This window comes from Streptomyces sp. RG80 (assembly GCF_040446465.1).
Classification (GTDB): Bacteria; Actinomycetota; Actinomycetes; order Streptomycetales; family Streptomycetaceae; genus Streptomyces.
The window spans coordinates 283,137-395,463 of the sequence record NZ_JBEAAJ010000001.1 but is presented as its reverse complement, the minus strand read 5'-3'; the positions used below and the strand labels follow the sequence as shown (position 1 = coordinate 395,463).

The window sequence follows — 112,327 nt, the reverse complement described above, 5'->3', positions numbered from 1 at the left end:
GGACGGCGACGCCGGGCACGGACTCGTTCCGGATCATCATGGAGGAGGCGAGGGCGGCGTGCGGCGAGGCGGCGCTGCTGGCCCCCGGTGACCCGATCCCGTACATCGTCGAGCTGTCGGTGGCCCGTGGCCTCGCGTACTCCCGCGAGGAGTTCGAGCAGCTGTGGCTGAAGATCCTGGACCGCGCCCCGTCGCACATGGGCGCGCACCTGGCGGCGCTGCACTACTGGTGCGAGAAGTGGCACGGCTCGCGCGAACTGGCGACGTCCTTCGCGGAGGCGGCCGCGGCCCGCGCCCCCCAGGGTTCGCTGCTCGCCGCCATGCCCCTGTTCTCGGTCTTCGAGCATCTGCCCGAGCTGAACCTGGTCAGCGGCTTCTACCAGAGCGAGGTCGTCACCAAGGCGATACACGGCGCCCTGCACGCCGTGCACTCGGCCCGCGCGGACGACCCGATGCTGGCGCACGTACGGCACATGCTGGTCTTCTTCCTGGTCCGCGGCGAACGCTGGCAGGAGGCCATGAACCAGCTCGTCCGCATCGACGGCCATGTCGGCGCCCTGCCGTGGACGCTGTCCGGCGACCCGGCCGCCGAGTTCGCCGTCTACCGGGCGCTGGCGGTGGCGGGCTACGAGGCGAACGGCGGGAGTCCGGCGACGTTGCCGCACTAGCCTGGGCCGCGCGTGGCGGGGCGATTCGGGTGCGGTGCGGTGCAGCGCTGGGTGCGGTGCGGTGGGTGCCGGTTGCGGGTCGCCCAGGGCGCTTGCGTGACCGGCCGCTGCCAGGGCGGGCGTGATGAAGACCGGGGGCTCCATGAAGTACCCGGGGCTCATGCCGCCGCGGGTGCCACGCCGGCCGGCGTCGACGCGTGAAGAGTGACGGAATGCGAGGCGGCGTCGGCACGTTGTGCGGGTGCCGCCTCCGACCAGGTCCCGGAACCCGGGCACCCGAACCGGAGGGACCGGCGAGGAGACGAAGAGGAGCCGCCCATGCTGTTCGGCCGTACGCCCGTCCTGCCCACCCCCGAGCAGGCACTGCAGGGCCGCCCCGAGCCGGCGTTCACGGTCCCCGACCGCCACACCGTCCTCGGCACCCCGCTGCTCGGCCCCTACCCCGAGGGCCACGAGATCGCCGACTTCGGCCTCGGCTGCTTCTGGGGCGCCGAACGCAAGTTCTGGCAGCTCCCGGCGGGCGTCTGGACCACCCTGGTCGGCTACCAGGGCGGCCACACGGAGAACCCCACCTACGAAGAGGTCTGCTCGGGCCTGACCGGCCACACCGAGGTGGTCCGCGTGGTGTACGACCCGTCGGTCATCTCCTACGAACGCCTCCTGAAGACGTTCTGGGAATCCCACAACCCCACCCAGGGCTTCCGCCAGGGCAACGACGTCGGCACCCAGTACCGCTCCGCCGTCTACACCCACACCCCCGACCAGGCCACCACCGCCGAAGCCTCCCGCGCCGCCTACCAGACCGTCCTGACCGGCTCGGGCTACGGCACGATCACCACGGAGATCCTGCCGGCGCCGGGCCGCACGTTCTATCCGGCCGAGGAGTACCACCAGCAGTACCTTTCGGGCAGCAAAAACCCGGGCGGATACTGCGGGTTGGGCGGGACGGGCGTCTCCTGCCCGATCGGCGTGGCGATGGCGGACGGCTGAGCCATTGCAACCGGATGTCACGGCGACGCTGCGGGCGCTGCTGATCGGCTCGGACCCGGTGAGCGGCGCTCTGCTGGCCCAGGTGCCCCACACGCGGGTGGTGGGCAGGTGTGGCTGCGGCTGTGCGACGGTCGATCTGGAGGTGGACCGTACGGCGGTGGCGCCTGCGCCGTCGCACGGCAATCCGGCCGTTGACGCGGGGTACACCGACCCGCACTTGGCGGGTGTCATGGTCTGCACAGAGGGCGGCTACCTCTCGCTCCTGGAGATCTACTCGGTCTCCGACGAGCCGATCTCCACATGGCCAGATCCCCGCTTCATCGAGCGATGAGCAACTAAACGCACGCACCAGCAGTACTTGGACAAGAACCCGGCGGGGTACTGCGGGATCGGCGGGACGGGGGTCAAGCTAGGTGACCCGTTGGGGACGAACTGGGGGGCGTCTTGCCCGACGGGGGTCGCGCCCGCGCCGGAGGGCGAGGACAAGTAGGCGTAGGGCCTGAAAAGCCGTGGCCCCGGCGATACGCACGGTGCCGCGGCCGGCTCTCTCCGACGCAGCGAACGGCAGTCGAAAATCAGTGGTCGTCCGAACCGGCCGGACTCCACGCTGTGCTCCATGGAAGAACCGCAACGCAGAATCCGTGCGGCCTACTCGGAAGCCACGGTCACCGTTTACCAGGCGTACTCCCCGACGATCGGCCTGCCCGCCGCTCGCGACGGCCGTTTCCCCGCGGCGTGGAAGCGGGGCGTGTCTGTCCAGCTACGTCCGCGGGGTGCACCCCGACCGAGCCTCCTGGCAGCGCCAGTTGAAACGTGCGCCCGCTCGCGTGCAGTGGGACCCCGAGAGAGACCTGCGCCTCCAGCCTCTGCCGTACCGGTCCCTCCAACTCGGCCTCTCCGCGGAAGCCGTACGACGCTACGCGGACGAGTGGATCGTCGCCATCCACGACGTCACCCCGCTCGCCCACGAGATCCACTCCCTCGTCAGCAGCGGTGACTTGGACTCCGCCAGCCGGCTGCTGCCCCAGGAACGCCCGTATCCCGCTGGAAGCGAAACTCTTGCCCACCTACTGGGATGACGGCCCGGCCCACCCGACGGTTGACCGCAGCCGACCGGTCAGGTGGCAGCACAGGCTGGGCGCGGCCGCTCTGCGACATCCGCGCCGGCCCTCACGTACGCCGCCGAAGCCTCATTGACCATCGAGCACTGACACCAGCAGCACTTGGACAAGGGGGTCCCGCTTCAGTCCGGCGTCACTCGCGTGGCCAGGCGTACAAGTCGGCACCAGTGATGCTCATGGGCATCGGGTCCCCATAGGGTGCATCCGTGAATGCCACATTGAGTTCCACGCGAGCCCGGGCCGCGCTGCGCACATCCGCGCGAGTCTCCGGGGAGTTGCTGCTTACGCTCCTGATGCTCGCGGTGGCGCTGTGGATTCTGGGGCGGATGTGGTCGGTCGTCTGGCCGCTCGTGATCGGCCTGTTGCTGACCACGCTGACCTGGCCGCCGACTCGTTTCCTGCGGCGTCGCGGGTGGAAGCCCGCTCTCGCCGCGTCGGTCGTGACGGTGCTGTTCCTCCTGGTCGCCATGGGTGTCGTGGCCCTGATCGCGGTACCGGTGGCATCGCAGTCCGGGGAACTGAGCGACGGTGTGTTCAAGGGCATTCAGGAGCTGCGCGAGTGGGCCGCCGGGCCGCCGCTGAACATCGATGACGCGGAGATCAACAAGGCTTTCGACACCGCGGTCTCCCGCGCGCAGGACAGCCTGGGCAACGTGGCGGGCGCTGTCGTCACGGGAGTGAGCACCGTACTGAACGGTCTGATCACCGCCGTTCTGGCCCTCTTCCTGATGTTCTTCTTCCTCAAGGACGGCCCACGGTTCCTGCCGTGGCTCGCCCGGCAGCTGCCCGGTCGACTCGCCACCGACATCCCGACCGTGACCGAACGCGGCTGGAACACCCTGGGCGCGTTCGTGCGTTCCCAGGCGGCTGTCGGCCTGATCGACGCCGTCCTGATCGGGCTGGGGTTGTGGATCTTGGGCGTACCCCTCGTCCTTCCCCTGGCGGTGCTGACCTTCGTCTCCGCGTTCGTACCGATCATCGGTGCCCTGTTCGCGGGTTTCGTCGCGGTTCTCATCGCGCTGGTCTCCAACGGCCTGACGGACGCGCTGATCGTGCTGGCGATCATCGTGGTGGTGCAGCAGCTCGAGGGCAACGTGCTCCAGCCCATGATCCAGAGTCGCGGGCTCGGCCTCCACGCGGCCGTGATCCTGCTGGCGGTGACACTGGGCGGCAGTCTGGCCGGCATCGTGGGGAGTCTGCTCGCGGTGCCGGTCGCCGCGCTGATCGCGGTGTGTTGGAACTATGTGCGTGAGCAGCTCCACGAACCGTCCGAGGAGCCGGGGTCGGGGCCGGAACCGGGGACCGACGGGTCGAACGCCGACGCTCCCGCCCCGTCATAGGCATGCGCCCGTGGGTGCGGCTTCCTCCCTCTCCCTGCCGGCTGGTGCGGCCGTGCGACGTCACGCGGACGAGCAAGTCTCCTGCTCGATCGGCGTGGCCAGGTCGGCTGGCTGCGCGACGTGCTGACGAGAAAATCCGCGCCCTCGCCAACGAACTGGGCCACCTCCCTCGAGGCGGGCGCGCCGGTCTTCGTCCGATTCGCCAAGTGTCCGGTGGCTCCGCAGCCTGACGGCGGTTGAAATGATGAAGTGAACGGACCGCCGCAGTCAGCAGCGGAGGCCTGCGGGCCGGGCGCTGCGGTAACTCCTCCCGCAGAGGTCGGTGGCCTCCCTCTGAGCAGAGGAAGCCCGACCCGATGAGTTTTCGCGCACGTGGGCGTCTATCAGCGAGACAGTCCCACGAGGCACGAAACGAGGCGATGAACCATGAGCACCGAGCTGACCCCCACCAACGGTTTCTCCTACGAACTGACCCGGACGCTGACCGCTCCGGCGGTGCAGGTGTGGCGGGCGTGGACCACCCCCGACCAGTACGCGCAGTGGGCTTACGCCGCTCCCGGCTCCGTAGAGATGGACGTACGGCCCGGCGGTGCTTGGAAGGCCACGATGGTCACGCCGGACGGCGGACAGTTCCCGCTGACCGGCTCCTATCTTGAAGTCGATGAGAACCGCCTGTTGGTGGTCGGCATGGATGTACCCGGCAAGCCCGAGCCCGCAGCCATGACCATGGAACTCGAAGAGCAGGACGGCCGTCACGCGCAGATCGTGCTCCGCCAGACCTGCGACACCGCAGAGGAACGCGACATGGCCGAGCAGGGCAGCACCATGCTCCTCGACAGCCTGAGCGCCTTCCTGGCCGGTGAGGCGAAGGGCTGAATGCCGCTCGGAACTCAGCAGCCGGCGGGTGGACCAGCGACCGGACGGTACGCGTCCGGCCCTGCCACCGGCCGGTCAGCTGTGCGCCTTGCGAGGAGACGCCAGGCGAAGGGGTCTCAGCCTGCCGGTAGTATCCGCGAGCGCTTCTGGCCCGTTCGGGCTGGTGAACCATGTGGGTGGGGGATTTCTCGATGACGTTTCGGCTGCGCGCTGTCCGCGCGTTCGCGCTGCTGCTCGGCTTCTTCCTCATGGGCGTGGTTCTGCTGTCGGCCATGGCGGTGCTCGACTGGCTGGTGATGACACGGGTGGTCACCGCGGAGGCGGCCTGGGTCGGGGGCGTGGTGCTGACCGTCACCGTCCTGCTGGCGGCGGCGATTCTCCGTGGCTTCTTCGTCTTTCTGCGGGCCGGGCGCCTGGGGCCGGTCACGGACGGCGTGGCGGTCACGCCCCAGGACCAGCCTGAGCTGTGGGAACAGGTGCGGGCCGCTGCCGAAGTGACCGGACAGCGGCCGCCGGACGAGCTCTACCTGGTCGCCGAGGTCAACGCAGGGGTCGCCGAACAGAGCCGACTGCTGGGACTGCTGCACGGACGACGCCGTATGCTCCTGGGCCTGCCGCTGCTCGCCGGGCTGACCGTCCCGCAGCTGCGCGCCGTCCTCGCCCATGAGTTCGGGCACTACGGCAACCTCGACACCCGGCTCGGAGGTGTCACGATGCGCGGTCGGGCAGCCCTGCTGCACACGGCGGAGGCTTTTCAGGACGGCAGTACCCAGCTGCACCAGGCGATCGGCTTCCTGTACGTCGGCTACGCCAGGATGTTTCTGCGGACCACACAGTCCGTGGCTCGCCACCAGGAACTCGCCGCAGACCAGATGGCGGCCCGGTACGCGGGCCGTGACACGACGGCCGCCGCACTGCGCACCGTTCCGGTAATCAACGGCGCGTACACCCACTACCTGGAGACATACGCCGCGATGGGCAGCTCGCTGGGCGCGCTGCCGCCCGTCGGGGAGGTGTACGGCGGTTTCCGCCGGTTGCTCGATGCCCGAACCGGGGAGCAGCTCGCCGCACTCTCCGCCAGGCAGCGGCCGCCGCGGCCGCACCCGTACGACTCGCACCCCCCGACAGCCGAACGGATCGCCCTGATCGAGAAACTGCCCGCCGATGACCGGCCGGACCGGTCAACCGTCGAGACGACCGGGCTGGCCCTGTTGCGCGACTCGGACCGGGTCTTCGCCGCACTGGAGGCGCGCGTGCTGTCACGGGAGTCCGCGGAGCTGCGGCGCATGAGCTGGGACGACCTCGCCATGTCCCGCGCACTCGCCGACGCCGAGAGCTGGTCCCGGCCGCTGCGGGTCGCCGTGGCCAGGGCGCTGCGCTCCGCGGAACAGGACACAGATGGCACGGTGACCGTCCGCCGAAATACCGCGACCGGCGGGGTGACCGACGACGCCCTGCCCGGCCTGGAGGAAACACTCGACGCGTTCGACCGCGGCCTGCTGTGGATGGAGATCGCCGACCGCTTGCCCAAGCCGCATCAGGCGGCACGACTGACCGGGCTGTCCGCACGCAACTTCATTCGGCCCAGGATCTTCGACGGTCTCGCCAGCATGATCCACCTGCGCCTCGCCGAATCCGGCCACGCCCAACCGGACATCGCCTGGTCAGATCAGCCCGGCCTGGTCCTCCCGGAGTCGTGGGAGAAGGCCATGGACAACGCCGTCGACGCGGCCGTCTCCGACACACCGGACACCGCTCCGCTGCGCGTCCTGCTCGCCGACCTCTCGGATTCCGGAACAGTCGTGGGTTGATCAGCACAAACACTGCGTGCGACGTGGGTGTCCGCACTACAGCTCAGGGCACCGGCCGTCGCCCCCCTCGAAGGTCCGGCCCGTCGCGTCCGTCACGGTCACCGTCGTGGAGTCCAGGTCCCGTCGGGTGAGCAGATACGCACGGGCGGCGGTGCAGCTCACCTGGTTCGCCGCCAACGCGCTCAACTTGCCGCTGTAGAGGGGCAGTTCCACGTAGACCTGGTCGTTTCGCGTCGTCACCCACAGTTCCTTCCCCTGCTCTGTCGAGGGTTCGGCGGAGGAGGGGGAGAAGAGCGAAGGGGCACGGGTCGGTGGGGCGGAGGCCGAGCGGCCGGCCAGGGCGCTGGTCAGGCCCTTGCGCCGCTCCTGCGGGGTCGGGCCCTGGAGGAGCGCCTCCACCGCTGACGCGGGCTCCCCCGGGTCAGCGACCGTGCGCGGCACGGCGACCAGCGCGCCGTCCCGGATCAGGTAGATCGCGATGGTCGCCGGGACCCCGCTCGCCGGGCCACCCGCCTCGACCACTCCGGTCGCGGGGATGTCACAGGCGGAGAGCCCGAGGGTCGAGGCCACGGCCAGGGTCGAAGCCAGCAGAAGCGCCGTACGACGCGTCGGCCGCATGGGCCTTACCGGTTCCACCGGCTGCATCCGCCGCATCGGACTCATGAACGGCCCCTCCCCTCCGGCTCGTCCCGTCTCAGTGGGAGTTCTACGGTGAAGACCGCGCCGCCCGCGGGGTGGTTCGCCGCGTGGATCGTGCCGCCGTGCATCCGTACGTTCTCTTCCGTGATCGAGAGGCCCAGGCCGCTGCCCTCCGTACGGGTCCGAGCGCTGTCGGACTTGTAGAAGCGCTCGAAGACGTACGGCAGTACGTCGTCCGGAATGCCGGGCCCGCTGTCCGTCACCTCGATGACCACCGAGACACCGGCCTCCCCCTCACTCGCACCCGAGCCCGAGCCCGAGCCCGCACCCGCACCCGCACCCGCACCCGCACCCACGCCCCCGCCCGCACACCTCACCGACAACCCCACCCGCACCGGCCGCCCCCCATGCCGTAGCGCGTTGCCCACCAGGTTCGCCACCACCACGTCCAGTCGCCGTGGATCCACCCGCCCCCGCAGCTCGTCAGGGCCCGGCAGTGTCGTCTCGACCTGCTCCGACCAGCCGCGGGAGGTGAGCGTGCGGTGGATCGACTCGGCGAGGTCGATCTCGTCGAGGTGGAGGACCGCGGCGCCCGCGTCGAAGCGGGAGATCTCCATCAAGTCCTCGACGAGACGGGCGAGTTTCACCGTCTCGGAGCTGATCAGCCGTACCGCGGTGGCGGTGTCGAGGTCGAGGTGGGCGGCGTCCTCGTCGAGGACGTCGGTGACCGCCGACATGGCGGCGAGCGGGGTGCGGAGTTCGTGGGAGACGTCCGCCACGAAACGGCGGGCCCGTGCCTCCATGGCACGCAGTTCGGCGACGGACTTCTCCAGGGCCGCCGCGGTCTCGTTGAACGTGTGGGAGAGGTCGGCGAGTTCGTCGGAGCCGTTGACGTCAAGGCGGGTGTCGAGGTGCCCCTCGGCGATGCTGCGGGTGGCTCGGCGCAGGGCGCGGACGGGGCGCAGCACTCCGCGCGCGGCGAAGAGGGCGAGCAGTACGGCGACCCCGAGCGCGGGTATGGTCGCCCGCTCGATCGCGGTGACCAGGGCGTCGACGGAGGCCTGTTCGCCGGTCTGGGGGACGATGAGGAAGACCTCGACGCCGGAGGCGACCGGGATGCCTCCGGCCGGGACGCCGAAGACGACCGACATGCCGACGAGCAGCGAGGTGGCTCCGCCGTCCCGCACCCGTTGGAACACCGTGGCCAGACTGGAGCCGACGGCCTCGCGTACGGCCGGCGTCAGCTCGTCGAAGGGGTCGCCCGGGACCGAGGTCTCGCTGATCCCCTTATAGGTGACCAACACCCGCCAGGTGCTGGCCGGTTCGCCACGGGCGACGTCCACCGCGAACTGGTTCAGGGCCTGCCGGGTCGGTGGGTACGTCAAATCGGGTACCAGGCGGCCGACTTGGGCGCGCAACTGCGCGATCACCGTGTCCTGGCTCTGCTTGAGCACACCGTTGCGGGCCTCCCGGAAGGTCAGCGCGCCGGTGGTCGTGGCGGCGAGGGCCGCGACGAGCCCGAAGGCCACCACGAGCCGCATCCGCAGACCGCGCAGCGGGACCCGAGGGCGGCGGCCACCTTTCTCCGTGGCCCGGGGGCCGCGGGCACCTCTCTCCGTGGCCCGGGCCCGCGAGGCCCCTCTCTCCGGGACCCTGATCACCGGGACACGAACCGGTATCCGAAGCCACGCACCGTATGGATGTAGCGCGGCTCCCTCGGCGGCTCCCCCATCTTGGCGCGCAGCCGCTTCACACACGCGTCCACGAGACGGGCGTCGCCGTGGTAGCTGTGCTCCCAGACCGCCTCCAGCAGTTGCTGCCGGCTGAACACCTGGCCCGGCGAGGCGGAGAGGGTCAGCAGGAGGCGGAGTTCGGACGGGGCGAGGGCGACCGGGGCACCCGCGACGGTGACGCTCAGTCCGGCCCGGTCGATGGCCAGGTCACCGTGGGTGTCGATCCTCGGCAGCCCGGCATCACCCCCGCCCCCGGCCCCGCCGGCGCGACGCAGCACCGCGCGGATGCGGGCGTTCAGCACACCGGCCTGCACCGGCTTGACAACGTAGTCGTCGGCGCCGGCCTCCAGCCCTATGACGATGTCCACGTCGTCGCCCCGCGCGGTCGCCATGACGATCGGCAGCGTCTGGTCGACGGCCCGGATGCCACGGCACACGTCCAGGCCCGTCATGCCGGGCAGCATCAGATCGAGGACCACGACGTCGGGCCGGAAGGACGTCAGGTGCGCCATGCCGTCCTCGCCGGTCTCGGCGGCGGCGACTTCGTGTCCCTGGCGGCGCAGCGCCAGGGCGACTCCTTCCCGGACGGCGCGGTCGTCTTCGATCAGCAGAACACGTGGCATGGGCTCAGTATCCGGACCTCTCGGCCCGTGCCCGGGCTCTGTTACCGGATGATCACACAGCACGCGCCGGACCGTTCGTTATCTCTTCGTGACCATTCGGGCCAGATCCGATCACATTGCGGCCACAACCTGGCCAACCATGACCGCTCACACCTCACCATCCTCCCGCTCCCGCCGACGCCGTCGCCGTCGCGGCCCCACGCACGCCTCCGGGCGGCGGGGCGGAAGAGGGCGTGTGGGAGCGGGACTTGTCGCACTGGCCGTGCTCGGCGCCGCCGGGTTCGCGGTCGCGGAGTGGGCGCCGCCGATGAAGAACGCGACCGGCAGGACCGATACGGAAGCCGGACCCGCGGCGGACCCCGGCCGCACACCCACGCGGACACCATCCCGGACCTCGCCCCCGAGCCCCACCCCTACCCCCACCCCGACATCCAAGGCGCGTTCCACCCAGCAGGCCAAACCCGCCACCACCCCGACCACTTCCGCCATCCCCGCGACCGGCCCGGGCACCTTCGTCACCGCCGCCGGTCACAGCGCCAAGGTCGGCAGCGGAAGGACCCTGCGCTACCGCGTCGAGGTCGAGACCGGACTCGCGCTCTCCGCCTCGGACGTCGCCGAACAGGTGGAGCGCGTCCTCGCCCACCCGCGCGGCTGGACGGCCAAGGGCACCTCCGCCTTCGAGCGGGTCCCGGGCGGAAGCACCGACTTCGTCGTCCGGGTGGCGACGCCGGGGACCGTGGACGAGATCTGCCGCCGATGGGGCCTGGACACCAAGGGCGAGTACAACTGCAACGTGGACGACAACGTCATGGTCAACCTCGAACGCTGGGAGCTGGCCACGCCCGTCTACGCCAAGGACGTCCCGTCGTACCGAGCGCTGATCATCAACCACGAGGTGGGCCACTTCCTCGGGCACGGCCACGTCACGTGCCCCGGCCCGGGCAAACCGGCCCCGGCGATGATGCAGCAGATCAAGGGCATGCACGGCTGTGTCCCCAACGTCTGGCCCTACGACACCGAGGGATCGCTCATCACCGGACCGTCCGTACCCTGACCACGAAGGCTACGGCGCTACGGCGGCTACGGCACCGCTCATCTCACCTCACCCGGCCGCCGCCAGCTTCTCCAGCTGCGCCTCGACGATCGCCTCCGGTACGACGGCCGGGTCCGCCTTCCCGTTCTGCCCGGGGCGGTTGAACTCGTAGAACATGGCCACCGTCGCCCCCTCCCGAACGGCCAGCACGGCGTAGGGAACCCGGATGGGCTCCTCGTCCTCGCTGAGCGCCGCGAGCTGGGTGAGTCGCAGGGACACGGCCTCGTCGCCGTAGTCGGGATCGGGCAGCACCTCGACCTCGTCGTAACGGAAGTCCACCGACACGTCCTTGAAGGTTCCGCACTTCTCGGCGGCCGTGCGGAGCGCGTCCAGCACGCCCACGGCGTCCGCGCCGGTGTGCGACGACAGGACCATGGAGGCTCCGGTGGCGCTGTCCTTCTTCAGGGAGATCATCCGGCCGACGCGCGCGACCGCGGCGTGGCCGCTGCTGCCTCCCAACGCCTGTACGACGGGGTCGCATTCGGCGGGTTCGGCCGCGCGCCGGGACGCCGGCGTCGCGGTCAGGGTCTTCTCGACCTTGTAGCCGTCGAGATCCGCCTCCGTCACCACCGCCTGCCCGAGCTCCGCCTCGCTCAGCGACCTGGCCCGTACGGCGGCCGCGGTGTCGCGCGCCTCGGGCGACGGATCGTCCCCGGATCCGCATCCGGCGAGCGTCGAAACGGCCACCAGCGCGGCCGTGCATGCGAGAGAAGCGCCAACTCGTGACCGCCGAACCATTGTTGTCCCCACCCGTTACTCGCCGGAATGCTGGTCAGCAGAGTAGAACGTCGGTCGTGGATCATGTCGGGGTGTGGAAAACAGAACGGGCCGGTGGCCGCGAAGGCCTCTCCGCCTATCAGTCGGAGCTGCGGGACCGTATGCTCGCCGCCCCTGTCGTGCCCGCCCCCGAGCCCTGGCGGCCGGTCTCCGAGCGTTGCATCCCCATCGGCGGGCTGCTCGGCATCGGTTTCGCCTCGCACCCGGAGAACGGCCATGACCTGGTGATGGTCGTCTCCAGCGCCGGACATGGCCTCTTCGACGCCGTCACGGGAGAGAAGATCGCCCGGGACTACGAGCCCGCCCCCGAGGAGAGCACGCCCGACGCCGCGCCCGATCTGTCGTGCCCGGGGCTCGGGCCGATCGCCGGCCGCCGGGTGCACATCGCGGGGCTCTTCGGCGGCGGGCTGCACTCCGGCACCGGGGACGGCTGGGTCCTGGAGGTCGTCAGCCCCAACTGGCCGAACGACCGGGTCCTCCTCTCCTCCAGCAGCCGTATGCCGCACCGCGAACCGCACGGAGAGGGCTGGTGGCACATCTTCCACTCGAACTACTCCGAGTTGCGGGCCGTCGGCTTCTCCCCCTCCGGCCGGACCCTCGCGGTCGCGACAAGCAGCGACGTGACCCTGTGGATCCGAGCCGCCGGGCACTGAGGCCCAGTCACCCCACCCGCCCCGCCAGAAACGACTCCCACGTCCCCTTGCCCGCCTCGGCGCCCTCCGACGACAGGTTCGCGCCCGCCCGATACGCCTTCCCCGCCTTGCCCGGGATCCGCACCGGCATCCTCATCCGGCCCCGCCTGCCCCGGAGTTCGAGATAGGGACGGGCCAGCTCGGCGATGTCGTACACCTTCGGGCCCACGATGTCCGGAACCAGCCCCTTGGGCTCGCCGAGCGTCAACTCGGCCATTCGGGCCGCCACTTCGGCCGAGTCCACCGGCTGGAGGCGCAGGCCGCCCGGGACCGGGAGCACCGGCAGCTTCGTCATCTTCTCGATCATCGTGAGGGTCAGGTCGTGGAACTGGGCCGCCCGCAGGGTCGTCCACGGGATGCCCGACTCGGCGATGGTCCGCTCCGAGTCGAGCTTGGTGCGCAGCCAGGCCAGCGGCACGCGGTCGGCGCCGACGACCGAGATGTAGACGAGGTGGCGCACCTCGGCGCGCACACACGCCCGCACCAGATTCCGCGTCGCCTCGTCGTCCCCTTTGGGGCCACCGGCGAGATGCAGCACCGTCCCCACTCCGGCGACGGCCGCCTCGACCCCCTCCCCGGTCAGCAGATCGGCGACGACGTACTCGACACCGTCCCCGCCCTCCCGAGCACCTCGGCTCAGCACCCGCACCTCGCACCCCGCCGCCCGCAACAGCGGAACCACCTGCCTGCCCAGGGTGCCCGTGCCGCCGGTGACCAGGATGCGCGCCGTCTTCGTCATGTCCGCTCCAGTTCCGTGAGGTTCGACTGTCTTCGCCTGCCTTCACTGGACTGACCCCGGGCATCGGAGCGATGTGACAGCCGGCGGCGGATTTTTTCTCGTGTTGCTGGCACGGCATGGTGAGGGCCCCGGAGCAGTGCGGCTCCGGGGCCCTCGGTCATATGCGCGGCGGGGTCAGATCGTCGCCGTGTCGATCACGAAGCGGTAGCGGACGTCGCTGGCCAGCACCCGCTCGTACGCGTCGTTGATCTCGTCGGCGCGGATCAGTTCGATCTCCGCGCCGAAGCCGTGCTCGGCACAGAAGTCCAGCATCTCCTGGGTCTCCTGGATGCCGCCGATGCCGGAGCCGGCGAGGGTCTTGCGGCCGGCGATCACCGAGAAGAGGTTCAGGGCCACCGGCTCCTCGGGGGCGCCGACGTTCACGAAGGCGCCGTCCGTCTTGAGCAGGGAGAGGTAGGCGTCCAGGTTCAGCGGGGCCGAGACCGTGGAGAGGATCAGGTCGAAGGTGCCCGCGAGCTCCTTGAAGGTCGCCTCGTCGCTGGTGGCGTAGTAGTGGTCGGCGCCCAGCTTCAGGCCGTCGTCCCGCTTGCGCAGCGACTGGGAGAGGACCGTGACCTCGGCGCCCAGGGCGTGCGCGATCTTGACGCCCATGTGACCGAGGCCGCCCATGCCGAGGATCGCGACCTTCTTGCCGGGGCCGGCGTTCCAGTGCCTGAGCGGGGAGTACGTGGTGATGCCGGCGCACAGGAGCGGCGCGGCCTCGTCGAGGCCCAGGCCCTCGGGGATGCGGACGACGAAGTTCTCGTCGACGACGATCGTCTCGGCGTAGCCGCCGTAGGTCGGCTCGCCGTCCTTGCCGACGGCGTTGTACGTGCCGACGCTGCCGCCGGTGCAGTACTGCTCCAGGCCGGCCTTGCAGTTGTCGCACTCGCGGCAGGAGTCGACCAGACAGCCGACGCCCACCCGGTCGCCGACGGCGAACTTCGTGACGCCGGGGCCGACCTCGGAGACGATGCCCGCGATCTCGTGGCCGGGGACCATCGGGAAGATGGCCTCGCCCCAGCCCTCGCGGGCCTGGTGGATGTCGGAGTGGCAGATGCCGGCGAACTTGATGTCGATCAGGACGTCGAACTCGCGGACCGCGCGCCGTTCGATGGTGGTGCGCTCCAGCGGAGCCTTCGCGGCGGGGGCGGCGTACGCAGCAACGGTGGTCATGCCGGGGTTCTCCTAGCGGGTTGGGGGACGTAGGGGTGCGTTCCCGCGTCGTTCGATGCGTGCGATCGGCGTGCCGGACGAAGGACCTCGTTGGGGGTCCCCCCGCTCGAGCGAAGCCGAGAGTGGGGGAGGAGCTACGGGGCCTTTGGCCGGTGCGGCGAGCGTGCGTGCCGGGCGGCGCGGGGATGTGCCCCTACGTCCCCCGACCCGCTTTGCAGGGGGATCGCACCCGGCCGCCTTCTGACCGGGTACGACGACCAGCCTGCCGGAGCTGAGCGCGTTCACCCAGGTCACCACTCTGCCTACGTCCACTGTTCCTACTACTGGCGGGGTCAGGATGGTGGGCGTACGACCGTGAATACTTGAGGCATGGACGAACGCCCCGAACCCGTACAGGAGCCCTCCGGTGCCGCGCTGGACCGGCGGGCCGAGCTGAGCGAGTTCCTGCGCACCCGGCGGGCCCGGCTGAAGCCGGAGGACGTCGGGCTGCCGGACTTCGGCCGGCACCGGCGGGTGCCTGGGCTGCGGCGCGAGGAGCTGGCGCAGCTGGCGGGTGTCTCGGTGGCGTACTACACGCGCCTCGAGCAGGGCAACGGGCAGAACGTCTCGGCGGAGGTGCTGGACGCCATCGCCCGCGCCCTCAGGCTGACGGACGCCGAGCACGCCCACCTCACGCACCTCGCCAAGCCCAAGCGGCACAAGAAGAAGCAGGGTGGGCGGCCCCAGCAGGTGCGCGGTTCGCTGCTCCAGCTGCTGGACACGATGGACGGCTTCCCGGCGTACATCTCGGGCCGGCGTTCGGACGTCCTGGCCTGGAACCGGATGGCCGCGGCGGTGTTCGGCGACTGGTCCCAGCTGCCGCCGCAGGAGCGGAACTGGGCCCGGATGGTGTTCCTGCGGCCCGAGTACCGCGAGCTGTTCGTGGAGTGGGACCAGAAGGCGACGGACATGGTGAGCTTCCTGCGCATGGACGCCGGCTGCCATCCCGACGACCCGCGGCTGTCCGCCCTCGTCGGCGAACTCTCCGTCAAGAGCGAGGAGTTCAGGCGCCTGTGGGCCACCCACGACGTCAAGGAGAAGGGGTACGGCGTCAAACGCCTGCACCATCCCCTGGTCGGCGACCTCACCCTCAACTTCGAGTCCTTCCGCCTCCCCGACGAGAGCGAACAGGTCCTGATCACCTACCACGCGGAACCGGGCTCCCCCTCGGCCGAGGCCCTGCGCCTGCTGGCGAGCTGGGGCACGGACGCGACCCGCGCGGGCCAGGACTCGGCAACCCCACGGGCCTGACGCCTCGGGCCGCGCCGCCGAGATCCGTTCCGCCCGCGCCACCGAGCTCCCCTCAGTCCGCGACCCCGAGATCCTCACGCATCGCCGCCGCATCTCCGGCAGTCGAGGCTCGGCCGCCGCCAGCGAGCTGGGGCACGGACGCGACCCGCGCGGGCCAGGACTCAGCGGCCCCGCACCTCTGACCCGTCACTCCGCGACAGCGAGGCCCGTCAGCCCCCGACATCGAGGCACGCCCCTCAGTCCGCGACCCCGAGGTCCTCCCGCATCAGTCGCCGCATCTCCGACAGCCGGGGCTCGGCCGCCTTAAGGTCGAGGAGCGCCTGGCCGGCGCTCTCCCCGTCCCGGGCCCGCCCCCGGTCGAGCCGCTTCACGACGGCGTCGGTCCCGGCGAGCACCTCGTTCACGGACCGGGAGGCCTGGAGGATCCGCTCCGGGACGACCATCTGCGCCTCCGCGTACCGGTCCCGGTACTCCCGGCGCACCTCCTCCAGCTGCTCCCGGTCGTGGTCGGTGTAGACGTCGTCGCGCAGCCGGTGCAGGGCGTCCTTGAGCAGGGTGTGGAACTGCCGGGAGGCTCGGTTCATGGCCGTGTAGGCGGTCCGACGGTCCTCGAACAGCCGCCTGCGTTCGGCCAGTTCGGCCTCCTCCGCCCGCTGCCGCGTGGTGAACCGCTGGCTGAGGACGGGCGCGAAGAGGGTGCCGAGGACGCCGACGACGGCGGTGATCATGGCGGTCACGGCAGCGGTCATGCGCGGACCCTACGTCACCCCTGGTACGGCGGCGCCACCCCCCACCCCCACTTCGGCACCGGCTGCTCGGCCGGCGGCTTGGCGTCGGGGCCGGAGAAGTACACCGCGAGACGGGTGCCCCACTCGACGTAGGCGAGGAAGGCCGAGCGGAACTCGGCGTCGGTCGGCAGGCCGGCCTCGTCGGCGGCGTCCTGGATGAGGTTGACCCAGCGGCGGCGCTGGGGCTCGGTGATGCCCCGGCCCAGGTGTTTGGCGACCATGTGGCCGTGGCCGCCCTGGGTCTCGGAGTACGCGGGCGGACCGCCGAAGATCTCCGCGAGCCAGAGGGCGACGTGCTGGGCGTGCTCGGGGGCCAGCCCCGCGAACACCGGGGCGAGGAGGTCGTCCTTGAGGACCTTGTCGTAGAAGACCGAGGTCAGCCGTGCGAAGGCCTCGGCGCCGCCCGCCCAGGCGTACAGCGTGGGTACGGCCGCGCCCGCGCCGCGTACCGTCGTCGGCTTGTAGTGCCGCATCTCCTCGATGTCGGCGATGTACGGGCGGATCTCGGCGAGGAAGTCGGCGAACAGCTCCGACTTGCGGAAGCCCTCCAGGTGGTCCTCCGTGGAGGTCCAGGTGATCCGCAGCACGAAGTGCGCGAAGTCCTCCTCGCAGCGGGCCAGCTCGTAGTCCACGCACTGCGGGGCCGCCGCCAGCTGGGCAGCGGCGCGGGTGTAGGCGGCGAGGAACTCCGCCGAACGGTCTTCCGGGATGCGGTAGCGGATGTACTCCACTGTGTGAGCCGTCATGGGCCCCACACAAACACGGAAGCCCCGCCGGAGGCTCTCCCTCCGACGGGGCTTTCGCTCATGGCCTACTGCGGCGGACTACTTGCCGTAGTACGCGTTGTAGATCGAGACCGTCGACTTGTTGCCCTTCTTGTCGGCGATCTTGGCGTGGAACGAGATGCCCTCGCCCTTCGCCGGGTTCTTCACGGTGATCTTGCCGTCCGTGACCTTGGCCTTCTTCCAGGTCTGGCCGTAGTCGTACGACACGTACACCGACAGCGACTTCAGGTTGGAGCCCTTGGCCGCACCCTCGACGACGACCGGGATCTTCACCGTCTCGCCGGCCGTGACGCGGCTGTCGAGGCCCGTCTTGGCGTTGAAGCGGACCGTGGAGACCGGCAGCGAGACCAGGTCCGCGGAGGACTTCTTCGAGCGGAACGTGAAGCTCGCGTCGATCCGCGTCGAGGCCGCCGCCACCTTGACGCTCCGCTTCACGGAGGTCGTCAGCTTGTACTCGGCGTCGGCGGCGGGAACCTTGAAGGCTGTCTCGCCGAAGAACGGGTCCTTGTTGGAGCCGACCTTCGTGCCGTTGCGGTACAGCTCCGTCTTCACCGAGGTGAAGTCGGAGGAGCCCGCGTGCCCGGCGCCGTCGGCGAACAGCGGGGCGTAACCGTAGAGGTTGTTGCCCTCGCGGAAGACGCCGTAGGACTTGTTCAGATGCGGGCCGAAGACCGCGGTGTTGAAGGTCTTCGTGTACTTCTGCCCCGCCTTGAGGGTCTGCGGGTCGCCCAGCGTGTAGTAGGCCTCCGTGATCGGGAAGCCGTCCGGGTCCTTGCCGTTGTACTGCTCGAAGTCCAGCGTCCACTGGATCTTGTCGGACGTCGAGAAGTACACCGTGCGGGTGCTCGGCAGCTTCTGCTCCACGGGCGAACCGATGACGACGTCGTTGGGGAAGAAGCCCCAGGGGGTGACCGCACCGGTCTTGCCGGCCGCGGCCGCGCCGAGGTTGTTCTTCACCGTGGCGAGCTCGGACGCCTTGAAGTGGCGGACCTTGTCGCCCTGGATCTTCTTGACCGACGCCGAAGTGGCCACGTCGTACTCGGCGTTGTCACCCGCGGTCCACTGACCGCTCCAGGTCTGGGTCAGACCGGACGCGGCCTGCGGGCCGAGGTGCGCCATCCGCAGGTCGGCGAAGGACGCCAGCCCCACACCGATGCCGATGCCCGCGGGCTCGTACAGGTAACTGATCACGCCCGACTGCTGTTTGGCCGCGGCGTCCGGCACCGTGATGTCGGCCGCCTTGGTGGTACGGGCGTCGATGGTCACCGAGGAGTTCTTGGTCAGGCTCAGCTTCGGCTGGACCACCCAGTCGAGGCCGCCCTCCAGGTTCACCCAGTCCTTGGCGATCCAGGCGTCCAGCAGATACGTGCCCTTGGGCAGGCGCATCTTGGTGGTGCCGGACTCGTCGATCGGCACCTGGTAGCCGCGGTCCGTGGCGATACCCGCGTACCCGACCAGGATCGTGTTGTAGTCCTTGGCCGGCTGACCGTCCTTGTCGATGTGCTTGACGGTGAGGTCGTACGACTCCACCTCACGCTGCACGGCCCCGGCCGTACGGACCGTCTGGCCGCCGCCCGTCGCCGTCACGTACACCGAGTACGCCCCGTCGACCGTGCCGCCCAGCTTGGTGTTGACGGTGAAGTCGACGGAGGCCGAGCCGCCCGCCGGTACCTTCACCGTGCTGGCGCCGAGCTTGAAGAAGCCCGCCGGAGGCGCCGCGCCCTTGGGGTTGGTGGCCTTCGACGACAGCTTCAGCGTGACGGCCGCCGTACCGAGGTTGCGGTACGTGAGCTTCTTGGTGACCGGCTTGTCATCCGTGTGCGGCCACTGCTGGGTGCCGAAGCTCACCGACACGGGGTCGGCGATCACGGTCTGCTTGATGGCCTTGTCGACCTGGATCCGGCCCGAACCCTGCTCGAAGGGGGTGTACTTGCCGCCCTTGGTGGAGGCGGTCAGCGCGCCCTTCAGTTCGGTGTAGGTCCAGCCCGGGTGCTGCTGCTTCAGGATCGCCGCGGCGCCCGCGACATGCGGGGCCGCCATCGACGTACCGGAGAGAGGCAGGTAGCCGGCCGGTTTCTCGCCGACCTCCTGCTCGATGAGGCTGCCCTTGGCCGAGGCGGCCGTGATGTCCATGCCCGGCGCGGTCACGTCCGGCTTGATGCCCCCGTCGCCGACCCGCGGGCCGGCGGACGACCAGGGGGCCAGGACGTCCTTGTCGTCGACGGCGCCGACGGTGAGCGCGGCCTCCGCGCTGCCCGGCGCGCCGATCGACTCGGGGCCCGAGTTGCCCGCCGCGATCGCGAAGAGCGTGCCCGTCTCGGCGGAGAGCCTGTTGACCGTCTCCTCCAGCGGGTCGACCCCCGGGGAGTCCATGCGGCCGAGGCTGAGATTGACGACGTCGGCGCCCTGCGCGGCCGCCCACTCCATGCCGGCGATGATTCCGGAGTCGTCACCCGAGCCCTCGTCGTCGAGGACCTTGCCGTTGAGGATCTTGGCGCCGGGCGCGACGCCCTTGTACTTTCCGCCCGACTTGGCGCCGGTGCCCGCCGCGATGGACGCGACATGGGTGCCGTGGCCGAAGTGGTCGGTGGCGTCGGCTGCCGTGGAGAAGTTCTTGGCCTCGATCACCTGGTCCTTGAGGTCCGGGTGCGTGGCGTCGACTCCGGTGTCCAGGACGGCGATCTTGACGCCCTTGCCGTTGTAGCCGGCGGCCCACGCCTTGGGGGCGCCGATCTGCGGGACGGACTTGTCGAGGCTGGCCTTGCAGACGCCGTCGAGCCAGACGTGCGCGATGCCGGAGGCCGCCTTGTCGCCGTTGGTGACCGCGTCCCAGAGCTCGGGCGCGTCCTGGTGGGAGGCCTGGACCGCGTCCGCGTTCAGCGACTTCAGGGCCACGCGGAGGGTGCCCGCGTCCCGGACGTCGTCCTTGGCGGCGGTGGCGGCGCCCTTGTAGCCGACGATCACCTTCAGGCCCTTGGCCTGCGACTTGCGGGTGGCGGACGTGTTGAGCTCGGTGATGTCGAAGAGCCGCTGGTCCAGCTTGCCGGTGGCGATCAGATGCGCCGCGTCGGCGGGTATGACCAGGGTGTGCCCGTCGGCCTTGCGGACCTGGAAGGGTATGCGCTCGCGCCCCTTCGCCCGCTCCACGCCGACGACGTTGCCCTTGCCGTCGACGGCGACCCGGTCACCCGTGATCAGAGTGATGCGATGGTGTGCCTTGAGCGAGGCGTCGGCCTTGACCGCCTGCTCCTCCGGCTGCGCCGTCGCGGGGCTGGTCATGCCCGCCGCGAGGGCTACCGCTGCTCCCGTGGCCACGGTGGCAGCACAAACTCTTTTCACTTGTCTGCGCAAGTTTCCCCCTTGCAGAAGGTCCGGGTGAATTTCCCCTTTCACCCGGCCGGGGGCGGTCCGTACGCACGCGCTTGCACCCCCCGGATTACGCAGTATGCCGGGGGGTGATCAGGCACCTCAATAGACAGGAACCCCACAGGGGAGCACTGTTACGCGTTGCTCATAATCACGCGCCCGCGTTCTCCTTGACCGTGATCCGACCCTTGCGGATGGTCGCGATGCGCGGGGCCTTCTTCGCGATCGCCGAGTCGTGCGTGACCATGATGAAGGTGAGCCCGAGCTCCTTCCACATACGTTCGAGTACGTCCATGATCTCGTCGCGCATCGACTCGTCGAGGTTGCCGGTGGGTTCGTCGGCGAGCAGCACCTTGGGGTTCTTGACCAGGGCGCGGGCGATCGCGACGCGTTGCTGCTGTCCTCCGGACATCTCGGAGGGCAGGTGTCCGAGGCGTTCGCCGAGGCCGACCGACTTCAGCGCCTCGGCGGCTCGTTCGCGGCGCTCCTTCACCTTCACGCCGAGGGGGACGAGGGCGGTCTCCACGTTCTCCTGTGCGGTGAGGGTGGGGATCAGGTTGAAGGACTGGAAGACGAAGCCGATGTTCTCGCTGCGGACCCGGGTGAGCTTGGCCTCGGAGAGTCTCGCCAGGTCGGTGCCGTCCAGGACGACCTCGCCCTCGGTGGGCTTGTCCAGGCCGCCGAGCATCTGGAGGAGGGTGGACTTGCCGCCGCCGGTGGGGCCCTGGATGACGAGGCGGTCCCCGTCGGCGATGGTGAGGTCTACGCCGGAGAGGGCGTCCACGGTGTCCTTGCCTCGGGTGTAGCGCTTGGTGACGCTTCTGAGTTCGTACATGGTGGCTCCTGGGTGGGGTCGGGGTGGTGCGTGTCGGTTGTCGGCTGCGGGCCGGTGGGGGCTGGTCGCGCAGTTCCCCGCGCCCCTGGGTGGGTCAAGTTCCCCCAGCCCCCGCAGCACCCCGCGCTACTCGACTCGCCTCAGCGCGTCCGCCGGGCGCAGCCTCGATGCGCGCCAGCCGCCGAACGCGCCCGCGATCAGGCCGCCTGCCACCGCGAGGCCCACCGCCAGCGCGATCGTCGTCACACTGACCGGTGCCGTCAGCGCGACCTCGAGGGTCTTCGCGGCCTGCCGACCGGGACCGCCGCCACCGGGGCCACCGCCCATGCCGCCACCACCTCCGGTCGAGCCGCCCAACTGGGCCTGGAGCGTGGGGCTGATGGCCGTGACGACGTACGCCCCCGCGAGGCCGAGCGCGATGCCCAGCGCGCCTCCCAGCAGACCGTTGACCATCGCCTCGCCGACCACCTGGCGGGTCACCCGGCCCGAGCGCCAGCCGAGGGCCTTGAGCGTGCCGAACTCGCGGACCCGGCGGGAGACCGCCGAGGAGGTCAGCAGGCCGGCGACCAGGAACGCGGCGACCAGGACCGCGATGGAGAGCCACTTGCCGACGCTGGTGGCGAGGTCGGAGGCGGTGGAGAGGGAGCCGGAGACGGTGTCCGCGAGGTCGGCGGAGGTCGTCACGGTCGTACCCGAGATGTTCTTCTGGATGGTCGACTTGACGGCGTCGATCTGCTGGGAGTCGGTCGCCTTGACGTAGATCGTGGTGACCTTGTTCTTCTGGTCGCTGATCGTCTGCGCCTGCTTGAGCGGGATGTACAGGTTGGCCGCGGCGTCACCGCTGTCCGCGGTCGCGACGCCGATCACCTTGAACTCGACCTTCTTGACGGTGACCGTGGAGCCGACCTTGAGCTCCTTCTCCTTGGCGTACGCCGAGTCGACGACGGCGACCTTGGCGTTCGTCTCCGTCGACTTGAAGGTACGGCCGCTGGTGATCTTGGAGGAGGTCAGCGGGCCGGCGCCGGACTGGGTGACGTCGGTGCCGTAGACGGAGTAGTTGTTGACGTCGAAGTTGGCGCCGCCGCCCCGTACTTCGCCCTGCGGCTGGCCGGTGCCGCCGCCGTTCCCGCCGGGGCCGCCCTGCTGCTGGCCGCCGTTGTCGTCCTGCTGGAACTGGCCGCGGGTGAACTGGCCGTCGACCTTGATGACCTGGAGGCTCAGACCGCCGACCGCGTCCGAGACGCCGTTCTGCGAGCCGACCTTGGTGACCGTGGAGGCGGCGAGCGTCTGGAAGCCCTGGGGCATGACGATGTCGCTGCTCTGCTCCGCGTCGGAGTCGCTGTCCTGCGCGTCGAACTGGAAGCGCGGCCGCTGCTGGGCGTTGTCGCCCGACTGGGCCGGGGCGGCCTTGGTGACGGTCATGTCGGTGCCGAGGCCGTAGAGCGACTCGAGGACCTTGTCCTGGGCCTTGCCCATGCCGGAGGACACGGAGTTGACCACGATGACCAGCGCGATACCGAGCGCGAGCCCGGAGGCGACGACGAGGGCCGCCTTTCTGCGGCGGCGCAGTTCGCGCCTCAGGTAGGTGAAGAACATGCGCCGCAAGCTAGGTACGGCGCGTGATGACTGGATAAGGCCCAAATAAGAGATGCATGAGAAGGCTGTGGTGCGGCCCGGAAACACCGATGCCGCCCCTGGGGGCGGCATCGGAATGCTGTGAACCGACCCTGGATCAGACGGCGGAGCCGGCCTTCCAGGCGGCCCAGTCGAGGTTCCAGCCGTTGAGGCCGTTGTCCGGGGAGACCGTCTTGTCGCCGGTGTTCTGGACGATCACGACGTCGCCGACGATCGAGTTGTTGTAGAACCAGTAGCCCGCGGTGCCCTTGTCGTTGGCGCCCTTGGTGTCCGAGAGGCCGACACAGCCGTGGCTGGTGTTCACGCTGCCGAAGATGGACTTCGCGCCCCAGTAGTTGCCGTGCACGAAGGTGCCGGAGTTGGTGAGGCGGATGGCGTGCGGCACGTCCTTGATGTCGTACTCGCCCTTGCCGTCGTCGTCGGTGAAGCCCACGGTCGCGCCGTTCATGCGCGTCTCCTTGAACTTCTCGGACATCACCATGATGCCTTCGTACGTCTTGTTCTCCGGGGAGCCGGCCGAGATCGGGATCGTCTTGACCGTCTTGCCGTCCTGCGTGACCTTCATCTGCTTGGTCTTCGCGTCGACGTACGTGATCTGGTTACGGCCGATCTTGAAGGTGACCGTCTTCTGCTGGACGCCGTAGACACCGTCCGCGCCCTCGACGCCGTCGAGCGCGAGCTTCAGCGTGACGGTGGAGTTCTCGGTCCAGTAGTCGTCCGGGCGGAAGTCGATGCGGTTGGCGTTGAACCAGTGCCCGACGACCTCCTGGCCGCTGGAGGAGGAGACGGTGATGCCCTTCTGGACGGCCGCCTTGTTGGTGATCGCCTTGTCGAAGTTGATCGACACCGGCATGCCGACGCCGACGGTGGAACCGTCCTCCGGCGTGAAGTTGCCTATGAAGCTGTTGGTCGGGGAGACCGTGGTGAACGAGGCGTTCTCGTGGGCCACCCGGCCCTCGGAGTCCTTGGCCTCGGCGGCCAGCTTGTAGGTGGTCGAGCGCTCCAGCTGGGCGTTGGGCTTCCAGCTGGTCTTGTCGGCGGACAGCGCGCCCGCGACCTCGGCGCCGTCGGCGGTCGTCATGGTGACGTCCGTGAGCGTGCCCTTGCTCACGGTGACCGCGGCGGAGTTGTTGATGGAGGCGTTGTCCGAGCCGTCCTTGGGTGTGATCTTGATGTCGGCCTCGGACGTCTTCTTGGCGGCCGCCTCGTCGGCCTTGGCCTGCGAGGTGTCGTTGCTGCTGCCGGAGGCGTCGTCGTCGCCACCACCGGAACAGGCCGACAGCACCAGGACACCGCCGAGCAGTGCGGACGCGACCGCCAGGCCCCTGCGCCGCTTACTGACCGTCATCACACGCTTCTCCATCGTTGCCGAATCCCCTGAACCCCGAGAGTCCCCGTTAACAAGACTTCAACGCTACGACCGGTTCGTCCCGTTCCACATTCTTCGAAGGTGTGGGGCACACCACGTCCGTCGTGACAGGTGGTGCGGCTGCAACCATTAACGGCTGCGCCGCGGGCGGTCCGTGCGCCCCCTGAGACGACGAAACCCCGGGCGGCGGTTGCCGTCCGGGGTCACGATTTTCCCAAGACCGCTCAGCCGACCGCCGCCGACGCTTCTTCGTCCTCGTCCTCGGCCACATCATCGTCGTCGAGGTCCCACTCCGGCGAATCCGGGTCGTAGTCGATCCGCTCGCTGGACCAGGAGGCCTGCACGAGTTCGACCCCGGGGACCTCGCTGACCAGGTCGAACGGATCGACGAGATACGCGAGGGCCTCCGCGGTGTCTTCCGTCACAGCGCTCTCGGCATGCGCCTGCTCGTCGGCCGGCAGCTCGGGATCGTCGCCGATCCGCTCCAACGCGGCCTTCGTGACCGCGTCCTCGTTGTCGATCTCGACGACGAGTTCCACCCGAAGCCGTACAAAACGTGATGTCTCTGGAGTGCTCATGTCCGGAGAGTACGGCTCTTCGCCCCCGTGACTTTCCCGTGACCCGCGCCTTTCATTAACATCGCCCCACACGGCCAATTCGCCAGCGCCACAAGGGGATCGATATTCCGTGTCATCCGCTCGCCGTCCATTGCTGACCGCCACCGCCGCGGGCACCCTTCTGGGCGCCCTGTGGTTCGTCCCCTCCGCCAACGCGTCCCAGGACGAGCCGGCGAGAACCGAGGTGACACAGCAGGCCAGGGCCGCCACCAGCACCACGGAGACCTCGCAGGCCTCAAAGACCTCGGACGAGGGGACCCGGCTCGCCGACACCGGAAGCTTCGACACCACGCCGTACATCGCCGGCGGCACGGCCTGTCTGGCGCTCGGCGCCGGTTTCGTCGTCTATTCCGTTCGTCGGGAACGTCTCGGTTTTTGAATCGACTTGACGCGAGTTTGACCAAAACCTCATAGTCCGCTCATGAAGAGATCATCGGGGGCCCGCATAGGCGCCACGCTTGCCGTGAGCGCGCTGTCGCTCGCCCTCATCACGGGCTGCTCCGACGAAGGTTCGGACGACGCCAAGGAGTCGGGGTCCGGCTCGTCGGCCCCGGCCGCGAAGACGTACACCGCGGCCGAACTGCAGAAGCTGATCCTCGCCAAGGGCGATCTGGACGGCTACGAGGTCGAGAAGACCCTCGGGGCACCGGAGACCAAGGACGAGGTCACCACGGACGACGAGAAGTGCCGTCCGCTCGCCTTCGCCATGTCGGCCCAGGCGCCCGGTGACGCGAAGGCGGAGACCACCGTCACCCTCACGCAGGAGAAGAAGGCTCCCACCGACTCGGCCTCCAAGTCCCTGGAGGACCTGGCGGAGGGCGAGTTCGAGGACACCATGGCAGACGCGATGAACGTCAGCGTCACCATGGTCGGCCTCTCCTCCTACGAGGGCGACGGCGCGGCGGAGACCTTCAAGTCCGTCTCGGACGCCGTCAAGGGCTGCTCCGGCGGCTTCACGGTCACCGCGGACGGCGAGAAGCAGAAGCTCACCAAGGTCACCGCGGAGAAGGGCTCGGGCACCGGCGACGAGTCGGTCGCCTTCGCCTCCGAGGGTGAGATGGACGAGGAGATGGGCAAGGGCACCGTCCACGCAGAGGTCGTCCGGCACGGCAACACCATCGCCACGTACTACACGATCAACCTGGGCGCCCTGATGACCCAGAAGCCCTACACGATCGACGGCACCGTCGTCACCGCGCAGGCCAAGAAGATCAAGTAAGTACGCCGGAGGGGGCCCTGTCGCACGACCGGGCCCCCTCCGCTCTGCCTACTGAAGCGGACCGGTGACCGTCTCCGCCGCCGCGTCCAGCTGCCCGCCGCGCACGAACGCGTCCGCCGCGGCCAGGTCCGGCGCCAGGAACCGGTCCGGGCCGGGACCCTGGACGCCCGCCTTCCGTACGGCCTCGATGACCGCCTGCGAGGCCGGCGCCGGGGAGAGTCCCTCGCGCAGTTCCACGGCGCGCGTGGCGGCGTACAGCTCGACGGCGACGACCCGGGTGAGGTTGTCGACGGCCGTGCGCAGCTTGCGCGCGGCCGACCAGCCCATCGACACGTGGTCCTCCTGCATCGCGGAGGACGGGATCGAGTCCGCGGACGCCGGTACGGCCAGCCGCTTCATCTCGCTCACCAGCGCGGCCTGCGTGTACTGGGCGATCATCAGCCCCGAGTCGACACCCGCGTCGTCCGCGAGGAACGGCGGCAGGCCGTGGCTGCGGTTCTTGTCGAGCAGCCGGTCGGTGCGCCGCTCCGCGATGGAGGCGAGGTCGGCGGCGGCGATGGCGAGGAAGTCCAGGACGTAGGCGACGGGCGCGCCGTGGAAGTTTCCGTTGGACTCGACCCTTCCGTCGGGCAGGACGATGGGGTTGTCGACGGCGGAGGCCAGCTCCCGCTCGGCGACCAGCCGGGCGTGCGCCATGGTGTCCCGGCCGGCGCCCGCGACCTGCGGGGCGCAGCGCACCGAGTAGGCGTCCTGGACGCGCGGGGCGTCGTCCTGGTGGTGCCCGGTGAGCTGCGAACCCTTCAGCACGGCCAGCATGTTGGCGGCGCTGGCGCCCTGCCCGGGGTGCGGGCGGACGGCGTGCAGCTCGGGGGCGAGGACCTTGTCGGTGCCGAGCAGGCCCTCCAGCGAGAGGGCGGCGGTGATGTCGGCGGACTTGTAGAGCAGGTCGAGGTCGGCGAGGGCCATGACCAGCATGCCGAGCATGCCGTCGGTGCCGTTGAGGAGGGCGAGGCCCTCCTTCTCGCGCAGTTCGACGGGGGCGATGCCGTGTTCGGCGAGCAGTTCACCGGCGGGGCGGACGGCGCCGTCGGGCCCTTCGGCGTCCCCCTCGCCCATCAGCGTGAGGGCGCAGTGGGACAGCGGCGCGAGGTCGCCGGAGCAGCCGAGGGAGCCGTACTCGTGGACGACCGGGGTGATCCCGGCGTTGAGGACGTCGGCCATGGTCTGGGCGACCTCGGGCCGGACACCGGTGTGGCCCGAGCAGACGGTCTTGAGCCGCAGGAACATCAGGGCCCGTACGACCTCCCGCTCGACGCGCGGACCCATGCCGGCGGCGTGCGAGCGGACGATGTTGCGCTGCAACTGGGCGCGCAGCTCGGTGCTGATGTGCCGGGTCGCCAGGGCGCCGAAGCCGGTGCTCACGCCGTAGACGGGCTCGGGCTTGGCGGCCAGCGCCTCCACGATCTCGCGGGCGGCGGTCAGCGCCGCGACCGCCTCGGCGGAGAGCTCGACCCGGGCGCCGCCGCGCGCCACGGCGAGAACGTCGGACGCGGTCACCCCGGACGTCCCCACCACCACAGTGTGCATATCCATATTCAGGAGCGTACGCACTGAAGACGAAGATGTCACGAGTGGATTCGGGGTTCGCCCCTTACCCACGCGTACGTCACAGTCGGCGCCCCCGGAACCGCCGCCGCTCCGCGTGCCCCTCGCGCGAGGGCGCGTCGGCCAGTCGTACGACGGGGTCGTCCGGCCCCTCCCGGCCGGCGACGACCGGCTTGGCGGCGTGTTCGGCCTTGGCGCGGTACTGGGCGGCGTCGGCGAGCCGGAAGAGGCGGCGGGCGGAGCGCACCGGTCCGATGGGGTCCTCGGTGGAGGCGACTCCGCAGGCCACGCCGTCCCCGAGCTCCAACTCGGCGGCCCGGCGGCAGAGTTCGTCGGCGGCCTTGACGACGGCGTCGGCGCTCGGCCCCACGGCCAGCAGACAGAACTCGTCGCCGCCGAGCCGGGCGGCGAGCGCGCCGGGCAGCATGGCCCCGCACAGGGACAGCACCGACCCGAACCGCTCGAGCAGCCGGTCACCGACGGCGTGCCCCTGGGTGTCGTTGACCCGCTTGAGCCCGTTCAGATCGCACACGACGAGACTGACGACCACGCCCTCCCGCTTGTGCCGCTCGACGGCCTCGTCGAGGCGTACGTCGACGGCGCGGCGGTTGGCGAGGCCGGTGAGCGCGTCGGTGAAGGCCAGCCGTCTCGCCTCCTCCAGCCGCTCGGTCTGGGCGATCCCGGCGGCGACGACCGAGGCGAGGACGGTGGCGAAGTCGGCGTCGGCGCGGTCGAAGACGGCCTCACCGGCGGGGCGGGCGACATACAGCTCGCCCCAGGCCCGCCCGTTGAGCACGATGGGCGCGACCACACAGCACCCACGGCCCCGGCGCCGCAGCGCGGCGACGCGCTGATGCACATACCCTGGCCGGCGTCCGGCGGCCGGACCCTGCGCCGTCTCCACCCACGCGTTGGGCTCCCCGCCCCCGGCCCACCGCTCGTGCAGGAACTCGGTGATCTCGGGGAACTGGTGGACGGGGTAGGCCTCCCCGTCGGGGAACTCCTCCTCGTCGGGGGCCCGCTCGCCCACGTTGACCAGCACCCTGAGCCGCCCGAGCTCCCGCTCCCACACGGACAGCGCGGCGAAACTCCCGCCCAGGGCACGGCACGCACCGGTCGCCGCGGCCCGCCACGCCTCACGCGACCCGTGGGCTGCCGCCATGCCCTGCGCCAACGCGACGACGGCCGCGAGCCGCTTGTCCTCACCCATCACTCCAGGCTAGGGAGGTTTGGGGCGAACAGGGACATTGATGCGCCGAACAGGTGTTGCCCTACCGTCCACCACCGACGACCCACGCCCCCTGAGCCGCAGCAGCCCCTCTCACTCCGCCGGCCGACTCACTCCCCCGGCCACTCCGGCGTCCTCTTCTCGTTGAACGCCCGCACTCCCTCCGCCCGGTCCCCCGAGAACGCCACCGCCCGCCACGCCGCGTCCTCGACCTCGAGGCCCGCCCGCAGGTCCAGCCCGTGCCCGAGCCGCAGCGCCTTCTTCGCGGCTCTCAACCCCACCGGGGAATTCGCGGCGATCCGCGCCCCCATCTCCAGCGCCTCCGCCCGGTCCCGCCCCTCCTCCACCAGCAGGTCCACGAGCCCCAGCTCCCGGGCCTCCCCTGCCGCCACCCGCCGCGCCGTGAAGATCAGTTCCGCGGCCCGGGCAGCGCCCACCCGACGCGGCAGCAGCTGCGTGCCCCCACCGCCCGGGATCACCCCGACCGAGACCTCCGGCAACCCCACCACCGCCGTACGGTCCGCCACGATCACGTCACAGGCCAGGGCCAGCTCGAAGCCGCCGCCGAGCGCGAAGCCGTGCACCGCCGCGATCGTCGGCACCGGCAGTTCCAGCACCCCGGTGTACGCCCCGCGCGTCACCGGCCGCTGCCGGAGCAGGTCGGCGTCGCTGAAGGAGTTGCGCTCCTTCAGATCCGCCCCGACACAGAACGCCCGCTCGTGCGTCGAGGTCAGCACGACCACCCGTACGTCCTTGTCGTCCCCCAGTGCCGCGCACGCGGCGCCCAGCGACCGGGCCATCTCCGTGGACACGGCGTTCATGGCCTTCGGCCGGTCGAGGGCGAGCTCCGCGACGTGTCCGTGCCGCCGCACCAGCACGTACTCCCCGTACCGTTCCTCGCTCATGACACCCTCCGGTTAACGCGGGTTAACAACGTCCGCCCCGATCATCGCAGCCGGGACGGCGAGGCGAAAGGGCAGGCCGCCGCACGGTTCCCGCTTCCCGGCCCGGCACCCCGTTCGAGTGACATTCCGCCCGACTCCGGTCCCTTCGCCCACGGGAGCGCATAGCGTGCGCTCGCCACAGCGCACCGGGGGCGCGAGCGCACGGGGAGGATCGTGATGACGATGACGACGGACACGCTGACGAGGCCGGAGAGAGCCACCGCCACCGAGGTTCCCGAGGCCGTTCCGGTCCGCCTCTTCGGCCCCCGCGTGCCGCGTGGCCGGCATCGTCGTCCCCGCCCGCGCAAGCTGCTGCTCGCCGCCGGCGGACTCGCCCTGGCAGCCGGTGCGCTGAGCCTCGTACGACTGGCGTCCGAGCCGGGCATCGGCGGCGGTCCCGGCACCGGCACCACGGAGGCCGAACCCCGTCTCGACGACCCGGCCACCGGCACGGACCGGGCGACCAACGCGGCCGCGACCGTCGGTTCGGTACCGAAGGCGGGGCCGTCCGAGACCGCCGCGCTGGGCGGGGCGAGCGCGGCACCGACGGCGGCCGGCACCGTCGTACCCCTGCCGTCCGCGACGACCGCGGCGCCCGTGGCGGCGGCGCCGCCGGCCCTGGCCACGACCATCCCCGACGCCCCGAACGACCCGCCGGCCACCACCGCGCCCCCGGCACCGGCCCCGAGCAGCGCGGCGCCGCAGCCGGCCCCCGCGCCGACCCCGAGTCAGACCCCGCCGGCGCCCGAACCCGAGCAGCCCGGCGGTGTGTGCGTGCCGGTCATCGGGCTGTGTGTGGGTCCGCTGGGGCGCTGAGCGGCGTTACGCCGGTCCGCCGGTGCGCCGGGTGAGCAGCCACGGCTCGACCACGCCCAGGCCTCGCACCGGGCGCTGCCACATCGGCTGGAGCGCGAACCGGTAGGTCGGCGGCTCCTCGCCCTCCTTCTCGGCGGCGGCCGCGGCCTCGGCGGCCTCAGCCTCGGAGGCGGGGGCCTCGGTGGTGCGGATCAGCTCCTCGGCGAAGGCGGTGTCCACCAGGACGGCGTCGCGGGGAGCTATCGAAGTGAGCCGGGAGGCGAGGTTCACCGTCGTACCGAAGACATCGCCCATACGAGTGGTCACCGTGCCGAAGGCGATGCCCACGCGCAGCTCCGGCATGGTCTCGTCGTTCGCCATGGTCTCGATGAGCCGCAGCGCGATCTCGGCGGCGACGCCCGCGTCGTCGGCGGCGTAGAGCACCTCGTCGCCGAGGGTCTTGATGAGCCGGCCGCCGTTCGCGGCGACCAGGTCGGCGGCGGTGGTCTCGAAGGCCTCGACGAGCTCGCCGAGTTCCTCCTCCTCCATCCGGCGGGTCAGCCGTGTGAACCCGACGAGGTCGGCGAAGCCCACGGCGAGCCGCCGGTCCACCATCTCCTCGTCGTCCGCGGCCTGCACGACCCGGCCCGCGGAGGCGGAGAGCTGGCGGCGCCAGACGTAGACCAGGAACTCCTCCAGCTCGGGCAGGAGCAGCTCGATGATCGGGTACGTCACCTCGGTGCGGGTCATCCCGGGTTCCGGGGGGTCGGTGAGGCCCTCCAGGAACGAGTCGATCTGCCACTCGGCGAGCCGGGCGGTGGTCTGTCCGGTGGAGCGGGCCACCTGCACGGCCATCGCCTCGCTCAGCAGCCCCGCCTCCACGAGACCGGCCAGACGCCGCAGCGCGAGGACGTCCGCCTCGGTGAAGGCCTTGGCCTGTCCGACGTCCGCGAAGCCCATCGCCCGCCAGAAACGGGTCGCCAGCTCCATCGAGACACCGGCGGTACGGGCCGCCTGAAAGGGCGTGTAGCGCCGCTCGGCGCCGAGGATCAGCGCCTCCAGACGCACGGCCAGCGGATGCGCGTCGGTGTCGGAGCCCGTGTCGTCGACGGTCACGCCTGCTGCCCTTCCGATCTGCCGTGGTCAGGTTCGACCGGCCTTCACTTTACGGCAGGTGTGCCGCAGCTCACTCCCGCGGAGCCGAAGGAGGGGGTGGTGAAGGTTGCCGGTCGCGTGCTGGTGCGTTGTGGCTGGTCGCGCCCACGCGGCGGAGCCGCAAATCGATACAGCCCCGCGCCCCTTGAGGTGGGTGCAGCTCACGCCGGTCGCAAGTGGACGATGTCGCCCGCCCCGACCGGCTCCTGTACGCCGTCCTTCGTCGCGATCACCAAGCGGCCGTCGCCGTCCACCGCCACTGCCTCGCCCGTGATCGAGCGGTCGCCCGGGAGCTCCGCCCTTACTGTCCGTCCCAGCGTCGCGCAGCCCGCCGCGTACGTCTCCTGGAGGCCGCTCGTCGCCGGGTCGCCGCCTGCCGCGCGCCAGCGGTCGTACCACTCCTCCAGCGATCGCAGCACCGCCCGCAGCAGCGGGTCCCGGTCCGTGGTGACCGCGCCGGCCAGCAGCAGCGAGCCCGCCTGGGGGACCGGGAGCTCGTCCTCGCGGAGGGTGACGTTGATGCCGACGCCGATGACGACACCGTCGTCGCCCGCGCGCTCGGCGAGGATGCCGCCGGCCTTGCGCTCCTCGCCGCCGACGGTCACCAGCAGGTCGTTGGGCCACTTGAGTGCCGTGTCGACACCCGCGGCCCGGGACAGCCCGGTCGCGACGGCCACGCCGGTCAGCAGTGGCAGCCAGCCCCAGCGGGCGACCGGCACCTCGGCCGGCTTCAGCAGGACGGAGAAGAAGAGGCCGGAGCGGGCGGGTGCCGTCCACTGCCGGTCCAGGCGCCCCCGCCCGGCGGTCTGCTCCTCGGCGACGAGGACCGCGCCCTGCTCGGCGTCGCCCTTGACGGCGAGATTCACCAGGTCGGCGTTGGTGGAGCCGGTGCGCTGCACGACGTCCACATCGCAGTACAGGCCCTCGTGCCCGCCGTCGCGCACGAGCCCGCGCCGGAGCGCGGCGCCGTTGAGGGGCGGACGATCGAGGTTGGACCAACGGTTGTCGTCTGAAGCATCTCGCGGCGTCATGCAAGCCACCCTAGGTGTGTGAAACGCCGCACTGCTGATTGGTAGCCCCACCACTACTCTACGGATGAGTAACCGTCCCCCCTTTTGAGCAGGCAGGGAGCCGACAGCCCGATGTCCGAGCCGGAAGAGATCGACATCCACACCACCGCGGGCAAGCTCGCGGACCTCCAGCGCCGCATCGACGAGGCGACGCACGCCGGCTCCGAACGCGCCGTGGAGAAACAGCACGCCAAGGGCAAGTTGACGGCCCGTGAGCGCATCGACCTGCTCCTCGACGAGGGCTCCTTCGTGGAGTTGGACGAGTTCGCCCGGCACCGCTCCACCAACTTCGGCCTGGAGAACAACCGCCCGTACGGCGACGGTGTCGTCACCGGGTACGGCACCGTCGACGGCCGCCCCGTCGCCGTGTTCTCCCAGGACTTCACCGTCTTCGGCGGCGCGCTGGGCGAGGTCTACGGCCAGAAGATCGTCAAGGTCATGGACTTCGCGCTGAAGACCGGCTGCCCGGTCATCGGCATCAACGACTCCGGCGGCGCCCGTATCCAGGAGGGGGTCGCCTCCCTGGGGGCGTACGGCGAGATCTTCCGCCGCAACACCCACGCCTCCGGTGTGATCCCGCAGATCTCGCTGGTCGTCGGCCCGTGCGCGGGGGGCGCGGTCTACTCCCCCGCCATCACCGACTTCACGGTCATGGTCGACCAGACCTCGCACATGTTCATCACAGGGCCCGACGTCATCAAGACGGTCACCGGCGAGGACGTCGGCTTCGAGGAGCTGGGCGGCGCCCGCACCCACAACTCGGTGTCGGGCGTGGCGCATCACATGGCCGGCGACGAGAAGGACGCCATCGAGTACGTCAAGCAGCTGCTGTCGTACCTGCCGTCCAACAACCTCTCCGAGGCACCGGTGTTCGCGGAGGAGGCGGACCTCACCGTCACCGCCGAGGACCTGGAGCTGGACACGCTCGTCCCGGACAGCGCCAACCAGCCGTACGACATGCACACGGTGATCGAGCACATCCTGGACGACGCCGAGTTCTTCGAGACGCAGCCGCTGTTCGCGCCGAACATCCTCACCGGTTACGGGCGGGTGGAGGGCCACCCGGTCGGGATCGTCGCCAACCAGCCCATGCAGTTCGCCGGTTGCCTCGACATCCAGGCCAGCGAGAAGGCCGCGCGCTTCGTGCGCACCTGCGACGCCTTCAACATCCCCGTCATCACCTTCGTGGACGTGCCCGGCTTCCTGCCCGGCGTCGACCAGGAGCACGACGGCATCATCCGCCGCGGCGCCAAGCTGATCTACGCCTACGCGGAGGCGACGGTCCCGCTGATCACCGTCATCACCCGCAAGGCCTTCGGCGGCGCCTACGACGTCATGGGCTCCAAGCACCTCGGCGCGGACCTCAACCTCGCCTGGCCGACCGCCCAGATCGCCGTCATGGGCGCCCAGGGCGCGGTCAACATCCTGCACCGGCGCACGATCGCGGAGGCGGAGGCGAACGGGGAGGACCTGGAGGCGGTGCGCGCCCGGTTGATTCGGGAGTACGAGGACACCCTCCTCAACCCCTACATCGCGGCCGAGCGCGGCTACATCGACTCCGTCGTCATGCCCTCGGACACCCGCCGGCACGTCGTCCGGGGCCTGCGCCAGCTGCGCACCAAGCGGGAGTCCCTGCCCCCGAAGAAGCACGGCAACATCCCTCTGTAAAGGAGCCGCTGTGACGATCAAGGTCGTACGGGGCAACCCCACCCCCGAGGAGCTGGCCGCCGCCCTGGCGGTGGTCCGAGCCCGCGCCGCGGCGGCAGCAGCCGCTCCGTCCGGCGCGCCCGAGCCGCGGGACGGGTGGTCGGACCCGTCCCGCATCGCGGTACGCCGACTGCCGCAGCCGGGGCCCACGACATGGGCCCGTAGTTACTGGCCGAGCTAGAGGGCCACCGCCACGGCTTCGGCCATCACCTCGTACCCCTCGTCGTTCGGGTGCAGGTGATCGCCGAAGTCGTACGCCGGGTGCAGCCGGTCCGGGTCCGCCGGGTCGGCCATCACCCGGTGCAGGTCGACCACCGCGTCGAACTCGCCCGAGCCGCGGATCCACTCGTCGACCTCGTGGCTCACCTTGGCCGCGTGCTCGCCCCAGTGGTTCGAGCCGCCGAAGGGCAGCAGGGTGCAGCCGACGACCCGCAGTCCGCCGCGCCGGGCCTGACGCAGCAACTCGCGGTACCCGGCGATCAGTTCGTCGGCCTCGACCACGGGCGCGGGTTTGTACGTGGGCTGTTCGTCGGTCTCGCTGAACCCGATGTCGTTGAGCCCGATCAGCACGACGAGCGTATCCACGCCCCGCTGCTCCAGGACGTCCCGCCGCAGCCGGCGCACGCCCTTCTCGCCGTACCACGCGGAGTCGTTGAGCAGCAGGTTCCCGCCGATCCCGGCGTTCAGGACGGGCCGTCCGGTGCGCCGGGCCAGGGCGTCGGACCACCGGCGGTCGGCGCCCGGCGTGGACCCGAAGCCGTCGGTGAGGGAGTCGCCGAACAGCGCGACCCCGTCCGTGCGGCCGGCGTCGACCTCGACCGCGCTCAGGAAGTACCAGGACTCGCTCACCGCGTCGAAGCCCTGCCCGCCCACGTCCGCCAGCAGGTCGCCCTCGCCCCGCAGGCTGGTCGTGAAGGCCTGCGCGTGGAACGTGGCGGGCCCGGTCGCCGCCTCGAAGTACAGCGTGACCGTCAGCGGCTCCCCGGCAGTGACGGCGAGCGGGACGGCGTCGCTGACGGCCTCGCCGCGCGCGGGGATCTCGACGCCGGACCCGCCCTCGAAGGTGAGCCGCGTCGGCGCTCCCGAGGTCGCCGCGCTCGCTCCAGCCAGGCGCAGGGGCGAGGTCCCGTAGGCGTGGGAGAGCCGTATCCGCACCCGCTCCCCGCCCCCGGTCAGCAGGACGGTCTGGCGCAGCGACTGCCGCCAGAAGCCCTCCCGGGACCAGTTGGGGGTGAAGCCCTCACTGGGGAGCTGGGGTGACGCGGTCCAGACGGTGGTGAACATGGCACGCCCTTCCAAACGGGACCGGAGTTCCTTTAATAGAAGACAGAGTAACGGAACCAGAGACCCGTTTGGTGAAGTTGAGTACGCGTACTCAGGCGTGGCCCGAGGGTGCCGACGCACGCTGGAGGCATGCTCTGGTCCGACCCCGAGAACGAACCGCCCGAGGAACTGCGCGACATGCAGGAGATGTTGCGCAGACTGGGGTTCTTCCTGGCGTTGGCCATGGTGCTCGCGATGATCGTGCTCGGCGTGCGATGAGGGACGCCGATACCCTGACCGCATGACTGATCAGCCACACCGTCGACTCGTCCTCGCCTCCCAGTCACCCGCCCGGCTCAACCTGCTGCGGCAGGCCGGGCTGGCCCCCGAGGTGCTCGTGAGCGGGGTCGACGAGGACGCCGTCACCGCCCCCACCCCCGCCGATCTGGCGCTCGCCCTGGCCGAGGCGAAGGCCTCCGTGGTGTCGGCGAAGCCCGAGGTCAAGGGCGCTCTGGTGATCGGCTGCGACTCGGTCCTGGACCTGGACGGCGAGGCGCTCGGCAAGCCCGCCGACCCGGAGGAGGCCACCGCCCGCTGGAAGGCCATGCGCGGCCGCGCGGGCACCCTCCAGACCGGCCACTGCGTCTACGACACCGTCAGCGGCCGGTATGCCTCCGCCGTCGCCTCCACGGTCGTCCGCTTCGGCGAGCCGACCGACGAGGAGATCGCCGCGTACGTCGCCTCCGGCGAACCCCTCTACGTCGCCGGGGCGTTCACCCTGGACGGCCGCTCGGCACCGTTCATCGAGGGCATCGACGGCGACCACGGCAACGTGATCGGCATCAGCCTGCCCCTCGTTCGCAAGCTGCTGGCCCAACTGGGCGTAGGCATCACGGAGTTGTGGGCGCCGGCGCAGGCGTGACGGGGGCCGCGTCGTCCCCCTTCGGGCCCTCCGGCTCGGCGTCCCGCGGCGCGATGAGAGTGGGCTCCTGAGGACGGTCGTACGTCATCAGGAGCAGCACTATCAGCGCGAGCACGACCACCATGAAGACGAACTCCGGCCAGCCCAGCAGCCCCCACGCGAACGCGCCCAGCAGCGCGTGCACCACGGCCGCGCTGATCAGCAGGACGCGGCCGAAGCCGGCCGGCGGACGGTTCCGTAGCGCCACGAGCAGCGCGACCAGGCCGCACAGCGCGAAGTAGAGGCCGAAGAGGATGCCGCCGATCTTCGACGACATCGACATCACGTCCGGGTCCAGCCCGGCCAGGGACATGTCCTGCCGGTCCACGACGACACCCATGAACCACTGCACCGCCGCGATGCCGAGCGCCTCGACGAAGAGCACGACCGCAACGACCCACGCCACCGGTCTGCGCACCACCGGCCCCCACCCACTCTCAAGCCGAGCTCTTGTTACTCGAAGTACGTTCGATACAGGCGAACGCTACTAACGGGTAAACCGCGGGACAAGGGTTCGAGGGAGGGCAAAGAATCGTTGGGCCATTCGTAGGGACTCCACAAAGAAAGGGAGTGGTCCGCAGCACGCTCTCACAGAGACCTTGACCACAGAGGAGGGCTAGGGTTTCCGGGAGGAGTCCTGCGTACCGAGGTGCGACAAGGGATTTCGCGCGTCGAGCAAGCCTCGTCTCACGCTCCGTGTGGGCTAGCTCACCACCGGGGACGGGTCGAAGTGCCGTGTCGGCTGTCCCTAAACTCGGCTTGTTTCAAGGAGGGAGCCTCAATCGTGCGCAAGGTGCTCATCGCCAACCGTGGCGAAATCGCTGTCCGCGTGGCCCGGGCCTGCCGGGATGCCGGTATCGCCAGTGTGGCCGTGTACGCGGAACCGGACCGGGACGCTCTGCATGTCCGCGCCGCGGACGAGGCGTTCGCCCTGGGCGGTGACACCCCGGCGACGAGCTACCTGGACATCGAGAAGGTCCTGAACGCGGCGCGCGAGTCGGGCGCTGACGCCATCCACCCGGGGTACGGCTTCCTGTCGGAGAACGCCGAGTTCGCGCAGGCGGTCCTGGACGCGGACCTGATCTGGATCGGCCCGCCCCCGCAGGCCATCCGCGACCTGGGCGACAAGGTGGCCGCCCGGCACATCGCGCAGCGCGCGGGCGCCCCGCTGGTCGCCGGTACGCCCGACCCGGTCTCCGGCGCGGAGGAGGTCGTCGCCTTCGCCGAGGAGCACGGTCTGCCGATCGCCATCAAGGCCGCCTTCGGTGGCGGCGGTCGCGGTCTGAAGGTCGCCCGCACCCTCGAAGAGGTGCCCGAGCTCTACGACTCGGCGGTCCGTGAGGCCGTCGCCGCGTTCGGTCGCGGCGAGTGCTTCGTCGAGCGCTACCTGGACAAGCCGCGGCACGTGGAGACCCAGTGCCTGGCCGACCAGCACGGCAACGTGGTCGTCGTGTCCACGCGTGACTGCTCGCTCCAGCGCCGCCACCAGAAGCTGGTCGAGGAGGCCCCCGCGCCGTTCCTCTCCGAGGCCCAGGTCGCCGAGCTGTACTCCTCCTCGAAGGCCATCCTCAAGGAGGCCGGCTACGTCGGCGCTGGCACCGTGGAGTTCCTCGTCGGCATGGACGGCACGATCTCCTTCCTGGAGGTCAACACCCGTCTCCAGGTGGAGCACCCGGTGACCGAGGAGGTCGCCGGCATCGACCTGGTGCGCGAGATGTTCCGTATCGCCGACGGCGAGGAGCTCGGTTACGGCGACCCGGAGCTGCGCGGCCACTCCTTCGAGTTCCGCATCAACGGCGAGGACCCGGGCCGCAACTTCCTCCCGGCCCCCGGCACCGTCACCACCTTCGCCCCGCCGTCCGGCCCGGGTGTGCGCCTGGACGCCGGTGTCGAGTCCGGCTCGGTCATCGGCCCGGCGTGGGACTCCCTGCTGGCCAAGCTGATCGTCACCGGCGCCACCCGCGAGCAGGCCCTCCAGCGGGCCGCGCGCGCCCTGGAGGAGTTCCAGGTCGAGGGCATGGCCACGGCCATCCCGTTCCACCGCGCGGTCGTCAAGGACCCGGCGTTCGCCCCCGAACTCACCGGCAGCCAGGACCCCTTCACGGTCCACACCCGCTGGATCGAGACCGAGTTCGTCAACGAGATCAAGCCCTTCGCCGCCCCGGCCGACGCCGAGACGGACGAGGACGACAAGGACCGCGAGACGATCGTCGTCGAGGTCGGCGGCAAGCGCCTCGAGGTCTCCCTCCCGTCCTCCCTCGGCATGTCCCTGGCCCGCACGGGTCTGGCGGCGGGCGCCAAGCCCAAGCGCCGCGCGGCCAAGAAGTCCGGCCCCGTCGCCTCCGGCGACACCCTCGCCTCCCCGATGCAGGGCACGATCGTCAAGATCGCGGTCGAGGAGGGCCAGGAGGTCAAGGAGGGCGACCTGGTCGTCGTCCTGGAGGCCATGAAGATGGAGCAGCCGCTCAACGCGCACCGCTCCGGCACCGTCAAGGGCCTGTCCGCGGAGGTCGGCGCCTCGATCACCTCCGGCGCGGCCATCTGCGAGATCAAGGACTGAGGTCGCGGGTCTTCTCGTACGGCATCCCGGAGCGCCCGGCGGACTGGAGCAGTCAGTCCGCCGGGCGCTCCGTTCTCCCCGTCCCCCGAGACGGTGGTCTGCGGGCCCTACGAGGCGCGGACCCATCCGGTGCCGTCGCGGGCGATGACCAGCCCCGCCGCGCCGAACCCGACGGCCAGCATCACGAAGGACAGCACGGCGACCGGCATCAGCCCGGCGACGAAGCCGACCACGTTCAGCGGCATGGACAGGATCAGCACCCAGGCCGCCCACGCGGGAACGCTCCGCCCCCGCAGCAGGGCCACCCCGAGCAGGATCGCGCCGATGACGTGGGCGGCGACGAAGTACAGGGTCGGCACGGCGTTCACCGCCAGCTCGTAGGTGCCGTCGGTGACCCGCACCAGCGCCTGCTGACCGACACCCTTCTCCAGCCCGCCCAGCGTGACCTGGTCGAGGTTGGGGGTGGTGGCGATCGCCAGCAGCCCGGTACCGAACACGGCGGCGCCCCAGAGTCCCAGCTTCGGGGAGCGCGTCATCGCCAGCAGCCCCACCCCGACCGTGCCCGGCACCAGCAGGATCAGCCCCAACGCCCAGCCCCACTGGGAGAGCTGGACCATGCCCCGGTCGTCGGCGATGGCCGCGACCAGTTCCTTCGTCGAGTCGTCGGTCGCGTACGGCAGCGTCCCGACCGCGAGCGCCAGCATCAGCGGCCCGAGCAGCGCCGACAGGGCCAGCAGGACCCTGCCGACCCGTGGCCCCCGGGCCTCCTCGGCGGCGGTCGGTGCGTGTGGCGACGTCGTGGTCATGAGAGTCCCCCTTGGCGGCCTGCCCCCGTACGGAGCGCCTTCGTCCAGTGAAGCGAGGGGGCGTGACCGATGACCATCCGTCAATTGTGAGGGGTCGCGACATAGCGCCTTACATCGCCATATCGGCTCTCGGTCGGCACCTCCTCTCGGTCGGCATCGCTTCTCAGTCGGCGAGCAGCCCCAGGTCGCGCCCTCTGCGCAGCAGCGCCGCGGTGTGTCCCGCCTCCAACTTGCGGTGCAGAGAGGCGATGTAGCCCCGCACGGTGGTCGGCGACAGTCCCATCCGGCGGGCCGTCTCGGTCGCCGTCCGCCCGCCGTCGAGGTGGCGCAGGGTCCGGTGCTCCTGCTCGGTCACCCCGAACAGCCGGGCCACGGCGCGCCCTTGGGCGAGGTCCCGCAGCAGGAGCAGGGCGGGTAGTCCCGGGGTGGCCGGGGAAATGTGCCGCACCTCGACGTCACGGGCGGTGAAGTCGCCCACGCCGAGACGGGGATCGGCGCGCACGAGGGCCAGCAGTTGGCCGGCGACGGCGTTCAGCGGCTCGGGCCGGCCGCTCTCGCCGATGGCCGCGACACCGTGCCCCTGACCGCCGACCAGCTCGAGGGCGGCCGCACAGAGCGCGAGCAGCCGCTGCCGCTCGGCGAACCGCCGCTCCGCATCGGCGAGTTGGAGCTGGGCGAAGGCGAACAGATCACGGTCCCGTTCGGTGAAGTCGCCGCCCGCGCGGACCAGCGCGTAGCCCTCGACGGCCGCCCCGGCCGCACCTGCCGAGGCCACCAGGTGCCGGCGCAGCCCGAAGGGACGGAAGTCGAGGTTGTAGCAGTGGGTGCGCCGCCACTGGCGGTCCCCGGCGACATCGCTCACCCGCCAGGCCTCCGCCGTGGGTGTCTCCACCATGACGTCGGTCAGCGGGTGGTCCAGGGGATGGTCGTAGATCACCATCGGGTCCGTGTGGAAGGAGTCCACGGGCAGGGACAGGGCGGACACTCCGGTGCCGTCGAGCGAGAACCGGTACGCCTGTCCCGCGTCCGCGGGGATCAGTTCCATCAGCGCGGACAGGGCCCGCTCCCTCAGTTCCTGCGCGGAGGTGACCCCGTCCAGGTCGCCCGCGAGCATCAGCACGCGCCGCGCGTCCACACCGGCGATCTCCATAAGCACTCTCCCGGCGCTGCTCTCGCCATGAGAAGTCCTGAGATGTCGGGGGAAACCACAAGACGTACTCCCCCGAGAAGAAGGTACGGCCTGAGCGTGGCCCAGGGAGCCCGGCCGGGCGTCTTGCGATGGCATCCTGGAAGCACACGGGGGGCGCGAGAGAGGGCAGGTGGGAGCCATGGGCAACCGGGAGGCCACGGCGACACCAGCGCCGGCGCGGGTCATGCGCGCGGACGCCCGCCGTAACTACGAGCGCCTCCTCGCCGAGGCCCGCACGGCCTTCGCCGCCCACGGCGCCGAGGCGTCGCTGGAGGACGTGGCCCGCCGCGCGGGCGTGGGCATCGGCACCCTCTACCGCCACTTCCCCAACCGCGACGCGCTGTTGAGCGCGGTCTTCGAGGACGCGGTGGCGGACTTGCTGGCCCGCTCCCGCGAACTCCTGGCGGACCCGAACCCCTGCGCGGCCCTGGTGACCTGGCTCCGCGAGATGATCACGCAGGCGAGCGAGTACCGGGGCCTGGCAAGGGCGTTGATGTCCGTCGGCCACGACGCCGACTCGGCCCTGGCCAGATGCAGCGACCCCATCCGGGAAGCGGGCGGCGCCCTCCTGGCAAGAGCTCAGGAGGCGGGCACGGTACGCGAGGACGTGGCGATCGGCGACCTGCTCCAACTGACGCACGCGATCGCGCTGGCAGCGGAGGAGACGTCGAGCGATCCAGATCTGGCGGACAGACTGCTGACGCTGACGCTACGGGGCTTGAAACCCACCCAGGGCCAACGCACCTGAGGGGCGCAGGGAACTGCGCGACCAGCCACACCCAACCGGCACCCGCGCAGCAAACACGAACCCCCACGGCGAACAGGCGAAGAAACCCTACCGCCGCCGCATATCCGCAACCCGCGCCGCCCGCTGCTCCGCCCCCGCCGCCGGCTCACTCAGCACCGACGTCGCCCGAAGCCCCGCCCCGGCGGAGCCGGCCGGCACCCGTCGCGGCCCCGGGAGGGACACGTCCCGGCGAGGTTGGCGCGGGGGGACCGAATCACTCCCCGAACCCCCGGCGACAGCGATCTGCACACCCTGGTCGGCCAGTGCCTGCAACTCCGTGGCGGCACGGTCGTCATGGGCCGGCGGCTCGTCGGTCACCAGCCGCGTGATCACATCGGTCGGCACGGTCTGGAACATCGTGTCCGAACCGAGCTTGGTGTGATCGGCGAGGACGACGACCTCCGCGGCGGCCTGGACGAGCGCCCGGTCGACGGAGGCGGAGAGCATGTTGGACGTGGACAGTCCACGCTCGGCGGTGAGACCGCTGCCCGACAGGAAGGCCCGCGAGACCCGCAGCCCCTGGAGGGACTGCTCGGCGCCGGAGCCCACGAGGGCGTAGTTGGAACCGCGCAGCGTGCCGCCGGTCATCACGACTTCCACCCGGTTGGCATGGGCCAACGCCTGAGCCACCAAAAGGGAGTTGGTGACGACGGTCAGCCCGGGTACGCGAGCGAGCCGGCGGGCCAGCTCCTGTGTCGTCGTACCCGCCCCGACCACGATCGCTTCGCCTTCTTCGACGAAGTTCGCGGCGAGGTCGGCGATAGCCGTCTTCTCGGCGGTCGCGAGATGTGATTTCTGCGGAAAGCCGGACTCCCGCGTGAACCCGCCCGGCAATACCGCACCGCCATGCCGGCGGTCGAGGAGTCCTTCTGCCTCCAGTGCGCGCACGTCCCGCCGTACGGTCACTTCGGAGGTCTGGACGACGCGGGCGAGCTCACGGAGCGACACGGCCCCGTTGGCTCGCACCATTTCGAGGATCAATTGGCGACGTTCTGCAGCGAACACGAAACTGACAGTAACCCCAACGACCGTCTGCTTTCAGCAGTATGCGCCGAATAACAGAAGTTGTTCGCACAGAAGGGTCGGAAGTGGTATAGGGCCTACGCCCGCCGACTATGCCGTACGAATGGGCGACAACTCCCTGTGACCAGCGAGGAGTCGGTTTCGGCCGCCAGAACCCGTCCTAGCTCTCGCCCGTCTCCTTACGGGTGTGAAGCTGTCGGGCCACCTCGGCGATCGACCCCGAAAGGGACGGGTACACGGTGAAGGCGTTCGCGATCTGCTCGACGGTCAGGTTGTTGTCGACCGCGATCGAGATCGGATGGATCAGTTCCGAGGCGCGCGGCGAAACGACCACACCGCCGACCACGATGCCGGTACCCGGGCGGCAGAAGATCTTGACGAAGCCGTCGCGGATGCCCTGCATCTTCGCGCGCGGGTTGCGCAGCAGCGGGAGCTTCACGACCCGGGCGTCGATCTTGCCCGCGTCGACGTCCGCCTGCGTGTAGCCGACGGTGGCGATCTCGGGGTCGGTGAAGACGTTGGAGGAGACGGTCTTCAGGTTCAGCGGGGCCACCGCGTCGCCGAGGAAGTGGTACATGGCGATACGGCCCTGCATGGCGGCGACCGAGGCGAGGGCGAAGACACCGGTCACGTCACCGGCGGCGTACACGCCCGGGGCGGTCGTACGGGACACCTTGTCGGTCCAGATGTGCCCGGACTCGCGCACCCTGACGCCGGCCTCCTCCAGACCGAGGCCCGCGCTGTTGGGGATGGCGCCGACGGCCATGAGGCAGTGGGAGCCGGTGATGACACGGCCGTCGGAGAGGGTGACCTCGACGCGGTCGCCGACCCGCTTGGCGGCGGCGGCGCGGGAGCGGGCCATGACGTTCATGCCGCGGCGCCGGAAGACGTCCTCCAGGACGGCGGCGGCGTCCGGGTCCTCTCCGGGGAGGACGCGGTCACGGGACGAGACGAGGGTGACCTTGGAACCGAGCGCCTGATAGGCACCGGCGAACTCGGCGCCGGTCACACCCGAACCGACCACGATGAGCTCTTCCGGCAGCTCGGTGAGGTCGTAGACCTGCGTCCAGTTGAGGATGCGCTCGCCGTCGGGCTGGGCGTCGGGCACCTCGCGGGGGTGGCCGCCGGTCGCGAGGAGCACGGCGTCGGCGGTGAGGGTCTCCTCGGTGCCGTCGGCCGCGGTGACGACGACCTTGCGGGAGCCGTCGAGCGACTGCATGCCGTCGAGCCGGCCCCGGCCGCGCAGCACGCGGGCGCCGGCCCGGGTGACCGAGGCGGTGATGTCGTGGGACTGCGCGAGCGCGAGCCGCTTCACACGCCGGTTGACCTTCCCGAGGTCCACACCGACCACCCGGGCGGCCTGCTCCAGGGGAGGGGTGTCGTCGGCGACGATGATGCCGAGCTCTTCGTACGACGAGTCGAAGGTGGTCATCACCTCGGCCGTAGCGATAAGGGTCTTCGACGGCACGCAGTCGGTCAGCACCGACGCTCCGCCCAGACCGTCGCAGTCGACGACGGTCACCTCCGCGCCGAGCTGCGCCGCGACCAGCGCCGCTTCATATCCGCCGGGTCCGCCACCGATGATCACGATCCGAGTCACATGCTCCATTGTCCCGCACGCCCCCGGGTGCCACTGCCCGGGGGCCGCGGGACGGCCCATCTTGTTACCTGCGGGACCGGGGAGACGGGTGAGCCCGCTGCCGTACCCTCTCCCCATGTCGCTCTACGCCGCGTACGCCGGCAACCTCGACGCGCGGCTGATGACGCGCCGCGCACCGCACTCGCCGCTGCGCGCGACCGGCTGGCTGAACGGATGGCGGCTGACCTTCGGCGGCGAGCAGATGGGCTGGGAGGGCGCCCTCGCGACCCTCGTCGAGGACCCCGAGTCCCAGGTCTTCGTCGCGCTGTACGACATCGCGCCGCTGGACGAGGAGTCGATGGACCGCTGGGAGGGCGTCGGCCTCGGCATCTACCGCCGGATGCGGATCCGCGTCCACACCCTGGAGACCGAGGAGTCGGCGTGGGTCTACGTCCTCGACGCCTACGAGGGCGGCCTGCCGTCGGCGCGGTACCTGGGGGAGATCGCGGACGCCGCGGAGTCGGCGGGCGCGCCGCACGACTATGTGATGGAGCTGCGCAAGCGCCCCTGCTGACGCCGCCCGACGCCCGCGTCACACCGTTCGTTGGAAACGACAAGGCAACGATCGACATCCCGTTCGCTCTGTCATCTACGCGCGTAGGCGGAAACCGGCTACGCTCATCCGCGTGAACGCATCTCTTCTTCCGGACGACATCCAGGGCGACCCGCACGCCGCCGCCGACGCCGCCGCCTCGCGCCTGCGCGAACTGACCGGCGCCGAGACCCACGACGTCGCCCTCGTGATGGGCTCCGGCTGGGCGCCGGCCGTGGACGCCCTCGGCGCTCCCGACGCCGAGTTCCAGGTCACCGAGCTGCCCGGTTTCCCGCCGCCGGCGGTGGAGGGCCACGGCGGCAAGATCCGCTCGTACAAGAACGGTGAGAAGCGGGTCCTGGTCTTCCTGGGCCGCACGCACTACTACGAGGGCCGTGGCGTGGCCGCCGTCGCGCACGGCGTCCGTACGGCGGTCGCGGCCGGCTGCAAGACGATCGTGCTGACGAACGGCTGCGGTGGTCTGCGCGAGGGCATGCGTCCCGGCCAGCCGGTCCTGATCAGCGACCACATCAACCTCACGGCGACGTCCCCGATCATCGGCGCGAACTTCGTCGACCTGACGGACCTGTACTCCCCCCGGCTGCGCGCCCTGTGCAAGGAGATCGACCCCACGCTGGAGGAGGGTGTCTACGCCCAGTTCCCCGGCCCGCACTACGAGACGCCGGCCGAGATCCGGATGGCTCGCGTGATCGGGGCGGACCTCGTGGGCATGTCGACGGTGCTCGAGGCGATCGCGGCGCGTGAGGCGGGTGCGGAGGTGCTGGGCATCTCGCTGGTGACGAACCTTGCGGCGGGTATGACCGGTGAGCCGTTGAACCACGAAGAGGTGCTCCAGGCGGGCCGCGACTCGGCGACCCAGATGGGCGCGCTGCTGGCCCAGGTACTGGGCCGGCTGTAGCCGACGGGACTTTTTCTCGCCCCCGCCGCCCCTACCCGTCCCATCCCGGGGGCTGCGCCCCCGGACCCCCGCTTCGGCCCAAGCTCAGCCCCTCCGGCGTTTGAGGAGCGGGGGTCCAGGGGGCAGAGCCCCCTGGGGATGGGAACGGGTAAGGGCGGCGGGGGCGAAAACCTCACCGCCGTAGCCACGACGCACCGCACACCCAGAACGAGAGGTTGGACCGACCGTGCACGACGATCTCATCGCACGAGCCAAGACCTGGCTGGCCGAGGACCCCGACGCGGAGACCCGTGACGAACTCGCCAAGCTCATCGAGGCCGGAGACGTCACCGAACTCGCCGCCCGTTTCAGCGGCACGCTCCAGTTCGGCACGGCGGGCCTGAGGGGCGAGCTCGGTGCCGGCCCGATGCGGATGAACCGCACCGTCGTGATCCGCGCCGCCGCCGGCCTCGCCGCGTACCTCAAGGCCAAGGGCGAGACGGGCGGCCTCGTCGTCATCGGCTACGACGCCCGGTACAAGTCCGCCGACTTCGCGAGGGACACCGCGGCGGTCATGACGGGCGCCGGTCTCCGCGCCGCCGTCCTCCCCCACCCGCTCCCCACCCCCGTCCTGGCGTACGCCATAAGGCACCTCGGCGCGGTCGCCGGCGTGGAGGTCACCGCCAGCCACAACCCGCCGCGCGACAACGGCTACAAGGTCTACCTCGGCGACGGCTCCCAGATCGTGCCGCCCGCCGACGCGGAGATCGCCGCCGAGATCGACGCGATCGCGAGCCTGAACGACGTCCCCCGCCCGGAGTCCGGCTGGGAGACCCTCGACGACGCGGTCCTCGACGCCTATCTCGCCCGCACGGACGCGGTCCTCGCACAGGGCTCCCCGCGCACCGCCCGCACCGTCTACACGGCGATGCACGGCGTCGGCAAGGACGTCCTCCTCGCCGCCTTCGCCCGCGCGGGCTTCCCGGAGCCGGTCCTCGTCGCCGAGCAGGCCGAGCCCGACCCGGACTTCCCGACCGTCGCCTTCCCCAACCCGGAAGAGCCCGGCGCGATGGACCTCGCCTTCGCCCGGGCCCGCGAGACCGACCCCGACCTGATCATCGCCAACGACCCGGACGCCGACCGCTGTGCCGTGGCCGTCAAGGACGGTGCCGAGTGGCGCATGCTCCGGGGCGACGAGGTCGGCGCGCTCCTCGCCGCGCACCTCGTCCGGCGCGGCGCGCAGGGCGTCTTCGCCGAGTCGATCGTCTCCTCCTCCCTCCTCGGCCGGATCGCCGAGAAGGCGAACCTCCCGTACGAGGAGACCCTCACCGGCTTCAAGTGGATCGCCCGCGTCGAGGGCCTGCGCTACGGCTACGAGGAGGCCCTCGGCTACTGCGTCGACCCCGACGGCGTACGGGACAAGGACGGCATCACCGCCGCCCTCCTGATCACCGAGCTGGCGTCGGAGCTGAAAGAGGCGGGCCGCACGCTGCTCGACCTCCTCGACGACCTCGCCGTGGAGCACGGGCTGCACGCCACCGACCAGCTGTCGGTCCGGGTGGAGGACCTCTCGGTCATCGCCGACGCCATGCGGCGCCTGCGCGAGCAGCCCCCGACCGAGCTGGCGGGCCTGGCGATCGCCAAGGCCGAGGACCTCACCCAGGGCACCGACAAGCTGCCGCCCACCGACGGTCTGCGGTACACCCTCGACGGCGCCCGCGTCATCGTCCGGCCCAGCGGCACCGAGCCCAAGCTCAAGTGCTACCTGGAGGTCGTGGTCCCGGTCCCCGCGCTCACCGACCTGCCCGCGGCCCGCGCGAAGGCGACGGAACTGCTGACGGCGATCAAGCGGGACCTGTCGGCGGCGGCCGGTATCTGACCACGCCGTTTCGGCGTCCGACCCACCCCGTTGGGGTGCCCCCACCCGACCGGGGGCACCCCAACGGGTGATTTAGCGGCGCTGGTTGACGTGCGCTCCACGTCCCGGCGCCCACCCCGGGAAACGGTTGACGGACATCCGTCCGCCGAGCCCCGGAGCCGCCCCGTGTCCTCGACCGCCCCCGAAACCGTCCCCGGCGGCAGCATCCCGGGCAGCCAGCGACCCGAGACCACGCCGCGCCGCCGCCCCGCCGTCGTCGTCGCCCTGCGCCGCGCGGCCCCGGCGCTGGGCGCCTTCGTCGCCGTACGCCTCGCGGGTCTGCTGTTCCTCGCGGTGTGGGCCCATCACCAGGACCACGGGCTCTGGCCGATCCTGGCGCGGCAGTGGGACTCGAAGTGGTACCTCGGGATCGCGGACCACGGCTACGCCCGGGACATCGGCCCGAAGGGAAGCAACCTGGCGTTCTTCCCGCTCTACCCGGTCCTGGTCAAGGCGGTCGCGGCCGTCACCCCCGGCACCCGTGCCACCACCGGCCTGTGCCTCGCCGTCGTCGCCTCCTTCGTCGCGGCCTGGGGTGTCTTCGCGGTGGGCGACCGACTGCACGGCCGCCGGGTCGGGATCCTGCTCACCACCCTGTGGGCGGCGTTCCCGGTCGGCCTGGTGCAGTGGATGGGCTACACCGAGTCCCTGTTCACGGCGTGCGCGGCCTGGTCGTTGTACGCCGTGCTCAAACGGAACTGGCTGTGGGCGGCCACCCTGGCGGTGCTCGCGGGCCTGACCCGCCCGACCGGCGTCGCGGTGGCCGCCGCGGTCACCGTGGCGGCACTGCTCTCCCTGCGCCGCGGCTTCTGCGCAAGGGCGCTCGTGGCCGCCCTGCTCGCCCCGCTCGGCTGGTGCGGGTTCATCGCCTGGGTGGGGCTGCGGGTGGGCCGCTGGGACGGCTACTTCGCCGAACAGCGGCTGTGGAGCAACGAGATGGACGGCGGTCTGCGCACCCTGCGCGAGATCCGCCAGCTGCTGGTGCGGGACTCGACACCGCATCTGTTCCTGGTGCTGGTGACGCTGGTGCTGATCACCTCGGTGGCCCTCTTCGCGCTGTCGGTGCGCGACCGCCAGCCGCTCCCGCTGCTGGTCTTCACGGGAGTCCTGCTGGTCATCGTCCTGACCAGCGGCGGCGTCTACTTCCCGCGCGCCCGCTACCTCCTCCCGGCCTTCCCGCTCCTGCTCCCCCTCGCCCTGCGCCTTTCCCACGCCGCCCGCCGGCACCGCATCCTGGTCCTGACGGCGGCGGTGGCGGGCTCGGTGTACTGGGGCGCGCACATGGCCCTGGTGTGGCCGGGGGCACCGTGACGCCCGCTACGGCAGCAGCACCAGCCCGGCCGCGAAGACCAGCGTCAGGGCCACGGCGAGGGGCCACAGCGGGCGCCCCCGCTCCCGCTCGCCCGCCGCGACGGTGGGCCGCAGCGCCGGGTCCTGCCACATCGCGGTGATCTCGGCGGCGGTGCGCTCGTAGGGGTGGGTCCAGCCCCGCCGTAGCTCCAGCTTCGCCCAGCGGACGCCGTACATCGTCCAGGTGGGGAAGCCGGCCCGGCGGCTGTCGATCTTCAGCTCGGTGCCCTTGCAGCGGACGAGGCGCACGTCGTCCCAGGCGAGGTGGCGGACGCGGCGCAAGCCGTTGAACCACAGGCCCTCGCTGTCGGCGGTGACGGTCCAGGCGAGCCGCTCGGGGAGCAGCAGGGCGCCGCCCAGCGCCACGACGCCGATGAGGACGTACCGCCAGAACCAGCCGGACTCGTTCATGACGACCGGGACGTACCACAGGACCACCACGACCGCGACGAGCCGGTCCATCCACCCCGCGCGCCACCGTCGCACGGCCCCCGAGCCGAGCTCGGCGGCCGCCGCCTCGGCAGCGAGCCGGCCCAGTTCCTGGTACGCCGCCTTACGGGTCCCCGCGCGCTTCTCGCCCTCGATCCGGCCCTGTCGGAACCGGTCGGACAGCGGCCGTACGGGCCCCTGGGACCGCTCGATCAGCGGCGGCTCGCCGGGCTTCTCGTCGGCGCTGACGAGGAGGATCTCGGCGCCGTCGTAGGGGGTGCCGTACAGGACGGCCTCGCGCAGGGGGCCGGGTTCCTCGTCGTCGATCCGGTCGAGGGCCTCGCGCATCTCCGCCTCGGCGGCCTCCTCGTCGAAGTCGTCGTCGTCCGCCTCCTCGAAGAAGGGCTCGCCCTCGTCGTCCGGCTCCGACACCGAGACGGTGAACAGGGGGCGCAGCGCGCCGAGGTCGTCGGCCGCGTAGACCTCGGCGTCCACCTCCGCGTTCTCCCGGACGAGCACCCGCAGGACCGGGACGGGCGCGCCGCGCAGAGCGGCGGCTCGGCGGCGGCCGAGGAGGCCGGAGAGTACGGCGGTGAGGCCGAGCCCCACCGCGTAGCCGCTCACCGCCTCCAGCGCCCGGCTCCCCACGCTCGTGACCGCCACGGCTCCGGCCGCCGTCGTGGCCAGCCCGAACCAGACGAGGAGCGTGCCCCGCCGGAACGTCTTGCCCTGGTCGGGGAGTACGGCCGTCGCCCCGCCGGCCGCGGCCAGGGCGGCCGCCCGCTGCCGTCCGCGCGCGACGAGCCGCAGCACGGCGGTCACCCAGATCAGCAGCAGGATGGCGAGCAGGGGCACGCTCACCGCCCACGGCGCCGGCTGCTGGAGCGGGACCACGAAGAGCAGCAGCGGCACCGAGACCCGTACGACCTCGGGCCGTACCACCAACCAGATCGCGTGCAGCGCGACGGCGGCCGCGGCCCAGGGGCTCAGATCGGCGAACCGGGCGAGGGCGCCGGAGCCGGCCAGTCCGGCCAGCGTCACCCCGGCCAGGACGCCCATGCCTAGGCGCATCGGCACCCATCGTGCGGGCAGGGCCTGGGTCCACCGCCGGGTCTGTTCCCCGTCCCAGGGGAGGCAACCGTCGGGTATCGCGGAGGCGGGCAGCGGCAGCGGCCGCTGAGGGATCGTGCTCATTGTCTTCCAGACACTCGGACCACAGGTGTGGTTGCAGTCCTCGGGTCCTGGTTCGGGGCGGCACGCCGAGGTGGAGGCCGCATCATCGCCCCGGAGGCTGTGAAAGGACAGGCGCCTCAGCCCGTTGCGATCAAGATCACCAGCAGTACCGCCCCCGCGACGGCCGGCGCGAAGATCTCGTACGCCCAGCGCACGGTCACCTCGCCCTGCGCGCTCTGCGCCGCGCCCCGTGTCTCCAGGAGGTCGCGCAGGTCGTCCATGATCTTGTCGCCCTCGGCCCGGGCAGGTCCGGCGTCCGGGGCGGGCGCGGCGCCGCCGCCTCCGAAGCCGAGCCGCAGCCCGGGGCCGCCCCCGCGTTCGGCGCGGGCGTCCTTGCGCGCGGCCTTCTTGCGGGCGCGCAGCGAGACCGGAACGGCCCAGAGCTGGAACTTGGTGCCGGACTCGGCGACGACCTCGTTGGAGTAACCGGACCGCAGCGCGGCGACCTGACCCCAGGGCAGCACGATCACCCGGAACGGGTTGCGGACGCGCAGCCGGTCCTCGCCCGCGTAGACGGCCGGCCGGACCGTGAAGGCGACGATCAGCGGGATCGCGAAGATCATCGCGGCGAGCGCCAGCCACGGGGTGCGGTCCTCGCCCTGGACCAGGGCGTCGATGCCGAGCCAGAGGGAGATGGCGAGCAGCAGGACACCTGCGGCGATACCGCCGGGCGACCGGTAGATCCGGTCCTTGGACTGGGGTGCCGGGGGCTGCGGCGCTGGTGACTCGTGGTCCGGGGTCGTCATGGTCCCGATTCTCCACGACACCGCCGGCGGCGCTCATGTGCGGCCTCGCCCTCGAAGACGAGCATCCGGGGGTGTACAGCCGCTACGCGCGTAGATATGCTCGGCTGGTGACCATGCCCACCACTGCATCTCCCGCACACCCGCTTACGGATGTCACCGCGTCCGACAGCACGCTGCGTCGCTTCCTCCACGGGCTGCCCGGCGTCGACGCGGTCGGCCTGGAGGCGCGCGCCGCCTCCCTCGGCACCCGTTCCATCAAGACGACCGCCAAGGCGTTCGCCATCGACCTCGCCATCTCGATGGTCGACCTGACGACGCTGGAAGGCGCGGACACCCCGGGCAAGGTCCGGGCGCTCGGCGCCAAGGCGGTCCATCCCGACCCGACCGACCGTACGACCCCGGCGACGGCCGCGGTCTGCGTCTATCCCGACATGGTGACCGCCGCCAAGGAGGCCGTCGCCGGCTCCTCGGTGAAGGTCGCCTCGGTCGCCACCGCCTTCCCGGCGGGACGTGCCGCGCTCGCGGTGAAGCTCGCCGACGTGCGCGACGCCGTCGCCGCGGGCGCCGACGAGATCGACATGGTCATCGACCGCGGGGCGTTCCTCGCGGGCCACTACATGAAGGTGTACGACGAGATCACCGCCGTGAAGGAGGCTTGCGGGACCAGCGCCCGCCTCAAGGTCATCTTCGAGACCGGCGAGCTCTCGACGTACGACAACATCCGGCGTGCGAGCTGGCTCGGCATGCTGGCCGGCGCCGACTTCATCAAGACGTCGACCGGCAAGGTGGCGGTGAACGCGACCCCCGCGAACACCCTGCTCATGCTGGAGGCCGTGCGCGACTTCCGGGCCCAGACCGGCGTCCAGATCGGTGTGAAGCCGGCCGGCGGCATCCGCACCACCAAGGACGCGATCAAGTTCCTGGTCCTGGTCAACGAGACCGCGGGCGAGGACTGGCTGGACAACCACTGGTTCCGCTTCGGCGCCTCCTCGCTCCTGAACGACCTGCTGATGCAGCGTCAGAAGCTGGCCACCGGCCGTTACTCCGGCCCCGACTACGTGACGGTGGACTGATCCACATGGCATCTGCATTCGAGTACGCACCGGCACCCGAGTCCCGCTCGGTCGTCGACATCGCGCCCTCCTACGGGCTGTTCATCGACGGCGAGTTCGTCGAGGCGGCGGACGGCAAGGTCTTCAAGACCGTCAGCCCCGCCACCGAGGAGGTCCTCTCCGAGATCGCCCAGGCGGGCGAGGCGGACGTCGACCGTGCCGTGAGGGCCGCCCGCAAGGCCTTCGAGAAGTGGTCCGCGCTGCCGGGCTCCGAGCGCGCCAAGTACCTGTTCCGGATCGCCCGGATCATCCAGGAGCGCAGCCGCGAACTGGCGGTCCTGGAGACCCTGGACAACGGCAAGCCCATCAAGGAGACCAGGGACGCCGATCTCCCCCTAGTCGCCGCGCACTTCTTCTACTACGCGGGCTGGGCCGACAAGCTCGACCACGCCGGCTTCGGCGCGAACCCGCGTCCGCTGGGCGTGGCCGGCCAGGTCATCCCCTGGAACTTCCCGCTGCTGATGCTGGCGTGGAAGATCGCCCCGGCCCTCGCGACCGGCAACACGGTGGTCCTGAAGCCCGCCGAGACGACCCCCCTGTCGGCCCTGTTCTTCGCGGACATCTGCCGCCAGGCCGGCCTCCCCAAGGGCGTCGTCAACATCCTTCCCGGCTACGGCGACACGGGCGCGGCCCTCGTCGAGCACCCCGACGTGAACAAGGTGGCCTTCACCGGCTCCACGGCCGTCGGCAAGGCGATCGCCCGACAGGTCGCGGGCACCCGCAAGAAGGTCACCCTCGAACTGGGCGGCAAGGGCGCCAACATCGTCTTCGACGACGCCCCGATCGACCAGGCCGTCGAGGGCATCGTCACCGGCATCTTCTTCAACCAGGGCCAGGTCTGCTGCGCGGGCTCCCGGCTGCTGGTCCAGGAGTCGATCCAGGACGAGCTGCTGGACTCGCTCAAGCGCAGGCTCTCCACCCTCCGCCTCGGCGACCCGCTGGACAAGAACACCGACATCGGCGCGATCAACTCCGAGGAACAGCTCACCCGTATCACCTCGCTGGTCGAGGCGGGCGAGGCGGAGGGCGCCGAGCGCTGGTCCCCGGCCTGCGAACTCCCCTCCTCCGGCTACTGGTTCGCCCCGACGCTGTTCACCAACGTCACCCAGGCGCACACCATCGCCCGCGACGAGATCTTCGGCCCGGTCCTGTCGGTGCTGACCTTCCGCACGCCCGACGAGGCCGTCGCCAAGGCCAACAACAGCCAGTACGGCCTGTCGGCGGGCATCTGGACGGAGAAGGGCTCCCGGATCCTGGCCGTCGCGGGCAAGCTGCGCGCGGGCGTCATCTGGTCCAACACGTTCAACAAGTTCGACCCGACCTCGCCGTTCGGCGGCTACAAGGAGTCCGGCTTCGGCCGCGAGGGCGGTCGGCACGGCCTGGAGGCGTACCTCGATGTCTGAGAAGAACGAGAAGACCGAGAAGGCCGAGTCCCGCCTGTCGGTCTTCAAGACCTACAAGCTGTACGTCGGCGGGAAGTTCCCGCGTTCCGAGAGCGGCCGGGTGTACGAAGTGACCGACTCGAAGGGCAAGTGGCTGGCCAACGCGCCGCTCTCCTCCCGCAAGGACGCCCGTGACGCGGTGGTCGCCGCGCGCAAGGCGTTCGGCGGCTGGTCGGGCGCGACGGCGTACAACCGGGGTCAGATCCTCTACCGCGTCGCCGAGATGCTGGAGGGCCGCCGCGAGCAGTTCACGCGCGAAGTGGCCGACGCGGAGGGCCTGTCCAAGTCGAAGGCCGCGGCACAGGTGGACGCCACCATCGACCGCTGGGTCTGGTACGCGGGCTGGACCGACAAGATCGCCCAGGTGGTCGGCGGCGGCAACCCGGTCGCAGGCCCCTTCTTCAACCTCTCCACCCCGGAACCGACCGGCGTGGTGGCCGTGCTGGCCCCGCAGGAGTCGTCGTTCCTGGGCCTGGTCTCGGTCCTCGCCCCGGTGATCGCCACCGGCAACACGGCGATCGTGATCGCGTCCGAGAAGTCCCCGCTGCCCGCCCTGTCCCTGGGCGAGGTACTGGCGACGTCCGACGTCCCCGGCGGCGTGGTCAACGTCCTGTCCGGCCGGACCGCGGAGATCGCGACGCCGCTCGCCGCGCACCAGGACGTCAACGCGATCGATCTGGCGGGCGCCGACGACGTACTCGCCAAGGAGCTGGAGATCGCGGCGGCCGACAACCTGAAGCGGGTTCTCCGTCCACAGCCTGTGGATGAACTCGGCTGGTCGGCGGACCCGGGCATCGACCGCATGACGGCGTTCCTGGAGACGAAGACGGTCTGGCACCCGACGGGTTCGCTGGGCGCGTCCGGCTCGTCCTACTGACGGCCACCGCAGACCGGAGAGCCGCGCCTCCCCTCCGTCCAGGGGTGGCGCGGCTCTTCGCTTGCCGTCAGTGGTTGTTGAGCAGCCCCGCGGCCTGACCCACCACCGGGATGCTGCCGATGGACTGGGCCTGCGCCACCGGGCCGGTCAGCGCCTGCGTGGCCAGGGGCTGGAAGTCGGCGAGCTGGGTGCCCAGGCCGTTGTCGAGGGGGTCGACGCCGGTGCCGGCGAGCGGGTTGGGCTTGAGTCCGCTGACCGGGCCGGTGACATAGCCGACGGTGGTGGTCAGGCCCTGGAGGCCGGCCTGCGGGTCGATTTTGCCCAGCGAGGTGGGGCGGGTGCGCATCACGTCGAGAACCGGGTCGGTGTCCGCGGAGGCCGTCGCCGCGCCCGCCCCCAGGGCGACGCCCGCGGTCGCGAGGGCGACCAGGGCACGCTGGGCGGTCGGGTTCTGCGGGGTCGCGTGTCGGGCCATCGTTTCTGCCACCTTCTCCATGCGTTCGGTAATCGGGTCGACACGAAGGGTAGTTGAGGTGTGACGCGCGCTTCAAAGCCGACCCGCGGGGTCGATGAACAACAGGTGAATGCCTCACACTGGTGTCCCGTGAGTTCCCCTTCGTCCATACCGACGCGAGTCGTGCTGCTCTGCGGCCCCTCCGGCTCCGGCAAGTCCCTCCTCGCGGCCCGTTCCGGCCTTCCGGTCCTGCGCCTCGACGACTTCTACAAGGAGGGCGACGACCCGACGCTGCCACTGGTGGCGGGGAGCTCCGACATCGACTGGGACCACCCCGAGTCGTGGGACGCGGACGTCGCCGTCGCGGCGATCACCGAGCTGTGCCGCACGGGCCGCACGGACGTCCCGCAGTACGACATCTCGCTCAGCGCCCGCACCGGCGCGGAGACCGTCGACATCGGCCGCACCCCGCTGTTCATCGCGGAGGGCATCTTCGCCGCCGAGATCGTCACCCGCTGCCGCGAACTCGGCGTCCTGGCCGACGCGCTGTGCCTGAGCCGCGGCCCCGTCCAGACCTTCCGCCGCCGCTTTCTGCGGGACCTCAAGGAGGGCCGCAAGTCGGTGCCGTTCCTGCTGCGGCGCGGCTGGCGTCTGATGCGCCAGGAACGCACGATCATCGCCCGCCAGACCGCGCTCGGCGCCCACGCCTGCGCCAAGGACGAGGCCCTGGGCCGGCTCGCCGCGGCAGCGGTCGGCCGCCGCCCGGCGACTTCGACGCCGACGAGCTGAACGATCCCGGTGGCTGTGGCGTCGTAGGGCCATGACGATCACACGTCGAGCCCTGCTCGCCACGGCAGCCGCCCTGTTGGCCACCACCGGATGCACGGTTTCGGGTTCGGGCGGCGAGGGCCACGGCTCGAACTCCTGCGCGGGCGTGGTGACCTACGACGGCCGTAGCTATCTGCCCACCGAGAAGTCCGTCTTCACCGTCGGCGAGCGGCTGGGGAACGCGACCCGCAAGAAGTGCGACGACACCCCGAACCACCCGGGGGACACGGTTCCCGGGAGCACGACCGGCGCGTACGCGATCGAGGGCGTCGACCCCGCCGACGGCATCGCCGTGGGGGACACGCCCGCCGAGGCGGCTCCCCTGGCCGCCCGCTGACCACACACCAAAGCGGGACTGGACGGACCCCCCGGCCCTCCAGCCCCGCTTTTTGGTGCTCCCCCGTGTGCTTCCCCCGTGGTGGTGCTTCCCCCGTGAAACCCCCCGGTACTGCTCCCCCGTACTTACCTACTTGCTCCCCCCACAACCCTCAGGCGACAAGCTCCCCGAAGGCGTCCTCCTCGTCACGGCCGAAGCTGAGGACCTCGTCCTCGCGCAGCCGGCGGAGCGACCGCCAGATGCTGGACTTCACCGTGCCGACACTGATGTCGAGGATGTCCGCGATCTCCGGGTCGGTGCGGCCCTCGTAGTAACGGAGGACCAGCATCGTGCGCTGGAGTTCGGGCAGCCGGGCCAGCGCCTGCCACAGGACCGCGCGCAGTTCGGTGCCGCGCATCGCGTCCGTGTCGCCGGGCGTCTCCGGCAGTTCCTCGGTCGGGTACTCGTTCAGCTTGCGGCGGCGCCACGCGCTGATGTGCAGATTGGTCATGGTGCGACGGAGGTATCCGCCGACCGCCGCCTTGTCACTGATCCGGTCCCACGCCTTGTACGTCGAGAACAGCGCGCTCTGGAGCAGGTCCTCGGCCTCGAAGCGGTCACCGGTGAGGTGATAGGCGGTTGCGTACAGGGAGGCACGACGCTCCTGGACGTAGGCGGTGAACTCCGCCTCCGACAGCGAACGACGCTCCCCCGAGCCCTCCCCGTACGCGGCTCCCCCGTGTGTTTCCCCCGTGAAACCGTCAACCACCGTCATGTACGCGGTGTGCTGACGCCCAGCGCCGCGAGCGCACCCCCGCCCGCTCACGGCGCCGGACTTCTCGGAACCCCGGCCCCCGTTCACGTCGTGCAGACGCGTGATCACTGCGCTGGTGCTGTTGCTGTGCAGCGTGTTCATCTCGCGCCCCCCGTCGTGGACTTCCGGTGTTCGGCTTGCTCAGGCGGTGTGTCCCCGCGATGTCCCTGCGGCGCTTCCTTGCCTGTGCCGAGAATCCTGCCTCCGCACCTTCATGGCCGTGTCCGCCGACTGTCACAGACCTGTCACAGGGGCCGCCCTCAGGAATCGCACAGCACGATCACAGAGAGCAGCGGTACGTGCACGTACCTGTACAGGTGTCGAAACCCGACCCCGCCATGGGCCAGAATGAGCCCCGTGCCTTCCCTGTTGCTGATCGAGGACGACGACGCCATCCGTACGGCCCTGGAGCTGTCTCTGACGCGCCAGGGTCACCGGGTTGCCACGGCTGCCACCGGCGAGGACGGCCTGAAGCTGTTGCGTGAGCAGCGGCCGGACCTGATCGTGCTGGATGTGATGCTGCCCGGCATCGACGGGTTCGAGGTGTGCCGGCGTATCCGGCGCACGGACCAGTTGCCGATCATTCTGCTGACCGCGCGCAGTGACGACATCGACGTCGTGGTCGGCCTGGAGTCCGGTGCCGACGACTATGTCGTCAAACCCGTGCAGGGGCGCGTCCTCGACGCCCGGATCCGGGCCGTGCTGCGGCGCGGCGAGCGGGAGGCCAACGACGCGGCCACCTTCGGCTCGCTCGTCATCGACCGCGCCGCCATGACCGTGACGAAGAACGGCGAGGATCTCCAGCTCACGCCGACCGAGCTGCGGTTGCTCCTCGAGCTGAGCCGGCGGCCGGGGCAGGCGCTGTCCCGGCAGCAGTTGCTGCGGCTGGTGTGGGAGCACGACTACCTCGGTGACTCCCGGCTCGTCGACGCGTGTGTGCAGCGGCTGCGCGCCAAGGTCGAGGACGTGCCGTCGTCCCCGACCCTGATCCGTACGGTCCGCGGGGTCGGCTACCGGCTGGACTCGCCTCAGTGACCCAAGCGCAAGGGGGGGTCCGCGGCTGGGCCGCGGCTCGCAAGGGACATCTGTCACGGCTCAGGTTCACCAGTCTGCGCCTCAGGCTCGTCGTGGTCTTCGGCCTGGTGGCGCTCACCGCCGCGGTCTCCGCGTCCGGGATCGCCTACTGGCTCAACCGCGAGGCGGTGCTCACCCGCACCCAGGACGCGGTGCTGCGCGACTTCCAGCAGGAGATGCAGAACCACGCGGGCCTGCTGCCCGAGCTGCCCGAGCAGTACGAACTCCAGCGCACCGCCCAGGAGATGGCCAACAGCAGCCAGCGCTTCAGCGTGCTGCTCGTGTCCAAGGACTCCGAGGGCGCGGCGCTGTACGCCAACTCCGGCGCCCTGAACGGCTTCTCGCTCCAGGACGTGCCCAAGTCGCTGCGGGCCGCGGTGAACGAGGAACAGGACGTCGACTCCGCCAACGAGTACGCGTACCACCTGTACTGGCAGCGGACCGTCGACGACGGCACGCCCTATCTGGTGGCCGGCACCAAGGTGATCAACGGCGGCACGACCGGCTACATGCTCAAGTCGTTGGAGCCGGAGGCGAAGGACCTCAACTCCCTTGCCTGGTCGCTCGGTATCGCCACCGGCCTCGCGCTGATCGGCTCGGCGCTGCTCGCGCAGGCCGCCGCGACGACCGTGCTGAAGCCGGTGCACCGGCTCGGGGTCGCCGCCCGCCGGCTCGGCGAGGGCAAGCTGGACACCCGGCTGAGGGTGTCCGGGACCGATGAACTCGCCGATCTGTCACGGACGTTCAACGACGCCGCGGAGGCCCTGGAGAAACGGGTCGACGACATGGCCGGGCGGGACGAGGCGTCCCGGCGGTTCGTCGCGGACATGAGCCATGAACTCCGTACGCCCCTCACCGCGATCACCGCTGTCACGGAGATCCTGGAGGAGGAGCTGGAGGCGGAGTCCGGGTCGATGGACCCGATGATCGAGCCGGCCGTACGGCTGGTGGTCAGCGAGACCCGGCGGCTCAACGACCTCGTCGAGAACCTGATGGAGGTCACCCGCTTCGACGCGGGTACGGCCCGGCTGGTCCTGGACGACGTCGACGTCGCCGACCAGATCACCGCGTGCATCGACGCGCGGGCCTGGCTGGACGCGGTCGACCTGGACGCCGAGCGAGGTATCCACGCCCGGCTCGACCCGCGGCGCCTGGACGTGATCCTCGCGAACCTCATCGGCAACGCGCTCAAGCACGGCGGTTCGCCGGTGCGGGTGGCGGTGCGCGCGGCGGACGAGGAGGTCGTCATCGAGGTGCGGGACCACGGGCCCGGCATCCCGGAGGACGTCCTGCCGCATGTCTTCGACCGGTTCTACAAGGCGAGCGCGTCCCGCCCGCGCTCCGAGGGCAGCGGGCTCGGCCTCTCCATCGCCCTGGAGAACGCCCACATCCACGGTGGCGAGATCACCGCCGCGAACCTGGCCGAGGGCGGCGCGGTGTTCACGCTGCGGCTACCGAGGGACGCCTCGGAACTGGCGCAGGAGGGCGAGGGGAAGCAGAGCACATGAGCGTGACGCGAGGGCGGGGGCGGCGAGCCGTGAAGACCGTGACCGTACGACGGCTGCCGGCGCTGCCTGTGCTGGCCGCACTGGCCGCGTTGGCCACCGGGTGCGGTATCCGGGCCACCGAGGTTCCGACGGACTTCGGCCCCGCGCCCTCGCGCGTGCACTGCTCGGTCTCCGAGCCGGACGTCTCCACCCAGTCCTCGCGGGGTCTGCCGGTCCAGGTCTTCCTGCTGTGCGGTTCGTCGCTGGTGGCCGTCGACCGGACGGTGAGCGTGGCGGACGGTACGGCGGACTCCCGGCAGCGGGTGCTGGTGGCGCAGGAGCTGCTGAACCAGCTCGCCTCGGCGCCCTCGGCCGGTGAGCGGGAGGCCGGGTACAAGACGACCGTGCGGGACGGCATGACGGTGACCGGGCCGCGCCCCCAGGACCCCGAGGACACCCTCCGGCTGAGTTTCCCGCCGGACGCCCTCGCCAAGTCCTCCCTCGCCCAGATCGTCTGCACGTTCTCCGACTCGGCCGCGGCGGAGGGCGACGGCTCGGTCGTCCTCGGCGGCCCGGACAACGCCCCGCTGCACCACTACGAGTGCACCGACGAGGTCCGCGCCGAGCCGAACAGGGTCGAGCCGCCGTCGTCGGAGGTCACCGACGGCTGACCCGCCCGTGTGGCGGACGCCTCATCGACCCGTCCGGAACCGATCCCGCCGCACCCCGCGTCTAGGGGGGCGTGCAGCGTGAAGGCTTCATCGGCGGCAGCGCCGGGATTCGCATCCGTGTGGCAGGGGGTGTCCTCCTTGTCGCACACCTCGCGTTCGTCGCCTGGCTCACGCTGCGGCCGCTGGACGTGCCGTGGATGACTCCGCCGAATCTGACCCCGCTCGCCGGGATCCGCGCCGACCTGGCGCTCGGCTGGCAGGTCGGGGCCCGGCGGATCGTCGAGGGCCTGGCGCTGCTGGCCCCCCTGGGTGTCCTGCTGCCGGCCCTGCACGGCCGGCTCTGGGCCTCCACGCTGGGCTCCCTGGTCCGTACGGTCGCGGCCGGCGCCCTGATCTCCCTGGGCATCGAGCTGCTCCAGACCAGCGTCCCGGGTCAGGTCGTCGACATCGACTCCCTGCTCCTGAACACCGTCGGCGTCGCCCTCGCCCACACCGCCTTGGTCCCCGCCGGCCGAGCCTGGCTCCGCCGCCGCACCCGACGCCGGGAACGGGCCGCCCTCCGCCAGGACGACGCCCCTCAGGGTCGGACCCCGACGTTTCCCAGGGTCGGGATCGCACCGTAGAGCGACGCTTTGTCCCTTCGGGCTCCGTAGCGTTGAGGACAGATGAGGCAGTCAGAGAGACAGCCTCCTACGACGCTCACGAAGGAGTCGCAATGTCCCGCCTTGCCCGCCCCACCAACGGCCGCATGATCGGCGGAGTGTGTGCCGCGCTGGCACGGCGCTTCGGCACCTCGGCCACCACGATGCGGGTGATCTTCCTGGTCTCCTGCCTGCTGCCCGGCCCGCAGTTCCTGCTCTACATCGCCCTGTGGATCCTGTTCCCCTCCGAGGGGAAGGCCAACAAGACGCAGGCGGCCTGGTAAGCACCTCGCGCATACGCCGATGGGGCGCACCCCGTACAAGGGGTGCGCCCCATCGGCGCGTGCGAAGGGGCCGGGGGTCAGCCGAGCGGGAGGCCGTTCACACCGGTGCCGCTGCCGCCGGGCAGGACCTTGCCGACCGGCAGACCGCCGAGCAGACCGGCGACCGGCTTGGTCGGGCCGTCGGCCAGCGCGCCCTGGGCGGCCGGCGTCACGGCGGCCAGGCTCGTGGCGACGGCCGGCTGCGCCTGCGACAGCGCGTCACCGGCACCCGGCAGCGCCTTGGCTACGTTCTCCGCGGGGAGCGTCTTGGTGACGCTGTCCAGCGCCGAGGAGGCGTCCGGAACGGCCGGAGCGGCGTTCGCGGCACCCGCGCCGGCCGCGGCGAAGGCGGCACCGAGGGCGGCGACACCGAGGGTCTTGGCAGCAGACTGCTTCATGAAAATGCGTCCTCGAAATGGGATGACGGTGATGTGAGCGGTCCACGACCGTAAACACGCACAGGCATCCGCCGCAAACATCGAAATGCGGACGGATTGTGAATACCCGTCCGCATTCCGTATTACGAGGCGTCCCTCGTTCAGCTCTCTTCGGCCACAGAACCGCTGGTCGACGCCGTCTGCTGGAACAGCCATTCGGACTTCAGCTCGGCATATCCGGGCTTGATGACGTCATTGATCATGGCCAGTCGTTCATCGAAAGGAATGAACGCTGATTTCATCGCATTGACGGAGAACCACTGCATGTCGTCGAGCGTGTAGCCGAATGCCCCGACCAGGTGCTCGAATTCCCGGCTCATACTGGTCCCGGACATCAGCCGGTTGTCGGTGTTCACGGTGGCCCGGAAGTGCAGCCGCCGCAGCAGCCCGATGGGGTGCTCGGCATAGGAGTCGGCGGCGCCGGTCTGGAGGTTGGAGCTGGGGCACATCTCCAACGGGATGCGCTTGTCCCGGACGTAGGAGGCGAGCCGGCCGAGCTTGACCGAGCCGTCCTCGTGGACCTGGATGTCGTCGATGATCCGCACCCCGTGCCCGAGCCGGTCGGCGCCGCACCACTGGAGGGCCTGCCAGATGGAGGGGAGCCCGAAGGCCTCGCCGGCGTGGATGGTGAAGTGGTTGTTCTCGCGCTTGAGGTACTCGAACGCATCGAGGTGCCGGGTGGGCGGGTAGCCGGCCTCGGCACCGGCGATGTCGAACCCGACGACACCGAGGTCGCGGTAGCGGTTGGCGAGCTCGGCGATCTCCAGGGCGCGGGCCGCGTGCCGCATCGCGGTGAGCAGGGCGCCGACGCGGATGCGCCGGCCGTTCTCCCGGGCGGTCCGCTCGCCTTCCCGGAAGCCCTCGTTGACGGCCTCGACGACCTCTTCGAGGCTGAGCCCGCCCTGGAGGTGCTGTTCCGGGGCGTACCGCACCTCGGCGTAGACGACCCCGTCGGCGGCGAGGTCCTCGGCGCACTCGGCGGCGACCCGGACGAGCGCGTCGCGGGTCTGCATCACGCCGACGGTGTGCGAGAAGGTCTCCAAGTACCGTTCCAGCGAACCGGAGTCGGCGGCCTCGCGGAACCAGATGCCGAGCTTGTCGGCGTCGGTCTCGGGGAGTTGGGCGTACCCGGTGTCCCGGGCGAGCTCGACGATGGTGCCGGGCCGGAGCCCGCCGTCGAGGTGATCGTGCAGCAGAACCTTGGGTGCCCGGCGGATCTGGTCCGAGCTCGGGGTGGTTCCCGTCCGGTCATTCTGGCTCGTCATTCACGCACTCTAACTCCTACGCGCGTAGATCGCCTGTTGTACAACTCCGCCGATACGTAACGGTGACCGCCCCGACGGGTGGAGTACACCAACGCTTCTGACACTGTTCTGTCATGGCACAGCAAGCGACGCCGGTTCGCACGGCCCGGCTGGGGCGGGCGCTCGGTCCGGAACCGACGGCGGTGAGCGGGGTGGTGCTGCTGCTCCCCGGGGGCGAGGAAGCCTCCGCCCGCAGACCGTCCCCCATGTTGGCGGCGGCCTCGGTCCGGGGCCTCGGCCGCCGACTGTCCCGCGCGGGCCGGGAGGAGGGCCTGGCCACCCATGTCGTCCACTACCGCTACCGCGGCTGGAACGGCACCGAGGCGCATCTCGCCCGGGACGCCGACTGGGCCACGGAGGAGGTCGTACGGCGGTACGGGGACGTCCCGATCTGTCTGGCCGGGGTCGACATGGGCGCCCGGGCGGCTCTCCACGCGGGCGGGCACGAGGCTGTCAACTCCGTGCTGGCGATCGCCCCTTGGCTGCCGGAGGAGGATGTGGCGGCGCCCCCCGAACCGGTGAAGCAGCTCGCGGGCCGGCGGGTGCTGGTGGTGCACGGCACGAACGACGCGCGGACGGACCCGGAGCTGTCGTTCCGGCTCGCGGCGCGGGCGAAGAAGGCGAACCGTGACGTGTGCCGGTTCGAAGTGCACTCCGACGGCCACGCGTTGCGCCAGCACCGGGACGAAGTCCACGCCCTCGCCGAGGACTTCGTGATGGGTTCGCTCTTCGGCCGCACCTTCTCCCGGCCGGTCGAGGACGCCCTGGCGGCCCCGCCGCCGCTGGGCCTGCGGATGCCTCTGGCCGCGGGCTTCGGGCGGTCGCTCCGGCGGTAGTCGCGGCCGGTCTCCGGCGGTGGTCGCGGTCCGTCCCTGGCGGTGGTCGCGGCCCACCTCCGGCCGCAGCGGCGGTCACACCCGCTTCACAGGCCTCCCATGTCTCCCTCAAGACCCCCTTGCGACTCTTTACTGAAAATGATTATCGTCTTTACGTGCCCATGGGGGGCATGTCCATGACCTAAGAGGGGCCTCTTTTGCGTACCCGCAACCGCCTGCTGACCGTCGCCGGCCTCGCCGCCGCCACGCTCGCCACCGCCGGCCTCAACTCCTCGGCGTTCGCCGCGACCACGCTGTCCGCCGGCCACGTGGACGTCCTCGACGCCGACTGGGACGGCAGCGCCCTGAGCCTGCACGCCCACGACGAGGAGACCGACACCGAGTACGACCCGGCGGACCTCACGCTCGCCGTGCCCGCCGCAGCCAAGGTCACCAACCCGGGCTTCGGCTTCCTCGGCAGCGGCAGCCAGGTGTGGCTGCTGCCCGACACCCAGGCCGAGGCCAACGCGGCCGGCGTGCTGTTCCCGGGCATCTCCACCGAGCACCTGACCACCGGGACCTTCGCCAATAACAGCGTCACCTACACGCTGGTCTCCGCGACCAGAAACGGCGCCGCCACCGAGGACTTCAGCGTCTTCACCGACGGTGGCACCCGCTGGTTCGACAGCAACACCGCCACCACCAACTTCAAGTCCCAGACCTACTCCGTCGGCGCCCACAACCACGCCAACTGGGCCTTCGAGGAGGCCGGCACCTATGTGCTGACCTTCCGCGTCCAGGGCACGGTCGCCGGCGTCGCCAAGACCGCCACCGAGGCCTACACCGTCGTCGTCAGCTCGTGATGAGAGCCCTGACGCGCGGCAGACGCGCCTTCACGGCAGCCGCGGTGACGGCGGCAACCGCGGTGCTCCTGGGCGCGGCAGGGCTGGTCGTCGCCGGCGGCAGCGGGGACGCCCGCGCCGCCGGCGGTGCCGTCGTGCTGGACGAGGGCGAGCTGGACCTGACGCCCCGACTGGTCGACGGGAAGCTCCGGTTGGAGGTCGACGACCGCAGCGGCCCGACCGAGGTCGTACGAAAGCCCTCCGAGGTGGTGCTGCATGCCGGGCCGCAGACGTTGGAGACGGTCATCTCCCCCGCGCAGGCGGCGCTCGGCGAGACGCAGATCAACGCGTACTTCCTCAACGGCTGGGAGAACGCGGGGAAGATCTTCGCGCCCGAGCCGGGCTGGAACGGCACCGAGGCCGGGGGCGCCACGCAGGTGGAGCTGTCCGGTTTCGAGGGGCCGGGACGGTTCGCGATGTACACGTACACCCGCGAGATGGACAACAACGACGAGTACGCGGTGCAGCATCTCAACAGCGCCGACCCGGCATTCGGATCGTTCACCTTGGCCGCGGACCAGCAACGGGCTGTGCCCACCTGGGGGTTCACCGAGGAGGGTGTCTACCGGCTGACCCTGACCGTCATGGCCGGGGGTGCCTCGGACACCGAGACGCTCGCCGTGGTGGTGGGCGACGACGTCGACCCGTCGACCGTGCTGCCCGGGGACGGCACCGTCCCCACACCGCCGGCCTCCCCCACGCCCACCCCCACCCCGACCACCACCGCCCCCACCGCGCACGTCATCTCCGAGGGCCACGTCGACATGGCGGCCCGGAAGGTCGACGGCGAGCTGGAGTTCCAGGTCAAGGAAGGCTCCGAGCTCGACCACGAGTGGTACGAGCCGGGCGCGGTCGTGATGCATGTCCGGCCGGCCGCCAAGCGGAAGATCCCCGAGGGGTACGACTTCCTCGGCACCCCGGGTGACGCCGTGTGGTGGCTGCCGTTGCAGCAGAACGCCGGGATCGTGTGGCCCGGCTGGAACACCGGGGAGTTCCCGAAGGCCGAGCTCGACGGCAAGGTCTCCTTCCGGCTGGACTCCGTGCAGGGACCGGGGAACATCGCGATGTTCTACAGCGGCTCGACCGGGACCCCCGTGATCTCGCTCAACAGCGGCGACGGGCTGCCCGACGCGCACCTCCTGTCCGGCGGCACGCACGCCCACTTCGACTGGGCCTTCTCCGCCGAGGGCGTGTACCGCACCACCTTCACCGTCACCGCCACGCTCGCCGACGGCACGAAGGTCGGTGACACGGAGACCATCGCCTGGGTGGTGGGCGACGACACCGACCCGTCGACCGTGACACCGGGAACGGGAACCGAACCGACGGCGACCCCGACGGCCACCCCGACCCCGAGCACGAGCCCCACGGACACGGCCGCACCCACGACCTCGGTATCGGAGTCGCCGAGCGCGGCGGTCACCGAGGGCGGCACGAGCGGCGTCGGCACATCGACCACCACCTCCACCTCCCCGGCGTCCGGTTCGCTCGCCTCGACCGGCGCCCAGGTGTCGACGGTCGCGGGGCTCGCGGCGGCCGCCGTGCTGATGGGCGGCGGCACGGTGTTCCTCGTACGACGACGCCGGAGCGCCCGGTGAGAGGAGGGAGCCCCGTGCGGGGCCGTCCCACACGTGTCGCAGCCTTGGTGCTCGCCTCGGCCTGTGTGCTGCTCGCCGGGTGCAGCCGGAGTGGATCCGGGGCGTCCGACGCCGAGTTGAGGGTCTCCACGACCACCGCGATCATCGCCGACCTGGTCCGCCAGGTCGGCGGCGACCGGGTCGACGTGACCTCGATCGTGCCGCACCACGGAGACCCGCACTCCTACGAACCGAGCCCCGGTGACGCGGCGAAGGTCGCCCGGGCGGACCTGGTGTTCGGCAACGGGCTGCTCCTGGAGGAGCCCGGGATCATGAAGATGGTCCACAGCAACGCCCGGAAGTCCGCGCCGAAGATCGAGATCGCCGAGAAGCTGGAGCAGTACGGCGGCACGGTGATGAAGCTGGAGGAGGACCTCGGGCTCGATGTGCTGTGGCTCGGGTGGGCGGTGGAGGGCGAGGTCGCCGGGGACGGTTCCCAAGTCCGTACGACCGCCACGAAGTTGGAGGGGCCGGGGGATCTGAGGGTCTACCTAACGGACACGCTCGGGCGGCCCAAGGTGTACGTCGACTCCAGTGACGGTTTCGACGGCTCGGACTCCTTCACGCTGCCGCCCGAGGCGCACACGCACGTCAACTGGGCGTTCAGCGAGCCGGGAACGTACCGGCTGACCGTCGAGGGGCGCACCGAGACGCTGGACGGGAGGACCGAGGAGTTCGGCAGCGGGACATTCACGTTCACCGTCGGCGGTGAGGTACCCAAGGGCACCACCGTGCTCGACGGCGGGCATGCCGACCTCGCGCTGAACGCCGAGACCGGGAAGGTGTACGTCCGCGCCGACGACGAGAAGAGCGGCGAGCGGACGCGGTTCGCGCCGGACGAGGTCGTGCTGAACGTGCCCGACCGGGCCCGGGAGTCGGTGCCGAAGGAGTCGGCGTACTCCTTCCTCGGGGCGGCGGGCGACCCGCTGTGGGTGCTGCCGCAGGCGGTGCTCGGCAAGCACGTCCACGGCGACCTGGACCCGCACGCCTGGGAGGACGTGGCCAACGCGGAGGCGTATGTGCGGCGTATCCAGGCCGAGTTGGCGAAGGCCGATCCGGGCGGGGCGAAGACGTACGAGAAGAACGCTGCCGCCTATCTGAAGACGCTCGGCGCGCTCGACGAGGAGGTCGGGCGGGCGCTGGCGACCGTTCCCGAGCACAACCGCAAGCTGATCACCACGCACGACGCCTTCGGCTATCTCGCCAAGGCGTACGGCATGGAGGTGGCCGGCTTCGTCGTGCCGGTGCCCAACCAGGAGCCCAGCGCGGCCGAGGTGGAGCGGCTCGGCGACACCATCCGGGAGAAGCGGGTCCCGGCGGTGTTCGTGGAGCCCAACCTCGCCGCCCGGGCGAACGTGCTGGAGCGGGTCGCGCAGGACGAGGGGGTCGAGGTCTGCACGATCTACGGCGACTCGTTCGACGACAAGGTCCACGACTACGTGTCGATGATGCGGCACAACGCGAGGGAGCTCGCCAAGTGCCTTGGAGGGAAGGCCTGATGACGGGCAGGGAACGGATCGCGGTGGCCGTCGTGCTGGCGGCCGCGCTGACGGGCGGCGGCAACGCCGCCGTCGCGGACGAGCCGTCGCACGAACTCGGGAGGATCGCCTACGCCGACGGGGAGTTGACCCTCGACCCGGGCGACGGTGCGCGGGTGGTCGAGGCGGACGACGCCGTGCCCGGCTGGGACACGACGGGAGTGCCGTCGGGGGCCTTGGCCGGTGACACCGTGACATGGGCGCTGACCGGGCTGGACGGGCCCGGCGACGTAAAGGTGCATGGGGACGGCTCCGTGCTCTTCGACAGCGCGGACAACGTGCCGGACCGGGTCGAGGTGCCGGTCGGTGAACAGGCCGACATGAGTTGGGAGTTCAGCGAGGAGGGGACCTACCGGCTCATCTTCGAAGCATCGGGTACGGCGGCGGACGGGCGAGCCCTGTCCGTCGGGACCGTCTACACGGTGGTGGTCGGCGGAGAGCCGGCAACGAAGGCACCGGAACCGGTGCCCTCCCCCGCCGCCCCGACTCCCGAGCTCCGGACCCGTGCCCTCGCCGCACCGGCGCAGGCGCCCCGGGGCGCTCTGGCCGCCGACGTCGTATCGGACAGGAAGGTCCTCGACGACGGCCACATCGACTTCGCCGCCCGGGTCGTCGGCGACAAGCTCCAGATCCACGTCAAGGACGGCACGGTCTCCGGGACGACCACCTGGCGGGAACCCTCGTCGCTGGTCCTGCGCGTGAAGCCGGCCGCGAAGAACGCCCTGCCCGACAACGACGCCTTCGCCTTCCTGGGGAAGCCCGGTTCCGACGTCTGGCTGCTGGACCAGGTCCAGCAGGAAGGGCTGCTGTGGCCCGGCTGGTCGACGGACAACATCGAGGCGGGGAAGACGAAGGGCGGGGTGACCTTCACGCTGACGAAGGCCGACGGGCCGGGCGCCTACGCGCTCTACACGTACGACGCGATGTCGGGCGCCGACGTGCTGTTCAACAGCAAGGACGGGGTGCCGGACTCCTTCGAGGTCCCGGCCAACACGCATGCGCACGGCGGATGGGCGTTCACGAAGGAGGGCACGTACCGGCTCACCTTCCGGATGAGCGGGAAGCTCGCCGACGGGACCGCCGTGAGCGATACGGAGACGGTGACGTTCGTGGTCGGGGACGGGGACGCGGACGCGGTGAGCCCCGGGGGCTCCTCCTCGCCCACGGAGAGGGAGACGGAAACGGGCACGGGCACGGACACAGACACGGGAACAGCCAAGTCGGGTTCCACGGCCGCCGGTTCGGACGCCTCGGGGTCCATGGCGAGCACCGGTGCCGGAGACCCGGCACTCCTCGCCGGGGCGGCCGCCGGGCTGGCGCTCGTCGGTGGCGGTGCGGTGTGGGGCGTACGGCGTCGGCGGCGGGGCATGTGAGCGCGCTGCTGCGGGTCGAGGCCGCGTCCGTCGTGCTCGGGGGGCGGCTCGCCCTGGAGGACGCGTCGCTCGCCGTGCAGGGGGGTGAGCTGGTCGGGCTGATCGGGCCCAACGGGGCAGGGAAGACGACTCTGTTGCGGGCCGCGCTGGGGCTTGTGCCGCTCGCCTCGGGGACGGTGTCCGTGGCATCCCTGCCTGGTTACGTTCCCCAACGGCACGAGTTCGCCTGGGACTTCCCCATCGACATCGCGGGCGCCGTCCTGACCGGACGTACGCGCGCGATCGGCTGGCTGCGGCGGCCCCGCGCCGCCGACCGGGAGGCCGCCGACCGTGCCCTGGAGCTCACGGGGCTCACCGCGCTGGCCCGCAGGCCCGTCGGTGAGCTGTCGGGCGGGCAGCGTCAACGGGTGCTGGTGGCAAGGGCGTTGGCGGCGGAGCCGCGGCTCCTGCTGCTCGACGAGCCGTTCACCGGCGTCGACGTGCCCACCCAGGAGCTCCTCAACCAGCTCTTCCGGCAGCTCGCCGCCGAGGGACGGGCCCTGCTGATGACCACCCACGACCTGTCGGCGGCCGCCCGCACCTGTGACCGGGTGGTGCTGATCAACCGGACGGTCGTCGCCGAGGGCGGCCCGGAGCTGCTGGCCGAACCGGACCAGATGCTGCGGGCGTTCGGCCTTGACCGGGCCATGCGTACGGAGCGTGCGGAGACGGTGACGTGATCGACTTTCTGCTGGACCCCTGGGAACTGCCCTTCATGCAGCGGGCGTTCACCGTCGCCGCCGTGGTGGGGCTGGTGTGCGGGGTGGTCGGGGTGTACGTCGTGCTGCGCGGGATGGCGTTCATCGGGGACGCCGTGGCGCACTCGGCGTTCCCCGGGGTGGCGCTGGCCTACACCTTCGAGGGCAACCTGCTCCTCGGCGGGGCGACGGCCGGGATCGTCACCTCGGTGCTCATCGCGTACGTGTCGCAGAACCGGCGGCTGAAGGAGGACACCGTGATCGGGGTCTTCTTCGCCTTCGCCTTCGGCCTCGGGATCGTGCTCGTGTCGACCCGGGACAGCTGGACGACCGACCTGTCGTCGTTCCTGTTCGGGCAGGTGCTGGCGGTGTCGGACGACGACGTGTGGACGGTCGCCGGGATCGGGGCGGTGCTGGTGGCCGTCGTACTCGCCCTGCGCAAGGAGCTGATCGCGGTCAGCCTGGACCGGGAGACGGCACGGGCGGCGGGGCTGCCGGTGTTCCGGCTGGATCTCACGCTGTACGTGGTGGTCACCTCGACGATCGTGATGTCGCTGGAGGCCGTGGGCAACGTCCTCGTCCTCGCGCTGCTCATCACGCCCGCCGCGACCGCCCGGCTGCTGACCGAGCGGCTGTGGACCATGACCCTGCTCGCGTCGGCGCTCGGGTGCGCGGGGAGCCTGGCGGGGCTGTACGTGTCGTACGCGTACGACCTGGCGGCCGGCGGCTCCATCGTCGTGGTGCTGACGGGTGTGTTCGTGGTGGTGTGGTGTCTGGCGCCGAAGCACGGGCTGCTCGCGCGTGCGTCCGCCAAGGCGGTGGTCAGTCCGGCAGGAGACGGCCGCGCTGTGCGAGCAGGAACTTCTTGAAGGCGGCCACGGGTGGTGTGTCCGGGTGGCCGTCGAGCCAGGCCACGCCGATCTCGCGCACCGCGCGCGGTGCGGTGACCGTCAGCTCGACGACCCCCGGGCGGGCCACGGCGGGTGGGGGGAGAAGGGCGACGCCCAGACCGGCGGCGACGAGGCCTCGTAGCGTCTCGGCCTCTTCCCCCTCGAAGGCGATACGGGGCTTGAAGCCGGCCTCCTGGCACAGGTCGTCGGTGATGCGGCGCATGCCGTAGTTGGGCTCCAGGGTCACGAACGTCTCGTCGGCGGCCTCGGCGAGGCGGACCCGTTTGCGGGAGGCGAGGCGGTGGTCCGCCGGGACGACCAGCCGGAGTTTCTGCTCGTCGAGGCGGCGGCCGACGAGGTCCGGGGCGTCCGGGACCGGGGAGGTCAGACAGAGGTCCAGCTCGCCCGCGCGCAGGCGTTCGATCATCGCCTCGCCATAGTTCTGGACCAGGCTGAAGCGGACCCGGGGGTGGTCGGCGCGGAAGGCGCGGATGAGGCCGGGGACCGTCTCCGAGCCCATGGTGTGCAGGAAGCCGAAGGCGACCTTGCCGGTGGCCGGGTCGGCGTCGGCGCGGACCTCCTCGGCGGCGCGCTCGATCTCGCCGAGGGCGCGTTCGACGTGGCCGAGGAAGGCGCGGCCGGCGGGGGTGAGGGAGACCGTGCGGCCGATTCGGGCGAACAGGTCGACGCCCAGGTCCTGTTCGAGGCGGACCATGGCGCGGGAGAGCGTGGACTGCGGGACGTTCATCTCCTGCGCGGCCCGGGTGACGTGCTCGGTGCGGGCGACGCCGGCGAAGTAGGCGAGGCGCGGGGCCAGCACCAAGGACATCTCCGACATGTCCGCCGCCATGTCTTCTGTGTCACTGGACGGTGACAGACGAGGCTGTGAGCTGTGTTGATGCACCATGGGAACGATTATGACGAGTTCATGCATTGGACGCATGAACCGAGGTGTACGTAACTTCGAGGCATGCCTGCCAGTACCGAGGCGTCCATGACCATGGGCGCCGTATCCGCTGTTCCCGCTCCCGACTCCCGTATGGCCCCCGGCGGCCCCGGCTACCGCCGGATGAGCTTCGCCCTCTTCCTCGCCGGGGTGGCGACCTTCGCCCTCCTGTACTCCACGCAGGCCCTTCTGCCGCTGATCTCCGGCGACTTCGGGGTGGCGGCGAGCGACGCGAGCTGGACGGTGGCGGCGGCGACGGGCGGACTGGCCCTGTTCGTCCTTCCCATGAGCGCGGTCTCGGAGCGCTACGGACGCCGTACGGTCATGACCGCCTCGCTGGCGGTCGCGGTGACCGTCGGGCTGCTGGTCCCGCTGGCTCCCTCGCTGCCGGCACTGGTCGCGCTGCGGGCCTTGCAGGGTGCGGCGCTGGCCGGTCTTCCGGCTTCCGCCACGGCGTATCTCGCGGAGGAGGTCCGGCCGAAGGCGCTGGTCACGGCGATCGGCCTGTTCGTCGCGGGCAACAGCGTCGGCGGGATGAGCGGCCGGGTCATCACCGGCTGGGTGGCGCAGGAGTGGGGCTGGCGGGTGGCCCTGGGGGTCATCGGGGCGATCGCGGTCGCGTGCGCGGTGGCGTTCCGGCTGCTGCTGCCGGCGCCGAAGCACTTCGTCGCGGGCTCGCTGAAGCCGCGCGTGATGGTCCGCACGGTCCGTGACCACCTGTCCAACCCGCTGATGTGCCGGCTGTACGCGATCGGCGCGCTGTTCATGACGGTGTTCGGCGGCGTCTACACGGTGATCGGGTACCGGCTCACCGAGGCCCCGTTCGGGCTGCCGCAGGGCATCGTCGGCTCGATCTTCCTGGTCTATCTGGTGGGTACGGTGTCGGCGTCGACGGCGGGCCGTCTGGTGGGGCGCCTCGGCCGCCGGGGCGCGCTGTACGCGGCGGGCGCGACGACGGCCTCGGGTCTGGTGCTGTCGCTGGCGGACTCTCTGGGGCTCGTCCTGATGGGGCTGGTGCTGATCACGGGCGGGTTCTTCGCGGGGCACGCGGTGGCGTCGTCGGCGGTCAGCAAGACGGCGACGGAGGGGCGGGCGCAGGCGTCCGCGCTCTACCAGTCGGCGTACTACATCGGCTCCAGTGCGGGATCGACGGTCGGTGCGATCGCGTTCCACGCGGGGGGCTGGGCCGGGACCGTCGGGGTCGGTCTGCTGGCGGTGCTCGGTGTCGTGACGATCACCGTCCTCGGAACGCGTGCGGCTCGGGCCCAGCAGCGGCTCGCTGTGGCCTGAGCCGCACGTTCCCCTTCTACTTCCCCCTGGTCGAGGTCGGTCGGCCAGGGGGACCGCTTTTTCTCGCCCCCGCCGCCCCTACCCGTCCCATCCTTCTGGGGCTCCGCCCCAGACCCCGCTCCTCAAACGCCGGAGAGGCTGACTTCTCAGCCCGTCCGGCGTTTGAGGACGAGGCCCCTTCAGGGCCGAAGCGGGGGTCTGGGGGCGGCAGCCCCCAGGGACGGGACGGGTAGGGGCGGCGGGGGCGAGAAACGTCTGACCTGCACGTTCCCCCACTCGACACGCCATTGTCAGACCCCTGCGATAGCTTCGGACGTGCTGGGCGCAAAGGCGCGACACAGAACGGCCACAGGGGTGGGTGGACGATGACGGACAGCACGACGACAGCGGACCTCGACGTCAGGCTGGAGAAGCACCGGGTCGAGCTGACCGGGTACTGCTACCGGATGCTCGGCTCGTCCTTCGAGGCGGAGGACGCGGTACAGGACACGATGGTCCGCGCCTGGCGCAGCTACGACAAGTTCGAGGGCCGCTCCAGCCTCCGCTCCTGGCTGTACCGCATCGCGACGAACGTCTGCCTGGACATGCTGACGGCCGGCAACAAACGCGCGAGGCCCATGGACCTCACCGATTCGACGCCGCTCGCCCAGGCCGCCCTCTCCCCGCGCCCGGACCACACCTGGCTGGAGCCGATGCCGGACGCCCGGATCCTGCCCACGGTCGAGGACCCGGCGGAGGCGGCCGTGGCCAAGGAGTCCGTGCGGCTCGCCTTCATGGCCGCCCTCCAGCAACTCCCGCCCAAGCAGCGGGCGGTGCTGATCCTGCGAGAGGTGCTGGCCTGGAGGGCGAGCGAGGTCGCCGAGCTGCTCGGCACCACGGTCGCCTCGGTCAACAGCGCCCTCCAGCGGGCCCGCGCGACCCTCGCCGAGCGCGAGGGACAGCACGGCGCCGAAGCGGTGGTGTCCGACCCGCTCGACGAGGAGCAGCAGAAGCTCCTGGACCGCTACATGGCCGCGTTCGAGGGCTACGACATGACGGCGCTGACAGCTCTGCTGCACGAGGACGCCATCATGACGATGCCGCCGTTCGACCTGTGGCTGACGGGCCACGACGACATCACGGGCTTCATGACGACGCTCGGTTCGGCCTGCGAGGGCTCGCGGCTGGTGCCGGTCCAGGTGAACGGTCTGCCGGGGTTCGCCCAGTACAAGCCGGACCCCGAGGAGGGCGGCTACACACCGTGGGCGGTGCAGGTCCTGGAGATCTCAGAGGGCCGGCTCACCGGGTTCCACTTCTTCCTCGACACCAAGCGGTGGTTCCCGTTGTTCGGGCTCCCCCTCCATCTCGAAGCGGAGGCCGACCAGGTCGAGCAGGGCGTGTAGCGCGGGGTCGGGGTCTCTGAGCCGGATCCGGCCCCCGGCCCGCCGCGCGGCGAGTTGCAGCCGCGCCAGCAGGTCGACGACCCCGAGCCCCGGTGGCCCGAGCCCGGCCACATCACAGACCACCGCCCCGGCCCCGGTCGCGTCCAGCAGCGCGCGCACGTCCTCGCACAGCCCTGTCACCTCGTCCCGGGTGACGGGGCCGGCCAGTACGAGCACAGCGGGTGTCATGGCGTCCACGATCTGTAGACCTGTCGGGCGGGCGAAACTCATCGCGGCCGGGGCTCCCCGGGGCCGAAGCTCATCGTGGCCGGCGTCCACCGACCGGGATCACATTGACCTGGGCACCGCCTTCCCCGGAGGGTTGGCTGTATGCCCCACGGATCAGCACCGCCCTGGATACCGCACGCCCTCCGCACCGCCGAGGAGGTTCCGTGCAGGGCGTGCTGACCGGCTTCGCCGTCATCGCCGTCGTGATCGCGGTCGGCTATGTGATCGGGCGGCGGGGCTACCTCGGCGACAACGGCCGCGAGGTGCTGACGAAGCTCGCCTTCCATGTCGCCTCCCCCGCCCTGCTCTTCACGACGCTGGCGCGGGCCGACCTGTCGACGGTCTTCTCCAGCCGGCTGGTCGTGACCGCGCTGAGCACGGCGGCGACGGCGGGTGTCTTCGTCGCGGTGGGTGTCGTACGCGGCTGGGGCGTGGGCCGCACGACGATCGGCGCCCTGTGCTCCAGTTACGTCAACTCCGGGAACCTGGGCATCCCGATCGCGGTGTACGTCCTCGGCGACGCCTCGCTGGTGGCGCCGGTGCTGCTGTTCCAGCTGCTCCTGCTGACCCCGATCGCGCTGACCGTCCTGGACCTGTCGGCGAGGGACGGCAAGGACCCGCTGTGGCTACGGCTGCTCACCCCACTGCGCAACCCGATCGCGGTGGGCTCCCTGGCGGGCGTCGCGGCCTCGGCCACCGGCCTCCACATCCCGTCGGCGGTCATGGACCCGGTGACCCTCATCGGCAACATGTCCGTCCCGGCGGTGCTGCTCGCCTTCGGTATCTCCCTGTGCGGCAGCACGATGCCGGGCCGGGGTCCGGACCGCCAACTGGTCCTGCTGTCGGTGGCGTTGAAGTCGGTGGGCCAGCCGGCGGCCGCCTGGGCGCTGGCGGCGGGGGTGTTCGGGCTGCGGGGTCACCAACTCCTGGACGTGGTGGTGACGTCGGCGCTGCCGGCCGCGCAGAACCTGTACACGTACGCGTCCAGCTACCGGGTGGGCGAGCGGCTGGCGCGGGACTCGATCCTGGTGTCGACGGTGTTGTCGGTGCCGGTGTTGGTGGTGGTCGCGGCGCTGTTGGGATGAGTCAGGTCTCGGGGAACTCGCCAGTGTCGATGACGAGGTCGAAGGGCGCCGGAATCGTGAGGAGTTCGCCGAACTTGGCGACAGCCAGGGGGCGGTAGACATCGCCCCTCGGTTCGCCGTAGAGCGTCGCGGTGGGTCCTTCGGGTGCCCACCGGTCGACCAGGACGTAGAGCGGAATGCCCGCGGAAGCGTAGGCGGCCGGTTTGCTCACGCGGTCGTGGCGGGCGTTCTTCCTTGAGGTGACCTCCACGACGAGTTCGGCGACGGCGCCCGGCAGATAGGTCTCCGCGTCGGTGCACTCCTCGATCGGAGCGACCAGGATGTCCGGGATGAACATGCCCAACCGCGACGGTACCGCGATGGCCTGCGTCTGGAAGACCCCCCAGTCATCGGGGATCACGGAGTAGAGGCGACGCTGGATACGTTCCGCGATCACATTGTGGCGCGGCGCTGGAGCAGGTGACGCGGTGATGATCCCCTCGATGATCTCCAGCTTGCTGCCCTCGGGCCATTCCATCTCGTCCCAGAGCTGGACGAGGTCGTCCCAGCTCTGCCCGGGATCGTGGCCCACGGTGAGTGCGCTCATGGCGGTCTCCTATCGGTGCGTCACCGATCCCAGCATGCCGAACGGGACCGGTGGCGGTCCACCGATCCCGTTCACCTGAAAGTGGAAATCGCTGGTCAGGCGATGCGCTCCAGCACCACCGGCGACGCCGTGAAGTCCGTGCCCGGTGCCGCGATGTCGTAGGAACCCTCGACCGCCTCCAGGGCGTACTCGAAGCGCTCCGGGGTGTCCGTGTGCAGGGTGAGGAGGGGCTGGCCCTCGGTCACCGTGTCGCCGGGCTTGGCGTGCATCTCGATGCCCGCGCCCGCCTGCACCGGGTCCTCCTTGCGGGCGCGGCCCGCGCCGAGGCGCCAGGCGCCGACGCCGATGTCGTAGGCGTCGAGGCGGGTCAGGACGCCGGACGCGCCCGCCTTGATGACGTGCTGCTCCTTGGCCACCGGCAGTTCCGCGTCCGGGTCGCCGCCCTGGGCGGCGATCATGCGGCGCCAGACGTCCATGGCCGAGCCGTCGGCCAGGGCCTTGGCCGGGTCGGCGTCGCGGACGCCCGCCGCTTCGAGCATTTCCTTCGCCAGGGCGATCGTCAGCTCCACCACGTCCGCCGGGCCGCCGCCCGCCAGGACCTCGACCGACTCGCGGACCTCGAGCGCGTTGCCCGCGGTGAGGCCGAGCGGGGTCGACATGTCCGTGAGGAGGGCGACCGTCTTCACGCCGTGGTCCGTGCCGAGGCCGACCATCGTTGAGGCCAGCTCGCGGGCGTCCTCGATGGTCTTCATGAAGGCGCCCGAGCCCACCTTCACGTCCAGGACCAGCGAACCCGTGCCCTCCGCGATCTTCTTCGACATGATCGAGGAGGCGATCAGCGGGATCGCCTCCACCGTGCCGGTGACGTCACGCAGGGCGTACAGCTTCTTGTCGGCGGGTGCCAGGCCGTCGCCCGCCGCGCAGATGACCGCGCCGGTCGTGTCCAGGACGTGCAGCATCTCCTCGTTGGAGAGGAGGGCGCGCCAGCCCGGGATCGACTCCAGCTTGTCCAGCGTGCCGCCGGTGTGGCCGAGGCCGCGGCCGGAGAGCTGCGGGACGGCCGCACCGCAGGCGGCGACCAGCGGGGCCAGCGGGAGGGTGATCTTGTCGCCCACTCCGCCCGTCGAGTGCTTGTCCGCCGTCGGGAGCGACAGCGAGGAGAAGTCCATGCGCTCGCCGCTCGCGATCATCGCGGCGGTCCAGCGGGAGATCTCGCCGCGGTTCATGCCGTTGAGGAGGATGGCCATGTTCAGCGCGGCCATCTGGTAGTCGGCGACCTCGCCGCGGGTGTACGCGTCGATGACCCAGTCGATCTGCTCGTCGCTGAGCTCACCGCGGTCACGCTTGGTGCGGATGACGGAGATGGCGTCCATGGCCATGGCATTCCTTCCGGACGTTCAGAAAAAGTGCGCGGCCCCCCTGATCGACTCAGAGGGGCCGCACGGGAGTTACTTGGAGGTGAGATGGTCCGGGCCGAAGGCCTGGGGCAGCATCCGAGACAGCGGCAGGATCCCCGCCGGGGTCTCCAGCAGGAGGTCGGGGCCGCCGAACTCGTACAGCAGCTGGCGACAGCGACCGCACGGGACCAGCACCTCGCCCCGGCCGTCGACACACGTGAAGTGCGTCAGCCGGCCGCCGCCGCTGCGCTGCAACTCCGAGACCAGCCCGCACTCGGCGCACAGGCCGAGTCCGTAGGAGGCGTTCTCGACGTTGCAGCCGGATACCGTACGGCCGTCGTCGACGAGGGCCGCGACACCGACGGGATAGCCCGAGTAGGGGGCGTACGCGTGGCTCATCGCCTCGCGCGCCACCTCCCGCAGGGTGTCCCAGTCGAAGTCGGCGGAGACCGTCACTTGCCTTGTCCCTTCCGGTACGGCAGTCCGTCGGCCTTCGGCATCCGCAGGCGCTGCGCGGACAGCGAGAGCACCAGCAGGGTGATGACGTACGGGCTGGCCGTCACGACCTGGTTCGGGACCTCGTTCGTGGTGGCGTACCAGACGAACATCAGGGCCGAGACCGCGGCGGTGATGGCGGCGGGGACGTACTTCTTCTTCCAGATCAGGTACGCGACGCCGAACACCAGCAGGATCGCGATGAGCAGGATCAGCGCGTGCACGTTGGTGACACCGCCGCGCAGCTTGAGGCTGTCGGTGTAGCCGAACAGGCCCGCGCCGAGGGCGAGTCCGCCCGGCATCCAGTTACCGAAGATCATCGCGGCGAGACCGATGTAACCGCGCCCGGCCGTCTGGCCGTCGAGGTAGACGTTGGACGACACGATCGACAGGAAGGCACCGCCGAGGCCGGCGAAGCCGCCGGAGATGATCACGGCGAGGTACTTGTACTTGTAGACGTTGACGCCGAGCGACTCGGCGGCGATCGGGTTCTCGCCGCAGGAGCGCAGCCGCAGACCGAACGGCGTGCGCCACAGGATGTACCAGCTGGCGGGCACGAGGGCCACGGCGACGACGGTCAGCGGCGACAGGTTGGTGATCAGACCGCCGACCAGGCCGGCGATGTCGGAGATCAGGAACCAGTGCTTCTCGTTGAGCGTCTGGAGCCAGTCGGACAGACCCGGGACGTCGAAGGTGCCCAGCGACTCGATCGGCGGGGACTGCTTGGAGGAGCCCTGCGGGGCCTCCTCGAAGGTGAACTTCGACAGATAGCGGGTGGTGCCGAGCGCCAGGATGTTCAGGGCCACACCGGAGACGATGTGGTTGACGTTGAAGGTCACGGTGGCGATGGCGTGCAGGACGGCGCCCAGCGCGCCGCCGACGATGCCGACGAGGACACCGGTCCACGGACCCCACTGGTAGCCGGCCCAGGCACCGAACCAGGTGCCGAGGATCATCATGCCCTCGAGGCCGATGTTGACGACGCCCGCGCGCTCGGCCCACAGACCGCCGAGACCGGCGAGGCCGATCGGCACGGCCGCGCGCAGGGCGGTGGACATCTGGCCGGTCGACGTGATGCCGTCCGCGCCGGTGATCAGCCGGACGACCGACGTCAGGATCAGCACGCCCGAGATGATCAGGAGGAGGACGGGCAGCGACATGCGGCGGCTGCCCTTGCCGGGCTGCTTCGCCAGCGCCTTGACGATGATCGCGGTACTCATCAGACCGCCACCTCCTTCTTGGTGTTCTGGGCGGCGGCAGCGGCGAGTTCCTCACCGACGCGCTTCTGCTGGCGGCGCAGACCCCAGGTGCGGACGACCTCGTAGGAGATGACGACCGCGAAGACGATCAGGCCCTGCATGATCGTGGCGATCTCCTTCTCGTACGGCTCGGGAGTCGCGTAGTCGAGAGCGGGGGACGCCTTGTCGAGGAAGGCCCACAGCAGGGCGGCCAGCGCGATGCCGCCGGGGTGGTTGCGGCCGAGCAGCGCGATGCCGATGGCGGTGAAGCCGAGGCCGGCCGGGAAGCTGAGGCTGTAGGTGTGGGTGTCGCCGAGCAGCAGCGGCAGGCCCGAGATGCCCGCGACGGCGCCGGAGATCAGCATCGCGGTGAGCACCATACGCTTGGCGTTGACGCCGGAGGCCGCGGCAGCGGTCTCGGACTCGCCGGTGGCGCGCAGGTCGAAGCCGAAGCGGGTGCGGTTGAGGACGGCCCAGTAGCCGACGCCCATGGCGACGGCGAGGAAGACCAGGCCGTAGATCTCGCCGACGTCGGCGCCCAGGTTGATGCCGGGGACCCAGCCGGACTCCTTCATCACACCGGTCGTGACGTTGTCGCCGAGCGGCACGCCCCAGTTGTCGGTGAGGGTGAGGTAGCCGATGAGGCTGGTGGCGATCGAGTTCAGCATGATCGTCGCGACGACCTCGCTGACCCCCCGGGTGACCTTCAGGATGCCCGCGATGCCGGCCCACATGGCGCCGGTGAGGGCGCCGACCAGGAGCAGCAGCGGGACCTGGAGGAAGGACGGCAGCGCCACGTGCGCGCCGACCACCGCGGTCATCATGGCGCCGAGGCGGTACTGGCCGTCGACGCCGATGTTGAACAGGTTCATCCGGAAGCCGAGGGCGACCGCGAGGGCGGCGATGTAGTACATCGACGCCTGGTTGATGATCAGTACCTGTACGTCGGAGAAGCCGGCCTGCTCCAGCATGAGCGTGTACGGCTCGATCGGGCTCTTGCCCGAGGCGATCAGCACGACCGAGGTCAGCAGGATCGCCGCGACGAGCGCCAGGGCCGGGCCGGCCACGGCGAGGAGCAGCCGCTCCTTGTCGAACTTCTTCATCGGGCCTCGTCCTCCGGGGCGCTGTCTTCCTCGGTGTGCTCAAGGTGTCCGGTCGCGGCACCCGTCATGGCGGAGCCGAGCTCCTCCGGGGTGATGGTGGCCGGGTCGGCGTCGGCGACCAGCCTGCCGTTGTAGATCACGCGCAGGGTGTCCGACAGGCCGATGAGCTCGTCCAGGTCGGCGGAGATCAGCAGCACGGCCAGACCCTCGCGGCGGGCGTCGCGGATGCGGTCCCAGATCTGGGCCTGTGCGCCGACGTCCACACCGCGGGTGGGGTGGGCGGCGATCAGGAACTTGGGGCTGTGGCTCATCTCGCGGCCGACGATCAGCTTCTGCTGGTTGCCGCCGGAGAGGGAGGCCGCGGTGACGTCGATGCCGGGGGTACGGACGTCGTACTCCTCGACGATCCGGCGGGTGTCGGCCTGGGCGGCCTTCGGGGTCAGCCAGAAGCCCTTGGCGTTGGGCGTCTCGGTGACATGGCCGAGGATGCGGTTCTCCCAGAGGGGGGCCTCCAGGAGCAGGCCCTGGCGGTGCCGGTCCTCGGGGATGTAGCCGACGCCGGACTCGCGGCGCTTGCGGGTGGTCCAGGAGGTGACGTCCTCGCCCTGGAAGAAGATGGCACCGGAGTCGGCGTTCTTGGTGCCGATCAGGGCGTCGATGAGCTCGGTCTGGCCGTTGCCCTCGACTCCGGCGATGCCCATGATCTCACCGGCGTGGATGGTGAAGGAGACGTCGTCGAGGACCCTCTTGACCTCGCCGGCGGCCGTGGCGATACCGCCGGTGACACCGCCGGTCGCGGGCTCGGACTCGACGCCCAGGGAGGCGCCGCCGGAGGCGTAGACGGTGAGGTCCTTGACCTCGATGACGGCCGTGTCGGTGACGGTCGACTCGGCGGTCTCGGGGGTGGGGAGCTCGCTGCCGACCATCATCTCGGCGAGCTGACGCGGGGTGGTCTCGGACGGGACGGCGGTGCCGACCGTCGTGCCGCGGCGGATGACGGTGATCTCGTCCGCGACGGAGAGGACCTCGCCCAGCTTGTGGGAGATGAAGATGACGGCCAGGCCCTCGGACTTGAGCTCGCGCAGGTTGTCGAAGAGCGCGTCGACCTCCTGCGGTACGAGGACGGCGGTGGGCTCGTCGAGGATCAGGGTGGAGGCGCCGCGGAAGAGGACCTTGAGGATCTCCACGCGCTGGCGGTCGGCGACGCCGAGGTCCTCGACCATCGCGTCGGGGCGGACGCCGAGGCCGTAGCGGTCGGAGATCTCCTTGATCTTCTTACGGGCGTTGCCGCCGATGCCGTACAGCTTCTCGCTGCCCAGCACCACGTTCTCCAGCACCGTGAGGTTGTCCGCGAGCATGAAGTGCTGGTGGACCATGCCGATGCCGCGGGAGATCGCGTCGGCGGGGCTGGAGAAGGTCACCTGTTCGGTGCCGACCGCGATGGTGCCCTCGTCCGGCTTCTGCATGCCGTAGAGGATCTTCATCAGGGTCGACTTGCCGGCGCCGTTCTCGCCGACGAGGGCATGGACGGTGCCCTTGCGGACGGTCAGGTGGATGTCGTGGTTGGCGACGACACCCGGGAATCGTTTGGTGATCCCCGCCAGCTCTACCGCGATCGGCGACTGAGCGGTGAGCGGAGGGCTGCTGGTCGCTTCGATGGCGCACTCTCCTTGGGAAAGGGGCCACTCTACGCGCGTAGCGCCCCTGCTTTAAATAGTGCCCGGACCTGATCGTTCTCGTTTGGCCTACGAGCGGTACACGATCCGTTCCGAGCATTCTGCCGCGCGAACGGGGCGCGAGGAGCCATCCTCTCCGCGCCCCGTTCCGTGGCCGTAACGCTGCCATTACAGCGCTCACTTGGCCAAGGCCTGTGACCGGGGAAGGTCAGGAGGTCTTCACCTTGATGGTGCCGTCGATGATGCCCTCGGACGCCTTCTTGATGGCGGCCTGGATCTTGGCGTTGTCCGCGAACTCCGGGTTGGAGTTGGACACGCTCACGCCGCCGTTGGAGAGGCTGCCGCGGACGACGCCGGTCTCCGGCTTGCCGTCGTGGACGGACTTGGCGAGCTCGTAGACCGCGCCCTCGACGTTCTTCATGGCGGAGGTCAGGATCGAGGCCTTGTACGCCTTCAGCGCGTCCTGGTTGTACTGGTCGGAGTCGACGCCGATCGCCCAGATCTTGTTGGCGCTGGCGGCCTTGATGACACCCTGACCGGACAGACCGGCGGCGGCGTAGACGACGTCCGCCTTGTCGTCGATCATGCCCTCGGCGGCGCTCTCACCCTTGTCGGGGCTGGAGAAGCCACCCTCGGCGGCGGTCTCGGTCAGGTACTGGACCTTGACCGTGACGCCCTTCTTGGTGTCCTCGACGCCCTGCTTGTAGCCGGCCGCGAACTTGTGGATCAGCGGCACGTCCACACCGCCGACGAAGCCCACGACGTTGGACTTGGTCGACAGGGCGGCGGCGACGCCGGCCAGGTAGGAGGCCTGCTCCTCGTGGAAGACGAGGTCGGCGACGTTGTCGGCCTTGGTCTGCTCGTCGTCGACGATGCCGAAGGTGGTCTTCGGGTACTTCTGGGCGGCCTCCTTGACGGCGGGCGCGTAGGCGAAGCCGACACCGATGACCGGGTTGTAGCCCTGCTTGGCCAGGTTCTCCAGGCGCTGCACCTTGTCCGCGTCCGACTCGCCGTCCTGCGGCTCGATGGCGGTGGACTTGTAGCCGAACTCCTTGTCGGCCTTGTCCAGGCCGGCGGTCGCGGCGTCGTTGAAGGACTGGTCGCCCTTGCCGCCGACGTCGTAGGCCAGGGCCAGGCCGAGGTTCTTGCTGTCGCTGCTGGACGACTCGGAGGACGAGCTGCCGCAGGCGGACACGGTGAGGGCAAGGGCTGCGGTTGCAACGCCTGCAACCGTGATACGGGACACCCGGCGCATGGAACGAGACTCCTTTGTGCAAGCGCCCAAACCAGGCGCTGGTTCCGCCGCAGCGTAACGCGCGTAGACCAGACGGAAAACCCCTTCTGTCCGGTCCGTTACCGAGCTGTGGCCACAGATGCAGAACAGGTTACGGACAGCAGTACGCCCCTTGCGGGAGGCAAGGCTCGGGCGTCGGATTTCCGTCGTCCGCCCGAAGGGCGGGCCCCGCCGCGTCTGGTGCGTGCGATCGCAAGGCGCCGGGGCGCTCTCGTGGCGGAGCCACGTGGGCGGTCCGGCAACGCGGCGAGCGTGCGTGCCAGGCGCGGCGGGGCAGGCGGAAATCCGACGCCCGAGCCTTTGGGGCGTATGAGCTGCAACGGTGCCCGAGCGGGCGTATATGAGGGGCCTTTATGGCCCTATGGAGAGGGTTACGAGGTCTTGACCGTGACCTTGCCGTCGATGATCTCCTGCTTGGCCTTGTCGACCGCGGCGACGACGTCCGTCATGGCCTTGTACTTCGGGTTGGAGTCGGCGAAGCCCACGCCGCCGGACTTCAGGTCGCCGCGGACGACGCCGGTGAGCGGCTTGCCCTCGTAGACCGACTTGGCGAGCTCGTAGACCGCGCCGCCGACGTTCTTCAGGGCCGAGCCGAGGATGTAGTCCTTGTAGTCCTTCAGCGCGGACTGGTTGTACTGGTCGGAGTCGACGCCGATGGCCCACACCTTGTTGGCGGCGGACTCGGAGATCACGCCCTGACCGGAGAGGCCGGCCGCGTGGTAGATGACGTCGGCGCCCTTCTCGATCTGGCCGCTGGCCGCCTCCTTGCCCTTGTCCGGGCTGGAGAAGCCGCCCTCGGCGGGCGTCTCGGTCAGGTACTGCGACTCGATCTTGATGCTCGGGTCGACGGACTTGACGCCCTGCTCGAAGCCCGCGCCGAACTTGTGGATCAGCGGGATGTCCACACCGCCGATGAAGCCGACGTGCTTGGCCTTGGAGGCCTTGGCGGCGGCGACGCCCGCGAGGTAGGAGGCCTGCTCCTCGGAGAAGACCATGTCGGCCACGTTGGGGGCCTTGACCTGCTCGTCGTCGATGACACCGAAGGTGGTCTTCGGGAACTTGGCGGCGACCTCCTTGACGGCCGGCGCGTAGATGTAGCCGACGCCGATCACCGGGTTGTAGCCGGCCTTGGCGAGCTCGGTCAGCCGCTGGATCTTGTCCGCGTCGGACTCGCCGTCGCTGGGCTGGACGTCCCGGCCGCCCATCTTGAATTCCTTGTCGGCCTGCTCGAAGCCCGCGTAGGCGGCGTCGTTGAACGACTGGTCGCCACGGCCGCCGATGTCGTACGCGAGGCCGATGCCCTTGCCCGAGTACTTGCCGTCGGCGGACTTCGACGCGTCGTCACTGCCGGCCTTCGTGCTGGACTCGCCACAGCCGACGGCCGCGAGGGCGATGACCGAAACGGCCACCACTGCTTGGGAGAACCTGGTCCTCCGAGATATGGAACGCACAGCGAGCACCCCTTCATCCCACGGCCCGTCGAACGGCCCGCTTCCCCAATGAGCCGCCTCTGGTGGCTATTTCGGCGCACAGTAACGCGCGTAGAAGAGGAGGGGAACGGGGTTCATCGCGGCCGTTATCGAACCGTGCCGCCATCGCGTTACGTTCGCGAGAACCCGGTTACGCACGGGTGACACAAGGGGACGAAGGGGTGCCGAACCGGCCACCCCTTCACAAGATCTCCTACGGGCCTTTCAGGAAGCTCCATCGAGCAGCGCGGCCGCCGTGAACAGCTCCACGCCGACCGTGATCGCCGACTCGTCCGCGTCGAAGTCGCCCTGGTGGAGGTCGCGCACGGTCCGCTCACCGGGGGTGCGGACGCCGAGGCGGGCCATGGCGCCCGGCACATGCTCCAGGTACCAGGAGAAGTCCTCGCCGCCCAGGCTCTGCTCGGTGCCCTCGACGGAGACGGCGCCCCGGCGCGCGGTCATGGCGTCCCGCAACAGGTCGGTCACCGCGGGGTCGTTGACCACGGGCGGCACTCCGCGCACGTAGTTGATCTCGGACTTGGCGCGGTGCAGGTTGGCGACCTCGTCGATCGCGGCGACCACGACGTCGGGCGCCTGCCGCCAGGCCTCGAGGTCCAGGCAGCGCACGGTGCCGGAGAGTTCGGCGTGCTGCGGGATGACGTTGGGGGCGTGTCCGGACTCGATCCGGCCCCAGGTCACGGCGAGCCCGGCCCGGGTGTCGATGCGCCGGGCGACGATCGCGGGCACGTCGGTGACGACCCGGGCGGCGGCCGTCACCAGGTCGGTGGTGAGGTGCGGGCGCGCGGTGTGGCCGCCGGGTCCGTCGAGGGAGATCTCCAGCCGGTCGCAGGCGGAGGTGATGGCACCGGCGCGCAGCCCGATCCGGCCGGCGTCCACCCGGGGGTCGCAGTGCACGGCGATGATCTGCCCGACGCCTTCCAGCACCCCGCTGTCGATGGCGTCGGCGGCGCCGCCGGGCAGCACCTCCTCGGCGGGCTGGAAGACCAGCCGCACGGGCCGGGTCAGCAGTCCCTGGCGATGCAGATCGGCCAGCACGAGGCCGGCGCCCAGCACGACGGTGGTGTGCACGTCGTGTCCGCAGGCGTGGGCACGGTCCGGGACGGTCGAGCGATACGAGCAGTCACTCTTCGTGTCCGGGATCGGGAGGGCGTCGATGTCGGCCCGCAGGGCGAGCGCGGGGCGCCCGCTCCCCCAGTCGCCGATGTCACAGACGAGCCCGGTGCCCACCGCGAGCACGCGCGGCCTGAGGCCGGCCTTCTCCAGCCGCGCCTTGATGGCGGCGGTCGTACGGAACTCCTGGTTGCCGAGCTCCGGGTGCATGTGCAAGTCACGCCGGAACGCGACGAGTTCGGCGCGCAGCGGCTCGGGCAGCGCGCCGGGAAGCGGGGCTTCCGCGGGGAGATCGGCCTCGGACTCCAGTGACATCAATTGCTTCACCCTCTGAAGGGTAGGACGTCGGGGTGGCCAACTGACCCTCGATCAACAAAAGTTCAACCCGTTAGGGGAAGAAAATCTGGCCGCTCGACGCATACGTATCGACTGGGATGGGTAAACTCGCCCGCTTTTCCGGCCGAGTGGATCATGAAATCCACGGAGAGGGACCCGACCGTGGACATCCGGCCACATCCGTCACTCATCCACTCCTCCCTCCACGGATACCACGCGCGATGCCGCCCCGTCGGCTCTGTTCACCTGTCGGGACCGCACAGTCCCGGTTATCCAGTCCGCCTCCACTGAGACGCTTGTTCCGGTCCCGGAATCATCACCGCCGCGCGACGTTTCCGCCACGCGGAGCGACGACCGGGCCGGGGGCGGGCAGGCTCTCCGTATGACGATCCACGCGGCGGAGGACTGGCAGGCGTGCGGCTGCGGTGAGGACCAGATCCCGGGGCTGCTGGCGAGGGTGGGATTCCTCGGGACGACGGGCCTGATCCTGACCGCCCTGGTGATCATGATCCTGGCGGGCTGGCTGCTCGCGACGACGGTCTGGCTGCTCCGCCGCCGGCAACCGTCGGTGACCGCCGAGGACTCCCCGACCGGTTCCCTGTCGGGTTTCACCTGGACGGCCGACGAACACCTGACGGACGACACGCCCCGCTAGGCGCTCCGCTGGACGTGCGGTGAGCGGGTTGTCGTTCGCCTGCGGCGCCGTCGTGGCCGGTCTCGCCGCGGCGGAGCCGCTGATCGATACAGCCCCGCGCCCCTTCGTGCGCCGCCGAACCTCAGTCGACCTCACCGCCCCGCTAGGGTGCGGCCCGTGACCACCGAGACCCCGGATTTCATACGGAACACCCGCACCTCGTACGACACGATCGCCGACGACTTCGGCCGGCAATTCCCCGCCGACGGACTGGCCGGTCTGGTCCTGGAGCGCGCGCTGTTCGGTGCCTTCGCCGAGCTGGTCCGGGCGGGAGGCACCCGCGCCCCGGTCGCCGACCTCGGCAGCGGTCCCGGGCACATCACCGCGCTGCTGGACGGCCTGGGCCTGCCCGTGTTCGGCGTCGACGTCTCGCCCCGGATGGTGGAGCTGGCCCGGCGGAACCATCCCGGTCTGCGGTTCCACGTGGGTTCGATGACGGCCCTGGACCTGCCGGACGCGACGCTGGGCGGGATCACCGCCCTGTACTCGATCATCCACGTCCCCGACGAGCATCTGCCGGCCACGTTCACCGAGCTCCACCGGGTCCTGGAGCCGGGCGGACTGCTGCTCCTCGCCTTCCAGGCCGGTGCCGAGGAGCGGCTGCACCTCGCGGAGCGGTTCGGGCACGAGATCGCGCTCGACTACTACTGGCGGGACCCGGAGACCGTGGTCGAGCAGCTCGTCGAGGCGGGCTTCCGGCCGCACAGCCGGGTCGTGCGCGAGGCGCAGGAGGGCGAGGTACGGCCGCGCGCCTTCCTGCTCGCCCGCAAGGAGGGGTGACAGGGGCGCGCGCCGCGCGCTCACACCGCGGTGACCGCCGACAGCCGGTGCACGTCCCTCGCCTTGCCCGTCACGCCCGACAGGAAGCCCTGGGCGCGGGGGGAGGCGGTTTCCGTGAGCCAGTCGGGGTCGATGTCGCAGACCGCGACACGGACCTCGGTGCCCACGAGGGCCAGGGGCAGAGTGTGCACGACGGTCGAGGGGAAGCTCAGGATGGTGCGGCCGATCGGGCCGCGGCGGGCGATCAGCTCCAGGGGGAGGTCCGGGCGGACGATCTCCAGGCCCGTCTCGACCGCGAGGCGATGGAGCTTCTCGGTGCTCTCGCGGCGGTGGGCGAAGTAGCGGGTGGTGCCGTGCGCCTTGGCCAGCGAGCGCACCGCCTCCAGGTAGCGCTCGCCGTCCACCACGCCCGTCTCCACCAGGGACGTGCCGACCATGTCGGCTCCCTTGGTGATGCGGGGCGGGCCGAAGCGGGCGCGGGTCCAGGCGAAGGTGTGGGGCGAGACCGTCACACCCGCCGGGGTCTCCTCCATCGGCATGGAGGAGAAGATCTGCACCCGGCGGCGCTCGCTCGGGGTCAGGCGTCGGCGGGCCGAGGAGGACACCGGCGCGAAGACGAGGTCGCGGGGGCCGGGACGGCCGCCCTTGCGGTGCCAGCGCACCAGGCGTTCGCCGCGGGCGAGTTGGGTGACGAACTCCATCGTGGCCGTGCCGTCGTCGACGACGACCAGGTCGGCGGCCCGGGTGATGGTCAGCAGCAGTTGTACGTAGCGGGAGAACGGGTCGCCCAGGACGACCCGGTCCGCCCTGCGGAGCAGGCCCGCGAGGCCGCCGATGGTCTGGAAGGGGGCCGCGGGGCCGCCCCGGGCCTCCTCCCAGCGGACCGCGTGACCCTCGTCGCGGGCCAGCTCGGCCATCCGGCGGAGCTGGCCGCGGGTCATCGGGTCGGTCGGGGACAGCACGACGAGGGTGAGCCCCGCGCCGGGTGCGTGGGCGTGCGCCCACTCCAGCACGTTCAGGAGCTGTACCGGGCTCTCGACGAAGGCGAGAGTGGAGTTGCTGCCGGCTGATCCGGCGCGGCGGCTCATCGACGTACGACCGTCTCCTAAAGGGTTCGACCTCAGACCGAGACCGGCTCGCCCGCGGCCGCGGCGATCTCCGCCTCGGCGACGACGCCCGAGACGCGGCGCAGCTTCTTCATCGGGCCGAGCTCGGAGTCGTAGACCTTCTTGACGCCGTCGCCGAGGGAGGCCTCGATGGTGCGGATGTCGCGGACCAGGCGGGTCAGGCCCTGGGGCTCGACGGAGGCGGCCTGGTCGGAGCCCCACATCGCGCGGTCGAGGGTGATGTGGCGTTCGACGAAGGTGGCGCCGAGGGCGACCGCCGCGAGGGTGGTCTGGAGGCCCGTCTCGTGGCCGGAGTAGCCGATCGGGACGTTCGGGTACTCCTCCTGGAGGGTGTTGATCACGCGCAGGTTGAGCTCCTCGGCCTTGGCCGGGTACGTCGAAGTGGCGTGGCAGAGCAGGATGTTGTCGCTGCCCAGGACCTCGACCGCGTGGCGGATCTGCTTCGGGGTCGACATGCCCGAGGACAGGATGACCGTGCGGCCGGTGGCGCGCAGCTCGCGCAGCAGCTCGTCGTCGGTGAGGGAGGCGGAGGCCACCTTGTGGGCGGGGACGTCGAACTTCTCCAGGAAGGCGACGGCCTCGGTGTCCCACGGGGAGGCGAACCAGGCGATGCCCTTCTCCTTGCAGTACTCGTCGATCTGGCGGTACTCGTCCTCGCCGAACTCCACGCGGTGGCGGTAGTCGATGTAGGTCATCCGGCCCCAGGGGGTGTCGCGCTCGATGTCCCACTGGTCGCGCGGGGTGCAGATCTCGGGGGTCCGCTTCTGGAACTTCACGGCGTCGCAGCCGGCTTCGGCGGCCACGTCGATGAGCTTGAAGGCGTTGTCCAGCTCACCGTTGTGGTTGATGCCGATCTCGCCGCAGATGTAGACGGGCTGACCGGGGCCGGCGAGACGCTCGGAACCGAAGGAGCGAAGGCGGGAGTTGGTGCTCATGGCAGGCAAGTTCCTTAACTGGTGAGGGAGTCGAGAGAGGGGCCGAGGATCCAGCTGGCGATCTCTCGGATCGCGCCGTCTCCACCGGGGACGGTGGTGACCGCACGGGCGGCGCCGCGTACCACGTCGTGGGCGCTCGCGACCGCCACGGGCCAGCCCACGAGGGCGAAGCACGGGAGGTCGTTGACGTCGTTGCCGACGTAGAGCACGCGCTCGGGCGCGATGCCCTGCTCCTCGCACCACTGCTTGAGTGCGAGGTCCTTCCGGTCGATGCCGTGCAGGACCGGGAGCTTGAGCTTCCGGGCCCGGGCGGCGACGACCGGGTTCTGCTCCGAGGAGAGGATCAGCATGTCGAGGCCGCTCTTGCGCAGGGCGGCGATGCCGAGGCCGTCTCCGCGGTGCACGGAGACGAACTCCTTTCCGTCGGCGTCGATCAGCACCCGGTCATCGGTCTGGGTGCCGTCGAAGTCGAGGACCACGGCGTCGATGTCGTCGTAGCCCGGGAGGGCGCCGGGCCGGTCGGCGTCGAAGAGGGGCGCGAGCGCGCGGGCCCTGGCGAGGTCGTGCGGGTCGTCGATCTCCAGCACGCGCGCGGGGTCGGTCCGTACGAGCTCCGTGCGGCCGAAGAAGCGGTGCTGGTGCTTGCGGAAGCCGGCCGCGTCCATCGCGTAGGCGGCGCCGGTCTCCAGGAGGTCCTGGGGGCGGTCCTGGCGGCGCGGACGGTAGGCCTTGTCGTGGTTGACGCCGTAGCCGCCGGGCTCCTCGGCGGAGTCGACCTCGTCGCGCCAGATGAAGCCGTGGAAGGGAGCGACGGTGACCGCGGTGTCGGCGCCGTCCTCGACGACCGCGCCCGCCACCCCGTCGATGTCCTCGCGGACCAGGAACGGGCTGGTGCACTGCACGAACACCACCACGTCGACCGCCGCGCCGTGCAGCGCCTCGTGGGTGTCCATCGCGTGCAGCACCGCGGCCTCGGAAGTCGCCGTGTCCCCGGCGATCGCGGCGGGCCGCAACACGACCTCGGCGCCGGCCTCACGGGCCGCGGCGGCGATGGCCTGGTCGTCGGTGGACACGACCACGTCCGTCACCAGCCGGGTGGCAAGGCACTCACGCACCGCACGGGAGACCAGCGGCACACCCCCGACAGGGGCGAGATTCTTGGCGGGCACACCCTTGGAGCCACCGCGCGCGGGGATCACCGCGAGCACACGGCGCACCGCCGGGGAGTCGGACATGGGTTGCACTCCTAGCGCAGGGTTCACAGAGGTAGGGGGAGGGCCGGCGAAGCCGCCCTCCAGGGGCGCGGGGAACTGCGCGACAAGCCGAGACGGCGCCGCACCCGCGAGACGTCCGATCCCGGCAATCTCGGAGGCGCTCACAACTCCCCCATCCGCCGAATGACAGGCGCCACCCGCTGCACCCCGTGCCGATACGCACCACGCGCCGCCCGCCGCACGATCTGCCGCACAGGCCCCGGCTCCCTGTCCGCGGCGGGAGCCCCCGGCAGCGGACTGCCGTCGGGCCCGAGGTGATGGCGCGCGAGGATGCCGGGCAGATAACCGGGCGCGGTGGCGGGTGTGTAGTACGGCGTCAACGGCGACCGGTCACCCGCGAGGAGCTTCGCGATCCGCTCCCGCGCCGCGTCGAACGCGGTCTCGTACGACCCGTCCGCGACGACCCCCTGCCGCGAAACCCACTCCGGGTCAGCCACCGGCCGGTACCCCGCGTCCAGTTGGTCCCAGGAGGCGAGGCACCCGGAGCCGACGAAGTGGTGGTTTCCCAGCACTTCCCGCACCCCGAGGTCGGTCAGGACGACGGTCGGGATCCGCCGGTGCAGGGACTCCAGCGCGGCCGTGGAGCTGATGGTCACCAGCAGGTCGGTGCGGTCGAGGACCTCGCCCATGTTCCCGTACACCAGACGGAAGTTGGCCGGTGGATCGAGCCGCTGGACCAGCTTCTGGTAGGGCTGCTCCTCGATGTGCGTGGTGTGCTCGCCGGGCTTGGAGCGCAGCTTCAGCAGCACCTCGCGCTCGGGGTGCAGCCGGGCGTGCTGGATGAGCCGGTTCAGCAGGTACGTACGGTCCTTGCGGGTGTCCGGTACGGACGGCTGGACGGCGAACACCACGGTGTACGGGTCGTGTTCGCCCTCGTAGGCCGCACCGCCGAGGAACGGCAGCGCCACCTCCGTCACCGACGAGGCGTCGGCGCCCACGCCCTCGTACACGGCCCGGAAACGGTCCGCGTCCTGGCGGGAGTTGGCGAGGACGAGGTCGGCGCCGTGCCGCAGGAGCAGGCCGTCGGCGAGCTTCTCGTAGACGACGCCGACATAGCCGGTGACGACGACGGGACGCTTCTCGCGGCCCTCCCACACGCGCTTGAGGCCGTGCAGCATGGCCTGGACGCCGCCGCCGACGAGGGCGATCACGACGATGTCGTACGACTCCTCCGCCATCGCCCGCAGGAACTCGACGGCGGTGACCTCCCGCAGCGAGTCGGCGTGCACGCCGACCTCCGCCAGCTGGCGCGGGGTGGGGGTGGCGCGACCGCGCAGCAGGAAGCCGCTCAGGGCGGGGGCCCCTTGCGCATCCTCGCGCGGGGCGATGCGATGGGAGGTCAGAGCACCCCATTTCCAGCGGGTGTCCGAGTCCGCGAGGACCGCGATTCGCATCGGCGTCGTTGTTGTTGCTGGCGTAACTGCTGGCACGTCGAAGACGCTAGGAAGCAATTCCTAGGTATGGCCCAACCGGGAATCAACGAAAAGTTAACAACAGCCCACCGAGAGCCGAACTGGCCCGTCAAAGCCGCGGAAGTACATGGGATGCACCATTCCGACACATCGAGTTCACCCGCCGTACGATCACCGTCAAGTTGCCCTGCCGGGCGGCCTTCTACCGTTTCTCGGGTGCCAAAGCTTTCCGTGATCGTGCCGTTCTACAACGTGCAGCAATACGCCCCGGACACCCTCAGAACTCTGCGGCTCAACGCCCGGAGCGACTTCGAGTTCATCCTGGTCGACGACAAATCCAAGGATGAGACTCCGGCCATTCTCGAACGGGCTGCCGAGTCTCTTTCGGATGTCGCGCAGGTGAGATATATCCGCCATGAGGAGAACGGGGGTCTCGCCACCGCCCGCAACACCGGTCTGGACGCGGCGACCGGCGAGTACCTCACCTTCCTGGACGGCGACGACTGGCTCGCGCCGGGCTATCTCGCCGAGCTGGTGGCGGCCATCGAGGATCTGGGCTGCGACTTCGTCCGCACCGACCATGTCCAGGCGACCGCCCGCGCCCGTTCCGTGCACCGGGCCCCGGTGGGTCTGCGCGGCGAGGTGCTCGACCCGCGGGAGGCGATCCTGCCCGCCGACCGCACCACCTCCGTGGACTACGCCTACGCGTGGGCCGGCGCCTACCACCGCCGGCTGCTAGACAAGGGCCTGCTGCACTTCACCGACGGGCTGCGCACGGCCGAGGACCGGCCGTGGATCTGGAAGCTGCACCGTGAGGCGGAGTCGTTCGCCGTGGTGAGCCTGCTCGGGGTGTTCTACCGGCGCGGAGTGGCCTCCTCGCTCACCCAGATCGGCGACGCCCGCCAGCTGGACTTCATCCGCGCCTTCGACCAGGTCATCGAGGAGACGGCGACGGACCGGGACGCCGCCCGGCTGCTGCCGAAGGCGGTGCGCACCTACTGCGCGATCATCGCCCACCACCTCTCCGACGAGGCCAAGTGGGAGCCGGGGGTGGCCAAGCAGCTCCAGGCGATGAGCGCGGCGGCGATAAAGCGGATGCCGCAGGACGCGCTCGGCGACGTGCTCGACACGATGGACCTGCGCCGCTCGTCCAAGCTGCGACGGCTGCGGCGCCGGGTCACCACAGCGAAGGCGGCCGCCTGATGTCCCCCCAGCCCCGTCGTACGACGCAGATCTTCTGTGCCTCCACGCTGTACGGGGTGGCCACCCTGGCCGCCGCGATCGACTCCGACCTCTTCGACGACGCCGAGCGGCGCGTGCTGCTGGTGTTCAACAACTCGGCGACCCCGGAGACCACTCCGGCGCTCGACGAGATGCCGGGCTTCGCGCCCCTGCGGGACCACTTCGACGCGGTGCTGTCCTGGAACGAGGCCATCCGCCCCTTCCACCCCGGCTCCTGGACCCCGCGCCCCGACGACATCCCCCTCTTCGAGCGCTATCTGCGTCTGCTGTGGGACCTCGGGGACGACCGGGTCGAGCTGGTCCTGGAGTCCATCCAGGTCACCCCGGCCCTCACCGTGGCCCAGCTGTTCACCGGCGCCCCCGTGCACGTCTACGCGGACGGGCTGATGAGCTACGGCCCGACCCGCAACAAGCTCGACCCGCTGGTCGGCACGCGGGTGCGCAGGCTGCTCCACCTGGACCTGGTGGCGGGTCTGACGCCGATGCTGCTGACCGAGTTCGAGGTGCCCGCACAGGTCGTGCCGACGGGCGCGTTCCTGAAGGTGCTGAGCGAACTCGCCGAGTCCGTCGAGGACCTGCCGGTACTGCCCGACAACTCGGCGCTGCTGCTCGGCCAGTACCTGTCCGCGCTGAACATCCTCTCCGCGAAGGAGGAGGAGGACCTGCATGTGCGGATGATGCGCGGCGCGGTCGAACGCGGGCACCGGTCGGTCGTCTTCAAGCCGCACCCCACCGCGCCGGCCCGCTACAGCCGCGTCCTGGAGGCCGAGGCCGAGAAGCTGGACGTCGACCTCACCGTCCTGGACACGCCGGTCCTCGCCGAGGTGCTGTTCGACAAGGCCCGCCCGGGTCTGGTCGTCGGATGTTTCTCCACGGCCCTGTTCACGGCGTCCGCCTTCTACGACCTGCCCGTGGCCCGCATCGGCACCGAGCCGCTCCTGGACCGCCTCACGCCGTACCAGAACAGCAACCGCGTCCCGGCGGTGCTGGCCGACGCGGTGCTGCCGGACCTGGAGTCCCGCGAGGGCGAGGACGCGGTACCGGACGAGGATCTGAACGGACTGGTCACCGCGGTCGGCTTCACGATGCAGCCGCAGCTGCACCCGGGGCTGCGCACGGCCGCGGAGCGCTATCTCTCCCGGCACTTCGGCCCGCGCACCCAGCGCTACTTCAAGCGCAAGCGGCTCACCTCGCTGGGTCTGCCCGGCGGCATCCCGGAGCGGCTGGCGTTCCTGCCGCGCAACGCCACCGCGCGCCGGGTGGTGCGGCGGGCCAAGGCGATCAGGAAGGCCGTGAAGCGCTGAGCGAAGAAGGGGTGAACTCCCCGGAAAGGCCGTGGAAACAAAGACAGAGCATCGAGTTGCTCCCTTGATTCAATGGTGAAGCGGTGTCCGTGTCCCTAGGATCACGGGCACCGCCTATCCGAATCCCGTGAGGCACTCATGACGAAGCTCGGCCGGCTCTACTCCCTCTTCGACACCGTCACCCTGCCGGAGAAGCTGCCTTACACCCAGTGCAGCACCTGGGAGCTCCAGTTCCTGTACCTGGTGGGGCGCCACCACCTCACGGGCCGCGACCGGATCGTCGAGCTCGGCTCCGGCGGCGGGGGTTCGACGTACGCCCTCGCGCTGGGCCTGAGCGAGAGCCCCGTGTTCGACCAGGGGACCGGGCGGCTGCACGCGTACGACTTCTTCCGGGTCGGCAAGGGGACCTTCGCCTCGGAGAAGTTCTTCGACTCCGGGCAGCGGCCCGCGGACGACAACTCCTTCCTGGACGACTTCAAGGGGCGTCTGGAGCCGTTCCTGCCGTTCCTGGAGATCCACGCCGGTGACCTCTGGCAGACCTCGGACCCCGAGGACACCAGCCCCGTGGAGTTCCTGCACATCGACATCGCCAAGACGGCCCGGGTCTTCCGGTGCGTCTCCGAGCGGTTCCTGAGCCGGATGGTCCCCGGCACGGTCGTCCTGCACCAGGACTTCGCCGGGCCCCGGCTGCCGTGGCTGCACCACAGCACGGGCGCGCTGCTGCCGTACATCGAGATCGCTGGCCCGCCGATCCGCTCCACGCTCGCCTTCGAGGTGACGAGGCCGATCCCGGCGGACGTCCTCGAGCGGATCACCGAGGACGACTACACGGTCGACGAGAAGATCGCCCTGATCTCCGCCGTCCAGCAGCAGATCGACCGCGACCACACCGACGGCATCCCCTTCAGGTCCGTGCTGGAGCTGTCGAAGGCGTACGTCGCGCACTACGCCGGCGAGCACCGGCGGGCCTGGTCGATCGCCAGGCCGCTCCAGTCGGACGCCTATCTGAGCCGGACCCGGGCGGACCACTTCGAGCAGCTGCGGAAGGCGTACGACAAGGAGCCGTCGTTCCTGACGAAGCTGGCGCGGAGGACCGTCGGCCGCTGATCATGGGTCCGTGGACACGGATGCGGACGCGGCGGTGGAGGCGGGCTGGCGCAAGGCCCGGGAGGACGGGCGGGTACGGGAGGAGTTGCTGGACCTCGCCCATGCCGAGCCCCGGCTGCGGCGCCGGTTCCCGTGGATCGGGATGGGCGAGCTGCACTTCAGCCGCACCGCCGAGGACCCGTGGACCTGGGACGCCCGCTTCGTGCTGTGCGAGTACTCGGGTACGTACTTCGTGATGGGCCCGTCCCGGCAGGACGTGGTGGGCCGGGTGGAGACCGCGCGGGAGGCCGTCGACCTGGTGCTGGAACACCTTCCGGAGGACTGAGGTGCGGGGCCCCCTGTGCCGTAGGGGCCCCGCGGTCTCTCAACTCCCCAGGATCACCCGCAGGTCGGACGCGTTGGCCTCGGTGACCTTCCACAGCTCGCGCTGGCGGCCGTGGACGTCGGCGACCGTCTTGCCGTGGTCGGCGAGCAGGTCGCTCGCGCGCTCGACCAGCCGTGCCGCGAGGTGGCGGTCGTGGACCGAGACACCCCACTCCGGGCGCTCGATGTCCCGCAGGAAGTACGCCATCTTCGGGTGCGAGATCAGGCTGATGATGGGTGTGCCGACGCCGAACGGGATCATCCCGGCGTGGCCGCGCATGCCGATCACCAGCTTGGTGCGGGCGTAGAGCTCGCGGATCTGGTCGTTGTCGAAGTCGTACATCGGGATGACCGGCAGCGAGATGCCGTGCTCGCGGCGCAGGTCGAAGGCGATCTTCTCGTCGTCGAGCGAGTGCGCCACGCACTGCACCTCGGCGAGCTCCCCCAAGTCCCGGACCGCTTGGGCCATTTGGGCGAGGAAGTAGCCGTAGTCGTGGCCGAAGCGCAGGCCCGCGCGGTCGTAGGCCGCGTTGATCAGGATGGTGTTCTCGCGCTGGACCGGGTCCTGCCAGCCGTCCACCAGCTGGCGCATGACCGTGGTGGGGCAGGGCTGGAAGCGCACCTTGTCGTGCAGGTGCGAGGGCAGCATCGCGCGGACCTTGTCGATCGAGCCGTGGTTGCGGAGCCCGAAGAAGGCGGAACGCTCTACGAGTTGGAGCAGCGAGTCGCGGAAGCGGTTCGCGCGGTAGGACTGGCCGTCGAAGGCGTTGAAGCCCACGGCGAAGACCGCGATCGGCACGTCGATGCGGTTCAGCAGCTCGTCGGGGACGTTCCACTGCCAGGCGCTGTTGCCGTTGGGCATGGTGTCCGGGATGAACAGTCCGCCGCCGCCGATGACCAGACCCCGGCGGGCGTTGACGCGCTCCAGGGCGGCCTCGTCGAAGAGGCGGTGGGCGTGGACGGAGTGCCAGCGCCGGGAGGTGGTGTCGGGGCCGAAGGCGAGGCGGACCGTCTCCGGGAGGAGCTTGTCGCCCGCGTTGCCCTGCCGGTCCATGTAGAAGGCGACGTGCGCGAGCTGGTCGTCGGCGCTGCCCCGCTCCTGGGAGGGGACGGCGGCCGCGCGCTGCGCCCACAGCCGGCTGGAGCGGTGGGTGGGGTCGACGGTGATGCCGGCCGTGGCGTGCCGCAGGGCCTCGGTGTTGTCGCCGTGCACCCAGGCCATCTGGGCGAGCCGGGCGTAGGCGGTCGCGGCCCGGTTGGGGGCGGCGGTGGCGAGCAGCAGCTGCGCCTTGGCCTCCTCGTAGCGGGAGACGCTCATCAGGGCGTGGCCGAGCACCTCGTGCGGCCAGGCCTCGTCGAGCGGGATGCGCACTCCGGACAGGACGTCGACGGCGTCCTGGTAGTCGCCGGACGCTATGTGCGCGGCGGCGACCTTGCGGGCCACCTCGACGTCGCCGGTGCGGCGGACGTGCGGGGTGCCGAAGTGGATGACCAGGTCGTGGTGGAGGCCGCCGCCCGAGGCCAGGTAGGCGGCCTGGAAGTCGGCGTCGGACAGCTCGTACTCGCGCCAGCGGTCCTCCGCCTGGCTGTACCCGGCCTCGCCGCCCTGCCACGGCTTGTGGCGGCCGGTGAAGTGCAGGATCGCGGTGTCGTCCGGGACGGGCAGGTCGCCCGACAGCCGCCGCTTGACGAAGTTGTAGCGCGGGTCGAGGCGCACGAAGTCGCCGTCGAGGACGGCGTTCAAGATGCCCTGGTCGTGCTTGTCGAGCTCGTAGTCGCCGGTGCGGCCGCAGCGGTCGATCTTCGCGCAGAACTCGTCGCTCAGGTACTCGCGCTGGATGACGAGAAGACCGGAGTTGAGCTTGTGCTGCCCGTAGAAGAACTGCGGGACGGCCGCCAACCCCTCGCGCAGCCTGAGGAGTTCACCCAGGTCACCCAGAACCACCATGTCGGTGTCGAGGGTGATGATCGTGTCGTACTCGCGGATCCTGAACACGTCGAGGATGAAGTACGCCTTGCGGACCAGGTAGTTGTCCTGGTCGCCCTTCTTGTACGAGTCGTAGTGCGCGTCGCCGACCCGCTTGAGGACGATCCGCGGGTGCAGGGCCCGGATCCGCGCGATCGAGCCGGGGCGCAGGTCGTCGTAGAGGACGACGAAGTCCTCGCACACGCCGGGGTTGGAGAGCGCGAGGCTGCGCAGGAGCGTCAGGAAGCCGGGCAGGTAGTTCTCGTCGACGTAGGACGCGAAGGCGATGCGGCGCTTGCCGGTGAGCGCGTGGGCGTCGGTGACGGGGGCCTGTGTCGCAGGCAGGGCGGTGGTCATCGCAGGGAGATCCTCATGTCGGTCACGCTCTGGGCCCGCTGCATGACCCATGACTTCTCGCTGGTGTACTCGTGCACGGACGTGATCGCGAGCTTCATCGCCTCCGGGACGCGGTAGGCGCCGCTCTCGTAGAAGTCGAAGCCGATCAGGTCCAGGGTCGGGCTGACGTTCAGGAAGTCCAGCAGGTACAGCATGTTGAAGCCGGTGGTCGGGATGCCGGACCAGACGTCGCTGCCGAGCTTGCCGATGTTGCGCACGGGCCAGCGCAGCGACTCGTCGCCGAGGTGGGTCTGGGCGCCGGGGACGAGGCGGTTGCGCAGGGAGTACTTCCAGTCGCCGGAGATCCCGCCGAACACCAGCCGGGTGTCGACCCGCTGGTCCCAGTTGAAGCCGTGCTTGTGGATGGTGGCGTGGATGTCGGTGCGCGAGCCGGTGTGCTTCGGGTCGATCCGGTACGAGTTGAAGCGGACGACGAGGTCGTACGCGTCGATCTCGGCGCCTATGGAACTCGCGCCCACCCGGCCGGAGTTGGCGATCAGGCAGATCGACTTGCCGGCGATCCGGTTGCGGAACTCGCCAAGGCTGATCCACTGCACCCCGCCGACGGTCGGGTCGGCGACGGGACCGCGCATCCGGTTGCGGCGCTGCTCGGCGTAGAGGGCGAGGGCCTCGGTGAGGGAGGCGAGGTCCGTCGACTCGGTCGTCCTCAAGTCGAGGTACTGGCTGAGGAGTTCCTGCCGGTCGGTGACCGGGGCGTCCTCGGCGGCCAGCGTCAGGAGCGCTCCCACGAGCCGCGGCTCGGCCTCGGTCCAGTCCCCCACGGCGTGGGCGGCGAGGCCCTCGGCCCAGACGTCGGTGGCGGCGCGGCGGGTGAACTCCGCGGCGCGCGGGCTCTGTCGTTTCAGCAGGGCCAGCAGTGCGCGCTCCTGCTCTGCTGCGGCCCGCAGACCGGCGATCTTGGCGCGGACGCCGAACCCGTCGTCGTCGGTGAGGCCGAGGTACCTCTCGTACGCCTCGACCGCCTCGTTCTCCTCGCCGAGGGCTTCCAGGAGCCGGGCGCGCAGCCGCCAGCCGGCGCGGGAGTTCTTGCGCTGGGCGAGGACGGTGTCGCTGATGACGAGGGCGAGGTTCAGCTCGTCGTCGTAGCCGCACTCCAGCGCCTTGTTGGCGACGGCGAGCAGGGCGTCGAGGAGTTCGTTCGGGATGGTGGAGGCCGGCGCGGCGGCACCCTTGACGGCCCGCTTGAGCAGCGCGGTGGCGCCGCCGGCCGGTGCGGAGGCGGGGGCGTCGGTGGCGGTCGTGCCCCACACCACCAGCAGCTTGCGCAGCTGCTCGGCGAGTTCGACGCGGCGCCGGTCGATACTGCCGACGACCTTTCCGCTGTGCACCGCGCAGGCGCGCAGGCAGTCGTCCAGCTCCCCTCCACGCGCACGTGCACGTCTCTTCTGGACCGTCGTCATGGCACTCCTGTTTTGTCTTCTTACCAAAGCTCAGACGAGTTCTTGGGCTTTACCGCTTGCGTGGGGGGATTCTGAGGGAATTTAGGAAGCCAAAACGACATCCAGGTGAACTCACCGGGACCGGGCGGCCAATCGTTGGCTGGCCGGCCAAGACATCCCTGTGATTCGGACTAATGTCCCTGTGTGCACCCGTAGGAACAGCTGTCGAGGGGATTTCCGTGACCACGATGACCGTCCGCGAGGTGACCGAGACACCCCCGCGGCCGGAGCGGAAGGCTCCCCGTGAGACCCGGCTGCGGGCCCTGGACGGACTGCGTCTGGTGGCCGCGCTGATGGTGGCCGCCTATCACTACGGCGGTCGGGGCGGCGAGGTCACGGCGGCCTGGGGAAGTTCCCCGAAAGACCAGTTCCCGACGCTGAGCGGGTATTTCGCGTACGGCTGTCTCGGCGTCCAGGTCTTTTTCGTGATCAGCGGATTCGTGATCTGCATGAGCGGCTGGGGACGCCCGCTGAAGTCGTTCTTCGCGTCCCGCGCCTCCCGGCTGCTGCCCGCGTACTGGGCGGCGGTCGTGCTCGTCACGGCGGTGTTCGCGCTGCCGATGGTCGCCTACAAGGCGGTGTCGCCGAGCGACGCCCTGGTCAACATGACGATGCTTCAGCAGCCGCTCGGCGTCGACCGGGTGCTGGGCGTGTGCTGGACGCTGTGGGCCGAGGTCCGCTTCTACGCCCTGTTCGCCCTGTGCGTGGTCCTGCCGGGCGCCTCCCGGCGCCGGGTCATCCTGTTCTGCGCGGGCTGGACGCTGGCGGCGGCGATCACGCAGGCCGCGCACCAGCCGCTGCTCGACGTCGTGTTGATGCCCGAGTACGCGCCGTTCTTCATCGGCGGGGTCGGCCTCTACCTGGTCCACCGCGACCGGCGGGACGTGTACGCGTGGGGCATCGTGGGCGTGAGCTTCCTGATCGGGCAGCACTACGCGGTGAAGAGCCTGTGGAACGCCGCCGACCCCAACGCCTTCGCGCACCGCACCACCCTCGGCATCGTGCTCGTCGTCGCCTTCGGCTTCCTCGCCGTCACCGCGATCGCGCTCGGCTGGCTGAACCGGGTGAACTGGCGCTGGCTGACGGTGGCCGGGGCGCTGACGTACCCCTTCTACCTGGTCCACGAGCACCTCGGCTGGGTGGTGATCCACGGGCTGCACATCGGGCTCGGGCTGCCCTCGGCGGAGACCTTCGCGCTGACCGTCGTAGCGATGCTGCTGCTGGCCTGGCTGCTGAACCGGTACGTCGAGAAGCCGCTGACCCCGAAGCTGCGTTCGGCTCTGGCCAAGGCTCGCTGAGGTTGTTCACCGGACGTTCAGCGGGCGGAAAGTTGGGGCGGGCCTCAGCGAGCAGGCATGCTCCATGGCCAACGCACAGCAGACGTACACGTACCCCGGCGAACTGAGCGATGTTCCGGGCTGGTTCCCGCCCCTCGACCAGGTGCTGTTCACCTGGTTCCTCGACCGGCAGAAGGAGCCGGGCGATCTACTGGAACTCGGCGCCTACATGGGCAAGAGCGCGATCCTGCTCGGTCGGCACCTCGGTCCCGGCGAGCGGTTCACGGTCTGCGACCTCTTCGGCGGCGACGCGCCCGACGGCGCCAACCAGGCCGAGACGAGCAAGTCGTACGCCTCCCTCACCCGGCAGTCCTTCGAGCGGAACTACCTCTCGTTCCACGACGAGCTGCCCCGGGTGATCGAGGCGCCGAGCTCGGTGATCTCCTCCGAGGTGGCGGCGGGGAGCTGCCGTTTCGTCCACATCGACGCCTCGCACCTGTACGAGCATGTCCGCGACGACATCGGTGCGGCGCGGGAGATTCTGCTGCCGGAGGGTGTGGTGGTCCTCGACGACTTCCGCTCCGAGCACACGCCGGGGGTGTCGGTCGCGGCGTGGGAGGCGGTGCTCAATCGCGGGCTGCGGCCGATCTGTCTCAGTACGCAGAAGCTGTACGGGACGTGGGGGGATCCTTCGGCTGTGCAGGAGGAGCTGCTGGAGATGCTCAGGGGTCGGGCGGACTGCGGGTTGAGTGTGCAGCATGCGGCGGGGCATCGGCTGGTTCGGGCTCGGGCGAAGGGGATGCGGGCGCCGGAGTTTCCGAGGTCGCGGCATTTTGTCGCTCCCGAGCCGGTGCCTGCGCGGCGCCGTTCGCCGGCCCGACGGATCGCTGTGGATCTGGTGCCGCCGGTCATCACGCGGGCCGTGCGGAAGGTTCGGGCTCGTCAGGTCTGAGTTCGGCTGCGGGTGTGTGGGGGCTGGTCGCGCAGTTCCCCGCGCCCCTGAAGAGGCGCGTACCGCGCCTCAATTCCTGCGATCACCACCGCCAGGCCCTCCTCGAAGTGCCGCTCATAGTCCGCGAACATCTCCGCGCCCGCCGCGGCCGACAATGGGAAGTCGGCCATCAGACGGGCGCGTTCCGCCACGTCGAAGCCCTCTCGGCGTTCACCCGGCAGGGGTTCCACGCCCTGTTCCTCTGTGACGAAACCGAGGGTGTAGAGGTACGTCGTCGACAGGGCGCGGACCGCCTGGGCGAGGGGGAAACCCACGGAGGTGAACAGGCGCAGGTTGTCCTCCATCGCCTCCACGTGGACCAGGCTCGTGAAGCGGGTGCCGCTGAAGACCTTCGCGCCGTCGCGGTAGCCGAGCAGGGCGGCGCGTAGTCCCCGGTTGCTCTTCAGGAGCCGTTCCTGCCAGGTGTCGGCGGCGTCCAGGACGGTGCCGGCGACCATGCGGCGGTACATCTCCGTGGCCATCTCGTCGAGCAGCGCCTGTTTGTCCTTGAAGTGCCAGTACAGGGCGGGCGCCTTGACGTCGAGCTCCTTGGCGATGGCGCGCAGGGTCAGGCCGTCCAGGCCCACCTCGTTCAGGAGCTTCAGGGCGGTGTCCGCGACGCGGTTGCGGTCGAGGGGGGCGCGTCGTTCCGTAGTCACGCTTGACAGCTTAACGGCGTTAAGGGCACGCTCATAGTCGACGGCACTTAACAACGTTAAGGAGAGTGGCCGGTATGCGTACCGTTGTGCACACCGACGTACTGATCGTGGGCGCCGGGCCGACCGGCCTCGCCCTCGGCGTCGACCTGGCCCGGCGCGGGGTGGACGCGCTGGTGGTGGAGAAGGCCGGGGAGCTCTTCCCCGGCTCGCGGGGCAAGGGCATCCAGCCGCGCACGATGGAGGTCTTCGACGACCTCGGCGTCCTGGACGCGATCCGCGCGGCGGGCGGCGGCTACCCGGTCGGGATGGTCTGGCAGGACGGCGAGCGGGTCGGGGAGCACCAGATGTTCGACCCCGCCGAGGCGACCGAGGACTCCCCCTACAACGAGCCCTGGATGGTGCCGCAGTGGCGGACCCAGCAGATCCTCGCGGCGCGGCTGGCGGAGCTCGGCGGCGAGGTGGCGTTCGAGCGTGAGCTGACCGGACTCACCCAGGACGACGAAGGGGTCACGGCCCACTTCGCGGACGGCGCGGACCTGCGGGCCCGGTACCTGGTGGCGGCGGACGGCGGCCGCTCGGCGGTGCGGCGGGCGCTGGGCATCGGCATGGCCGGCGAGACGGTGGACCCGCAGCCGATGCTGGTCGCGGACATCCGGCTGACCGGCCTGGACCGCGACCACTGGCATGTCTTCCCGCCGCGCGGGGAGAGCGACGGTTTCCTGGCGATCTGCCCGCTCGCGGGCACCGAGGACTTCCAGGTGGCGGCCCAGTTCCCCGAGGGCACCGCGGTGGACGTCTCACCGGACGGTGTCCGTAAGGTGGTCGCCGCCCGCTCCCACCTCGCCCCCTCGGACGTCACCGAGGTCCGCTGGGCCTCGGACTTCCGGCCCCGTACCGCCCTCGCGGACCGCTTCCGCTCCGGCCGGGTCTTCCTCGCCGGGGACGCGGCCCACATCCACTCCCCGGCGGGCGGCCAGGGCCTGAACACCAGCGTCCAGGACGCCTACAACCTGGGCTGGAAGCTGGGCGCGGTGCTGCGGGACTCGGCGCCGGTCGCGCTGCTGGACACCTACGAGGAGGAACGCCGGCCCATCGCCGCCGAGATGCTCGGACTGTCGACGAGCGTGCACCGAGGGGAGACCCGGCGCGGGGACGCGACGCGGCAACTGGGGCTGGGGTACCGGGACTCCTCACTCACCGAGGAGACGCGTACGGACCCGGCTTCCGTGCGGGCCGGCGACCGCGCGCCGGACGGCACGCTGGACGGCGTACGGCTCTTCGACGCCTTCCGGGGACCGCACTGGACGCTGATGGCGGTGGGTACCGAGGCGCCCGAGGGGCCCTCGTCGGTGCGGGTCGTGCGGGGGCCGGTCCACCCGGCGTACGGGAGCGGTCTGCTCCTGGTGCGGCCGGACGGCTATGTGGGGTGGGCCGGTGAGACGGCGGACGGCTTGCCGGAGTACCTGGCGCGTGTGGGTCTCGCGTCAGGCGCTCGCGACTGACAGCTTCACCGCGAAGCCGAGGAACAGCGCCCCGGCGGCCGAGGTGGCCCCCGCCGACAGCCGCCTGCGACGCCGGAAGGCGGCCGCCAGCCTGGTCCCGCCGAATATCAGCGCGCTGAGGTACAGGAAGCTCGCGAACTGGGCGAGCGTCCCGAGGACGACGAAGGACAGCGCGGGGTAGGCGTACCCGGGGTCGACGAACTGCACGAAGAAGGCGACGAAGAACAGGATCGCCTTGGGGTTGAAGAGGCTGATGACGAAGGCCCGCCGCAAGGGCCGCTCGTCGCCGACGACCGGTTCCGCGGTCTCCCGCAGCGCCTCCCGCCGGGTCCGCCACATGCCCCACGCGGCCCGCAGCATCCCGATGGCCAGCCACGTCAGATAGCCGGCGCCGGCGTACTTCACGATCCCGAACAGCACGGCGTTGGTCTGGAGCAGCGAGGCCACCCCGGCCGCCGACAGGGTCATCAGCACGGTGTCCCCGCACCACACCCCGGCCGCGGCGGTGTACCCCGCCCGCACCCCGCGCCGAGCGGCGACGGACAGGACGTACAGGGAGTTGGGGCCGGGCAGCAGCACGATCAGGACGAGGCCCGCCAGATAGGTAGGGAGGTCGATAACGCCGAACATGTGCAGGAGTGTCGCACGCTAGAACGCGTCCGAGGGTACGTAGGTGCCCCAGATCTCGCGCAGCGCGTGGCACACCTCGCCGACCGTCGCCCGGGCTCGTAGCGCCTCCTTCATCGGGTACAGGACGTTGTCCTGGCCCTCGGCGGCCTTCTTCAGGGCTGCCAGGGCCGCGTCCACCGCCGGTGCGTCGCGCTCGGCGCGCAGCCGGGCCAGCCGCCTCGCCTGGCGGGCCTCGATCGCCGGGTCCACCCGCAGCGGCTCGTACGGTTCCTCCTCGTCGAGGCGGAAGCGGTTGACGCCCACCACGACCCGCTCGCCGGAGTCGGTCTCCTGGGCGATGCGGTAGGCGCTGCGTTCGATCTCGTTCTTCTGGAAGCCGTGCTCGATGGCCGCGACCGCGCCGCCGAGGTCCTCGACCCGCCGCATCAGGTCGAGCGCGGCGCCCTCCACGTCGTCCGTCATCCGCTCGATCACGTACGACCCCGCGAACGGGTCGACCGTGGCCGTCACGTCCGTCTCGTAGGCCAGGACCTGCTGGGTGCGCAGCGCCAGCCGCGCCGACTTGTCCGTCGGCAGGGCGATCGCCTCGTCGAAGGAGTTCGTGTGCAGCGACTGGGTGCCGCCGAGCACCGCCGCGAGGCCCTGGACGGCGACCCGGACCAGGTTCACCTCCGGCTGCTGGGCCGTCAGCTGCACCCCGGCCGTCTGGGTGTGGAAGCGGAGCATCAGCGACCTGGGGTTCCGCGCGCCGAACTCCTCGCGCATCACCCCGGCCCAGATCCGGCGCGCGGCACGGAACTTGGCGACCTCCTCCAGGAGCGTCGTACGGGCCACGAAGAAGAAGGACAGGCGCGGGGCGAAGTCGTCGACGTCCATGCCGGCCGCGACCGCCGTGCGGACGTACTCGATGCCGTCTGCCAGCGTGAAGGCGATCTCCTGCGCGGGCGAGGCGCCCGCCTCGGCCATGTGGTAGCCGGAGATCGAGATGGTGTTCCACCTCGGGATCTCGGTCCGGCAGTACTTGAAGATGTCGGCGATCAGACGCAGGGAGGGCTTCGGCGGGAAGATGTACGTCCCGCGCGCGATGTACTCCTTCAGCACGTCGTTCTGGATCGTGCCGGTCAGCCGCTCGGCCGGTACGCCCTGTTCCTCCGCCACCAGCTGGTACATCAGCAGCAACAGGGCCGCGGGCGCGTTGATCGTCATCGACGTCGAGACCTGGTCCAGCGGGATCCCGTCGAACAGCACCCGCATGTCCTCGACCGAGTCGATCGCCACACCCACCTTGCCGACCTCGCCGTGCGCGATCGGGGCGTCGCTGTCGTGGCCCATCTGGGTGGGCAGGTCGAAGGCGACCGACAGGCCGGTCGTGCCGTGGGCGATCAGCTGCCGGTAGCGGGCGTTGGACTCGGTGGCGGTGCCGAAGCCCGCGTACTGGCGCATGGTCCAGGGGCGGCCCGTGTACATCGACGGGTGGACACCGCGGGTGTAGGGGTACGCGCCCGGTTCGCCCAGCTTCCGTGCCGGGTCCCAGCCCTCCAGGTCACCGGGACCGTAGACCGGTTCGATGGGCAGTCCGGACTCCGACTCGCGCGCCATGCTGTCGCCTCCCGACGGTGGGTCACTCGCTGGGACCTTCCTCACAACCATGCCGCGCCGTTCGCAACCAGTCATCCGCGGGGAACCATCTCTGGTGACACCGGGGCACACCGGTGGTGAGAAGGCGGGGGCGCGGATGCGTACAGAGGGCATGCGGAGAGTGATCGCCGCGCTGGTGGCGGTGGCGGCCGTGGGCGGCTGCACCGTGCAGGCGGCGGAGGGCGACGGGAAGAGCCCGGTGCGGATCGACGTGCCCAAGAGCTCCCCGTCCACGTCCGCGCGGGACGACGACAAGCCGAGCGCGAAGCCGTCGAAGGCCGCGCCGAAGGTCCTCCTCGCCCCCGGCGACCACGGCCGTGACGTGCGTGAGCTCCAGGCCCGGCTGCGTCAGGTCGCCTGGATCTTCGAGGGGCCGACGGGGACGTACGACAGGGCGACCGAGGAGGCCGTCGAGGGGTTCCAGGGCAAGCGTGGGCTGCCGAGGACCGGCGAGACCGACTCCGTCACCTGGCAGCGGCTGCTGAAGATGACGCACGAACCGGGCAAGTGGGAGCTGTATCTGATGGGCGGCCAGCCGGCCGCCGCACCGGACGCCCGCTGTCTGACCGGCCGGGTGCTGTGCATCAGCAAGTCGAGCCGGACCCTGCGCTGGATGGTGGACGGGCGGACCGTCACCACGGTGCCGGTGCGGTTCGGCTCGGAGTACACCCCGACCAGGGAAGGCGTGTTCAGCGTCTACTGGAAGTCCCGCCACCACGTCTCGACGCTCTACGACTCCCCCATGCCGTACGCGATGTTCTTCAGCGGCGGCCAGGCAGTGCACTACTCGTCGGACTTCGCGGCCCGGGGCTACGCGGGCGCCTCGCACGGCTGTGTGAACGTACGGGACGAGGCGGCGATCGCGGAGCTCTTCGACGAGGTGCGCAACGGCGACAAGGTCGTCGTGTACTGGTGACCTGTGGGGCGCGGGCGGGACCGGGGGAACGTGTCCCGCCCGCGCCGAGGTGCACGAGCCGTGGGTACGGGGGGAACCCCGGCTCTGTGCGACGGCCGATGACCAGTCGGCTCACTCATGTCAGCGCCGGTGCGGCCGAAATTGTCACACCCGGCGCGAAAAAAGATTCAGAGGGCGGAGGACGACGGGTTCGGCGACGGCCCGGGAGCGGTCGCGGCCCGCTTCGACGGCACCGTGGTGTCGTCGGCCGACGGGGACGGGGACGACGTGGTGAAGCCCCCGTTCTGGCGATGATGGTTGTGACCGCCGCCGGGGGCTCCGTGGTGGCTGTCGTCGTCACCGTCCTGGCCGCCCGGACCGCCCTTGTCGTCCTGGTCCTGGTTCGAGTCCCGGTCCTGGCGCCCGTCGTCCCGACCGGCCTGCCCGTCCCCGGACTTCAGTACGTCCTTGCAGTACGTCCAGACGTGGCCGGAGCCGCCCGCCAGCTTCTCCAGGGCGCGTCTGCGGTCGGCGGAGAGCTTCTTGCCGTCGCGCAGGTCCCGGCAGGCCGACGCCGCCCCGTCCCACCGGGAGCCGAAGCTGTCCCGGCGGCCTCCCGGATCGGAGCCGGGGTCGGTGCTCGGGGCGCCGCCCGCGTCGGTGCGCGGGCTGTCGGCGTCGGGGGAACCGCTCGGGGAGCCTTCGGGCGTCGGTTCGGCCTCGCCGGTGTCGTCCGGCGACGGGGACGACAGCGGGCGGTCCGGTGTCACGGCGGCCGAGACCGTGGCGCCGGGGCGCGGGCCGTCGTCGCCGAAGGGCGTCGGCAGCATTCCGGTCGCGGCCGCCACGGTCACTCCGCCGACCATGCCGAAGGCGAGCGCGGCGGCCAGCCCGAACCGCGCGGGACGGCGCCGGCGGGGACGCGGGGCGCGGTGCGCGGGGGCGCCGATACGGATCAGACCGGCGTCGCTCACCGAGGACCGGCCGGGGGCGGCGGACGTCGTCCGCTCCGCCCGCGCCTCACGGAAGGCGGCCAGCGCGGCGGCCTCGCCGGGGAGTTCGGCGCCGTTCGACGGGGATTCCACGGAGAGCGCGCCGAGGGTCTTGGCGAGCCGCTCGGCCTCGTCCTGGGCGGCGGCGTCGACAGCGTTGTCCAGTGACTCGCCGCGCAGCAGACGCTCCGCTGTTTCGGCGTCGAGCCATCCGTACTGCTTGTCGGCCATCACATGTCCTTCTGCGTCCGCGGACGCGTATGCGTCACACTCGCGGACGTCACCGCACGAGCGTGCGGTTCTCGCTGGGGTGGCAGGGCGTCGAGCGCGCCGGCCGATTCCGGATCGGCACCGAGCAGTTCGGCGAGCTTCCTCAGACCGCGGTGCGCGGCGGTCCGTACGGCTCCCGGCCGTTTGCCCAGTGTCTCGGCGGCGGCCTTGGCGTCCAGGCCCACCACCACCCGCAGGACGACCGCTTCGGCCTGGTCCTGCGGGAGACGGGCGATGAGGGAGAGGGTGCTGTCGGTGACCAGGGCCTCGATGGCCTCGCCCGCGGTGTCGGACTCGGCGGCCTTCCCGGTCAGCTCGGTCTCGTCGCCGCCGATGGCGGGGCGGCGGCCGCGCATGCGTATGTGGTCCAGCGCGCGGTTGCGGGCGATACGGGCGGCCCAGCCGCGGAACCGGTCCGCGTCCCCGCTGAACCTCGACAGGTCCCGGGCGATCTGGAGCCATGCCTCGGAGGCGACGTCCTCGGCGTCCGGGTCGCCGACCAGCGTCCGGACGTAGCCGAGCAGCCGTGGGTGCACGGCGCGGTACACAGTCCGGAACGCGGTCTCGTCCCCGTCCTGTGCCGCAAGCACCGCGGCGGTCAGCTCCGCGTCATCCCCCAGCACGCATGGTTCCTCAGTCGATGGTCGCGGCCTCGACGCCGCCTGCGATTGCGGTGATCCCTCGCCTCCGCGCTCGGCGCGAAAGGCACGTTACGACCTGAAACCGCTGCTCGTCCATGTCCGTACAAGATGCAACTACCTCGGGACAAGGCGGGTACGCCCCGGGTGTGACAGAAAACGCATGCATGACGCTGTAGGAAGTACGGGTCGCCGCGCGGCCCGTGCCGCGCGACGGCCGGGGCCTCTCCTGTGGGGGGTGGCGGCCCCGGCCGTTGCCTTGGCAGCGGGGCCCGCCGGGCTACGGCTTCTTCTTGCCGGCCGCTTTGTCGTCGTTCTTCTCGCTCTTGCCGGGCTGGTCCGCCTTCTCGTCCTGTGCCAGCCGGTCGGCGCAGTACCGCGCGACGTTCCCCTCGCCGCCCGCCGCGTCCACGAGCCGCTGCCAGGCCGTGGAGTTCAGCGCGTTGCCGCGGCCCCGCACCTTCTCGTAGGCGCGGCAGTGGGCCTCGGTGTCCTGGGCGGTGACCGGGCGGTCGGGCCGGGCGGAGGGGCTCTGTGTGGCGGGGGTGGTGCTCGGCTGCCGTACCGGGGCGGACGTCTGCGCCCGGGGCGGGTCCTTCCGCTCGGCCTCGGAGGACGGTCCGCCCGTGCCGATCGCGGCGAACGCGACCCCGCCGACGGTGAGGCTCGCCACGAGCACGGAGAGCGTGGTCTTCAGCGAGCGGGACAGCCGGCGCTGCTCCCGGGGCCGCCAGTCGTCCCGGCGGCGGGTGCGGGCCCGGTGCGCCCCGGCGTCGCGAGCGGCCCGGAAGGCGGCGACGGCCTGCCGCTCACGCTCGCCGCCGGCCCGGTCCTCGCGCAGGGCGACATCCTCGCGGACGGCGGCGGCGAGCAGCGCCTCCAGCCCGTCCGGGTCCGGGGAACCGGGCGCGGTGCCGCCGGGGTGCACATGCCGACGGCCGGGGATCCCGCCGCCGCTCCGCCCTTCACCCATGCCCGTTCCGTCCCTGTCCCTGTCCTTGTCCGGCCTGTCGCCGCCGTCCTCGTTCACTTCGACTCCCCCAGCGTGCGGGGATCGTCATCCGTCACTCTCTCGACGCCGAGCTGCTGCGCGAGACGCTTCAGGCCCCGGTACGCGGCGGTGCGCACCGCGCCGGGCCGCTTGCCGAGGACGCGGGCGGCGCCGGGGCCGTCGAGGCCGACGACCACCCGCAGCAGCACGGCCTCCGCCTGGTCCCGGGGCAGCCCCCGGACCAGCTCGAGCGCGTACTCGGTGGAGATGGACTCCAGCGCCTGGTCGTGGGTGCTCTGCGGGCCCGGCAGGTCGAACATGTCCTGTTCGAGCGCCGCCGACCGCGGCCGCACCTTCT

106 protein-coding genes and 2 pseudogenes (2 of these 108 only partly in view) are annotated in these 112,327 nt (G+C 70.7%); 54 read left to right on the top strand and 54 right to left on the bottom strand.

The features are described 5' to 3' along the window. The 8 genes and pseudogenes from ABKA17_RS01890 to ABKA17_RS01855 form a co-directional block, all read left to right on the top strand. Positions 1–668, top strand: partial view of a hypothetical protein gene (locus ABKA17_RS01890; protein ID WP_353690018.1) — the 3' portion only. It extends 451 nt beyond the left edge of the window; only the last 668 of its 1,119 coding nucleotides appear in the window; its start codon lies beyond the left edge, outside the window; it ends in the stop codon at positions 666–668. Between the two features lie 318 nt (positions 669–986). After that, the gene (gene msrA / locus ABKA17_RS01885; RefSeq protein ID WP_353690017.1) at positions 987–1,658 is read left to right on the top strand and encodes a peptide-methionine (S)-S-oxide reductase MsrA; all 672 of its coding nucleotides are present in this window, start codon (positions 987–989) and stop codon (positions 1,656–1,658) included. 4 nt (positions 1,659–1,662) lie between these two features. Beyond that, entirely contained in the window at positions 1,663–1,989 is a 327-nt protein-coding gene (locus tag ABKA17_RS01880; protein WP_353690016.1) for a hypothetical protein, read from the top strand. Positions 1,990–2,004: 15 nt separating this feature from the next. Then, positions 2,005–2,148, top strand: a pseudogene (locus tag ABKA17_RS01875) (peptide-methionine (S)-S-oxide reductase MsrA); the annotation flags it as partial. 126 nt (positions 2,149–2,274) lie between these two features. After that, a pseudogene (locus ABKA17_RS01870) lies at positions 2,275–2,737 on the top strand (DUF4291 family protein). Between the two features lie 248 nt (positions 2,738–2,985). Continuing rightward, on the top strand, positions 2,986–4,119 hold the full coding sequence (locus ABKA17_RS01865; protein WP_353690015.1) for an AI-2E family transporter: 1,134 nt from the start codon (positions 2,986–2,988) through the stop codon (positions 4,117–4,119). Positions 4,120–4,545: 426 nt separating this feature from the next. Then, positions 4,546–4,995 carry an SRPBCC family protein gene (locus ABKA17_RS01860; protein WP_353690014.1) on the top strand — a complete coding sequence of 150 codons (450 nt, stop codon included), beginning with the start codon at positions 4,546–4,548 and terminating at the stop codon, positions 4,993–4,995. 191 nt (positions 4,996–5,186) lie between these two features. Next, positions 5,187–6,806 carry a M48 family metalloprotease gene (locus ABKA17_RS01855; protein WP_353690013.1) on the top strand — a complete coding sequence of 540 codons (1,620 nt, stop codon included), beginning with the start codon at positions 5,187–5,189 and terminating at the stop codon, positions 6,804–6,806. Positions 6,807–6,842: 36 nt separating this feature from the next. On the opposite strand, the gene ABKA17_RS01850 is transcribed toward ABKA17_RS01855, so the two are convergent. The 3 genes from ABKA17_RS01850 to ABKA17_RS01840 all read right to left on the bottom strand — a co-directional run bounded on the left by ABKA17_RS01850 (position 6,843) and on the right by ABKA17_RS01840 (position 9,801). Then, on the bottom strand, positions 6,843–7,469 hold the full coding sequence (locus ABKA17_RS01850; RefSeq protein ID WP_353690012.1) for a hypothetical protein: 627 nt from the start codon (positions 7,467–7,469) through the stop codon (positions 6,843–6,845). Then, complete coding sequence (locus ABKA17_RS01845; protein ID WP_353690011.1) at positions 7,466–8,986, bottom strand: sensor histidine kinase; 1,521 nt, start codon at positions 8,984–8,986, stop codon at positions 7,466–7,468. Before ABKA17_RS01845 ends, ABKA17_RS01850 begins: the two co-directional genes overlap by 4 nt. A gap of 116 nt (positions 8,987–9,102) precedes the next feature. Next, positions 9,103–9,801: a response regulator gene (locus tag ABKA17_RS01840; protein WP_353690010.1), complete on the bottom strand. Its 699-nt coding sequence runs from the start codon at positions 9,799–9,801 to the stop codon at positions 9,103–9,105. Between the two features lie 139 nt (positions 9,802–9,940). Between ABKA17_RS01840 and ABKA17_RS01835 the strand changes: the two genes are divergently transcribed. Continuing rightward, positions 9,941–10,855 (top strand): DUF3152 domain-containing protein, encoded by a 915-nt coding sequence (locus ABKA17_RS01835; protein ID WP_353690009.1) that lies wholly within the window; start codon positions 9,941–9,943, stop codon positions 10,853–10,855. A 48-nt stretch (positions 10,856–10,903) separates the two neighbouring features. On the opposite strand, the gene ABKA17_RS01830 is transcribed toward ABKA17_RS01835, so the two are convergent. Further along, a complete protein-coding gene (locus tag ABKA17_RS01830) occupies positions 10,904–11,581 on the bottom strand; it encodes a hypothetical protein (protein ID WP_353690008.1) in 678 nt (225 codons plus the stop codon). 191 nt (positions 11,582–11,772) lie between these two features. Between ABKA17_RS01830 and ABKA17_RS01825 the strand changes: the two genes are divergently transcribed. Then, positions 11,773–12,324: a hypothetical protein gene (locus ABKA17_RS01825; protein WP_353690749.1), complete on the top strand. Its 552-nt coding sequence runs from the start codon at positions 11,773–11,775 to the stop codon at positions 12,322–12,324. 7 nt (positions 12,325–12,331) lie between these two features. On the opposite strand, the gene ABKA17_RS01820 is transcribed toward ABKA17_RS01825, so the two are convergent. Continuing rightward, positions 12,332–13,102 carry an SDR family oxidoreductase gene (locus ABKA17_RS01820; protein WP_353690007.1) on the bottom strand — a complete coding sequence of 257 codons (771 nt, stop codon included), beginning with the start codon at positions 13,100–13,102 and terminating at the stop codon, positions 12,332–12,334. 174 nt (positions 13,103–13,276) lie between these two features. Continuing rightward, entirely contained in the window at positions 13,277–14,317 is a 1,041-nt protein-coding gene (locus ABKA17_RS01815; RefSeq protein ID WP_353690006.1) for an NAD(P)-dependent alcohol dehydrogenase, read from the bottom strand. Between the two features lie 369 nt (positions 14,318–14,686). On the opposite strand from ABKA17_RS01815, the gene ABKA17_RS01810 reads away from it, so the two are divergent. Beyond that, positions 14,687–15,607: a helix-turn-helix transcriptional regulator gene (locus ABKA17_RS01810; RefSeq protein ID WP_353690005.1), complete on the top strand. Its 921-nt coding sequence runs from the start codon at positions 14,687–14,689 to the stop codon at positions 15,605–15,607. Positions 15,608–15,843: 236 nt separating this feature from the next. On the opposite strand, the gene ABKA17_RS01805 is transcribed toward ABKA17_RS01810, so the two are convergent. The 7 genes from ABKA17_RS01805 to ABKA17_RS01775 form a co-directional block, all read right to left on the bottom strand. Then, positions 15,844–16,356, bottom strand: coding sequence for a hypothetical protein (locus ABKA17_RS01805; RefSeq protein ID WP_353690004.1), 513 nt, complete (start codon positions 16,354–16,356; stop codon positions 15,844–15,846). Between the two features lie 14 nt (positions 16,357–16,370). Continuing rightward, positions 16,371–17,141 (bottom strand): group II truncated hemoglobin, encoded by a 771-nt coding sequence (locus tag ABKA17_RS01800; RefSeq protein ID WP_353690003.1) that lies wholly within the window; start codon positions 17,139–17,141, stop codon positions 16,371–16,373. Positions 17,142–17,219: 78 nt separating this feature from the next. Further along, on the bottom strand, positions 17,220–20,459 hold the full coding sequence (locus ABKA17_RS01795) for a S8 family serine peptidase (RefSeq protein WP_353690748.1): 3,240 nt from the start codon (positions 20,457–20,459) through the stop codon (positions 17,220–17,222). 238 nt (positions 20,460–20,697) lie between these two features. Beyond that, the gene (locus ABKA17_RS01790; protein ID WP_353690002.1) at positions 20,698–21,381 is read right to left on the bottom strand and encodes an ABC transporter ATP-binding protein; all 684 of its coding nucleotides are present in this window, start codon (positions 21,379–21,381) and stop codon (positions 20,698–20,700) included. A 126-nt stretch (positions 21,382–21,507) separates the two neighbouring features. Beyond that, positions 21,508–22,977 carry an ABC transporter permease gene (locus ABKA17_RS01785; protein WP_353690001.1) on the bottom strand — a complete coding sequence of 490 codons (1,470 nt, stop codon included), beginning with the start codon at positions 22,975–22,977 and terminating at the stop codon, positions 21,508–21,510. Positions 22,978–23,113: 136 nt separating this feature from the next. Next, complete coding sequence (locus ABKA17_RS01780; protein WP_353690000.1) at positions 23,114–24,379, bottom strand: L,D-transpeptidase; 1,266 nt, start codon at positions 24,377–24,379, stop codon at positions 23,114–23,116. Positions 24,380–24,609: 230 nt separating this feature from the next. Next, entirely contained in the window at positions 24,610–24,963 is a 354-nt protein-coding gene (locus ABKA17_RS01775) for a hypothetical protein (protein WP_353689999.1), read from the bottom strand. A 109-nt stretch (positions 24,964–25,072) separates the two neighbouring features. On the opposite strand from ABKA17_RS01775, the gene ABKA17_RS01770 reads away from it, so the two are divergent. Continuing rightward, a complete protein-coding gene (locus ABKA17_RS01770) occupies positions 25,073–25,381 on the top strand; it encodes an LAETG motif-containing sortase-dependent surface protein (RefSeq protein WP_353689998.1) in 309 nt (102 codons plus the stop codon). Between the two features lie 42 nt (positions 25,382–25,423). Then, a complete protein-coding gene (locus tag ABKA17_RS01765; protein WP_353689997.1) occupies positions 25,424–26,221 on the top strand; it encodes a hypothetical protein in 798 nt (265 codons plus the stop codon). Positions 26,222–26,269: 48 nt separating this feature from the next. Here the strand turns inward: ABKA17_RS01765 and hutH are convergent, their stop codons facing one another. The 3 genes from hutH to ABKA17_RS01750 form a co-directional block, all read right to left on the bottom strand. Then, positions 26,270–27,808 carry a histidine ammonia-lyase gene (hutH, locus tag ABKA17_RS01760; RefSeq protein WP_353690747.1) on the bottom strand — a complete coding sequence of 513 codons (1,539 nt, stop codon included), beginning with the start codon at positions 27,806–27,808 and terminating at the stop codon, positions 26,270–26,272. A 79-nt stretch (positions 27,809–27,887) separates the two neighbouring features. Then, positions 27,888–29,036, bottom strand: a complete 1,149-nt coding sequence (locus ABKA17_RS01755) for a GGDEF domain-containing protein (RefSeq protein WP_353689996.1) — start codon at positions 29,034–29,036, stop codon at positions 27,888–27,890. A 128-nt stretch (positions 29,037–29,164) separates the two neighbouring features. Next, on the bottom strand, positions 29,165–29,959 hold the full coding sequence (locus tag ABKA17_RS01750; RefSeq protein ID WP_353689995.1) for an enoyl-CoA hydratase/isomerase family protein: 795 nt from the start codon (positions 29,957–29,959) through the stop codon (positions 29,165–29,167). Positions 29,960–30,175: 216 nt separating this feature from the next. Here ABKA17_RS01750 and ABKA17_RS01745 point away from each other — a divergent pair, with 216 nt between their 5' ends. Beyond that, positions 30,176–30,814, top strand: coding sequence for a hypothetical protein (locus tag ABKA17_RS01745; RefSeq protein ID WP_353689994.1), 639 nt, complete (start codon positions 30,176–30,178; stop codon positions 30,812–30,814). Between the two features lie 6 nt (positions 30,815–30,820). Here ABKA17_RS01745 and ABKA17_RS01740 read toward each other — a convergent pair whose 3' ends face one another. Both ABKA17_RS01740 and ABKA17_RS01735 read right to left on the bottom strand, forming a co-directional pair. Then, the gene (locus ABKA17_RS01740) at positions 30,821–31,909 is read right to left on the bottom strand and encodes an adenylate/guanylate cyclase domain-containing protein (RefSeq protein ID WP_353689993.1); all 1,089 of its coding nucleotides are present in this window, start codon (positions 31,907–31,909) and stop codon (positions 30,821–30,823) included. Between the two features lie 200 nt (positions 31,910–32,109). Further along, positions 32,110–32,979, bottom strand: coding sequence for a biotin--[acetyl-CoA-carboxylase] ligase (locus tag ABKA17_RS01735; RefSeq protein ID WP_353689992.1), 870 nt, complete (start codon positions 32,977–32,979; stop codon positions 32,110–32,112). A gap of 111 nt (positions 32,980–33,090) precedes the next feature. Between ABKA17_RS01735 and ABKA17_RS01730 the strand changes: the two genes are divergently transcribed. Together ABKA17_RS01730 and ABKA17_RS01725 are read left to right on the top strand one after the other, a co-directional pair. Continuing rightward, a complete protein-coding gene (locus ABKA17_RS01730) occupies positions 33,091–34,686 on the top strand; it encodes an acyl-CoA carboxylase subunit beta (RefSeq protein WP_353689991.1) in 1,596 nt (531 codons plus the stop codon). A gap of 10 nt (positions 34,687–34,696) precedes the next feature. Next, positions 34,697–34,906, top strand: coding sequence for an acyl-CoA carboxylase subunit epsilon (locus ABKA17_RS01725; RefSeq protein ID WP_353689990.1), 210 nt, complete (start codon positions 34,697–34,699; stop codon positions 34,904–34,906). Here the strand turns inward: ABKA17_RS01725 and ABKA17_RS01720 are convergent. Beyond that, positions 34,903–36,009, bottom strand: a complete 1,107-nt coding sequence (locus tag ABKA17_RS01720) for an SGNH/GDSL hydrolase family protein (RefSeq protein WP_353689989.1) — start codon at positions 36,007–36,009, stop codon at positions 34,903–34,905. The genes ABKA17_RS01725 and ABKA17_RS01720 overlap by 4 nt on opposite strands. A gap of 129 nt (positions 36,010–36,138) precedes the next feature. Here ABKA17_RS01720 and mmpB point away from each other — a divergent pair, with 129 nt between their 5' ends. Further along, the gene (gene mmpB, locus ABKA17_RS01715; protein ID WP_353689988.1) at positions 36,139–36,267 is read left to right on the top strand and encodes a morphogenic membrane protein MmpB; all 129 of its coding nucleotides are present in this window, start codon (positions 36,139–36,141) and stop codon (positions 36,265–36,267) included. Between the two features lie 22 nt (positions 36,268–36,289). Further along, entirely contained in the window at positions 36,290–36,910 is a 621-nt protein-coding gene (locus ABKA17_RS01710) for a Maf family protein (protein WP_353689987.1), read from the top strand. Here the strand turns inward: ABKA17_RS01710 and ABKA17_RS01705 are convergent. Beyond that, positions 36,879–37,370 carry a hypothetical protein gene (locus tag ABKA17_RS01705; protein WP_353689986.1) on the bottom strand — a complete coding sequence of 164 codons (492 nt, stop codon included), beginning with the start codon at positions 37,368–37,370 and terminating at the stop codon, positions 36,879–36,881. The two genes, ABKA17_RS01710 and ABKA17_RS01705, sit on opposite strands and share 32 nt — an antisense overlap. Positions 37,371–37,733: 363 nt before the next feature. Here ABKA17_RS01705 and ABKA17_RS01700 point away from each other — a divergent pair, with 363 nt between their 5' ends. Then, positions 37,734–39,509: an acetyl/propionyl/methylcrotonyl-CoA carboxylase subunit alpha gene (locus tag ABKA17_RS01700; RefSeq protein ID WP_353689985.1), complete on the top strand. Its 1,776-nt coding sequence runs from the start codon at positions 37,734–37,736 to the stop codon at positions 39,507–39,509. Positions 39,510–39,616: 107 nt separating this feature from the next. Here the strand turns inward: ABKA17_RS01700 and ABKA17_RS01695 are convergent, their stop codons facing one another. Beyond that, the gene (locus tag ABKA17_RS01695) at positions 39,617–40,315 is read right to left on the bottom strand and encodes a hypothetical protein (protein WP_353689984.1); all 699 of its coding nucleotides are present in this window, start codon (positions 40,313–40,315) and stop codon (positions 39,617–39,619) included. A gap of 163 nt (positions 40,316–40,478) precedes the next feature. Further along, positions 40,479–41,465, bottom strand: a complete 987-nt coding sequence (locus tag ABKA17_RS01690) for a helix-turn-helix transcriptional regulator (RefSeq protein ID WP_353689983.1) — start codon at positions 41,463–41,465, stop codon at positions 40,479–40,481. Positions 41,466–41,688: 223 nt separating this feature from the next. On the opposite strand from ABKA17_RS01690, the gene ABKA17_RS01685 reads away from it, so the two are divergent. Further along, positions 41,689–42,252: a TetR/AcrR family transcriptional regulator gene (locus ABKA17_RS01685; RefSeq protein WP_502994141.1), complete on the top strand. Its 564-nt coding sequence runs from the start codon at positions 41,689–41,691 to the stop codon at positions 42,250–42,252. An 87-nt stretch (positions 42,253–42,339) separates the two neighbouring features. Here the strand turns inward: ABKA17_RS01685 and ABKA17_RS01680 are convergent, their stop codons facing one another. Continuing rightward, on the bottom strand, positions 42,340–43,260 hold the full coding sequence (locus ABKA17_RS01680) for a DeoR/GlpR family DNA-binding transcription regulator (RefSeq protein WP_046261164.1): 921 nt from the start codon (positions 43,258–43,260) through the stop codon (positions 42,340–42,342). 214 nt (positions 43,261–43,474) lie between these two features. Continuing rightward, positions 43,475–44,923 (bottom strand): NAD(P)H-quinone dehydrogenase, encoded by a 1,449-nt coding sequence (locus tag ABKA17_RS01675; RefSeq protein WP_353689981.1) that lies wholly within the window; start codon positions 44,921–44,923, stop codon positions 43,475–43,477. A 106-nt stretch (positions 44,924–45,029) separates the two neighbouring features. On the opposite strand from ABKA17_RS01675, the gene ABKA17_RS01670 reads away from it, so the two are divergent. From ABKA17_RS01670 to ABKA17_RS01655, 4 genes are all read left to right on the top strand, one after another. Then, the gene (locus ABKA17_RS01670; protein WP_353689980.1) at positions 45,030–45,467 is read left to right on the top strand and encodes a gamma-glutamylcyclotransferase family protein; all 438 of its coding nucleotides are present in this window, start codon (positions 45,030–45,032) and stop codon (positions 45,465–45,467) included. 112 nt (positions 45,468–45,579) lie between these two features. Then, the gene (locus ABKA17_RS01665) at positions 45,580–46,404 is read left to right on the top strand and encodes a purine-nucleoside phosphorylase (RefSeq protein ID WP_353689979.1); all 825 of its coding nucleotides are present in this window, start codon (positions 45,580–45,582) and stop codon (positions 46,402–46,404) included. A 226-nt stretch (positions 46,405–46,630) separates the two neighbouring features. Beyond that, complete coding sequence (locus ABKA17_RS01660; protein WP_353689978.1) at positions 46,631–48,262, top strand: phospho-sugar mutase; 1,632 nt, start codon at positions 46,631–46,633, stop codon at positions 48,260–48,262. A gap of 165 nt (positions 48,263–48,427) precedes the next feature. Beyond that, positions 48,428–49,612, top strand: a complete 1,185-nt coding sequence (locus ABKA17_RS01655; RefSeq protein WP_502994094.1) for a putative hexosyltransferase — start codon at positions 48,428–48,430, stop codon at positions 49,610–49,612. A gap of 6 nt (positions 49,613–49,618) precedes the next feature. On the opposite strand, the gene ABKA17_RS01650 is transcribed toward ABKA17_RS01655, so the two are convergent. Beyond that, positions 49,619–51,274, bottom strand: coding sequence for a hypothetical protein (locus ABKA17_RS01650; RefSeq protein ID WP_353689977.1), 1,656 nt, complete (start codon positions 51,272–51,274; stop codon positions 49,619–49,621). A gap of 116 nt (positions 51,275–51,390) precedes the next feature. Beyond that, positions 51,391–52,059 carry a PH domain-containing protein gene (locus tag ABKA17_RS01645; protein ID WP_353689976.1) on the bottom strand — a complete coding sequence of 223 codons (669 nt, stop codon included), beginning with the start codon at positions 52,057–52,059 and terminating at the stop codon, positions 51,391–51,393. A 107-nt stretch (positions 52,060–52,166) separates the two neighbouring features. Between ABKA17_RS01645 and deoC the strand changes: the two genes are divergently transcribed. From deoC to ABKA17_RS01630, 3 genes are read left to right on the top strand one after another with little or no spacing between them, the layout of a single operon-like run. Then, complete coding sequence (deoC, locus tag ABKA17_RS01640; RefSeq protein ID WP_502994093.1) at positions 52,167–53,132, top strand: deoxyribose-phosphate aldolase; 966 nt, start codon at positions 52,167–52,169, stop codon at positions 53,130–53,132. A gap of 5 nt (positions 53,133–53,137) precedes the next feature. Beyond that, a complete protein-coding gene (locus ABKA17_RS01635; RefSeq protein ID WP_353689975.1) occupies positions 53,138–54,574 on the top strand; it encodes an aldehyde dehydrogenase family protein in 1,437 nt (478 codons plus the stop codon). Then, positions 54,567–55,490: an aldehyde dehydrogenase family protein gene (locus tag ABKA17_RS01630; RefSeq protein WP_353689974.1), complete on the top strand. Its 924-nt coding sequence runs from the start codon at positions 54,567–54,569 to the stop codon at positions 55,488–55,490. The genes ABKA17_RS01635 and ABKA17_RS01630 overlap by 8 nt, the downstream gene beginning before the upstream one ends. A gap of 67 nt (positions 55,491–55,557) precedes the next feature. On the opposite strand, the gene ABKA17_RS01625 is transcribed toward ABKA17_RS01630, so the two are convergent. Beyond that, positions 55,558–55,965 (bottom strand): hypothetical protein, encoded by a 408-nt coding sequence (locus ABKA17_RS01625; RefSeq protein WP_353689973.1) that lies wholly within the window; start codon positions 55,963–55,965, stop codon positions 55,558–55,560. A 60-nt stretch (positions 55,966–56,025) separates the two neighbouring features. On the opposite strand from ABKA17_RS01625, the gene ABKA17_RS01620 reads away from it, so the two are divergent. Both ABKA17_RS01620 and ABKA17_RS01615 read left to right on the top strand, forming a co-directional pair. Further along, positions 56,026–56,733 (top strand): uridine kinase family protein, encoded by a 708-nt coding sequence (locus ABKA17_RS01620; RefSeq protein ID WP_353689972.1) that lies wholly within the window; start codon positions 56,026–56,028, stop codon positions 56,731–56,733. A 31-nt stretch (positions 56,734–56,764) separates the two neighbouring features. After that, positions 56,765–57,109 (top strand): DUF6281 family protein, encoded by a 345-nt coding sequence (locus ABKA17_RS01615; protein ID WP_353689971.1) that lies wholly within the window; start codon positions 56,765–56,767, stop codon positions 57,107–57,109. Positions 57,110–57,260: 151 nt separating this feature from the next. Here ABKA17_RS01615 and ABKA17_RS01610 read toward each other — a convergent pair whose 3' ends face one another. Further along, complete coding sequence (locus ABKA17_RS01610) at positions 57,261–58,004, bottom strand: SigE family RNA polymerase sigma factor (protein ID WP_353689970.1); 744 nt, start codon at positions 58,002–58,004, stop codon at positions 57,261–57,263. A 255-nt stretch (positions 58,005–58,259) separates the two neighbouring features. Here ABKA17_RS01610 and afsQ1 point away from each other — a divergent pair, with 255 nt between their 5' ends. The 5 genes from afsQ1 to ABKA17_RS01585 all read left to right on the top strand — a co-directional run bounded on the left by afsQ1 (position 58,260) and on the right by ABKA17_RS01585 (position 62,059). Further along, positions 58,260–58,937 (top strand): two-component system response regulator AfsQ1, encoded by a 678-nt coding sequence (gene afsQ1 / locus ABKA17_RS01605; protein WP_055611283.1) that lies wholly within the window; start codon positions 58,260–58,262, stop codon positions 58,935–58,937. Further along, entirely contained in the window at positions 58,934–60,484 is a 1,551-nt protein-coding gene (locus tag ABKA17_RS01600; RefSeq protein WP_353689969.1) for an ATP-binding protein, read from the top strand. Before afsQ1 ends, ABKA17_RS01600 begins: the two co-directional genes overlap by 4 nt. Then, positions 60,481–61,134, top strand: a complete 654-nt coding sequence (locus ABKA17_RS01595; protein WP_353689968.1) for a hypothetical protein — start codon at positions 60,481–60,483, stop codon at positions 61,132–61,134. Before ABKA17_RS01600 ends, ABKA17_RS01595 begins: the two co-directional genes overlap by 4 nt. Positions 61,135–61,205: 71 nt before the next feature. Then, positions 61,206–61,757, top strand: coding sequence for a VanZ family protein (locus tag ABKA17_RS01590; RefSeq protein WP_353689967.1), 552 nt, complete (start codon positions 61,206–61,208; stop codon positions 61,755–61,757). A 92-nt stretch (positions 61,758–61,849) separates the two neighbouring features. Beyond that, entirely contained in the window at positions 61,850–62,059 is a 210-nt protein-coding gene (locus ABKA17_RS01585; RefSeq protein WP_353689966.1) for a PspC domain-containing protein, read from the top strand. Positions 62,060–62,136: 77 nt separating this feature from the next. Here ABKA17_RS01585 and ABKA17_RS01580 read toward each other — a convergent pair whose 3' ends face one another. Both ABKA17_RS01580 and ABKA17_RS01575 read right to left on the bottom strand, forming a co-directional pair. After that, positions 62,137–62,496 carry an ATP-binding protein gene (locus ABKA17_RS01580; RefSeq protein WP_353689965.1) on the bottom strand — a complete coding sequence of 120 codons (360 nt, stop codon included), beginning with the start codon at positions 62,494–62,496 and terminating at the stop codon, positions 62,137–62,139. A gap of 140 nt (positions 62,497–62,636) precedes the next feature. Next, on the bottom strand, positions 62,637–63,800 hold the full coding sequence (locus tag ABKA17_RS01575) for an adenosine deaminase (RefSeq protein ID WP_353689964.1): 1,164 nt from the start codon (positions 63,798–63,800) through the stop codon (positions 62,637–62,639). Between the two features lie 113 nt (positions 63,801–63,913). Here ABKA17_RS01575 and ABKA17_RS01570 point away from each other — a divergent pair, with 113 nt between their 5' ends. The 7 genes from ABKA17_RS01570 to ABKA17_RS01540 all read left to right on the top strand — a co-directional run bounded on the left by ABKA17_RS01570 (position 63,914) and on the right by ABKA17_RS01540 (position 71,710). Beyond that, positions 63,914–64,675 carry a prolyl oligopeptidase family serine peptidase gene (locus ABKA17_RS01570; RefSeq protein ID WP_353689963.1) on the top strand — a complete coding sequence of 254 codons (762 nt, stop codon included), beginning with the start codon at positions 63,914–63,916 and terminating at the stop codon, positions 64,673–64,675. 197 nt (positions 64,676–64,872) lie between these two features. Further along, complete coding sequence (locus ABKA17_RS01565) at positions 64,873–65,517, top strand: choice-of-anchor M domain-containing protein (RefSeq protein WP_353689962.1); 645 nt, start codon at positions 64,873–64,875, stop codon at positions 65,515–65,517. Beyond that, positions 65,517–67,154: a choice-of-anchor M domain-containing protein gene (locus tag ABKA17_RS01560; RefSeq protein ID WP_353689961.1), complete on the top strand. Its 1,638-nt coding sequence runs from the start codon at positions 65,517–65,519 to the stop codon at positions 67,152–67,154. The genes ABKA17_RS01565 and ABKA17_RS01560 overlap by 1 nt, the downstream gene beginning before the upstream one ends. A 14-nt stretch (positions 67,155–67,168) precedes the next feature. Next, positions 67,169–68,692, top strand: a complete 1,524-nt coding sequence (locus ABKA17_RS01555; protein ID WP_353689960.1) for an anchored repeat ABC transporter, substrate-binding protein — start codon at positions 67,169–67,171, stop codon at positions 68,690–68,692. Continuing rightward, the gene (locus tag ABKA17_RS01550) at positions 68,692–70,104 is read left to right on the top strand and encodes a TIGR03773 family transporter-associated surface protein (protein ID WP_353689959.1); all 1,413 of its coding nucleotides are present in this window, start codon (positions 68,692–68,694) and stop codon (positions 70,102–70,104) included. The genes ABKA17_RS01555 and ABKA17_RS01550 overlap by 1 nt, the downstream gene beginning before the upstream one ends. Beyond that, positions 70,071–70,823: an anchored repeat-type ABC transporter ATP-binding subunit gene (locus ABKA17_RS01545; protein WP_353689958.1), complete on the top strand. Its 753-nt coding sequence runs from the start codon at positions 70,071–70,073 to the stop codon at positions 70,821–70,823. Before ABKA17_RS01550 ends, ABKA17_RS01545 begins: the two co-directional genes overlap by 34 nt. Then, positions 70,820–71,710 carry an anchored repeat-type ABC transporter permease subunit gene (locus tag ABKA17_RS01540; RefSeq protein ID WP_353689957.1) on the top strand — a complete coding sequence of 297 codons (891 nt, stop codon included), beginning with the start codon at positions 70,820–70,822 and terminating at the stop codon, positions 71,708–71,710. Before ABKA17_RS01545 ends, ABKA17_RS01540 begins: the two co-directional genes overlap by 4 nt. Here ABKA17_RS01540 and ABKA17_RS01535 read toward each other — a convergent pair. Continuing rightward, on the bottom strand, positions 71,664–72,638 hold the full coding sequence (locus ABKA17_RS01535) for a LysR family transcriptional regulator (protein WP_353689956.1): 975 nt from the start codon (positions 72,636–72,638) through the stop codon (positions 71,664–71,666). The two genes, ABKA17_RS01540 and ABKA17_RS01535, sit on opposite strands and share 47 nt — an antisense overlap. A 63-nt stretch (positions 72,639–72,701) precedes the next feature. Here ABKA17_RS01535 and ABKA17_RS01530 point away from each other — a divergent pair, with 63 nt between their 5' ends. Both ABKA17_RS01530 and ABKA17_RS01525 read left to right on the top strand, forming a co-directional pair. After that, complete coding sequence (locus ABKA17_RS01530; protein ID WP_353689955.1) at positions 72,702–73,967, top strand: MFS transporter; 1,266 nt, start codon at positions 72,702–72,704, stop codon at positions 73,965–73,967. Between the two features lie 365 nt (positions 73,968–74,332). Beyond that, positions 74,333–75,349 (top strand): sigma-70 family RNA polymerase sigma factor, encoded by a 1,017-nt coding sequence (locus tag ABKA17_RS01525; RefSeq protein WP_353689954.1) that lies wholly within the window; start codon positions 74,333–74,335, stop codon positions 75,347–75,349. Here ABKA17_RS01525 and ABKA17_RS01520 read toward each other — a convergent pair. Further along, entirely contained in the window at positions 75,233–75,577 is a 345-nt protein-coding gene (locus tag ABKA17_RS01520; protein ID WP_353689953.1) for an STAS domain-containing protein, read from the bottom strand. The genes ABKA17_RS01525 and ABKA17_RS01520 overlap by 117 nt on opposite strands. A 203-nt stretch (positions 75,578–75,780) precedes the next feature. On the opposite strand from ABKA17_RS01520, the gene ABKA17_RS01515 reads away from it, so the two are divergent. Further along, complete coding sequence (locus ABKA17_RS01515; RefSeq protein ID WP_353689952.1) at positions 75,781–76,701, top strand: AEC family transporter; 921 nt, start codon at positions 75,781–75,783, stop codon at positions 76,699–76,701. 1 nt (position 76,702) lies between these two features. Here the strand turns inward: ABKA17_RS01515 and ABKA17_RS01510 are convergent, their stop codons facing one another. From ABKA17_RS01510 to ABKA17_RS01470, 9 genes are all read right to left on the bottom strand, one after another. Continuing rightward, the gene (locus ABKA17_RS01510) at positions 76,703–77,287 is read right to left on the bottom strand and encodes a Uma2 family endonuclease (RefSeq protein WP_353689951.1); all 585 of its coding nucleotides are present in this window, start codon (positions 77,285–77,287) and stop codon (positions 76,703–76,705) included. A gap of 95 nt (positions 77,288–77,382) precedes the next feature. Then, the gene (locus ABKA17_RS01505) at positions 77,383–78,666 is read right to left on the bottom strand and encodes a thymidine phosphorylase (protein ID WP_353689950.1); all 1,284 of its coding nucleotides are present in this window, start codon (positions 78,664–78,666) and stop codon (positions 77,383–77,385) included. A gap of 69 nt (positions 78,667–78,735) precedes the next feature. Next, complete coding sequence (locus ABKA17_RS01500) at positions 78,736–79,140, bottom strand: cytidine deaminase (protein ID WP_353689949.1); 405 nt, start codon at positions 79,138–79,140, stop codon at positions 78,736–78,738. Continuing rightward, a complete protein-coding gene (locus ABKA17_RS01495; RefSeq protein WP_353689948.1) occupies positions 79,137–80,399 on the bottom strand; it encodes an ABC transporter permease in 1,263 nt (420 codons plus the stop codon). The genes ABKA17_RS01500 and ABKA17_RS01495 overlap by 4 nt, the downstream gene beginning before the upstream one ends. Then, entirely contained in the window at positions 80,399–81,520 is a 1,122-nt protein-coding gene (locus ABKA17_RS01490; RefSeq protein ID WP_353689947.1) for an ABC transporter permease, read from the bottom strand. The genes ABKA17_RS01495 and ABKA17_RS01490 overlap by 1 nt, the downstream gene beginning before the upstream one ends. Continuing rightward, complete coding sequence (locus tag ABKA17_RS01485; protein ID WP_502994140.1) at positions 81,517–83,178, bottom strand: ABC transporter ATP-binding protein; 1,662 nt, start codon at positions 83,176–83,178, stop codon at positions 81,517–81,519. Before ABKA17_RS01485 ends, ABKA17_RS01490 begins: the two co-directional genes overlap by 4 nt. 226 nt (positions 83,179–83,404) lie before the next feature. Beyond that, complete coding sequence (locus ABKA17_RS01480) at positions 83,405–84,451, bottom strand: BMP family lipoprotein (protein WP_353689946.1); 1,047 nt, start codon at positions 84,449–84,451, stop codon at positions 83,405–83,407. Between the two features lie 410 nt (positions 84,452–84,861). Further along, positions 84,862–85,899 (bottom strand): BMP family lipoprotein, encoded by a 1,038-nt coding sequence (locus ABKA17_RS01475; protein WP_353689945.1) that lies wholly within the window; start codon positions 85,897–85,899, stop codon positions 84,862–84,864. A gap of 285 nt (positions 85,900–86,184) precedes the next feature. Then, a complete protein-coding gene (locus ABKA17_RS01470) occupies positions 86,185–87,405 on the bottom strand; it encodes an amidohydrolase (protein WP_353690743.1) in 1,221 nt (406 codons plus the stop codon). A 403-nt stretch (positions 87,406–87,808) separates the two neighbouring features. Between ABKA17_RS01470 and ABKA17_RS01465 the strand changes: the two genes are divergently transcribed. After that, on the top strand, positions 87,809–88,081 hold the full coding sequence (locus ABKA17_RS01465) for a hypothetical protein (RefSeq protein WP_353689944.1): 273 nt from the start codon (positions 87,809–87,811) through the stop codon (positions 88,079–88,081). Positions 88,082–88,237: 156 nt separating this feature from the next. After that, positions 88,238–88,900: a class I SAM-dependent DNA methyltransferase gene (locus ABKA17_RS01460; RefSeq protein WP_353689943.1), complete on the top strand. Its 663-nt coding sequence runs from the start codon at positions 88,238–88,240 to the stop codon at positions 88,898–88,900. A 20-nt stretch (positions 88,901–88,920) separates the two neighbouring features. Here ABKA17_RS01460 and ABKA17_RS01455 read toward each other — a convergent pair whose 3' ends face one another. The 4 genes from ABKA17_RS01455 to ABKA17_RS01440 all read right to left on the bottom strand — a co-directional run bounded on the left by ABKA17_RS01455 (position 88,921) and on the right by ABKA17_RS01440 (position 93,630). Then, positions 88,921–89,988 (bottom strand): hypothetical protein, encoded by a 1,068-nt coding sequence (locus ABKA17_RS01455; protein ID WP_353689942.1) that lies wholly within the window; start codon positions 89,986–89,988, stop codon positions 88,921–88,923. Between the two features lie 32 nt (positions 89,989–90,020). Beyond that, the gene (locus tag ABKA17_RS01450; RefSeq protein WP_353689941.1) at positions 90,021–90,962 is read right to left on the bottom strand and encodes an N-acetylneuraminate synthase family protein; all 942 of its coding nucleotides are present in this window, start codon (positions 90,960–90,962) and stop codon (positions 90,021–90,023) included. Positions 90,963–90,976: 14 nt separating this feature from the next. Further along, positions 90,977–92,197, bottom strand: coding sequence for a cytidylyltransferase domain-containing protein (locus ABKA17_RS01445; RefSeq protein ID WP_353689940.1), 1,221 nt, complete (start codon positions 92,195–92,197; stop codon positions 90,977–90,979). A gap of 140 nt (positions 92,198–92,337) precedes the next feature. After that, positions 92,338–93,630 carry a DUF6716 putative glycosyltransferase gene (locus tag ABKA17_RS01440; RefSeq protein ID WP_353689939.1) on the bottom strand — a complete coding sequence of 431 codons (1,293 nt, stop codon included), beginning with the start codon at positions 93,628–93,630 and terminating at the stop codon, positions 92,338–92,340. A 234-nt stretch (positions 93,631–93,864) separates the two neighbouring features. Here ABKA17_RS01440 and ABKA17_RS01435 point away from each other — a divergent pair, with 234 nt between their 5' ends. The 4 genes from ABKA17_RS01435 (at position 93,865) to ABKA17_RS01420 (ending at position 97,626) form a co-directional block, all read left to right on the top strand. Beyond that, on the top strand, positions 93,865–94,851 hold the full coding sequence (locus ABKA17_RS01435) for a glycosyltransferase family 2 protein (protein ID WP_353689938.1): 987 nt from the start codon (positions 93,865–93,867) through the stop codon (positions 94,849–94,851). Further along, entirely contained in the window at positions 94,851–96,194 is a 1,344-nt protein-coding gene (locus tag ABKA17_RS01430; protein ID WP_353689937.1) for an alpha-2,8-polysialyltransferase family protein, read from the top strand. The genes ABKA17_RS01435 and ABKA17_RS01430 overlap by 1 nt, the downstream gene beginning before the upstream one ends. 138 nt (positions 96,195–96,332) lie before the next feature. Continuing rightward, entirely contained in the window at positions 96,333–97,301 is a 969-nt protein-coding gene (locus tag ABKA17_RS01425; protein WP_353689936.1) for an O-methyltransferase, read from the top strand. 10 nt (positions 97,302–97,311) lie between these two features. Beyond that, positions 97,312–97,626: a DUF6193 family natural product biosynthesis protein gene (locus ABKA17_RS01420; RefSeq protein WP_353689935.1), complete on the top strand. Its 315-nt coding sequence runs from the start codon at positions 97,312–97,314 to the stop codon at positions 97,624–97,626. 39 nt (positions 97,627–97,665) lie between these two features. Here the strand turns inward: ABKA17_RS01420 and ABKA17_RS01415 are convergent, their stop codons facing one another. Together ABKA17_RS01415 and ABKA17_RS01410 are read right to left on the bottom strand one after the other, a co-directional pair. Then, positions 97,666–99,987 (bottom strand): glycosyltransferase, encoded by a 2,322-nt coding sequence (locus ABKA17_RS01415; protein ID WP_353689934.1) that lies wholly within the window; start codon positions 99,985–99,987, stop codon positions 97,666–97,668. Further along, positions 99,984–101,447 (bottom strand): glycosyltransferase family 29 protein, encoded by a 1,464-nt coding sequence (locus tag ABKA17_RS01410; protein WP_353689933.1) that lies wholly within the window; start codon positions 101,445–101,447, stop codon positions 99,984–99,986. Before ABKA17_RS01410 ends, ABKA17_RS01415 begins: the two co-directional genes overlap by 4 nt. Before the next feature lie 227 nt (positions 101,448–101,674). Between ABKA17_RS01410 and ABKA17_RS01405 the strand changes: the two genes are divergently transcribed. Next, positions 101,675–102,784, top strand: a complete 1,110-nt coding sequence (locus ABKA17_RS01405) for an acyltransferase family protein (protein ID WP_353690742.1) — start codon at positions 101,675–101,677, stop codon at positions 102,782–102,784. A 64-nt stretch (positions 102,785–102,848) separates the two neighbouring features. Continuing rightward, entirely contained in the window at positions 102,849–103,715 is an 867-nt protein-coding gene (locus ABKA17_RS01400) for a class I SAM-dependent methyltransferase (protein ID WP_353689932.1), read from the top strand. Here the strand turns inward: ABKA17_RS01400 and ABKA17_RS01395 are convergent. After that, entirely contained in the window at positions 103,706–104,413 is a 708-nt protein-coding gene (locus ABKA17_RS01395) for a TetR/AcrR family transcriptional regulator C-terminal domain-containing protein (RefSeq protein WP_353689931.1), read from the bottom strand. The two genes, ABKA17_RS01400 and ABKA17_RS01395, sit on opposite strands and share 10 nt — an antisense overlap. 86 nt (positions 104,414–104,499) lie before the next feature. Between ABKA17_RS01395 and ABKA17_RS01390 the strand changes: the two genes are divergently transcribed. Beyond that, positions 104,500–105,915 (top strand): FAD-dependent oxidoreductase, encoded by a 1,416-nt coding sequence (locus ABKA17_RS01390; protein WP_353690741.1) that lies wholly within the window; start codon positions 104,500–104,502, stop codon positions 105,913–105,915. Here the strand turns inward: ABKA17_RS01390 and leuE are convergent. Together leuE and ABKA17_RS01380 are read right to left on the bottom strand one after the other, a co-directional pair. Then, on the bottom strand, positions 105,898–106,545 hold the full coding sequence (gene leuE / locus ABKA17_RS01385) for a leucine efflux protein LeuE (protein ID WP_353689930.1): 648 nt from the start codon (positions 106,543–106,545) through the stop codon (positions 105,898–105,900). The genes ABKA17_RS01390 and leuE overlap by 18 nt on opposite strands. Before the next feature lie 18 nt (positions 106,546–106,563). Beyond that, positions 106,564–108,144: an acyl-CoA mutase large subunit family protein gene (locus ABKA17_RS01380; RefSeq protein WP_353689929.1), complete on the bottom strand. Its 1,581-nt coding sequence runs from the start codon at positions 108,142–108,144 to the stop codon at positions 106,564–106,566. A 136-nt stretch (positions 108,145–108,280) separates the two neighbouring features. On the opposite strand from ABKA17_RS01380, the gene ABKA17_RS01375 reads away from it, so the two are divergent. Beyond that, on the top strand, positions 108,281–109,099 hold the full coding sequence (locus tag ABKA17_RS01375) for a L,D-transpeptidase family protein (RefSeq protein WP_353689928.1): 819 nt from the start codon (positions 108,281–108,283) through the stop codon (positions 109,097–109,099). Between the two features lie 167 nt (positions 109,100–109,266). On the opposite strand, the gene ABKA17_RS01370 is transcribed toward ABKA17_RS01375, so the two are convergent. From ABKA17_RS01370 to ABKA17_RS01355, 4 genes are all read right to left on the bottom strand, one after another. Then, positions 109,267–110,301: a hypothetical protein gene (locus tag ABKA17_RS01370; protein ID WP_353689927.1), complete on the bottom strand. Its 1,035-nt coding sequence runs from the start codon at positions 110,299–110,301 to the stop codon at positions 109,267–109,269. After that, positions 110,301–110,963 carry an RNA polymerase sigma factor gene (locus tag ABKA17_RS01365; RefSeq protein ID WP_353689926.1) on the bottom strand — a complete coding sequence of 221 codons (663 nt, stop codon included), beginning with the start codon at positions 110,961–110,963 and terminating at the stop codon, positions 110,301–110,303. The genes ABKA17_RS01370 and ABKA17_RS01365 overlap by 1 nt, the downstream gene beginning before the upstream one ends. A 295-nt stretch (positions 110,964–111,258) precedes the next feature. Beyond that, complete coding sequence (locus ABKA17_RS01360; protein WP_353689925.1) at positions 111,259–111,951, bottom strand: hypothetical protein; 693 nt, start codon at positions 111,949–111,951, stop codon at positions 111,259–111,261. A 53-nt stretch (positions 111,952–112,004) separates the two neighbouring features. After that, on the bottom strand, positions 112,005–112,327 hold the 3' portion of the coding sequence (locus ABKA17_RS01355; protein ID WP_353689924.1) for an RNA polymerase sigma factor. Its footprint extends 295 nt past the window's final position; 323 of the gene's 618 nt are visible here — the last part of the coding sequence; its start codon lies off the right edge, out of view; it ends in the stop codon at positions 112,005–112,007.

Bases quoted from the DNA above. Each gene is read 5' to 3' on its own strand.
- ABKA17_RS01670 (WP_353689980.1), top strand. From the start codon at position 45,030: ATGTCGCTCTACGCCGCGTACGCCGGCAACCTCGACGCGCGGCTGATG.
- ABKA17_RS01840 (WP_353690010.1), bottom strand. From the start codon at position 9,801: ATGCCACGTGTTCTGCTGATCGAAGACGACCGCGCCGTCCGGGAAGGA.
- ABKA17_RS01580 (WP_353689965.1), bottom strand. From the start codon at position 62,496: ATGAAGCAGTCTGCTGCCAAGACCCTCGGTGTCGCCGCCCTCGGTGCC.
- ABKA17_RS01680 (WP_046261164.1), bottom strand. From the start codon at position 43,260: ATGGTGCGAGCCAACGGGGCCGTGTCGCTCCGTGAGCTCGCCCGCGTC.
- leuE (WP_353689930.1), bottom strand. From the start codon at position 106,545: ATGTTCGGCGTTATCGACCTCCCTACCTATCTGGCGGGCCTCGTCCTG.
- ABKA17_RS01745 (WP_353689994.1), top strand. From the start codon at position 30,176: ATGACGATGACGACGGACACGCTGACGAGGCCGGAGAGAGCCACCGCC.
- ABKA17_RS01775 (WP_353689999.1), bottom strand. From the start codon at position 24,963: ATGAGCACTCCAGAGACATCACGTTTTGTACGGCTTCGGGTGGAACTC.
- ABKA17_RS01625 (WP_353689973.1), bottom strand. From the start codon at position 55,965: ATGGCCCGACACGCGACCCCGCAGAACCCGACCGCCCAGCGTGCCCTG.
- ABKA17_RS01785 (WP_353690001.1), bottom strand. From the start codon at position 22,977: ATGTTCTTCACCTACCTGAGGCGCGAACTGCGCCGCCGCAGAAAGGCG.
- hutH (WP_353690747.1), bottom strand. From the start codon at position 27,808: ATGCACACTGTGGTGGTGGGGACGTCCGGGGTGACCGCGTCCGACGTT.
- ABKA17_RS01370 (WP_353689927.1), bottom strand. From the start codon at position 110,301: ATGGCCGACAAGCAGTACGGATGGCTCGACGCCGAAACAGCGGAGCGT.
- ABKA17_RS01850 (WP_353690012.1), bottom strand. From the start codon at position 7,469: ATGAGTCCGATGCGGCGGATGCAGCCGGTGGAACCGGTAAGGCCCATG.
- ABKA17_RS01490 (WP_353689947.1), bottom strand. From the start codon at position 81,520: ATGAAGAAGTTCGACAAGGAGCGGCTGCTCCTCGCCGTGGCCGGCCCG.
- ABKA17_RS01695 (WP_353689984.1), bottom strand. From the start codon at position 40,315: ATGACCACGACGTCGCCACACGCACCGACCGCCGCCGAGGAGGCCCGG.
- ABKA17_RS01445 (WP_353689940.1), bottom strand. From the start codon at position 92,197: ATGTCCGACTCCCCGGCGGTGCGCCGTGTGCTCGCGGTGATCCCCGCG.
- ABKA17_RS01735 (WP_353689992.1), bottom strand. From the start codon at position 32,979: ATGACGCCGCGAGATGCTTCAGACGACAACCGTTGGTCCAACCTCGAT.
- ABKA17_RS01860 (WP_353690014.1), top strand. From the start codon at position 4,546: ATGAGCACCGAGCTGACCCCCACCAACGGTTTCTCCTACGAACTGACC.
- msrA (WP_353690017.1), top strand. From the start codon at position 987: ATGCTGTTCGGCCGTACGCCCGTCCTGCCCACCCCCGAGCAGGCACTG.
- ABKA17_RS01505 (WP_353689950.1), bottom strand. From the start codon at position 78,666: ATGGCCATGGACGCCATCTCCGTCATCCGCACCAAGCGTGACCGCGGT.
- ABKA17_RS01410 (WP_353689933.1), bottom strand. From the start codon at position 101,447: ATGACGACGGTCCAGAAGAGACGTGCACGTGCGCGTGGAGGGGAGCTG.
- ABKA17_RS01415 (WP_353689934.1), bottom strand. From the start codon at position 99,987: ATGACCACCGCCCTGCCTGCGACACAGGCCCCCGTCACCGACGCCCAC.
- ABKA17_RS01405 (WP_353690742.1), top strand. From the start codon at position 101,675: ATGACCGTCCGCGAGGTGACCGAGACACCCCCGCGGCCGGAGCGGAAG.
- ABKA17_RS01455 (WP_353689942.1), bottom strand. From the start codon at position 89,988: ATGAGCCGCCGCGCCGGATCAGCCGGCAGCAACTCCACTCTCGCCTTC.
- ABKA17_RS01685 (WP_502994141.1), top strand. From the start codon at position 41,689: ATGCGCGCGGACGCCCGCCGTAACTACGAGCGCCTCCTCGCCGAGGCC.
- ABKA17_RS01810 (WP_353690005.1), top strand. From the start codon at position 14,687: ATGGACGAACGCCCCGAACCCGTACAGGAGCCCTCCGGTGCCGCGCTG.
- ABKA17_RS01380 (WP_353689929.1), bottom strand. From the start codon at position 108,144: ATGGCGCGCGAGTCGGAGTCCGGACTGCCCATCGAACCGGTCTACGGT.
- ABKA17_RS01690 (WP_353689983.1), bottom strand. From the start codon at position 41,465: ATGGAGATCGCCGGTGTGGACGCGCGGCGCGTGCTGATGCTCGCGGGC.
- ABKA17_RS01610 (WP_353689970.1), bottom strand. From the start codon at position 58,004: ATGAACACGCTGCACAGCAACAGCACCAGCGCAGTGATCACGCGTCTG.
- ABKA17_RS01400 (WP_353689932.1), top strand. From the start codon at position 102,849: ATGGCCAACGCACAGCAGACGTACACGTACCCCGGCGAACTGAGCGAT.
- ABKA17_RS01720 (WP_353689989.1), bottom strand. From the start codon at position 36,009: ATGTTCACCACCGTCTGGACCGCGTCACCCCAGCTCCCCAGTGAGGGC.
- ABKA17_RS01805 (WP_353690004.1), bottom strand. From the start codon at position 16,356: ATGACCGCTGCCGTGACCGCCATGATCACCGCCGTCGTCGGCGTCCTC.
- ABKA17_RS01510 (WP_353689951.1), bottom strand. From the start codon at position 77,287: ATGAGCGCACTCACCGTGGGCCACGATCCCGGGCAGAGCTGGGACGAC.
- ABKA17_RS01465 (WP_353689944.1), top strand. From the start codon at position 87,809: ATGACGATCCACGCGGCGGAGGACTGGCAGGCGTGCGGCTGCGGTGAG.
- ABKA17_RS01480 (WP_353689946.1), bottom strand. From the start codon at position 84,451: ATGCGCCGGGTGTCCCGTATCACGGTTGCAGGCGTTGCAACCGCAGCC.
- ABKA17_RS01530 (WP_353689955.1), top strand. From the start codon at position 72,702: ATGCCTGCCAGTACCGAGGCGTCCATGACCATGGGCGCCGTATCCGCT.
- ABKA17_RS01430 (WP_353689937.1), top strand. From the start codon at position 94,851: ATGTCCCCCCAGCCCCGTCGTACGACGCAGATCTTCTGTGCCTCCACG.
- ABKA17_RS01615 (WP_353689971.1), top strand. From the start codon at position 56,765: ATGACGATCACACGTCGAGCCCTGCTCGCCACGGCAGCCGCCCTGTTG.
- ABKA17_RS01835 (WP_353690009.1), top strand. From the start codon at position 9,941: ATGACCGCTCACACCTCACCATCCTCCCGCTCCCGCCGACGCCGTCGC.
- ABKA17_RS01520 (WP_353689953.1), bottom strand. From the start codon at position 75,577: ATGACACCCGCTGTGCTCGTACTGGCCGGCCCCGTCACCCGGGACGAG.
- ABKA17_RS01575 (WP_353689964.1), bottom strand. From the start codon at position 63,800: ATGACGAGCCAGAATGACCGGACGGGAACCACCCCGAGCTCGGACCAG.
- ABKA17_RS01585 (WP_353689966.1), top strand. From the start codon at position 61,850: ATGTCCCGCCTTGCCCGCCCCACCAACGGCCGCATGATCGGCGGAGTG.
- mmpB (WP_353689988.1), top strand. From the start codon at position 36,139: ATGCTCTGGTCCGACCCCGAGAACGAACCGCCCGAGGAACTGCGCGAC.
- ABKA17_RS01730 (WP_353689991.1), top strand. From the start codon at position 33,091: ATGTCCGAGCCGGAAGAGATCGACATCCACACCACCGCGGGCAAGCTC.
- ABKA17_RS01450 (WP_353689941.1), bottom strand. From the start codon at position 90,962: ATGAGCACCAACTCCCGCCTTCGCTCCTTCGGTTCCGAGCGTCTCGCC.
- ABKA17_RS01800 (WP_353690003.1), bottom strand. From the start codon at position 17,141: ATGACGGCTCACACAGTGGAGTACATCCGCTACCGCATCCCGGAAGAC.
- ABKA17_RS01645 (WP_353689976.1), bottom strand. From the start codon at position 52,059: ATGACGACCCCGGACCACGAGTCACCAGCGCCGCAGCCCCCGGCACCC.
- ABKA17_RS01790 (WP_353690002.1), bottom strand. From the start codon at position 21,381: ATGTACGAACTCAGAAGCGTCACCAAGCGCTACACCCGAGGCAAGGAC.
- ABKA17_RS01825 (WP_353690749.1), top strand. From the start codon at position 11,773: ATGCTCGCCGCCCCTGTCGTGCCCGCCCCCGAGCCCTGGCGGCCGGTC.
- ABKA17_RS01495 (WP_353689948.1), bottom strand. From the start codon at position 80,399: ATGAGTACCGCGATCATCGTCAAGGCGCTGGCGAAGCAGCCCGGCAAG.
- ABKA17_RS01525 (WP_353689954.1), top strand. From the start codon at position 74,333: ATGACGGACAGCACGACGACAGCGGACCTCGACGTCAGGCTGGAGAAG.
- ABKA17_RS01470 (WP_353690743.1), bottom strand. From the start codon at position 87,405: ATGTCACTGGAGTCCGAGGCCGATCTCCCCGCGGAAGCCCCGCTTCCC.
- ABKA17_RS01815 (WP_353690006.1), bottom strand. From the start codon at position 14,317: ATGACCACCGTTGCTGCGTACGCCGCCCCCGCCGCGAAGGCTCCGCTG.
- ABKA17_RS01550 (WP_353689959.1), top strand. From the start codon at position 68,692: ATGACGGGCAGGGAACGGATCGCGGTGGCCGTCGTGCTGGCGGCCGCG.
- ABKA17_RS01765 (WP_353689997.1), top strand. From the start codon at position 25,424: ATGAAGAGATCATCGGGGGCCCGCATAGGCGCCACGCTTGCCGTGAGC.
- ABKA17_RS01675 (WP_353689981.1), bottom strand. From the start codon at position 44,923: ATGGAGCATGTGACTCGGATCGTGATCATCGGTGGCGGACCCGGCGGA.
- ABKA17_RS01820 (WP_353690007.1), bottom strand. From the start codon at position 13,102: ATGACGAAGACGGCGCGCATCCTGGTCACCGGCGGCACGGGCACCCTG.
- ABKA17_RS01855 (WP_353690013.1), top strand. From the start codon at position 5,187: ATGACGTTTCGGCTGCGCGCTGTCCGCGCGTTCGCGCTGCTGCTCGGC.
- ABKA17_RS01780 (WP_353690000.1), bottom strand. From the start codon at position 24,379: ATGGAGAAGCGTGTGATGACGGTCAGTAAGCGGCGCAGGGGCCTGGCG.
- ABKA17_RS01570 (WP_353689963.1), top strand. From the start codon at position 63,914: ATGGCACAGCAAGCGACGCCGGTTCGCACGGCCCGGCTGGGGCGGGCG.
- ABKA17_RS01595 (WP_353689968.1), top strand. From the start codon at position 60,481: ATGAGCGTGACGCGAGGGCGGGGGCGGCGAGCCGTGAAGACCGTGACC.
- ABKA17_RS01360 (WP_353689925.1), bottom strand. From the start codon at position 111,951: ATGGGTGAAGGGCGGAGCGGCGGCGGGATCCCCGGCCGTCGGCATGTG.
- ABKA17_RS01755 (WP_353689996.1), bottom strand. From the start codon at position 29,036: ATGGGTGAGGACAAGCGGCTCGCGGCCGTCGTCGCGTTGGCGCAGGGC.
- ABKA17_RS01750 (WP_353689995.1), bottom strand. From the start codon at position 29,959: ATGAGCGAGGAACGGTACGGGGAGTACGTGCTGGTGCGGCGGCACGGA.
- ABKA17_RS01630 (WP_353689974.1), top strand. From the start codon at position 54,567: ATGTCTGAGAAGAACGAGAAGACCGAGAAGGCCGAGTCCCGCCTGTCG.
- ABKA17_RS01795 (WP_353690748.1), bottom strand. From the start codon at position 20,459: ATGACCAGCCCCGCGACGGCGCAGCCGGAGGAGCAGGCGGTCAAGGCC.
- ABKA17_RS01635 (WP_353689975.1), top strand. From the start codon at position 53,138: ATGGCATCTGCATTCGAGTACGCACCGGCACCCGAGTCCCGCTCGGTC.
- ABKA17_RS01375 (WP_353689928.1), top strand. From the start codon at position 108,281: ATGCGTACAGAGGGCATGCGGAGAGTGATCGCCGCGCTGGTGGCGGTG.
- ABKA17_RS01710 (WP_353689987.1), top strand. From the start codon at position 36,290: ATGACTGATCAGCCACACCGTCGACTCGTCCTCGCCTCCCAGTCACCC.
- ABKA17_RS01425 (WP_353689936.1), top strand. From the start codon at position 96,333: ATGACGAAGCTCGGCCGGCTCTACTCCCTCTTCGACACCGTCACCCTG.
- ABKA17_RS01560 (WP_353689961.1), top strand. From the start codon at position 65,517: ATGAGAGCCCTGACGCGCGGCAGACGCGCCTTCACGGCAGCCGCGGTG.
- ABKA17_RS01440 (WP_353689939.1), bottom strand. From the start codon at position 93,630: ATGCGAATCGCGGTCCTCGCGGACTCGGACACCCGCTGGAAATGGGGT.
- ABKA17_RS01845 (WP_353690011.1), bottom strand. From the start codon at position 8,986: ATGCGGCTCGTGGTGGCCTTCGGGCTCGTCGCGGCCCTCGCCGCCACG.
- ABKA17_RS01650 (WP_353689977.1), bottom strand. From the start codon at position 51,274: ATGAGCACGATCCCTCAGCGGCCGCTGCCGCTGCCCGCCTCCGCGATA.
- ABKA17_RS01535 (WP_353689956.1), bottom strand. From the start codon at position 72,638: ATGGTGCATCAACACAGCTCACAGCCTCGTCTGTCACCGTCCAGTGAC.